We start from the raw sequence: 110,684 nt of genomic DNA, 5'->3' as shown, positions 1-110,684 counted from the left end.
GCCTTCTGACCGCCACCCTGCTCGCCGCCCTGCTCGGCCTCGCCGGCTGCGGCGGCAACTACAAGTCCAGCGACGACGAGTACCGCCCGCTGGGTGACCCGCACGCCGAACAGCAGCGCGAAGACTGAGCGCAAGGAGCCCCTACCATGGAACTGGTATTCGATATCGTCAGCGCCCAGCAGTACGCGCCGGGTCTGCTGACCAGCAAGAGCTTCAAGAAGGCCGGCGGCGTGATCGGCCGTGGCGACGAATGCGACTGGGCCATCCCGGACAGCAAGCGCATCCTCTCCAACCGCCACGCCCAGGTCAGCTACGCCGACGGTCACTTCTATCTGACCGACATCAGCAGCAATGGCGTGACCCTCAAGGACAACGGCGCGCGCCTGCCCAAGGGCGAGCCGCAGCGCATCGAGCACGGTTGCGTGTACTGCCTCGGCGAGCTGGAGATCCGCGCCCGCGTGCTGCAGGACCCGGCCCAGTTCGAGGAGCAGATCGGCCAGCGCCAGCACGCCGGCAGCATCATCCCCGACGATGCCTTCCTCGACCTCGACCCGATCGCCGCCCTCGAACAGCGTCCGCGCGGCTACAGCCAGCTGGACGAGTTCGCCGGCCTGGTGCAGGCGCCGGAGGAAGAGCAGGCGCGCACCCAGTACGCGCGCATCGACATGGAAAGCCTGCTGGTGCCCGAGCTGGTCCGCGAAGCGGAGCCGGCTCCGCTTGAAGTGCCGCGCCCGCAGGCCCGCCCGGTGCAGGTGCCGGTGGCCGCCGAGCCACTGCCGCAAGGCTTCTGGCAGCGCTTCGGCGACGCCCTCGGGGTGAAAGTCGACGACCTCGATGCCGAGGCTCGCGAGGCCCTGGCCCTGCAGGCCGCGCGCCTGCTCAAGCAGAGCGTGGCCGGCCTGCAGCAGAGCCTGCGCACGCGCAGCGAGCTGAAGAACGAGCTGCGCCTGGCCCTGACCACCGTGCAGAGCGCCGGCAACAACCCGCTCAAGCAGGTCGGCGACGCCGGCGAGGCGCTCACCGCCATGCTGCGCGGCAACAAGCCCGGCCAGCTGCCGGCCGAGCAGGCCGTCGGCCGCGCCTACCGCGACCTGCAGGCACACCAGGTGGCGTTGTTCGCCGCCAGCCGCACGGCGGTGCAGGGCCTGTTCGAACAGTTCGCTCCCGAGCAGCTGACCCTGCGCTTCGAGCAGGACCGCAAGCCGCTGCTGGCCACTTCCGGCAGCCGCTGGCGCGCCTACCAGCGCCATTTCCGCGCGCTGGAGAAGGACGACGACTGGAGCCAGCGCCTGTTCGCCCGCGACTTCGCCAAGACCTACGAAGAGCAGGTCCGCCTGATCGCCACCCTCAACACCGATTACCAGCCTTCGTAAGAAGCAAGGATGAATGCCATGCGCCGTCTTATCAGCCTTAGCCTGCTCAGTCTGCTCGCCGCCCTCGGCGGCTGCTCCAGCCTGTCGCCCTACTCCGACACCACCAAGCTCGACCTGCGCCTGCAGGCCAGCGAGGACCTCAACCCGGACCTGGCCGGCCGCCCCTCGCCGATCGTGGTGCGCCTGCTGGAGCTGAAGAATCCCTCGTCGTTCAACAACGCCGAATTCTTCTCCCTGTACCAGCGGCCGAAGGAATCGCTGATGCCCGACCTGGTCAGCTTCGAGGAGATGGAAGTGCGCCCCGGCGAGGAGCGTGACCTCAAGCTCTCGGTGCAGCCGGGCAGCCGCTACGTCGGCGTGATCGCCGCCTACCGCGACCTGCCGGAAGCCAGCTGGCGCTATGTCGTCTCGCTGCAGGAAGGCGAGATCAACCAGGCCGGCGTGGTGCTCGGCAAGCGCGGCCTGGAGCCGCTCAAGGAAGAGGACTGAGCAATGGAAATGCTCAAGGTTGTCTGGCAGGAAGGGATGCTCCTGCGCCCCCAGCACTTCCAGCAGAACGATCGCTACTTCGAGCACCAGCTCAAGTCGCGCTCGCGCCTGCAGGACATCTACCCCTGGGGCTTCTTCAGCCTGGAGGTGGACCGCCAGTTCCTCGGCATGGGCAAGCTGGTGCTCAGCCAGGCCAGCGGCGTGCTGCCCGACGGCAGCCTGTTCGAACTGGACGCCAGCCGCGAGCCGCTGGCCCTGGACATCCCGCCGAACACCGCGGCCACCCCGGTGTACCTGGCCCTGCCGCTGGTCACCGGCAACCATATCGAGAGCCGCCGCAGCGAACAGCAGGACGTGCTGGCCCGCTACCGCGCCCACGAGCTGGAAGTGGCCGACTCCAACGCCGGCGACGTCACCGTCAGCCAGGTCAGCTGCGGGCGCCCGGACTTCCGCCTGCTGCTCGGCGAGCAGCAGAACGACCAGGCCTTCGTGAAGCTCAAGGTGGCGGAAATCTTCGACACCAGCCCGGACGGGGTGATCAGCCTCGACCAGGACTTCAGCCCGACCTTCCTGCATGTGCAGGCGTCCAGCTACCTGCTGTCCTGCCTCAAGGAAGTGATCAGCCTGCTCGGCCACCGCGGCGACATCCTCGCCGAACGGGTGCGCGCCGCCGGCAAGCTGGGAAACACAGAGGTGGGGGACTTCCTTATGCTGCAGCTGGTCAACCGCTACGAGCCGCAGCTGCGCCATTACCTCAGCCTGGAGCAGATGCACCCGGAGCTGCTGTATCGCGAACTGGTCGGCCTGCTCGGCGAGCTGGCCACCTTCGCCGCGGACCACAAGCGCCCGCGCCTGGACGGCCGCTACCTGCACAACGACCAGGCCGCCAGCTTCCGCAAGCTGATGGAGGCGCTGCGCCAGGTGCTGTCCATGGTGCTGGAGCAGCACGCCATCGAGCTGCCGCTGCAGCAGCGCCAGTACGGCATCCAGGTCTCGCCGCTGCAGGACCACGCGCTGCTCGGCAACGCCACCTTCGTCCTCGCCGCCGATGCCCAGTGCGAGTCCGAGGAGCTGCGCAAGCGCCTGCCGGCGCACCTGAAGATCGGCGCGGTGGAACGCATCCGCCAGCTGGTCAACCTGCACCTGCCGGGCATCAAGGTGAAGCCGCTGCCAGTCGCGCCGCGGCAGATCCCCTTCCACGCCGGCAAGACCTATTTCGCCCTGGAGTTCAGCGCCGAGGAACTGGCGCAGCTGGAGAGCTCCGGTGGCTTTGCCTTCCACGTGTCCGGCGACTTCGCCGGGCTTGAGCTGAAATTCTGGGCGATCAGGAGCTGAACATGATCAGGGAAGCACAGGACAAAACCGTCGTCCTCAACCGCCAGGGAGAAGGCGCCGCACCACGCGGGCCGCTCACCGACTTCGCCACGCCGCGCTTCGAGCAGCTCGAAGAGCGCATGGTCTACGCCGCGCGCATGCGCCCGGCGGAAGTCTTCAACATCAGCTTCAACCCGCTGGTGGCTGCCAGCGCGCTGCTGCTCTCGGAAGTGGTGCGGCTGAAGACCCACGCCAGCGCGGAGAACTTCGACGCGCTCAACGAGCGCCTCAACGTGGCGATCAAGCTGTTCGAGCACCGCGCCCTGCAGGAAGGCGTGGAGGGCGGCCAGGTGATGGCCGCGCGCTACGTGCTGTGCACCGTGGTCGACGAGGCCGTGGTGACCACGCCCTGGGGCAACGAGAGCGCCTGGTCGCAGATGAGCCTGCTGTCGACCTTCCACAACGAGACCTTCGGCGGCGAGAAGTTCTTCCAGCTGCTCGAACACCTGTCGCGCAACCCGGTCAAGCACCTGGCCATGCTCGAGCTGATGTACATCTGCCTGTCGCTCGGCTTCGAGGGCAAGTACCGCGTGCTGCCGCGCGGCATGCTCGAACTGGAGGCGATCCGCGACAGCCTGTACCGGCAGATCCGCCAGCTGCGCGGCGATATCCCGCGCGAGCTGTCGCCGCACTGGGAGGGCCTCAAGGAAGGCCGTCGCCGGCTGGTGCGCATCGTCCCCGGCTGGCTGGTGGCAGTGGCCACGGTGGCCGGCCTAGCGCTGCTCTACGCCGGTTTCAGCTGGGTGCTGCACGAGCAGCGCGGCACCGTGCTGCAACCCTATCAGGCGGCCGAAGTCGCTCCGGCCCCCGCACAAAGCAATCAGGGATGATCTGAGATGAAGGACTTTCTCAAGAAAACCGCGGCGTTCTTCCGCAAGACCTGGGTCTGGAGCCTGTGCCTGGTCCTGGTGCTGGCCCTGCTGATCTGGTTCGTCGGCCCGCTGCTGGCGGTGGCCGACTCCAAGTTCTGGGCGCCGGCGTCCAGCCGCCTGGTCAGCATCAGTCTGCTGTTCCTGGCCTGGGGCCTGTTCATCGTGTTCGTCAGCTGGCGCGCCAACCTGCGCAAGAAGGCCGAGGCGGATGATGCCGACGCCCAGGAGCGCCTGCGCCGCGACGGCCTGATCAGCGAGGAGCAGCTGGAGCTCAAGGGCCGCTTCAAGCAGGCCCTGCGCACCCTGAAGACCTCCAGCCTGTACCGCGGGCGCAGCGAGAAATGGCGCAACGACCTGCCCTGGTACCTGCTGCTCGGTCCCGAGAGCAGCGGCAAGACCAGCCTGCTGGACTTCTCCGGCCTGGACTTCCCACTGAACAAGGGCGACGAGCGCCGCCTGACCAAGGACGTCGGCGGCACCCGCTACTGCGACTGGTACTTCGCCGACCACGCCGTGCTGCTGGACACCGCCGGCCGCTACCTGACCCAGCCCGACGTGGCGGTGGACAGCCGCGCCTGGCACACCCTGCTCAGCCTGCTGCGCAAGCGCCGCGCGCGCCCGCTGAACGGCGTGCTGGTGAACATCCCGGTCGACACCCTGCTGTACGCCAGCGAACTGGAACTGGAAAACCTGGCCCGCCAGATCCGCCAGCGCCTGCACGAACTGCACGCCGAGCTGCGCGCCGAAGTGCCGGTGTACCTGGTGCTGAGCAAGGCCGACAAGGTCATCGGCTTCGACGAGTTCTTCGACCAGCTGAGCCGCGAGGAGAGCGACCAGGTGCTCGGCACCAGCTTCCGCAAGGGCCAGAGCGCCACCGACGCCAGCGTGGTGCGCCAGGAGTTCGAAGAGCTGCTGCGCCGCCTCAACAGCCAGGTGATCATGCGCCTGCACCAGGAGCGCGATACCCAGCGCCGTGGCCGCATCCTCGACTTCCCGCACCAGCTCGGCCAGCTCGGCGAGCGCCTGTGCCTGCTGGTGGAACTGGCCTTCAGCGGCAACCGCTACCAGCGCTCCAGCCAGCTGCGCGGCTTCTACCTGACCAGCGCGCCGCAGCTGCAGGAACTGCTCGACCCGAGCACCACCGGCATCGGCCGCAACCTCGGCCTGGCCGGCAGCAGCCTGCCGACCTACCGCAGCGGCCGCGCCCGCTTTATCAACCAGCTGCTCAGCCGGGTGATCTTCCCCGAGGCCGAACTGGCCGGCCTGGACGACAAGGAAGTGCGCCGCATCGACTGGCGCCAGCGCGGCCTGTACGCCGGAGCCGCCGCCTGCCTGGTGCTGTTCGGCCTGCTCTGGGGCACCAGCTACTCGGCCAACCACGGCCGCCTGGAGCAGCTGCGCGAGCTGGCCCTGCAGCTGGGCCGCGACGGCGAGGGCATCAGCGCCAAGGACGACGCCCAGCGCGCCCTGCCGCTGCTCGACGGCAGCTACACCGCCACCCAGGTGTTCCCCAGCACCGGCGACGCCAGCCTGCTGGAGCGCGGTGGCCTGTACCAGGGTCCGCAGGTGCAGCCGCAGGTGCACGCCGCCTACCGCCGCAGCCTGGAAAGCGAGCTGCTGCCACGGGTGGCACGCCAGCTGGAAGGACAGATCCGCGCCAACCGCGACGACCGCGAGCTGCTGCTCGGCAGCCTGCGCGCCTACCTGATGCTCAACCTGGAGGAGCGCCGCGACCCGGCCTTCCTGCAGGACTGGCTGGCCTCCGACTGGTCGCTGCGCTATGCCGGCGACGAGCCGACCCAGAAGCGTCTCAACGCGCACTTCCAGCGCCTGCTAGCCGAGCCGTTCAGCGCCTACCCGCTGAACGACGACCTGGTGGCCGAGGCCCGGCAGATCCTGCGCAGCGAGTCGCTGGCCAACGTGGTCTACCGCATGCTCCGCGACCAGGCCCGCAGCCTGCCCGACTACCGCATCGCCCAGGCCCTGGGTGCCCAGGCGCCGCTGCTGCTGGGTAGCGACTACGCCATCCCCGGCCTGTACACGCAGAAGGGCTACCAGCAGTTCTTCGTCGCCCAGGGCCTCGGCCTGGTGCGCGACATACTCGAAGACAACTGGGTACTGGGCGAAGGCAACCAGCTCAGCGATCGCGACCTCGGCCGCCTGATGGTGGAACTGGAGCAGCTGTACTTCCGCGACTATGCCAACTACTGGGGCGAGGCCATCGCCCAGCTGAGCCTGGAGCCGATCGGCAACACCGCCCAGGGCATCACCGTGCTCACCGCACTCACTGCGGCCAATTCGCCGCTGCTGCAGGTACTGGTGGAAGTGCGCGAGAACACCCGCTTCGACCTGCCGGCCGCTGCCGATCAGACCGACGATCTGGCCGCCCAGGCCAAGCTTGGGAAGAAGGGCAAGCTGGCCGCCGCCGCGGCCGGCAAGGGTCTGGACGCCATCGCCAAGAGCCTGCCGGACACCGCCCGCCGCGCCCTGCAACGGCGCTTCGAGCCGCTGCACCGTCTGCTCGACGACAACAGCGGCGCCGGCCCGGAACTGGCCGCCACCCTGCAGGCACTGGACGCCCTGCAGCTGCAACTGAGCGGCATGGCCCACGCCAGCTCGCCGGAGCAGGCCGCCTTCGAACTGGCCAAGGCGCGCATGGGCGGTCGCCCGGATGCGATCAACCAGGTCCGCGGCACCGCCGCGCGCCTGCCGCAGCCGGTGGGCAACTGGCTGACCCTGATCGCCGACGACAGCTGGCAACTGGTGCTCAACGACGCCTATGGCTACCTGAACAAGCGCTACCGCAACGAGCTGTACGCCTTCTACAAGGAGTCGCTGTTCAAACGCTATCCGTTCAGCGCCAAGAGCGACAGCGACGTGGCCATCGCCGACTTCCGCGAGTTCTTCAAGGCCGACGGCGTGGCCGACGCCTTCGTCGATCGCTACCTCAAGGACTTCGTCAGCGACAGCGACGGCGAGTACCAGCTGCGTCGCATGGACGGCCAGGGCCTGCCGCTGTCGCCGGTGTTCCTGACCCAGATGAACCGCACCCAGGTGATCCGCCGCAGCTTCTTCGCCGAGAACCCGGCCGAGCCGCTGGTGCTGTTCAAGCTGGAGCCGTTCGCCCTCGACTACAGCCTCAACCGCGCCGACTTCCGCTTCGGCGGCCAGCAGATGGAGTACCGCCACGGCCCGATCATCGCCACCGCCTTCCGCTGGCCGGCCGAGGGCGAGAGCGAGCGCAGCAGCCTGGTGCTGGAAGAACAGGGCGGCCGCCGCGTCGGCATCGAGAAGAACAGCGGGCCCTGGGCGCTGTTCCGCCTGATCGACATGATGAAGGTGGAGCAACACAGCGGCCGCGACGCGCTGCTGCTCAAGGCCAACCTCGACGGTCTGCAGGCCAAGTACCTGCTGCACAGCCAGCGCTCGCCGAACCCGTTCGATGCCAGCCTGCTACGCCAGTTCAAGCTGCCGGCGACCCTCTGATGAAGGTCGCCCAACGCCTCTGGTCCAGCGCCGGGCGCACCGACACCGGCAAGGTGCGCGAGCGCAACGAGGACGCCTTTCTCGACCAGCCACAGCAGGGCCTGTGGGTGGTCGCCGACGGCATGGGTGGCCACCAGGCCGGCGACCTGGCCAGCCGCCTGATCGTCGAGAGCCTGGCCGAGCTGCCCGCGGAGCTGGATTTCGAGGACCGCCTGGACGCCCTGCGCGACTGCCTGCACCGCCTCAACCGCCACCTCAGCCTGGGCCTGACCCTGACCGAGGCCACCCCCGACCTGCTGGTCGGCAGCACGGTGGTGGCGTTGCTCGCCGAAGGCAGTCGGGTGGCCTGCGTGTGGGCCGGAGATAGCCGCTGCTACCTGCTGCGCGGGCGTCAGCTGTTCCAGCTCAGCCGCGACCATTCGCTGTTGCAGCAACTGGTCGAGGAACGCGGCATGAGCCCGGCGGAAGCCGCGCGCCAACCCGGCGCCCATGCCCTGACCCGGGCCATCGGCGCCGCCGAGGAGCTGCAGTTGGACATCCTCGAACTGGAAAGCCTGCCCGGCGACGTGTTCCTGCTGTGCAGCGATGGCCTGTACCAGGACCTCGACCACGACGACATGACCGCCGCGCTGCTGCGCCCCAGCCCGCAGCTGGCCCTGCAGCGCCTGTTCGACCTGGCCCTGCAGGGCCCGGCCCGCGACAACCTGAGCGGCGTGGTGATCAACCGATGAACGCCGAAGCCAAGGTGGTCAGCGCCGACCTCACGGTGATGGCCGGCGCCAACCCGGCGCGCGTCGCCCGCCCGTTGCCCAAGGACCTGCCCGATCTGCTCGGCGGCCGCTACCAGATCGAGCGGCTGCTCGGCGTCGGCGGCATGGGCGCCGTGTATCGCGCTCGCGACCTGCTGCGCGAACAGTTCGGCGAACCGCAGCCCTGGGTGGCGCTGAAGACCCTCAGCGAGGACTTCGCCGAATACCCGGACGCCAGCGCCCTGCTCTACAGCGAGTTCGCCCTCACCGCGCGGCTCAGCCACCGCAACCTGGTGCGCTTCTACAGCTTCGAGGTGGACCCGGCCTGCCAGCGCGCCTTCATCACCATGGAGCTGCTCAAGGGCAACACCCTCGACCACGTGCTGCACCAGTATCCCAGCGGCCTGCCCTGGCCCGAGGCACACCGCGTCGCCCTCAGCCTGCTCGAGGCGTTGCGCTACGCACACGACCAGGGCGTGCTGCACGGCGACCTCAAGCCGAGCAACCTGATGCTCGGCGACGAGGACATCCGCCTGTTCGACTTCGGCCTCGGCCAGGCCCGCGAGGGCTTCCTCAAGGGCCTGCCACGCCTGGCGCGCAGCCGCTTCGCCGCCTGGACGCCACGCTACGCCGCCCCCGAACTGCTCGATGGCGCCACCCTGAACGCCGCCGCCGACGTCTACGCCGTGGCCTGCGTGATCTACGAACTGTGCAGCGGCCAGCATCCTTTCCGCCGGCAAAGTGCTAAACAGGCGCTGGCAATGGAACTGCCGCTGACGGCCCCCGCGGACCTGCCCCGCGCACTGTGGCCGGCACTGCGCGCCGCGCTGGAATTCGACCCAGCCAGGCGCAGCACCCTGCCGGACCTGCTGCGCGCCTTCCGCAACCAGCGCCCTACCACCTCGCTGCTCGCGCGCTGGCTGCGCCGCCCGGCCTGACAGGCCTACCGACAAGGACGATCGCATGTTCAACCCCGCCAACCAGACCCACTTCAGCCTGCATCTCGAAGGCCTCGAGCACGACCTGCAGGTGCTCGAATTCAACGGCCGCGAGGCCCTCGACCAGCCCTACCGCTTCGAGGTGGAACTGGTCAGCGAGAAGCCCGACCTGGACCTGGACGAGCTGCTCGGCAAACCGGCCTTTCTCGCCATCACCCCGGACGGCAGCGGCATCCATGGCCTGATCCACGATGTCGGCCAGGGCGAATCGGGCAAGCGCCTGACCCGCTATCACCTCACCCTTAGCCCTAAGCTGACCTGGCTCGGCTATCGCACCAACCAGCGCATCTACCAGCACCTGACGGTGCCGCAGATCGTCGCCCTGGTGCTGGAGGAGCACGGCATCCTCGGCGGTGCCTATCGCTTCCAGCTCGGCCCCACCGTCTACCCCGAGCGCGAGTACTGCGTGCAGTACGACGAGACGGACCTGCACTTCATCCAGCGCCTGTGTGAGGAAGAGGGCCTGCACTACCACTTCGAACATTCGGCCAAGGGCCACGTGCTGGTGTTCGGCGACGACCAGACCGGCTTCCCCAAGCTAGGCCAGCCCACCGCCTATGTGCAGGACAGCGGCATGGTGGCCGACGAGCCGGTGATCAAGCGCTTCAACCTGCGCCTGGCCACCCGCACCAACCAGGTCAGCCGCCGCGACTACGACTTCGAGCAACCGCGCCTGCTGCTGGAGACCGGCGCCAAGGCCGACTTCCAGCCCAAGCTGGAAGACTACGACTACCCCGGCCGCTACACCGAGCGCACCCGCGGCAAGCACCTGTCGCAACGCGCGCTGGAACGTCATCGTGCCGACTACCAGCTGGCCCAGGGCGAGAGCGACCAGCCGCGCCTGGTGACCGGCCACCTGCTGGAAATCTCCGACCACCCGCGCCGCGAATGGAACGACCTCTGGCTGCTGCAGGAAGTGCTGCACGAGGGCAAACAGCCACAGGTGCTGGAGGAATCGGTGACCAGCTTCCTCGGCGGCTCCCTCCCCTCTCCCAATGGGAGAGGGGCCAGGGGTGAGGGAACATCAGGCAACTCCGACAACTTCAAGCAGGGCTACCGCAACCGCTTCAGCGCCACCCCCTGGGACGTGCTGCACCGCCCCGCCCTGCGCCACCCGAAACCCAAGGTACTGGGCAGCCAGAGCGCCGTGGTCACCGGCCCCAAGGGTGAAGAAATCCACTGCGATCAATACGGTCGGGTCAAGGTGCAGTTCCACTGGGACCGCGAAGGCCAGGCCGACGACACCTCCAGCTGCTGGCTGCGCGTCAGCTCCAGCTGGGCCGGCGACCGCTACGGCGGCATCGCCATTCCGCGCATCGGCATGGAGGTGCTGGTCACCTTCCTCGAAGGCGATCCCGACCAGCCTTTGGTGACCGGCTGCCTATACCACAAGGAACACGTGGTTCCCTACAACCTGCCGGCGAACAAGACTCGCAGCGTCTTCAAGACCCTCAGCAGTCCGGGTGGTGGCGGCTACAACGAGCTGCGCATCGAAGACCGCAAGGGCCAGGAGCAAATCTATATCCACGCCCAGAAGGACTGGGACGAGAACGTCGAACACGACCAGAAGATCCGCATCGGCCACGAGCGACACGACAGGGTCGAGGCCAACAGCTACACCGAGCTGAAAGCCGAGGAACACCACACCACCCACGCCGAGCGCAAAGTGGAGGTGAAGGCCGAAGACCACCTGACCATCGCCCAGAACCAGCACATCAAGCTCGGCACCGCCCAACTGACCAAGGCCGGCCGCGAGATCCACCTCAAGGCCGGGCAGAAGATGGTCATCGAGGCCGGCGTCGAACTCACCCTCAAGGCCGGCGGCAGCTTCATCAAACTCGACCCCAGCGGCATCACTCTGGTCGGCCCCCTGGCCAAACTCAACGCCGGCGGCGCGCCTGGCTCGGGTACTGGGATCGCCCTCAAGCAGCCGTTGCAGCCGGGAATGGCTGACAAGGACAAGGCGGGGAATCTGTTGGATGAGGCCTGGCTCAACCCACTCAGCAATTGCGAGAACAAGCCGCAACCGGCGGTGTGCGAGGAATGTCTGCGCATCGCCCAACGCAAGGCCCAGGCCTTGGTGCCGCGCTGACCCGACTTAGAATCAAGGACGACTCATGCCTACCCATGCCTCCACCTGGCTGGCCATTCTGCAGGAACAGGCGCTCAGTCATCGGCTAGCCCATATCGACCTGCTGCTTGACACCACGGGGCTGAATTACCCGCTCTGGCAGAGCGTGGCCGATCTGAAGGCCGAACCCGATATCGCTCTGCTGCTCGACGGCACTCCCGAACAGGCCCTGGCCAAGCAGGGCCCTGTCCTGCTGCGCCTGCAATGGGCCGATCAGGAACATCGGTTCTGGCTGCAGCAATTGTTCGACTCACTGCATCGCGAGCCGCGCCTACTGGTCCTGCTCAGCAGTTGGTCCTTCATCGAGCTATCGGAACATTTGCGTCACTGCACCCAGGCCGAGTGGAACCAGGGGCAAAGCAGCGGGCTGCTGCGCTACTGGGACCCACGACTGTTTCTCGCCGTCAGCGAAACCCTCACACCCCAGCAAGGCCGCTGGTTCCATGCCCCCGCCATCGCCTGGCATTGGCTGGATCGCGATGGCCAACCCCGCCAATTGGCAGGCCAATCCACTCATCCCAGCGAGCTGCCTCAACCTTTATCGACAATGGAGTTGAGCAATGAGCAGGTTGCCGAGCTGGTCGCCTGGATGGACGCCGAAGAATACCGCGCATTCACTTGCGCGCAGCACCAGGAATACGGCCTGTCCAATCGGGAAACTCTGCAGCAGCATCTGGTACGCGCCTATCTCGATGCCAACCAGCAGGGCGTTGTGGATATCGACCAACGTAGGACGCATGTGCGCGAATGGCTGGCTCGCAACTCGTCGATATCTCCAGGGGCACAGCTCGCATGAGTCAGCGGTTAGGTTGGCTGCTCTGCATCAGCGTGCTGGTGCTGATCGGCTGCACCCCTGCCAAGCACAAGATGCTGGCTGCGCCAGTGATGGGCTACAACCACACTTCAGCAGCCATCAACAGCTTCAGCGTTAACGGGGCAGGAGGATCGAATATAGGACCGCACCAAGGAGGGGGAAATCAGAGTTGCTGTGGATTACTCCCCGCTCGGTGGCACCCCGGTCTAACAGCCGAGGTGGAGTGGGAGAAAGACCCAACCCCCCGCGTGAAGTGGCCTGAACCCCTGTTTTCGGACGCCTGGCGCAAACGGATGGAAGAGCATGAGCGCCACTACACCCGTCACCGTGCCGAGGTCGTGATCCCTCACTACGAAAAGAGTTGCGGATACCAAGTTCATTTCCTGCCCTGCGATCAGGTACAGGTCAATACCACCTGCTTTACCCCGCAACACCCCGACTATCCCTACAAGGAGCTGTTCCAGCTCAAGGAGCCAAAGGAATGCCCTGCCTCATGAAAACTAGGCTTATCTGCGGCGCTCTCTGCGCTCTGTTACTTGTCGGCTGCGGTCCCGCCAAGCCCAAGATGCTGTCTGCACCGGTCACGGGCTACAACCATACCTCTGCCGCAATCAATAGCTTCAGTGTGAATGGCGCCGGCGGCGCTGGTGTCGGGCCACATCAAGGAGGGGGGAAACAAAGCTGCTGTGGCGTATTACCCGCCCAATGGCGACCCGGCCTAACCGCCGTTGTGGAGTGGGAGAAAGACCCAAATCCCCGCGTGAACTGGCCTGAGCCCCTGTTTTCGGACGCCTGGCGCAAACGGATGGAAGAGCACGAGCGTCATTACACCCGTCACCGTGCCGAGGTCGTGATCCCTCACTACGAAAAGAGTTGCGGGTACCAAGTTCACTTCCTCCCCTGCGATCAGGTACAGGTAAATACCACATGCTTCACCCCGCAACACCCCGACTACCCCTACAAGGAACTGTTCCAACTCAAGGAGCCTAAAGAGTGCCCAGCGCCATGACACAGGGAAGTGCCGGCAAGGCCAATGCGCTGATTGCCCCCCCATTCCAAAGCGGTTTGCCCGACTCACCACAGTCCGTAATGCTCAATCTGAGCAAGCGAGAGAGAGATGAGAGTCGACACATCTCGCATAGCAGACAAAAGTCATTACAGGCGGGCGGAGCCATTAGCAGCGACACCTGCTGTCAGTCCTTACATCTGTCGCTGTTCTTCGACGGCACCAACAACAATCGGTACGCTGATGAACGCGAGCCGCTAAGTACCAGCAATATTGCCCGCTTGTACCACGCGACAGTGGATCACTCAGACTCAGAGGGCACAAGAAGTCACTTCAGCTACTACTGCCCGGGCGTCGGCACAGCCTTTCCGGAAATCGGCGAGCATGAGCCGCTTCAGAAAGGCCTTATCGGTGCAATGGGTGGAGAGAATCGCATTAACTGGGGGCTGACTCGCCTCATAGACGCCCTGCGTAGAGTTCTTCTGAACACGATCCTGGACGATTCGGAAACCCAAGATCTGCTCTCGGAAATGAGCACCGTCATACTGACCCCCGAGTTGATCAGCAATGGCAAACGCAATCGCGAACAAGCTCTGCGGCCCTTGATCGACCAACTCGAAGCCACATTACTGACTCACAAGGAACAGCAGAAGAAACCTGAGATTCTCTCTCTGCGCCTGTATGTCTACGGCTTCTCCCGAGGCGCCGCCGAGGCGCGGACCTTCTGTAACTGGCTGCTGGAGCTGGTGCGCAAGTCTGGTACCAATGGCGATCCGGAATACCGCTTCGCCGGCCTACCAATCTCCATCGAGTTTCTCGGCATCTTCGATACGGTGGCAGCAGTCGGTCTGGCCGACAGTTTCCCCTTCGCCGCCGGCCATATGAGCTGGGCCGACGGCACCATGCGCCTGCCAGACGAAGACACCCGCCTACCGGAAGACCAGCGCTTTCTCAATCGCTGCGTGCATCTGGTCTCGGCTCATGAGCAACGAGCCAGTTTTCCGCTGGACTCGATACGTCGGCGCCCACGCGGTGAAGATGGAGAGCCGGACAAGAGCCAATCTTCGAGCTATCGGGCAAACAGCGTCGAGTATGTCTATCCAGGCATGCACTCGGACGTAGGCGGCGGCTATCCTGCCAAGGATCAGGGCAAGGCCATGCAGCCTGAGTTGCTACTCTCTCAGGTCACCCTGCACCACATGTACCGGGAAGCCTTTGCTGCTGGTGCGCCATTGAGAGTACCTAAAGCATGCGTCAACAAAGATGTCCTTGCGAAAGAGCCCGGACTTGAACTGGAACCAAAGTGGGTACGAGAGCTGGACATATCCCCCACGTTAATAGATCGCTTCAATGCCTGGCAGGCCCAAGCAGCCAGGGCAGGTAATGCTCCCTTGGAGGAAATTGTCGAGCGGGAGACCGAGCTGATCACCGGTTGGCGCATTGATCGCTATCACAATGGCCTGAACGGCAGCAGCTTCTACGAGAACGTAAAGAGGCAACAGGACGAATCAGAAGCCGTTTGGGATGCCCGCACACGCCTGCACGCGCATAAGCTTGATGAGAAGAAACTCGAGCGAAACGGCGAGAAATTTATCAGCTGCGAGCACCGCCTCCAGGCCAACCGCACCTTCGCAGAAGGTGATTGCCCAGGCTACTCGGAGTTCGATGAGGACATCCGCACCGTCGGTGGCCTTGGGGAATACCAGAAGCTGGAAATCGAGAAGGCCTACGAACCAACCCTGGATAACCGCCAGCTCCAGGGAGCCGCCGCCGAGTTTTCCCGCGACTACCGCGGCGACTGGAAGCCCGTGGAGGATGATCGAGGCTTCCTTTCCGGCGTAATCGACTCACTTTCCGGTGTGATCTATCTGATCAACGAAGAAGACGAAGCCACTCAGTTCAAGAGTATCCATACCGACGGCACGGCCTGGTATCACAAGCTCTTTGTGGATAAAGGGAAAGTCGCCCCTGGCTACGAGTCGCTCGTCGCCCTGTTCGACGATCATGTCCACGACTCCCGCGCCTGGTTCATGAATAGCTCGGGTTTTGCCCCCAGAGAGGTATGGACCGACTACTTCCGTTACCGCCTGGTGCACTTCGATCAGGATTCGAACAAGTCGCTGACGCCGCTGCTGACCGCCGGCCGAGTCATCGGTCTGGCCATCGCCGTCGGCAGCATCGGTCTGGCCGTCAAACGCCGCGATCCTCGCTACTTGCTCGGTCTGATTCTGCCGACACTAGGCGTACCAGTGCTTCGCGGCAAGCTGCCGATGCCGGATTCCCAGAGCCTGCCGCAGGTCAGCGCCTTCGACCCACTCACCGGTATCGCCTATCCGATGATGCAAGGCATCGACCACCTGCGCGCTTACACCCGTGAACCCGGCGCCGTCCTGCGTCAGGTCCAGGCAATGCCTCTACCGCAACCACTCACTGAACAGACGGCTACGACACCTGAACTGAAGAAGATCTTCCAAGCAGCACAGGCAGCCAAGGCTGTAGCCGAGGCCAAGGAAGGCAATCCGATGGGGTTGGTCGATATGCTTGCCGGGCAGTTGGGCGACACGGAGCAACCTGGCAAGACCAAGTCTCCGGATTGGCTTGATATGGCTGGAGATATAGTTGGCGACAAGCTAGGGATTGGTTGATGCACCCACTAGTCCGGGCCACCGTAGCTCTTCTAATGGGGCTGTCGGCAGGGATTTGCGAGGCCGAGCTTCTGGGTATACCCGGCAGCTCGTGGCAGGTCGAATCGGATTGCAGAAGAGGCGTTTGTGAAGTCTCGCTGACGGATGGCGTTAATACAGAACAAGTATTGCAGTTTCCATCGCCGCCAAGTCACGCAAACCATGAGTCCGGCATCTTCCTGCTCACATTCGGTTGCGGCACCACCTGCTCGGCAACCTATGCCTACAAACTCGGCGGCCAGTTGGGCGGCCCCTTCTCTCTGGTGGAGGTGGTCGATAGCGAACGGGAAGTAGTGATGAGCCTGGGTGAGCGCTCGGTGCGCTTCTATCGGATGTTCGGGACAAGCGATAAACCGCTGAACGAGATCACTCCCGAGTTCGGTGGCTACAGCCTGCTGGAGAGCATCGCCGATACGGGGATAGAGGATCACGTATTCCGCGTGACCTATCAGGGCAAGGCGGACCTGGAGGTGCTGGAATACGAAGCCCCTCCACTTCCCTAATCGACAAAGAAAAAGCGGGCCATCAGCCCGCTTTCTCGTTTCGCTCTCGGCTTATTCCACCGTCACCGACTTGGCCAGGTTGCGTGGCTGGTCTACGTCAGTGCCCTTGAGTACGGCCACGTAGTAGGACAGCAGCTGCAGCGGCACGGTGTAGAGGATCGGTGCCAGCACATCATGGATGTGCGGCATGTTGATCACCTGGGTGCCTTCGCCGTTGCCCAGGCCGGCGGCTTCGTCGGCGAAGACGATCAGTTGGCCACCGCGGGCGCGGACTTCCTGCAGGTTGGACTTGAGCTTCTCCAGCAGCTCGTTGTTCGGCGCCACGGTGACCACCGGCATGTCGGCGTCGACCAGGGCCAGCGGGCCGTGCTTGAGCTCGCCGGCCGGGTAGGCCTCGGCGTGGATGTAGGAGATTTCCTTGAGCTTGAGCGCACCTTCCATGGCCACAGGGTATTGGGCGCCACGGCCGAGGAACAGGGTGTGGTGCTTCTCGGCGAACAGCTCGGCGACCTTCTCCACGGTCTTGTCCATGGCCAAAGCCTCGCCCAGACGAGTCGGCAGGCGGCGCAGTTCTTCCACCAGCTCGGCAGCGACACCGGTTTGCAGGGTGCCGCGTACCTGGCCGAGGGCCAGGGTCAGCAGCAGCAGGGAGACCAGCTGTGTGGTGAAGGCCTTGGTCGAGGCCACGCCGATCTCCGGGCCGGCCTGGGTCAGCAGGCACAGGTCGGACTCGCGCACCAGGGAGCTGGTGCCGACGTTGCAGATGGTCAGGCTGGCCAGGTAGCCGGCCTGTTTGGCATTGCGCAGGGCAGCCAGGGTGTCGGCGGTCTCGCCGGACTGGGAGATGGTGATGAACAGGGTGTCCGGCTGCACGGCCACCTGGCGGTAGCGGAACTCGCTAGCCACTTCGATCTGGCAGGGAATGCTGGTCAGGGCTTCGAGCCAGTAACGGGCGACCATGCCGGCGTGGTAGCTGGTACCGCAGGCGACGATCTGCACGTTGCGTACCTTGGCGAACAGCTCCGCGGCCTGCGGGCCGAAGGCCTGGACCAGCACATGGTCGCCGCCCAGGCGGCCTTCCAGGGTGCGCTGTACGACCTTGGGCTGCTCGTGAATTTCCTTGAGCATAAAGTGGCGGTACTCACCTTTATCCGCCGCTTCAGCCCCTTCGTGGTACTGCACCGCTTCACGCTGTACGGATTGGCCGGCGACGTCCCAGATCTGCACGCTGTCGCGACGGATCTCAGCGATATCGCCCTCCTCCAGATACATGAAGCGATCAGTCACCTGGCGCAGGGCCAGTTGGTCTGAGGCGAGGAAGTTCTCACCCAGGCCCAGGCCGATTACCAGCGGGCTGCCGCTGCGGGCGGCGAGGATACGGTCCGGTTGGGCGGCGCTGATCACGGCCAGGCCGTAGGCACCGTGCAGCTCGGGAATGGCGGCCTTGAGCGCGGCGGTGAGGTCGCCGAGCTGCTGCAGCTTGTGCTGCAGCAAGTGGACGATGGTCTCGGTGTCGGTATCGGAGGTGAAGACGTAGCCGAGACCCTTGAGGCGCTCGCGCAGTTCCTCGTGGTTCTCGATGATGCCGTTGTGCACCACGGCCAGTTGCTCGCCAGGCTCTTTACCAGAGAAGTGCGGGTGGGCGTTGCGCTCGCTCGGCGCACCGTGGGTGGCCCAGCGGGTGTGGGCGATGCCCAGGTGGCCGGTCAGCGGCTCACAGGCCAGGGCCTGTTCCAGCTCGGCGACCTTGCCGACGCGGCGACGGCGCTGCAGTTCGCCGGCCTGGGTGAAGACCGCCACGCCGGCGCTGTCATAGCCGCGGTATTCCAGGCGCTTGAGGCCTTCGACCAGGATCGGGGTGATGTTGCGTTCGGCGACGGCGCCAACGATGCCACACATAGGGGTTCTCCTCAGGAAGCGGCGGCGAGGATCAGCTGGACCCCACGCGCACGTATCTGTTCGGCCACCTGGCTATCCAGGCGGTCGTCGGTGATCAGGGTATGGACACTGCTCCAGGGCAGCTCCAGGTTGGGAATACGGCGGCCGACCTTGTCGCTCTCGACCATGACGATGACCTCACGGGCCACCTCGGCCATGACCCGCGACAGGCCCAGCAGCTCGTTGAAGGTGGTGGTGCCACGCGCCAGGTCGATGCCGTCGGCGCCGATAAACAGCTGGTCGAAGTCGTAGGAGCGCAGCACTTGCTCGGCGACCTGGCCCTGGAAGGACTCGGAGTGCGGGTCCCAGGTACCGCCGGTCATCAGCAGCACCGGCTCATGCTCCAACTCGCGCAAGGCGTTGGCCACATTCAACGAGTTGGTCATCACCACCAGGCCGGGCTGGCGGCCAAGCTGGCGGATCATCGCCGCCGTGGTGCTGCCGCTGTCGATGATGATGCGTGCGTGCTCGCGGATCAGGCCGACCGCCGCGCGGGCGATGGCCTGCTTGTGCCGGGAGATGGGCTGCGCCGGCTCGCCGATCAGTTCCTGCGGCATGGGCACGGCACCGCCGTAGCGACGCAGCAGCAGGCCGTTCTTCTCCAGCTCGGCCAGATCCTTTCGAATCGTAACTTCGGAGGTGGCGAAATGCTGCGCCAGGGCATCCACGACCACCTCGCCCTGCTCGTTGAGCAAGGCGAGAATCGCGTGGCGGCGCTGGGGAGTGTTGCGTTTCGACATTTAAGTTTCGATTCGAAAGATAAGTGCGCGAATCAAAACCTAATGAAAGCTTTTGGTCAAGCTCCGAATGCACAAAAGGCGGCCAGGGCCGCCTTTGCTTGCTCGCCGCCGACTACTTCGGCGTCTTCTGCGGGCGCTTCCAGCCTTCGATGTTGCGCTGCTTGGCACGCCCCACGGCCAGGGCGGCCGCCGGTACGTCCTGAGTCACGGTGGAACCGGCGCCGGTGGTGGCGCCATTGCCCAGGGTGACCGGGGCTACCAACGAGCTATTCGAGCCGATAAACACGTCCTCGCCCATCACCGTCTTGTGCTTGTTGGCACCGTCGTAGTTGCAGGTGATGGTGCCGGCGCCGATGTTGGTACGCGCGCCGATCTCAGCATCGCCCAGGTAGCTCAGGTGGCCGGCCTTGGCGCCCTCGCCCAGCACCGCGTTCTTCAGCTCGACGAAGTTGCCGACATGGGCCTTGGCACCGAGCTTGGCACCAGGACGCAGACGGGCGAACGGGCCGCAGTCGGCGCCCTCGCCCACTTCGGCACCTTCCAGGTGGCTGTTGGCCTTGACGATGGCGCCGCGGCGCAGGATGGAATCCTTGATCACGCAGTTCGGGCCGATCTGCACATCGTCCTCGATCACCACGCGGCCTTCGAGGATCACGTTGATGTCGATGGTCACGTCGCGGCCCACGCTCACTTCTCCACGCACGTCGAAACGATGCGGGTCGAACAGGGTCACGCCCTGGGCCATCAACTGGCGGGCCATGCGCTGCTGATAGTGGCATTCGAGCTGCGACAGCTGTATGCGGTCGTTGGCGCCGAGCACTTCCATCTCGTCCTGAGCGGTCTCGGTGGCCACCACCAGGCCGTCGGCCACCGCCATGGCGATCACGTCGGTGAGGTAGTACTCGCCCTGGGCGTTGCTGTTGGACAGCCGGCCCAGCCAGTCGCCGAGGCGCTTGCCCGGCACGGCGAGGATGCCGGTATTGCCTTCGCGGATGGCGCGCTGCGCCTCGCTGGCATCCTTGTGCTCGACGATGGCCTGCACCACGCCGTTGGCGTCGCGCACGATGCGGCCATAGCCGGAGGGATCGGCCAGGTTGACCGTCAGCAGTCCCAGCTGGGATTCGCTAGCCTGCTCAAGCAGGCGGGTCAGGGTTTCGACCCGGGTCAGCGGCACATCGCCGTAAAGGATCAATACCTTGTCCGCTTCCAGCGCAGGCAGCGCCTGAGCCACGGCGTGGCCAGTGCCCAGCTGCTCGGCCTGCAGCACGAAGTGGATATCGTCGGCCGCCAGGCGCTCGCGGACCCGTTCGGCACCGTGGCCGATCACCACGTGGATCTTGCGCGGTGACAGCTGGCGGGCGGTATCGATGACGTGGCCGAGCATGGGCTTGCCGGCCACCGGATGCAGGACCTTGGGCAGGGCCGAACGCATGCGGGTGCCCTGGCCGGCGGCGAGGATGACGATATCGAGGGACATGGCGGAATCCTGAACGGGCACAGGCGCAGAAGCACCTGTGGATAAAAACGGCAGAAAAGAAAAAGGGTAGCCAAGGCTACCCTTTTACTCGCTAACGCTGAAGACGGAGGACGTGCCTCAGTACTTCTTGCGCATCTGCTGGACGGTGCGCAGCTGGGCTGCGACTTCGGCCAGGTGAGCGGCGGCGGAACCGTAGTTGAATTCCGAGCCTTTCTCGTTGAGCGCTTTCTCGGCGGCCTTGAGGGCCTCCTGAGCAGCAGCTTCGTCGATGTCGCCGGCGCGAGTCACGGTGTCGGCCAGGACCTTCACCATGTTCGGCTGCACTTCGAGGAAACCACCCGAGATGTAGAACACCTCATGCTCGCCGCCCTGCTTGACCAGGCGGATTGGGCCCGGCTTCAGGTCGGTGATCAGCGGGGCGTGGCCCGGAGCGATACCCAGATCGCCCAGGTTGCCGTGCGCGATCACCATCTCGACCAGACCGGAGAAGATCTCCGCTTCGGCACTGACGATGTCGCAATGGACAGTAATGGCCATACGCTTGCCTCACGAGCGCCCGTTGCCGGGCGCACAGGGGATTACAGTTTCTTGGCTTTCTCGATGGCTTCTTCGATGCCGCCAACCATGTAGAACGCCTGCTCCGGCAGGTGATCGTAGTCACCTTTCAGGATGCCGCTGAAACCAGCGATGGTGTCCTTCAGGGAAACGTACTTGCCTGGCGAACCGGTGAAGACTTCGGCCACGAAGAACGGCTGGGACAGGAAGCGCTGGATCTTACGAGCACGGGCTACCAGTTGCTTGTCCGCTTCGGACAGCTCGTCCATACCGAGGATCGCGATGATGTCCTTCAGTTCCTTGTAACGCTGCAGTACGTACTGCACGCCACGGGCGGTCTCGTAGTGCTCCTGACCAACCACCAGCGGATCGAGCTGGCGGGAGGTGGAGTCCAGCGGGTCCACGGCCGGGTAGATACCCAGGGAGGCGATGTCACGCGACAGTACGACGGTGGCGTCCAAGTGGGCGAAGGTGGTCGCCGGGCTCGGGTCGGTCAGGTCGTCCGCAGGTACGTAGACGGCCTGTACCGAGGTGATCGAGCCGTTCTTGGTGGAGGTAATACGCTCCTGCAGAACGCCCATCTCTTCGGCCAGAGTCGGCTGGTAACCTACTGCGGAAGGCATACGGCCCAGCAGTGCGGATACTTCGGTACCGGCGAGGGTGTAACGGTAGATGTTGTCGACGAACAGCAGAACGTCACGGCCTTCGTCACGGAACTTCTCGGCCATGGTCAGGCCGGTCAGTGCCACGCGCAGACGGTTGCCTGGCGGCTCGTTCATCTGGCCGTAAACCAGGGCTACCTTGTCGAGAACGTTGGAGTCCTTCATCTCGTGGTAGAAGTCGTTACCCTCACGAGTACGCTCACCCACACCAGCGAACACGGAGTAACCGCTGTGTTCCATGGCGATGTTACGGATCAGTTCCATCATGTTCACGGTCTTGCCGACACCGGCACCACCGAACAGACCGACCTTACCGCCCTTGGCGAACGGGCAGACCAGGTCGATTACCTTGATGCCGGTTTCCAGCAGGTCGTTGCCGCCGGCTTGCTCGGCGTACGACGGCGCAGCGCGGTGGATTTCCCACTGCTCTTCTTCGCCGATCGGGCCAGCTTCGTCGATCGGGTTGCCCAGCACGTCCATGATCCGGCCCAGGGTCGCTTTACCAACCGGTACGGAGATGGCCTTGTTGGTACGGGTGACGTCCAGGCCGCGTTTCAGGCCTTCGGTCGAACCCATGGCAATGGAGCGAACCACGCCGTCGCCCAGCTGCTGCTGAACTTCGAGGGTGGTTTCGGCGCCGACTACTTTCAGCGCTTCATAAACACTCGGCACTTGATCACGCGGGAATTCCACGTCGATAACGGCGCCGATGATTTGAACGATACGTCCGCTACTCATCTTTGGTTCCTCTGAATATTTGAACCGTTCTTAAACCGCGGCAGCGCCGCCGACGATTTCCGAAATTTCCTGGGTGATCGCTGCCTGGCGCGCCTTGTTGTAAATCAGCTGCAGGTCTTTGATCAGATCGCCAGCGTTGTCGGTGGCGTTCTTCATCGCGATCATCCGGGCCGCTTGTTCAGCCGCGTTGTTCTCAACCACTGCCTGGTACACCTGCGATTCCACGTAGCGCACCATCAGGCCGTCGAGCAGCTGTTTGGCGTCGGGTTCGTACAGGTAGTCCCAGTGGTGCTTGAGACCTTCATCCGGAGTCGCCACCAGGGGAACGAGCTGCTCCACTGTCGGCTTTTGCGTCATGGTATTGACGAACTTGTTCGAGACCACGGACAGACGATCGATGCGACCTTCGAGGTAAGCATCGAGCATGACCTTGACGGAACCGATCAGATCGTTGATCGACGGTTCTTCGCCCAGGTGGCTGATCGCAGCAACGACATTGCCACCAAAGTTGCGGAAGAACGCCGCACCCTTGCTGCCAATCACGCAGAGATCAACCTCTACGCCTTGCTCGCGATTGCTCGCCATGTCCTTGACCAGAGCCTTGAACAGGTTGGTATTCAGACCACCGCACAGACCACGGTCCGAACTCACCACCACGTAACCGACGCGCTTGACTTCACGCTCGATCATGAACGGGTGACGATATTCCGGGTTGGCGTTGGCCAGATGACCAATCACCTGGCGGATACGCTCCGCGTAGGGACGACTAGACGCCATGCGCTGTTGAGCTCTGCGCATTTTGCTGGTCGCCACCTTTTCCATGGCGCTGGTGATCTTCTGCGTGCTTTTGATGCTCGCAATCTTGCTGCGAATCTCTTTTGCGCCTGCCATGTAACACCTATCAGGTTAGCAAGCGGGGGCCTTGCGACCCCCACTGCGGCTTACCAGGTTTGGGTGGCCTTGAACTTCTCGATACCGGCTTTCAGCTGGCCATCGATGTCGTCATTGAAGTCGCCCTTCTCGTTGATCTTCGCCATCAGAGCGGCGTTCTCACGGTTGAAGAAGGCGATCAGGGCCTGCTCGAAGCTGATGATCTTGGCGACTTCGACGTCGGCCAGGAAACCACGCTCGGCGGCGTACAGGCTCACCGACATGTCGGCGATCGACATCGGCGCGTACTGCTTCTGCTTCATCAGCTCGGTAACGCGCTGACCGTGATCCAGCTGCTTGCGAGTAGCCTCGTCCAGGTCAGAAGCGAACTGGGCGAAGGCCGCCAGTTCACGGTACTGAGCCAGAGCGGTACGGATACCACCGGACAGCTTCTTGATGATCTTGGTCTGAGCGGCACCACCCACGCGGGAAACCGAGATACCGGCGTTGACGGCCGGACGGATACCCGAGTTGAACATGGCCGATTCCAGGAAGATCTGACCGTCGGTGATCGAGATCACGTTGGTCGGAACGAACGCGGAAACGTCACCAGCCTGGGTTTCGATGATCGGCAGAGCGGTCAGGGAACCGGTCTTGCCAGTCACGGCGCCATTGGTGAACTTCTCGACGTACTCTTCGGAAACGCGGGAAGCGCGCTCCAGCAGACGGCTGTGGAGATAGAACACGTCGCCCGGGTAGGCTTCGCGGCCCGGCGGACGGCGCAGCAGCAGGGAGATCTGGCGGTAGGCAACGGCCTGCTTGGACAGGTCGTCGTACACGATCAGGGCGTCTTCACCGCGGTCGCGGAAGTATTCGCCCATGGTGCAACCGGCGTACGGAGCGAGGAACTGCAGGGCAGCCGACTCGGACGCGGACGCGGCGACAACGATGGTGTTGGCCAGGGCGCCAGCTTCTTCCAGCTTGCGAACCACGTTGGCGATGGTCGATTGCTTCTGACCGATGGCAACGTAGACGCAGCGGATGCCGCTGTTCTTCTGGTTGATGATGGCGTCGACGGCCAGGGCGGTCTTACCGATCTGACGGTCACCGATGATCAGCTCGCGCTGGCCACGGCCTACCGGGATCATGGCATCGACCGACTTGTAACCGGTTTGCACCGGCTGGTCGACCGACTTACGCCAGATCACGCCCGGAGCGACTTTCTCGACAGCGTCGGTGGCTTGAGCATTGATCGGGCCTTTGCCATCGATCGGGTTGCCCAGTGCGTCGACCACGCGGCCCAGCAGTTCCGGGCCAACCGGGACTTCCAGGATGCGGCCGGTGCACTTGGCGCTCATGCCTTCGGCCAGGCTGGTGTATGCACCCAGCACTACGGCGCCGACGGAGTCTTGCTCCAGGTTCAGCGCCATACCGTAGACGCCGCCCGGGAACTCGATCATTTCGCCGTACATAACGTCGGCCAGACCGTAGATACGCACGATACCGTCGGAAACGGATACCACGGTACCTTCGTTGCGGGCTTGGGAAGAGACGTCGAGTTTCTCGATACGTCCCTTGATGATTTCACTAATTTCGGAAGGATTGAGTTGCTGCATTGCTCTGCTGCCCCTTCAAACTCAAGATTTCAACGCTTCGGCCAGTTTCGCGATTTTGCCGCGAACCGAGCCATCGATAACCAGGTCGCCCGCGCGGATCACGACACCACCGATGAGGGAGGAGTCTTCCGTCGCGTGCAGACGCACTTCTCGGCTGAGCCGTGCGCTGAGAACCTTGGCGAGTTTGTCTTGCTGTTCGGTGCTCAATGCGAAGGCACTGGTCACTTCTACGTCTACCGACTTCTCCTGCTCGGCCTTGTACAGCTCGAACTGGGCGGCGATTTCCGGCAACAGATCGAGACGATCGTTTTCGGAGACGACGGAAATGAAGTTACGTGCCTGGGCGTCGAACTTGTCACCACACACTTCATTGAAAGTGGTGGCCTTTTCTGTACTCGTCAGACGCGGGGCCTTGAGCACGCGCTGCATGGTGTCGTCTTGCGACACCGCTGCAGCCAGGCCGAGCATGGCTGACCAGGAGGCCAGTTGCTGGTGGGCCTGAGCGTGCTCGAAAGCTGCCTTGGCGTAAGGTCGGGCCAGCGTGGTCAGTTCTGCCATGATCGCCCTCGCTTAGATTTCGGCGGCCAGTTTGTTAACCAGCTCCGCATGCGCGTTTTGATCGATGGACGCACCCAGGATCTTCTCGGCACCGCCGACGGCCAGGGCACCCACTTGGGCACGCAGGGCGTCTTTGACGCTGTTCAGTTCCTGTTCGATCTCGGCCTGAGCCTGAGCCTTCACACGGTCAGCTTCGACACGAGCCTGATCACGGGCTTCGTCGACGATCTGAGTACCGCGTTTCTTGGCCTGCTCGATGATTTCAGCAGCCTGGGTTTTGGCTTCGCGCAGTTGCTGGGCCACTTTCTCGTGGGCCAGTTCCAGATCGCGAGCCGCACGGTTGGCGGCGTCCAGACCATCGGCGATCTTCTTTTGGCGTTCGCGCAGAGCCGTGATGACCGGAGGCCACACGAACTTCATGCAGAACAGCACGAAAATGAAGAACGCAACGGCCTGGCCAATCAGGGTTGCATTAATGTTCACGCCAGTACCTCGCTCGTTCGTTGTCTATCCAGCTAATCAACTCGGAGAGTTGATTAGGCCGGGATTTGAGCGATGAACGGGTTAGCGAAGGTGAAGAACAGGGCGATACCAACACCGATCATGGTCACGGCGTCCAGCAGACCGGCGACGATGAACATTTTCACCTGCAGCATCGGAACCATTTCCGGCTGACGAGCAGCGCCTTCCAGGAACTTGCCGCCCAGCAGACCGAAGCCAATGGCAGTACCCAGAGCGCCCAGACCGATCAGCAGGGCAACAGCAATCGCGGTGAGACCAACTACAGTTTCCATTTTTCCTCCCGACTTTTACGTCGTATTGGTTTAGGTTGAAGCGATAAAGCGGTTTTTCGTTTTACCTAAAGCGGCGGCGGCCGCTTAGTGGTTGTCTTCGTGAGCCATCGACAGGTAGACGATGGTCAACATCATGAAGATGAAGGCCTGCAGGGTGATGATCAGGATGTGGAACACCGCCCACGCCCAGTTCAGCGCCACGCCCAGAGTGCTCAGCAGGAACAGGCCGCTGCCGAACATCACGGCGATCAGGATGAAGATCAGCTCGCCGGCATACATGTTGCCGAACAGACGCAGAGCCAGAGAGATCGGCTTGGCGATCAGGGTGACGAATTCCAGCAGGAAGTTCACCGGGATCAGCAGGATCTGTACGGCGATGTTCTTGCTGCTGAACGGGTGCAGGGTCAGCTCGCCGAGGAAGCCGCCGATGCCCTTGACCTTGATGCTGTAGAACACGATCAGGGCGAACACCGACAGGGCCATGCCCAGGGTGGCGTTCGGGTCGGTGGTCGGTACCACGCGGAAGAACAGGTGGTCATTGCCGGTGATGGCAGCGGCGGCCATCGGCAGGAAGTCCACCGGCACCAGGTCCATCAGGTTCATCAGGAAGATCCAGACGAAGATGGTCAGGGCCAGGGGAGCGATCAGGTTGTTACGGCCGTGGAAGGTGTCCTTCACGCTGCCGTCGACGAACTCGATCAGTACTTCGACGAAGTTCTGCAGGCCACCCGGCTGGCCGCTGGTGGCACGCTTGGCGGCCATGCGGAACAGCAGGATGAACACCAGACCGAGCAGGACGGACCAGCCCAGGGTGTCGACGTGGAAGGCCCAGAAGCCCATTTCCTTTGCTTCTTGCGCAGTGTGGGCGAAGCCCCAGTCACCGTTCGGCAGTTTCCCGAAGGTCAGGTTCTGCAGGTGGTGCTGGATATAGCCCGAAGCGGTTTGTTCTGCCATGTTTGCCTCAAACGCTCTAAGGTCTCGAAAGTCTTGTTCTCATCAGCAGCGGAGCGAACCAGCCAACGCTGAGCGCCAGCACGAAGACACCAAACAGCACCGGCGCCTCCAGTGGTTTCACCACCACGAACGTCAGTGCGAACAGCACTGCCGTCAGAATCAGCTTGCCCGCCTCGCCGGCATAAAAGGACCGAACGATGTTTTGGGCGGCCCGGGCCCCGCTGAAGCGGAATGCCTTGTGGGCGAAATACAGATTGGGAAGCCAGGCAATCAGCCCCCCGCAGAGTCCCGAATAGGCGCTTACCGGGCCGCGCCAGCCATACAGCACGGCGGCGGCCAACAGCATCACGACCAGTTGGGCCAGCAGCACCGGAAAGACCGGTAAACGATGGAAAGGCAGGCGCTTCTGCGTGCGGGCATCCATCTTCGCTGTTCCTCTGAGTCGGCACGTTAAATCAACAACTTGGCATACTTTGTGCCGACAAAATGCGCGCAGAGTATAGGGGCGGTTCCCCACCCGTTCAACTGGCCGGTAGCGAATTCCGACCGCCCGCTACATGAGCAATTGTGTCCGGATTTCAGCGGATATGAGCCAGCACGCCCTGCAGTTCATCCAGCGAGTTGTAGCGGATCACCAGTTGGCCCTTGCCCTTCTGGCCGTGCTTGATCTGCACCGGGGCCCCTAGCTTCTCGGCCAGGCGCTGTTCCAGACGATTGATGTCCGGATCGGCCTTGACCTTCTCGGCGGGCTTTTCCTTGCTGTTCAGCCATTGACGCACCAGTGCCTCGGTTTGGCGCACGGTGAGGCCGCGTGCGACAACATGTCGCGCGCCCTCGACCTGCTGTTCCAGGGGCAGACCGAGCAGAGCGCGGGCATGGCCCATCTCCAGATCGCCGTGGGAAAGCAGGGTCTTGATCTCTTCCGGCAGGGCGATCAGGCGCAGCAGGTTGCTGATGGTGACGCGCGACTTGCCCACCGCATCGGCGACCTGCTGCTGGGTCAGCTCGAATTCCTGCTGCAGGCGCTGCAGGGCCACTGCTTCCTCGATCGGGTTGAGGTCCTCGCGCTGGATGTTCTCGATCAGAGCCATGGCGATGGCGGCTTCGTCCGGCACTTCGCGGACCATGGCCGGGATCTTGTCCAGGCCGGCCTGCTGACTGGCGCGCCAGCGGCGCTCACCGGCGATGATCTCGAAGCGGCCGCCACCGATGGGGCGCACCACGATCGGCTGCATCACACCCTGAGCCTTGATCGAGTTGGCCAGCTCTTCCAGGGCGGAGGGGTCCATGTCGCGGCGCGGCTGGTACTTGCCGCGCTGGATCAGGTCCAGCGGCAGGTGCTGCAGCTCACGGCTATCGGCCTTGACCGCTTCTTCCTCGAGGACGGCGGCGGTGCTGCCGCCGAGCAGGGCGTCCAGTCCGCGGCCGAGTCCGCGCTTCTTGATGGCCATGGGATTCCTTATGCGGTTGCGGTTTTCGCGGCGGAGCGCTGGCGGCGCACCAGTTCGCCGGCCAGGGCCAGGTAGGCGATGGCGCCGCGGGATTGCTTGTCGTAGGCCAGCGCCGGCATGCCGAAGCTGGGCGCCTCGGCCAGGCGCACGTTGCGTGGGATGACCACGTCGTACAGCTGCTCGCCGAAGTGGCTCTTGAGCTGGGCCGAGACGTCGTTGGTCAGGCTGATGCGCGGGTCGTACATGGTGCGCAGCAGGCCTTCGATCTTCAGGGTCGGGTTGAGCAGCTGGGCGATGCGCTGGATGCTGTTCATCAGGTCGGTCAGACCTTCCAGTGCGTAGTACTCGCACTGCATGGGGATGATCACGCCATCGGCGGCAACCAGGGCGTTGACCGTGAGCATGGACAGCGCCGGCGGGCAGTCAATGAGGATGTAGTCGTAGTTCTCGCGGATCGGCGCCAGGGCGTAGCGCAGGCGACTCTCCTTCATCTTCATCTCGAGCAGCGCGACTTCCGCGGCGGTCAGGTCGCGGTTAGCCGGCAGCAGCTGGTAGCCTCCGTGCTCGGAGAACTGCATGGCCTCGCCGACCGTGCTCTCGCCGATCAGTACGTCGTAGATCGAGTGCTCCAGGGCCTGCTTATCCACACCGCTGCCCATGGTGGCGTTGCCCTGGGGATCGAGATCGATCAGCAGCACGCGGCGCTTGGTCGCGACCAGCGAGGCGGCCAGGTTGATGCAGGTGGTGGTCTTGCCGACCCCGCCTTTCTGATTGGCGATCGCGAATACCTTGGCCATCTGTGCTTCCCCCTAGACCGAGCGTCGCAGTATCAACAGGTGACGCTGGCCTTGGCAACCGGGAACCTTGAGCACGTCGCAGCTTTGCAGGCGGAAGTCCGCCGGCAGCGCCTGCAGCTCGTCGTCGGGCTGCACGCCCTTCATCGCCAGCCAGTGGGTATCGGCGTCGCCAAGAAGGCGGGTCCAGTTGCTGAAGTCCTCCAGGGAACTGAAGGCGCGCGAGCAGATGCCGGTGAACGGCTGCGGAGGTTGGAAATCCTCGACCCGGCTGTGGACAACTTCCAGGTTGGCCAGCTTGAGCTCCAGCTTCACCTGGGTGAGGAAGCGGGTCTTTTTGCCATTGGAGTCGAGCAGGGTGAAACGGCGCTCGGGGAACAGGATCGCCAGCGGTATGCCCGGCATGCCGCCGCCGCTGCCGACGTCCAGCCAGTTGTCGCCATGCAGTGCGACGAAGGGCACCACGGACAGGCTGTCGAGCAGATGGCGCGAGACCATCTCGTCCGGGTTGCGCACGGCGGTCAGGTTGTAGGCCTTGTTCCACTTGATCAGCAGGGCCAGGTAGCCGAGCAGCTGTTCGTGCTGCTGGGTGCTGAGCGTTACGCCAAGCGCCTGCGCGCCCTGCGCGAGTTCATCGGCATGGCGTTGGGTGACCGTGGACATCAGGCGCTCTGCTCCAGCTGGCGGCCGGCGCCGCGTTTCTTCAGGTGGATCAGCAGCAGGGAAATCGCCGCCGGGGTCACGCCCGGGATGCGCCCGGCCTGGCCGAGGGTCTCGGGGCGGGCGTTGCCGAGCTTGTGCTGGATCTCCTTGGACAGGCCGGAGATGCCGGCGTAGTCGATATCGGCCGGCAGCCTGGTGTCCTCGCTGGCGCGCAGACGCTCGATCTCTTCCTGCTGGCGGTCGATGTAGCCGGCGTACTTGGTCTTGATCTCCACCTGCTCGGCGACCTGGGCATCGACCTGCGGCGCTTCGGTCACCTCGGCCAGGGCGGCGTAGTCGATTTCTGGGCGGGCCAGCAGGTTGAGCAGGTTGTACTCATGGGCCAGCGGGGTGCCGAAGCGCGCGACGATGGCATCGCCCTGCGGCGTGCCCGGGCGTACCCAGGTGCTCTTCAGGCGCTGCTCTTCCTGAACGATGCCCTCGCGCTTGGCCTCGAAGGCGGCCCAGCGGGTGTCGTCGACCAGGCCCAGCTCGCGGCCCTTCTCGGTCAGGCGCAGGTCGGCATTGTCCTCGCGCAGGATCAGCCGGTACTCGGCGCGCGAGGTGAACATGCGGTACGGCTCCTGGGTGCCCAGGGTGATCAGGTCGTCGACCAGCACGCCGATATAGGCCTCGTCGCGACGCGGGCACCAGGCATCTTTGCCCTGGGCGCGCAGCGCGGCGTTGGCCCCGGCCAGCAGGCCCTGGGCGCCGGCTTCTTCATAACCGGTGGTGCCGTTGATCTGGCCGGCGAAGAACAGGCCGCCGATGACCTTGGTCTCCAGGCTGTACTTGAGATCACGCGGGTCGAAGTAGTCGTACTCGATGGCGTAGCCGGGACGCACGATGTGGGCGTTCTCCATGCCGCGGATCGAGCGCACGATCTCCAGCTGCACGTCGAACGGCAGCGAGGTGGAGATGCCGTTGGGGTACAGCTCGTGGGTCGTCAGGCCTTCCGGCTCGATAAACACCTGGTGGCTGTCCTTGTCGGCGAAGCGATGGATCTTGTCCTCGATCGACGGGCAGTAGCGCGGGCCGATGCCCTCGATCACGCCGGAATACATCGGCGAGCGATCCAGGTTGCTGGCGATGATCTCGTGGGTGCGTGCGTTGGTGTGGGTCATCCAGCAGCTGATCTGCCGCGGATGCATGTCCTTGTTGCCGAGGAAGGACATCACCGGGATCGGCGTGTCGCCGGGCTGCTCGGTCATTACCGAGAAGTCCACAGAGCGGCCATCGATGCGCGGCGGGGTACCGGTCTTCAGGCGACCGACACGCAGCGGTAGCTCGCGCAGACGCTTGGCCAGGGCGATCGAGGGCGGATCGCCGGCGCGGCCGCCGGAGTAGTTCTGCAGACCGATGTGGATAAGTCCGCCGAGGAAGGTGCCGGTGGTCAGCACCACGTTGTCGGCCATGAAGCGCAGCCCCATCTGGGTGACCACACCCTTGACCTGGTCCTGCTCGACGATCAGGTCATCCGCGGCCTGCTGGAATATCCACAGGTTCGGCTGGTTTTCCAGGATCTCGCGAATCGCCGCCTTGTACAGCACCCGGTCGGCCTGGGCGCGGGTGGCGCGTACGGCCGGGCCCTTGCGGCTGTTGAGCACACGGAACTGGATGCCGCCCTTGTCGGTGGCCAGCGCCATGGCGCCGCCGAGAGCATCGATTTCCTTGACCAGGTGGCTCTTGCCAATACCGCCGATGGCCGGGTTGCAGCTCATCTGGCCGAGGGTTTCCACATTGTGGGTCAGCAGCAAGGTCTTCACGCCCATGCGTGCGGCTGCCAGCGCAGCCTCGGTGCCGGCATGGCCGCCGCCGATCACGATCACGTCAAAACGGGAAGGGAAGTCCACCACGCACCTCGTGCCTGTAGAGAAAGGGGGATTGGAAAGGGGTGGCAAGTATAGGGAGTTGGTCTGCCCGAATGAAGCCTTCTGGACAAAAAATAGCCAGAACTCCGGTTCTCAGGGAAATAGAGAATAAAAGAGAGAAATCTTATAAAGCTTAGTTTTTATGTTTATTCATGGTGAAGCGCTTTTCTGTGGATAGATCGCTACAGGCGCCATATACCATGGCCTGTAGCGATGTATAAGGCTGTGCCATTCCTGGCCCTATCCGCTGGGCAAGCTGGATAACACCTGTAGATGAAAAAGCCATTTATGCACAGGCGGGTTTTTCCAACCCCTTATCACCAGGCTTATCGACCGGCTCAGGCGTGGTTTTCCACAGGGTTCAGAAAGCTTATTTGCCGATGCAGAAGCTGGAGAAGATCCGTCCCAGCAGGTCGTCCGAGCTGAAGGCTCCGGTGATTTCGCCGAGCGCCTGCTGGGCCTGACGCAGATCCTCCGCCAGCAGCTCGCCGGCGCCCATCAGAGTCAGCTGGTTACGGCCGTGCTCGAGGCTGGTCTGGGCCTGGCGCAGGGCTTCGAGGTGGCGACGACGGGCGCTGAAGCCGCTCTCGGCGGTCTGTTCGAAGCCCATGCAGGCCTTCAGGTGCTCGCGCAGCAGATCCAGCCCTGCGGCCGATTTGGCGGACAGCGAGATGGTCACATGGCCGTCGTCGCTGGTGTCCAGCAGCACCGCTTCGCCAGACAGGTCGGCCTTGTTGCGGATCAGGGTGACCCGGGCCGGATCGGGCCTGGTATCGAGGAACTCCGGCCAGAGGGCGAAGGGATCGGCCGCCTCCGGCGCGGTGGAATCCACCACCAGCAGCACCCGATCCGCCTCGCCGATGGCCTTGAGTGCACGCTCCACGCCGATTCGCTCGACCTGGTCGTCGGTGTCGCGCAGGCCGGCGGTATCCACCACATGCAGCGGCATGCCGTCGATGTGGATATGTTCGCGCAGCACGTCACGGGTGGTACCGGCGATATCAGTGACGATGGCCGCCTCGCGCCCCGCCAGGGCGTTGAGCAGGCTGGACTTGCCGGCATTGGGGCGGCCGGCGATCACCACGTTCATGCCATCGCGCAGCAGCGCACCCTGACCGGCCTCGCGAATGACTGTGGATAAGTAGTCGCGCACCCCATCGAGATGGCTCAGCACATGGCCGTCGGCGAGGAAGTCGATCTCTTCCTCGGGAAAGTCGATGGCCGCCTCCACATAGATGCGCAGCTGGATCAGGCGCTCGGTCAGCTCGTGTACCCGCCGCGAGAACTCGCCCTGCAGCGAGCGCAGGGCGTTGCGTGCGGCCTGGGTCGAGCTGGCCTCAATCAGGTCGGCGATGGCTTCGGCCTGGGCCAGGTCGAGCTTGTCGTTGAGGAAGGCGCGCTCGCTGAACTCGCCGGGCCGTGCCTGGCGGGCACCTAGCTGCAGGCAGCGCTGCAGCAGCATGTCCAGCACTACCGGGCCGCCGTGGCCCTGCAGCTCGAGCACATCCTCGCCGGTGAAGGAATTGGGGCCGGGGAAGAACAGCAGCAGGCCTTGGTCGATCACCTGGCCATCGCCGTCGTGCCAGGCGCCATAGTGGGCGTGGCGCGGCTTCGGCTGCAGGGCGCCGAGGCTAACACCGATGGCCCGCGCCTGCGGCCCGGAGACCCGCACGATGCCGACCCCTCCGCGGCCCTGGGCGGTGGCGACGGCGGCGATGGTTTCGCGAACGGTGGACATGGGCGGTTTCTCGACTGTGGATATCTTACGGATAGCAAAACGCCCCACGAGGGGGCGTCTTGTGCAGCTTCAGCGAACTCAGGCTTTCGCCGTCGCGGCCTCGATCTGCCGGGTAATGTACCACTGCTGGGCAATGGACAGGACGTTGTTGACCACCCAGTACAGCACCAGGCCGGCGGGGAACCAGAGGAAGAAGAAGGTGAAGATTATCGGCATCAGCTTCATCACTTTGGCCTGCATGGGGTCGGGCGGAGTCGGGTTCAGACGCTGCTGGATGAACATGGTGGCGCCCATGATGATCGGCAGCAGGAAGAACGGATCCTTGATCGACAGGTCGGTGATCCAGCCCAGCCACGGGGCCTGGCGCATCTCGACGCTCTCCAGCAACACCCAGTAGAGGGCCAGGAACACCGGCATCTGCACCAGGATCGGCAGGCAGCCACCGAGCGGGTTGATCTTCTCCTTCTTGTACAGCTCCATCATCGCCTGGGACATCTTCTGGCGATCGTCGCCATGCTGTTCCTTCAGCGCGGCCAGCTTTGGCGACACGGCGCGCATGCGGGCCATGGAGCGGTAGCTGGCGGCGGACAGCGGGAAGAACGCCAGTTTGATGATGATGGTCAGGACGATGATCGACCAGCCCCAGTTACCGAGCAGGTTGTGGATATGTTCCAGCAGCCAGAAGATCGGTTGGGCGATGAACCACAGGATGCCGTAGTCGACGGTCAGTTCCAGGCCCGGAGACAGCTGCTTCAGGTGTTCCTGGATCTTCGGACCGGCATAGAGAACGGCACCGGTCTCGGCGCTGGCGCCGGCGGCGACGCTCAGCTGCGGGCCGGTGAAGCCGATGATGTAGTTGCCCTGGCTGTCCTTGCGGGTCTGCACGCTGTTGCTGTCGTCCTTGTCGGCGACCCATGCGGTGACGAAGTAGTGCTGCAGCCAGGCGACCCAGCCACCCTGCACGGTTTCGCGCAGGTTCTTGTCGTCCATGTCGCCCATCTTGACCTTTTTGTAAGGCTCTTCGGCGGTCCACAGGGCGGCGCCCAGGTAGGTGGCGGTGCCGGTGGCGGTGGTGGACGAAGGGTCGGCGCTGTTGTCGCGCTTGAGCTGGGCGTAGAAGTTGCCGCTCCAGGCCTGGCCGCTCTGGTTGTCGACCTTGTAGGTGACGCCCAGGTCGTACTGGCCGCGCTCGAAGCTGAAGCGCTTGACGTAGTTGACGCCCGCCTCGGCGTAGGTGAGCTCGACTATTAGCTGGTCCTGACCTTCGGCCAGTTCATAGCTGCGCTTGGCGCTGCTCCACAGGGCACGGCCGCTGGATTTGTCCGGGGCGTTGCTGCCGATCAGGCCGCTCTGCGCCAGGTAGGTACGCTCACCGCCGTTGTCGAACAGCTGGAACGGCACTTCCGGATGGTCCTGGCGACGCGGGTACTTCGGCAGGGTCAGCTGGACGATATCGCCGCCCTTCGGATCGATGGCCAGTTCCAGGACGTCGGTCTTCACGCGGATCAGCTCGTCGCTGACGGCGGCCGGCGCGGCCAGTTGCGGGTTGGCCTCACCATTGGCGGTCGGCACGTCGTCCGCGGCATTGCTGGTCGGTACGTCCGGCAGGTCGGTGGCGGGTTTGCCGCCGACGGTAGCGCTAGCACTGGTCGGAATGGCGGCCTGGCCGTAGTCCTCGTTCCACTGCAGAACCATCAGGTAGGACACGATGGCCAGGGCGACGAGCAGGATCGAGCGTTGGATATCCATGGATTACTCGGTCATCGAAGGGGAAGAAGGGGGCGGAACCGGGTCATAACCACCGGGATTCCAGGGGTGGCAGCGGCCCAGGCGACGCAGGCCGAGCCAACCGCCATGCAACACGCCATGGGTTTCGATGGCCTGTTGCATGTAGCAGGAGCAGCTGGGATAGAAGCGACAGTGACTGGCCATCAAGGGGCTGATGGCGTAGCGGTAGCACTGGATCGGTAGGATCGCCAGTTTACGCATGGGGGCTGTCGCTTACCCCGGGAGGAGCGGCTTCGGGACGCTGCTTGGCAAGGCGTTTCCAGAGTTTGCCGAACTGCTGATGCAATTCGGGGTTATCCAGATCGCCAAGGCCTTTGCGTGCCACCACGACAATGTCCATACCAGCCAGCAACTCCTGGTTGAGCCGGAAAGAATCCCGGATCAGGCGTTTCAGACGGTTGCGCTCGACGGAGAGCTTGACGCTTTTCTTGCCGATCACCAGCCCCAGGCGGGGATGGTCGAGATCGTTGGCACGCGCGAGGAGCAGGACGTTCTTGCCGGGTGCCTTGCCGCTCGGTGAGTCGAAAACTGCTTTGAAGTGCCGGGGGGTTAGCAGACGCTTTTCCCGACTGAAGTCTCGACTCACCATCCGTTCCGGTTTATCAGACGGTCAGACGCTTGCGGCCCTTGGCGCGACGACGCGACAGGACGGCACGGCCGTTCTTGGTGGCCATGCGAGCGCGGAAACCATGGGTGCGAGCGCGCTTGAGGGTGCTGGGTTGGAAAGTGCGTTTCATGGTGATCTACCTGGATGGTTCGAAGGGCCGGAAATGGCCCCCGTTTAAAGAGACCGGCGATTCTAGTGAAACCGAGGGCGCAGGTCAATTTCCAACCAGCCTGGAATGCATAAAGAAGATAAAAGGAAAGAAATTCTTTAAAGAGCTTGTACTGATAAAACTTAATAGCGGCCCTCCAGGCTGTGGAGAAGTCGCTGCAGGGCTTGTCCGGCAGGGCCTTCAGGGAAGGATAAGGCTGTCGGCAAGCAGTGCGCTGGATGTTCGCAGCAGGTGCAAGGCTTGTGCAGGAATCGCCGTTTTACCCACAGATGGTTTTTCCACGGTGTTACGCCCAGGATTTTACCCAGCCTCCAGTTACCTTTATCCACAGCTTTGCAGGGATTGATCTGGGAAGAGTGGAAACATAAATAAATCCTTGATTTTGCTCGGTTGAAATCGCGGATTCGTGTGGATAACTCGGGGGCTACGGGGCTACAATGCGGGCTGATTTTTAGCTTCGCCGACCGTAGCGATCCCAGGGGATATCAGTGTCCGTAGAACTTTGGCAGCAGTGTGTGGAGCTGCTTCGCGACGAGTTGCCTGCCCAACAATTCAATACCTGGATTCGCCCCTTGCAGGTGGAATCCGCTGGCGACGAGCTGCGCGTCTATGCGCCTAATCGCTTCGTGCTCGACTGGGTCAACGAGAAGTACATGGTGCGTCTGCTCGAGCTTCTGGCCGAGCGGGCCAATGGCCTGGCCCCCGCGCTCTCGCTGTTAATTGGCAGCAAGCGCAGTGCCGCACCGCGCATGGCGGCGCCGGCGCCTTCTCCTTCTATTAATAGTGCACCGATGGCCGCCGCTCCCGTGACGGTGATCGATGAGCCGCCGAGCAGCGACCCGCTGGCCGTGGTCGCGCCGACGCCCGCTCCCACCCGTCCGACCGAGCGTACCGTGCAGGTGGAGGGTGCGCTCAAGCACACCAGCTACCTGAACCGCACCTTCACCTTCGAGAACTTCGTCGAGGGCAAGTCCAACCAGATGGCCCGCGCCGCGGCCTGGCAGGTGGCGGATAATCTCAAGCACGGCTACAACCCGTTGTTCCTCTATGGTGGCGTCGGCCTGGGCAAGACTCACCTGATGCATGCGGTGGGCAACCACCTGCTGAAGAAGAACCCCAACGCCAAGGTCGTCTACCTGCACTCCGAGCGCTTCGTCGCCGACATGGTCAAGGCGCTGCAACTCAATGCGATCAACGAGTTCAAGCGCTTCTACCGTTCGGTGGACGCGCTGCTGATCGACGATATCCAGTTCTTCGCCAAGAAGGAGCGTTCCCAGGAGGAGTTCTTCCACACCTTCAATGCCCTGCTCGAAGGTGGCCAGCAGGTGATTCTCACCAGCGACCGCTACCCGAAGGAGATCGAAGGCCTGGAGGAGCGCCTGAAGTCGCGCTTCGGCTGGGGCCTCACCGTGGCGGTGGAGCCGCCGGAGCTGGAGACCCGCGTCGCCATCCTGATGAAGAAGGCCGAGCAGACCAAGGTCGACCTGCCACATGACGCCGCCTTCTTCATTGCCCAGCGCATCCGCTCCAACGTGCGTGAGCTGGAAGGTGCGCTGAAGCGGGTGATCGCTCACTCGCACTTCACCAACCAGCCGATCAGCATCGAGCTGATCCGCGAGTCGCTGAAGGATCTGCTGGCCCTGCAGGACAAGCTGGTCAGCGTGGACAATATCCAGCGCACCGTGGCTGAGTACTACAAGATCAAGATCGCCGATCTGCTCTCCAAGCGGCGCTCCCGTTCGGTGGCGCGGCCACGCCAGGTGGCCATGGCGCTGTCCAAGGAACTGACCAACCATAGCCTGCCGGAAATCGGTGATGCTTTTGGCGGAAGAGACCACACCACAGTGCTGCACGCCTGTCGTAAGATTGCAGAATTGCGCGAAGCCGACGCGGACATCCGCGAGGACTACAAGAACCTGCTGCGCACCCTGACCACCTGATACGCAGCCCACAAGGCAAGGGACGAGACCATGCATTTCACCATTCAACGCGAAGCCCTGTTGAAACCCCTGCAACTGGTCGCCGGCGTCGTCGAACGCCGCCAGACCCTGCCGGTTCTGTCGAACGTGTTGCTGGTAGTGGAAGGTCAGCAGCTGTCGCTGACCGGCACCGACCTGGAAGTCGAGCTGGTTGGTCGTGTCACTCTCGAACACAGCGCAGAGCCGGGCGAGATCACCGTCCCCGCGCGCAAGCTGATGGACATCTGCAAGAGCCTGCCGAGCGATGCGTTGATCGATATCCGCGTCGACGAGCAGAAGCTGGTGGTCAAGGCCGGCCGCAGCCGCTTCACCCTGTCGACCCTGCCGGCCAACGATTTCCCCACCGTCGAGGAAGGCCCGGGTTCGCTGACCTTCAGCCTGGTGCAGAGCAAACTGCGTCGCCTGATCGAACGCACCAGCTTCGCCATGGCCCAGCAGGACGTGCGCTACTACCTCAACGGCATGCTGATTGAGGTGCAGACCGGCGTGCTGCGTGCCGTCGCCACCGACGGTCACCGCCTGGCCATGTGTGCCATGGACGCGGCCATCGAGCACACCGAGAAGCATCAGGTCATCGTGCCGCGCAAAGGCATTCTCGAACTGGCTCGCCTGCTCACCGAGCAGGACGGCGAAGTCTCCATCGTCCTCGGTGCGAACCATATCCGTGCCACCACCGGTGAGTTCACCTTCACCTCCAAGCTGGTGGACGGCAAGTTCCCGGACTACGAGCGTGTGCTGCCGCGCGGCGGCGACAAGCTGGTAGTTGGCGATCGTCAGGCCCTGCGCGAAGCCTTCAGCCGCACGGCGATCCTGTCTAACGAGAAGTACCGTGGCATTCGCCTGCAGTTGGCCAGCGGCCTGCTGAAGATCCAGGCTAACAACCCGGAGCAGGAAGAGGCCGAAGAGGAAATGGTGGTCGACTACAACGGCGGCTCCTTGGAGATCGGTTTCAACGTCAGCTACCTGCTCGACGTGCTGGGCGTGATGACCACCGAGCAGGTGCGCCTGATCCTCTCCGACGCCAACAGCAGCGCCCTGGTGCAGGAAGCCGGTAACGACGATTCGTCCTACGTCGTCATGCCGATGCGTCTGTAATCGCCACTGAATGTCCCTCTCCCGCGTCACCGTCACCGCGGTGCGAAACCTGCACCCGGTGACGCTCTCCCCCTCCCCTCGCATCAACATCCTTCATGGCGCCAACGGCAGCGGTAAGACCAGTCTGCTGGAAGCCATTCACCTGCTCGGTCTTGCCCGCTCCTTCCGCAGCAATAAGCTGCTGCCGATGATTCAGTACGAGCAACCGGCCTGTACCGTATTCGGCCAGGTGCAGCAGCCGGAAGGTATGCACAGCAATCTCGGCATTTCCCGCGACCGTCAGGGCGAGCTGCAGATTCGCATCGACGGGCAGAATGCTCGCAGCACGGCCCAGCTGGCTGAGCTGCTACCGCTGCAGGTAATCAACCCGGACAGCTTCCGCCTGCTGGAAGGCGCTCCCAAGGTGCGCCGACAGTTCCTCGACTGGGGTGTGTTCCACGTGGAACAACGCTTTCTGCCGGCCTGGCAGCGCCTGCAGAAGGCCCTGCGGCAGCGGAACTCGTGGCTGCGGCATGGTACACTCGACGCCGCGTCGCAAGCGGCCTGGGACCGTGAACTGTGCCTGGCGAGCGACGAGCTGGATGGTTATCGCCGTGCCTATATCCAGGCGCTGAAGCCGGTTTTCGAGCAGGTGCTGAGGGAGCTGGTGGAACTGGAGGGGCTGTCCCTCAGTTACTACCGCGGGTGGGACAAGGAAAAGCCGCTGGCCGATGTGCTGGCTTCGACCCTGCCCCGCGATCAGCAACTGGGACACACTCAGGCAGGTCCGCAACGTGCCGATCTGCGTCTGCGTTTGGGGGCTCACAATGCCGCGGAGATTCTGTCCCGCGGTCAACAGAAACTGGTGGTCTGCGCGTTGCGCATCGCCCAGGGGCATCTGCTGAACCAGGCCAAACATGGCCAATGCATCTATCTGGTGGACGACTTACCGTCAGAGCTGGATGAGCGACATCGACGGGCCCTGTGCCGCCTGCTGGATGATTTGCAGTGTCAGGTGTTCATCACCTGCGTTGACCAAGAATTTTTGAAGGATGGCTGGCGCACGGACACGCCAGTCGCCATGTTCCACGTGGAACATGGAGTGATCACCGCATCGGGAGTGAACGCATGAGCGACGAGAACAACACGTACGACTCCTCGAGTATCAAGGTACTCAAAGGTCTGGATGCCGTACGCAAGCGCCCGGGCATGTACATCGGCGATACCGATGACGGCACCGGTTTGCACCATATGGTGTTTGAGGTGGTGGACAATTCCATCGACGAAGCGCTGGCCGGTTACTGCTCCGAGATCAGCATCACCATCCACCCCGACGAGTCGATCAGCGTCCGCGATAACGGCCGTGGCATTCCGGTCGACATGCACAAAGAAGAAGGTGTGTCCGCGGCCGAGGTCATCATGACCGTGCTGCACGCCGGCGGTAAGTTCGACGACAACAGCTACAAGGTATCCGGCGGCCTGCACGGCGTGGGTGTGTCCGTAGTGAACGCCCTGTCCAAGGAACTGGTCCTGACCATCCGCCGCAGCGGCAAGATCTGGGAGCAGACCTACGTGCACGGCGTGCCTCAGGCTCCGCTGGCCCCGGTTGGCGACAGCGAAGGCACCGGTACCCAGATTCACTTCAAGCCGTCCGACGAGACCTTCAAGAACATCCATTTCAGCTGGGACATCCTGGCCAAGCGCCTTCGCGAACTGTCCTTCCTCAACTCCGGTGTCGGCATCGTTCTCAAGGACGAGCGCAGCGGCAAGGAAGAGCTGTTCAAGTACGAGGGCGGCCTCAAGGCGTTCGTCGAGTACCTGAACACCAACAAGACCATCGTCAACCAGGTGTTCCACTTCAACATCCAGCGCGAGGAAGATGGCGTCGGCGTGGAAGTGGCTCTGCAGTGGAACGACAGCTTCAACGAGAACATCCTCTGCTTCACCAACAACATTCCGCAGCGTGACGGCGGTACCCACCTGGCCGGCTTCCGCTCCGCCCTCACCCGCCACCTGAACAACTACATCGAGCAGGAAGGCCTGGCGAAGAAGTTCAAGATCGCCACCACCGGTGACGATGCCCGTGAAGGCCTGACCGCGATCATCTCGGTCAAGGTGCCGGATCCGAAGTTCAGCTCGCAGACCAAGGACAAGCTGGTCTCCTCCGAGGTGAAGACCGCGGTCGAGCAGGAAATGGGCAAGTACTTCGGCGACTTCCTGCTGGAGAACCCCAACGAAGCCAAGGCCGTGGTCGGCAAGATGATCGACGCCGCCCGTGCCCGCGAGGCCGCGCGCAAGGCCCGCGAGATGACCCGCCGCAAGGGTGCGCTGGATATCGCTGGCCTGCCCGGCAAGTTGGCGGACTGCCAGGAAAAAGACCCGGCGCTGTCCGAACTCTACATAGTGGAGGGTGACTCCGCGGGCGGTTCTGCCAAGCAGGGCCGCAACCGCAAGACCCAGGCGATCCTGCCGCTCAAGGGCAAGATCCTCAACGTCGAGAAGGCACGCTTCGACAAGATGCTCTCCTCCCAAGAGGTCGGTACGCTGATCACCGCCCTCGGCTGTGGTATCGGCCGCGAGGAGTACAACATCGACAAGCTGCGCTACCACAACATCATTATCATGACCGATGCCGACGTTGACGGTTCGCACATCCGTACCCTGCTGCTCACCTTCTTCTTCCGTCAGCTGCCTGAGCTGGTCGAGCGTGGCTACATCTACATCGCCCAGCCGCCGCTGTACAAGGTGAAGAAAGGCAAGCAGGAGCAGTACATCAAGGACGATGAGGCCATGGACGAGTACATGACTCAGTCGGCTCTGGAGGATGCCAGCCTGCACGTCAACGAGAATGCGCCGGGCCTGTCCGGTGCGGCGCTGGAAAGCCTGGTCAACGAGTACCGTGCGGTGATCAAGACTCTCGGCCGCCTGTCCCGCGTCTACCCGCAGGACATCACCGAGCACATGGTCTATCTGCCGCGCGTATCGGTCGAGCAGCTGGCCGACCAGGCCGCCATGCAGGGCTGGCTGGAGGTCTTCCAGGCGCGCCTGAAGGGCGCCGAGAAGTCCGGCCAGACCTACACCGCCAGCCTGCGTGAAGACCGCGAGCGTCACCTCTGGCTGCCCGAGGTGGAAGTGCTGGCCCACGGTCTTTCCAGCTACATCACCTTCAACCGCGACTTCTTCGCCAGCAACGACTACAAGTCGGTCACCGCTCTGGGCGATCAGCTCAACAGCCTGCTGGAAGAAGGTGCTTACGTGCAGCGTGGCGAGCGCAAGAAGGCGGTCTCCACCTTCAAAGACGCTTTCGAGTGGCTGAAGGTCGAGAGCACCAAGCGCCATAGCATCCAACGCTATAAGGGACTAGGCGAGATGAACCCGGAGCAGCTGTGGGAAACCACCATGGATCCGACCGTGCGCCGCATGCTCAAGGTGACCATCGAGGACGCCATTGCCGCCGACCAGATCTTCAACACCCTGATGGGCGATGCCGTGGAGCCGCGTCGCGACTTCATCGAGAGCAACGCCCTGGCAGTGTCGAACCTGGACTTCTGATGGCGGAGTCGCTGTAAATGAAAACCCCGGCCTGAGTGCCGGGGTTTTGTTTTCACTGGAATCCTGCTGCGAATCGAATAGCCAATGGCTTACACGACGAGGTGAAAGGCTGCCCTGTTGCCATCCAGCCTGGCTGGCTAATCTACACACACCTGCCGGGAACTGGATGTCCCGGGTCAAGGAAGACAGACCGCGCCAGGATGGCAAACGACAGGATGTCGGAAGGTCATAAAGAACCCGCCTCGGCGGGTTTTTTGTTGCCTGCGCAAAGGTGGGCTCAGGCCCACCAGTAGCGCACGAAGTGGAAGAAGATCGGCGCGGCGAAGCACACCGAGTCCATGCGGTCGAGCATGCCGCCGTGGCCCTCGATCATGTGGCCCCAGTCTTTTACTCCACGGTCGCGTTTGATCGCCGACATCACCAGGCCGCCGGCGAAACCGAGCAGGTTGACGGTGAGGGCCATCAACGCCGCCTGCCAGAAGCTGAACGGGGTGATCCAGAACAGCGAGGCGCCGATCAGGCTGGCCAACGCCACGCCACCGACGAAGCCTTCCACCGTCTTCGACGGCGACAGCTTGGGCGCGATCTTGCGCTTGCCGGCCAGCTTGCCGCAGACGTACTGCAGCACGTCAGACAGCTGCACGACGATGATCAGCCAGGCGATCAGCAGCAGGTTGCGCCCCTCGTAACCGGGGATGTCCAGGGTCAGCAGCGCCGGCACCGCGGACACGCAGTACACCGCGATCATCATTCCCCACTGCACTTCCGAGGCGCGTTCGAGGAAGCGCGTGGTATCGCCGCCCAGTGAGGCGAGGATCGGCAGCAGGAGGAACAGGTAGACCGGGATGAAGATGGCGAACAGGCCGTACCAGTCCAGGGCGATCAGCAGGTACTGCATCGGCAGCGCGAAGTAGAAGGCCGCCACCAGCGCCGGGTAGTCGCTGCGCCGGGTCGGCGTCAGGGTGAGGAATTCGCGCAGGGCATAGAAGGACACGAAGTAGAACAGCAGGATCACGCCGTTGTTGCCGAACAGGAAGGCGATGCCGATCACCAGCACCATGGCCCACCAGGCATCGATCCGCGCATTGAGGTTGTCGATCACCGCATTGGGTCCGTCGCCGGCACGACGGCGCAGGTAGCGGGCGATCAGGGTAGCCAGCAGCAGGACAGCGCCTATGCCGGCGAACAGCAGGATGGTATTGCGATCCATGTCAGACGATCTCCGGAGCCAGGGCCAGCAGGGCGTTGCGTGCGCGCTCTAGGAAGGCGCTCTTGTCTTCGCCATCGAGGCGCTCCAGCGGTGCGCCGAAGCTCAGGGTGCACAGCAACGGCAACGGCAGCGCCCTGCCCTTGGGCATCACCCGGTTGAGGTTGGCGATCCACACTGGCACCAGTTCCACTTCGGGGCGTGCCTGGGCCAGGTGGAACAGGCCGCTCTTGAAGGGCAGCAATTGCTCGTCGGTGAGATTGCGGGTGCCCTCCGGGAAGATGATCAGCGAGTCGCCCTGCTCCAATGCGTCGAGCATCGGCTGTAGCGGATTGGCATTCGGATCGCTGCGGTCGCGGTCGACCAGCACGCCGTTGAACACGTCGCGGATCAGGAAGCGGCGTAGGTCGCCGTTCATCCAGTAGTCGGAGCCGGCCACCGGGCGGGTCCGGCGGCGCAGTTCCGGTGGCAGTGAGGCCCACAGCAGCACGAAGTCGCCGTGGCTGCTGTGGTTGGCGTAGTACAGCCGTTGTACCGGCTGGGCGGTGCAGCCCAGCCAGAGGGCGCGCGCACCGGTCAGCAGACGGGCTGCCGAGGTGATCGCGAAGGCGGTGATCGAAGCGAGCATGGATACGACTCCTTTATCCAGCCAGGGAAAGCCAGGGTGTGGCGAGAAGGGTGGCCAGGGCGAGCAGCAGCTGCGCCAGCAGCCAGGCAGCTTGCAGACGCAGCAAGCGCAAAGCGCCGCGACAGCGATCGTCCCAGTCACGTGGAACAGCGGTGGTCTTCTGCAGGCCGAGCTGCAGCAGCGCCTGGTCCAGTTCACCGGTGCGCTCCCGCAAACATGGGGCGTCAGCGGCCAAGTGGGTGAACAGATCGGCGTCCAACGCCACGCGGACGGCCCAGTATTTCTGCGCCAGTCCGAACATCACCAGCAGGCTGCAGAGGATGCTGGCGGCGGGGCTGTGTGCGGCACCCAACAGCGGCGCCAGGCCATAGGCCAATGCCAGCAGAGTGATGGCGGCAGACAGCAGATCCAGCCCGCGACCTCGGCGCAGCAGGCCGGTCACCAGGGCGAGTTGCATCTCAGAGGCCATGGGCCACCTCCAGGCTCGCAGCCGGTTGCAGCAGACCCTGGAGCGCCAGGCGCTGGGCCTCACCAAGCACGATCTGCGGACGCGCCGCGCGGATCAGCTCGATGGCCTGCTCCACGCTATTTGCGCGGCCGCTCTGCAGCAGCCAGGCGCCGATCAAGGTGGCGCTGCGCGAATAGCCCAGGGCACAGCAGACTAACAGTGGTCCTTGCTGGTGCAACTGCTCGATCAGCTCGGCGCCCTGGCGGCAGGCCTCGGTATCGGGGGCGACCAGGTCCAGTAGCGGCAGGCTGCGGTAGATCTTGTCCGGCAGGCGAACCGGCAGCTCGGCACTGAGGTCCAGCACGGCGGTGAAGGGCGCTGCTTCCTGCTCGGTCGGTACTCGTCCCAGCCAGATGCCCTCCGCTACCTGATCCGGCTGTGGATGCTTGCGTGTCCACAGCCGCGAGTTGATCCAGGCACCGAGCATATAAGGCGCCAATAGCCAGGTACTGGCGGAGCCGAGCGAGCCATCGGCGCGCTTCTGGAAGCCGGCCGCGCCGAACAGCGCGTAGTTAATGGCGACCAGCAGCAGCGACGCGCAGGGCCACAGCAGCCACAGCCAGGCGCCGCTGAGGTTAATCGCCAGGGCGGCGCCGATGGCGCTGCCCAGCCCGTAGCGCAGGGCCAGACGCCAGCGCTGCGGCTCGCGAGCCAGGCGCAGGTTCTGCAGCGGGCTGCGGCCCTCGATCGGCCAGAGCCAGACGCATAGCCAGCCGGCCATGGCGCCGGTGGGCACGTCGATGAAGTGGTGCTGCCAGGTGGTCAGTACCGACAGGCCGATCAGCGCCATCCAGCCATGCAGCAGGCTGCGCAGAAGCAGGCCGCGGGTATGCCGGGCGAACATCACCCAGATCACCACCAGCAGCGCGATATGCAGCGAAGGCGCCTGGTTGAACGGTTTATCGAAGCCCATCAGCACATCGAACATCCAGCCGAAGAAGCCGCTCAGCTCAGGACGTTCGAAGGTGAAGCGCAGCGGCCAGAGCAGGAAGCAGGCGACGCAGATCAGCTGGGTGCTGAGCAGGCGCAGGGCGTGCCGATCCATCTCCCGGCGCGTGGCCGGCAGCAGGAAGGACAGGCCGTAGAGCAGGTCGATCGACCAGTAGGGCACGATGGTCCAGGCCCACAGCGGGGTCGCGCTTTCCCATGCGAACACCAGGCTGCCGACGTCGTTACGCTGTGCGGTCAGCCAGTTGGCGAAGCCATAGCTGGCGAAGAACAGTGGGGCCAGCAGCAACAGCCAGAGAACCCCGCGTTTCCATAGCCCGCTTTCGCGGGCGGCGGGGGCGTCCATCAGGACACCCGCTGCGCCAGGGACACGCTGAAGATGCCCCACTCGTCGATGCGCTGCTCCAGCTTGCGGAAGCCTGCGGCGGCGACTAGCTGATCCATTTCCGCCTGGCTGCGGCGGCGCATGACCCAGGGCTGACCTTCGCGGTGGCTGGTCAGTGCACGGGCGATCAGCTCCAGCTGCGGATGCCAGGGCTGCCCGGTGTAGATCAGGTAGCCGCCCTCCTCGACCGCCGCTGCCAGCCCGGCCAGCGAGTCGCCGATCATCTGATTGCTGCCGAACAGCTCATAGAGGCCGGAGACCACCGCCAGCGACGGCTTGGGATCGAGTGCGGCCAGGTCGGCCTTGTCGAAGGCATCGCCTTTGACGAAGCGGGCAATGTCGCTGAGACCCTTCTGCTCGATCAAGGCGCTGCCGTCGCGCACATTGATATCGCTGTAGTCGCGCAGCAGGATCGCGTCCGGCTTGTGCTCCATGCCCTGCAGCGATTCGAGAATGTAGCGACCGTGGCCGGCGGCGATATCGACGATGCGCACGCCCTTGCCCGCCTCGCGCAGCTTGCCCATGGCCAGGCGCAGTAGTTCCTCGGCGTGCACCTTGCGCTGGCGGATGCCGCGCCAGCCGATGGAGTTTAGGTAGTTCTGGTCGATCAGACGGCCCAGCCCACCCTTGCCGCTCGGGGTATTGCGGTAGACGTAGTCCAGGGTGCTGCCGGAATCGAAACCGGTCTCGAAGCCCAGCTTCACCCCGTCGGACAGCCCGCTGCCGAGCTTCAGCCCGGCACGGGTGGCGCGCCAGTACAGGTCTCCCAGCGAGTTCTTCGGCAGCGGCGCCGCCAGTTCCTCGGCTTCGGCGCAGGTCGCGCCGAGGCGATCGGCATCCAGCAGCGAGGGGCGATGCAATGGCTCTTCGAAGCTGCGCAGGATAAAGCGCCGCGCGCGGCTCAAGGCATGGGCGCGGTCGCGCTCGCCGAGGGTGTCGTGGAAGAAGCCGGGCAGGATGTGCTTCTCCTTGCGCAGGCTGCCCAGGCGCTCGAAGAACTGCTCCTGGGGCTTGCGGTGCACGACGAAGTCGGCGCCGGAGATCAGCAGCTGGGTCGGGATCTGGATCGCCTGGGCGTCGGCCACCACACGGTCGGCGGCTTCGTACAGGCCGAGCAGCATGTTCACCGAGATAGGCCTGGTGATCAGCGGATCGTTCTCGAAGGAGCGAATGCGCTCGGGATCGTGGCTGAGGAAGCGCGCCTTGACGTAGCTGTTGACGAAGAAGTTGCCGCGCCAGGCGCGCAGCAGCTTGAGACCGGGGCGGGCGAAGGGTACGTAGAGCTTGACCTTGAACGCCGGCGAGGCGAGCACCAGGCAGCGGATCTGCGGCGCGTAGTCGTGGGCCCAGGTCGACACCACCACGGCGCCGACACTCTGGGCCAGCAAGGCCATGTCCTGCTCGGCGATAGCATGCGTGGCGGCGATATGCTCGATAAAGGTCTGCACGTCGCGCACGCTGGTGGCGAAGCTCGGGCTGTCTCCACGGGCGCCGGGCGACAGGCCATGACCGCGGGCATCCCAGGCGAAGAAGTCGTAGTCGGGCAGATCCAGCTCGCCCGGCAGGTGGGCCATGCGCCCGCCGTGCTCGTGGCCGCGGTGGAACATCACCACCGCCTTGCGCGGGCCGGCCGCAGGCGTGGTGGCCGGCCAGTGGCGATAGAGCAGCTCTACGCCGTCATGGGTGGTGAAGATGTGGTTCTGAGCTTCACGCATCGAAATTTCCTTATTCCGATTGGCAGGTTTGCGCCACCTCGGTCAGGCCTTGGCGCACGCGATTGACCAGAGTCGCCAGCAGCAGCAGGAGAATCACCGCCAGCAGCCCATTTATCCAAGACGACGGCAACAGGCCGGACGCCACACCGGCACCCAGCACACCGAAGCAGAAGGCGCGGTCGCTCTTGCCCATGGGGCCGTCATAGCGGCGCGAGGCGCCGACCATCGGGCCGAGCACACCGGCGTATTCGCTGATCACCGCCAGCACCACCACCAGCACCACCAGGGTCGGCGAGACCCCGACCAGCAGGGCGAAAGGCAGGTACAGGGCGCTGTCGGCGACCACGTCGCTCAGCTCGTTGAGGTAGGCGCCGAGTTTGGATTGCTGGCCGAACTCGCGGGCCAGCATGCCGTCCACGGCGTTCAGTGCCATGCGCAGCAGCATCCACAGCGGAATCAGGGCGAACAGCCAGATGTAATGCGGCAGCCAGGCCAGCAGCGCGCCGAGCAGCAGCGAGACCAGCGCTGCGGCCAGGGTCACTTGGTTGGCGGTGACGCCGCGGGCGTGCAGGCGGGTGACGCCAGGGCGCAGCAGATTCTGGAAACGTGGCTTGAGCTGGTAGATGGATGGCATGAAGCGAAATTCCCTTTCACGACTACAGGAGACCTAGCTTAACCGCTTTGCAACAGGGCCGTTCCGGCAAGACTGTGCGGCACTGCCGAAATCCCTCAGGCAGGTGGGCTGGAAAAACTTATGCCCTGTTCAGGAATTGCGCCAGCTGATGGAATATCCATATAGATCAGCCGGTTGGGCTCTGTAATGGCACTGCGCCGGTATTTCTTGCACAGCTTATCCACAGACCGGCTCAGGCCGGGCTGGAAGCCTGTTCCGGGCTCACTTGCGGCGCCACGCCGCTGATTTCCTGCTGGGTCTGGGCGACCCAGGCGAAGGCGCGCTCGTTGAGCTCGGCAATGGCGCGGGGGCCTTCGCCTTCGGCGTGCATCAGCGGACCGATCACCACCTGGATGGTGCCGGGGAATTTGGCCCAGCCCTGCTTGGGCCAGAACTCGCCGGCGTTGTGGGCGATGGGCAGCACCGGCAGGCCGGCATTCACTGCCAGGGCCGCGCCGCCACGGGAGAACTTGCCGATCTGGCCCGGCGGAATGCGCGTGCCTTCCGGGAAGATCAGCACCCAGGCGCCCTGCTTGATGCGTTCGTCGCCCTGCTTGGCCAGCTGCTTGAGCGCCGCCTTGGGGTTGCTGCGGTCGATGGCAATGGGCCGCAGCATGGCCATGGCCCAGCCGAAGAATGGCACGTACAGCAGCTCGCGCTTGACCACCTGGGACAGCGGCTCGAAGAAGGCGGAGAGGAAGAAGGTCTCCCAGGTGCTCTGGTGCTTGGCCAGGATAACGCAGGGCTGTTGCGGGATGTTTTCCAGGCCGTGCACTTCATAGCGGATGCCGACCACCACCTTGGCCAGCCAGGTGGCGCAGCGGCACCAGGTCTGGATGACGAAGCGGTAGCGAGCGCGGAACGGCAGGAAGGGCGCGACGAACACGCAGAGGATGCACCAGAAGAAGGAGCTGGAGGACAGCAGCAGGTAGAAGAAGAAGGTTCTGATGGCCTGCACTGTCGTCATGGGGGCTCGCGTTCTCTAGAGAAGAAGCTGATCGGCAACCGCCGCCAGATCATCGAATATCAGGGTTCCCGCTGGCAATGGCTTGGCCAGGGTGCGTTGGCCCTTGCCGGTTTTTACCAGCACGGGCTGGCAATGGACGGCCAGGGCGGCGTCGAGGTCACCAGTGCTGTCGCCGACGAACCAGACGCCTGCCAGTTCTGTGCCGTAGTGCGCAGCGATCTGTTCGAGCATTCCCGGCTTGGGCTTGCGGCAGTTGCAGCCGTCGTCCGGGCCATGCGGGCAGTGCACGATCAGGCCGACTTCGCCGCCCTGCTCGGCCACCAGCTGGCGCAGGCGCGCATGCATGGACTCCAGCGTTGCCAGGTCGTAGTAGCCGCGCGCCAGGCCCGATTGGTTGGTGGCCACGGCGACGGTCCAGCCGGCCTGGCTCAGGCGCGCGATGGCGGAGATGGCGCCCGGGATCGGGATCCATTCGTCGAGGGATTTGATGTAGGCGTCGGAGTCTTCATTGATGACACCGTCGCGGTCGAGAATCAGCAGTTTCATGCGATTACCAAGGCGACCGGGCGGCATTGCGCCGCCCGGTTAGCCGTCAGCCCAGCAGGGAGATATCGGCGACGCCGAGGAACAGGCCACGCAGCTGGTTGAGCAGCGCGTAGCGGTTGGCGCGCACGGCGGCATCGTCGGCATTGACCATCACCGCGTCGAAGTACGCATCCACCGGCTCGCGCAGGCTGGCCAGCTGGGCCAGGGCCTCGCGGTAGCTGCGTGCGGCGGCCAGCGGTGCCACGGCTTGCGCGGCGGCGGCCACAGCCTGGGCCAGGGCCTGCTCGGCACCGGCTTCGAGCAGCGCGGCGTTGATACCGGCCGGCAGCTCGCCTTCGGCCTTGGCCAGGATGTTCGACACGCGCTTGTTGGCGGCGGCCAGAGCAGCGGCTTGCGGCAGCTGACGGAAGGCCTGCACCGCCTGCGCGCGCTGGTCGAAGTCCAGCGGCGCGGCCGGGCTGAGTGCGCGTACCGCCTGGTACACGGCCACTTCCACGCCTTCGTCTTCGTAGCGCGCACGTAGGCGGTCGAAGATGAAGTCCAGCACCTGCTGGGCCAGGCCTGCGGCCTTGACCTTGTCGCCGTACAGGTCGATGGCGAAGGCCACGGCCTCGACCAAGTTCAGGTCCAGCTGCTTCTCGATCAGGATGCGCAGCACGCCCAGCGCCGCGCGACGCAGGGCGTAGGGGTCCTTGGAGCCGGTCGGCAGCATGCCGATGCCGAAGATGCCGACCAGGGTGTCGAGCTTGTCGGCCACGGCCACGGCAGCACCGGTGAGGGTCTGCGGCAATTCTGCCCCTGCCCCACGCGGCATATATTGCTCGTTCAGCGCCTGGGCCACGTCGTCGGCCTCGCCATCGTGCTTGGCGTAGTAGTAGCCGGCGATGCCCTGCATTTCCGGGAACTCGCCGACCATCTCGGTGGCCAGGTCGCACTTGGACAGGATGCCGGCGCGGGACGCGCGGCTGGCGTCACCGCCGATCTTGCCGGCGATGAAGCCGGCAAGCTTCGAGACGCGCTCGGCCTTGTCGAACACGCTGCCGAGCTGGGCCTGGAACACCACGTTGGCCAGGCGCTCGTTGCGTTTCTCCAGGGGCTGGCGCTTGTCCTGCTTGAAGAAGAACTCGGCGTCGGTCAGGCGCGGACGCACCACCTTCTCGTTGCCGGCAACGATCTGCGCCGGGTCCTTGCTCTCGATGTTGGCCACTGTGATGAAGCGCGGCAGCAGCTTGCCGTTGCCGTCCAGCAGGCAGAAGTACTTCTGGTTGTCCTGCATGGTGGTGATCAGGGCTTCCTGCGGCACCTCGAGGAAACGCTCCTCGAAGGAGCAGACCAGCGGCACCGGCCATTCGACCAGGGCGCTGACTTCATCCAGCAGGGCCGGCGGCACGATGGCGCTGCCGTTCTCGGCCTTGGCCAGTTCGGCCACGCGGGCGGCGATCAGGCTGCGGCGCTCGGCGAAGTCGGCGATCACCTGGGCGGCGCGCAGGTCAGCGGCGTAGCTGGCCGGGCTGGCGATGGTCACGTCACGGTTGGCGTGGAAGCGATGACCACGCGAGGTGCGGCCGGCCTTCTGGGCGAGGATCTCGCAGTCGACCACCTGGTCGCCGAACAGCATCACCAGCCATTGGGTCGGACGCACGAACTCGGTCTTGCGCGCGCCCCAGCGCATGCGCTTGGGAATCGGCAGCTCGTTCAGCGAGGCTTCGACGATGCCGGCCAGCAGGCTGACGGCGGGTTGGCCGGCGATCGACTGGCTGAATTTCAGTTTCGGGCCGCTGGTGTCGATCTGGCTCAGCTCGACGCCGCACTTCTTGGCGAAGCCCAGGGCGGCCTGGGTCGGGTTGCCATCCTTGTCGAAGGCGGCCTGCACGGGCGGGCCGTCGAGGTTGACGGTGCGGTCCGGCTGCTGCGCGGCGAGTTGCTCGACCAGCACGGCGAGGCGACGCGGGGCGGCGTATACACGGGCGCTGGCATAGCCCAGGCCGGCGGCCTTGAGGCCCTTCTCGACGCCGGCGAGGAAGGCGTCGCCGAGGCTCTTCAGGGCCTTCGGTGGCAGCTCTTCGGTGCCCAGCTCAACCAGAAAATCCTGAGCACTCATTATTCGGCCTCCTTCAGCTGAGCCAGCACTTCGTCACGCAGTTCCGGGGTGGCCATCGGGAAGCCGAGTTTGGCGCGGGCCAGCAGGTAGCTCTGGGCGATGTTCCGCGACAGGGTGCGCACGCGCAGGATGTACTGCTGGCGCGCGGTCACCGAGATGGCGCGGCGGGCGTCGAGCAGGTTGAAGCTGTGCGAGGCCTTGATCACCATTTCGTAGGCCGGCAGCGGCAGCTGTAGCTCCATCAGGCGGTTGGCCTCGGACTCGTAGAAGTCGAACAGGTCGAACAGCTTGTCGACGTTGGCGTGTTCGAAGTTGAAGGTGGACTGCTCCACTTCGTTCTGGTGGAACACGTCGCCGTAGGTGACCTTGCCGAACGGGCCGTCCGAGTAGACCAGGTCATACACCGAATCGACGCCCTGCAGGTACATGGCCAGACGTTCCAGGCCGTAGGTGATCTCGCCGGTCACCGGGTAGCACTCGACGCCGCCGACCTGCTGGAAGTAGGTGAACTGGGTGACTTCCATGCCGTTCAGCCAGACTTCCCAGCCCAGGCCCCAGGCGCCGAGGGTCGGCGATTCCCAGTTGTCCTCGACGAAGCGGATGTCGTGCACCAGGGTATCGACGCCGATGCGGCGCAGCGACTCCAGGTACAGGTCCTGGATGTTGTCCGGGTTCGGCTTGAGGACCACCTGGAACTGGTAGTAGTGCTGCAGGCGGTTGGGGTTCTCGCCATAGCGGCCGTCGGCCGGACGGCGCGAGGGCTGCACGTAGGCGGCGTTCCAGGTCTCCGGACCGATGGCGCGCAGGAAAGTCGCGGTGTGGAAGGTGCCGGCACCCATTTCCATGTCATAGGGTTGCAGGATCACGCAGCCTTGCTCGGCCCAGTAGCTCTGCAGGGCGAGGATCAGGCCTTGGAAGGTGCTTACGTCGGGCGTAGTCTGGCTCACGAATTTCACCGGTATCGAGGCGTTTGCATAAAGCCGCGCAGTATACCCGATCAGGCCCGCCCTTGAGGGCAGCGGCCCACAGCGTAGGCGTATGGCGCAATAACTGTTTTTTCATACAGTATTTTGGCTATAGTCAGGCTTCCTCCATTTCCCGGTTCGACTGCCATGCCGCGCTGCTTCTGGTGCAACGACGATCCCCTGTACATCGCCTATCACGACCAAGAGTGGGGCGTGCCGCAGCGCGACCCGCAGTGGCTGTTCGAGATGCTGCTGCTGGAAGGCTTCCAGGCCGGCCTGTCGTGGATCACCGTGCTGAGGAAGCGCGAACGCTATCGCCAGGTGCTGTTCGGCTTCGATGCCGAGCGTCTGGCGGTGATGAGCGACGCGGAGATCGAGGAACGCATGCAGGACCCCGGCATCATCCGCAACCGCGCCAAGCTCAGGGCGGCGCGGCAGAACGCCCAGGCCTGGCTCAAGCTGGAAGACCCGGTGGCGCTGCTCTGGTCCTTCGTCGGTGGCGCGCCGAAGATCAATCACTTCAGCGGCCGCGGCGAGGTGCCGGCAATGACACCCGAGGCCGAGGCCATGAGCAAGGCGCTGAAGAAGCTGGGCTTCACCTTCGTCGGCCCGACCATCTGCTACGCCTACATGCAGGCGGCCGGCATGGTCATGGACCACACCACCGACTGCGATCGCTATCACGCACTGCGAGGCTGAACCCGGCGGTCACAGCCGTTACAATGCTGGCCTTTTGCGTATTCGGGAGTTGCTCGTGGAGAAATTCAAAGGCGCCCTGGTGGTCGGTTTCCTGCGCCTGTTCGCCCTGTTGCCCTGGGGGGCCGTGCAGGCGGCCGGCTCGGCCATCGGCTGGTTGATGTGGAAGCTGCCGAACAGCTCGCGCGAGGTGGTGCGCATCAACCTCGCCAAGTGCTTCCCCGAGCTCGACGACGCCGAACGTGAGCAACTGGTCGGCGCCAGCCTGCGCGACATCGGCAAGATCTTCACCGAGAGCGCCTGCGCCTGGATCTGGCCGGTGGAGCGCACCCTCAAGCTGGTGCGCGAGGTGGAGGGCCTGGACGTGCTGCACGCGGCCCTGGCCTCCGGCAAGGGCGTGGTCGGCGTGGCCAGCCACCTGGGCAACTGGGAAGTGCTCAACCACTACTTCTGTTCCCAGTGCAAACCGGTGATCTTCTATCGCCCGCCCAAGCTCAAGGCGGTCGACGAGCTGTTGCAGAAGCAACGGGCGCAGATGGGCAACCGTGTGGCGGCCTCGACCAAGGAAGGCATCCTCAGCGTGATCAAGGAGGTGCGCCGCGGAGGCGTAGTGGGCATTCCCGCCGACCCGGAGCCGAGCCGCTCCAGCGGCATCTTCGTGCCCTTCTGCGCGACCCAGGCGCTGACCAGCAAGTTCGTCCCCGGCATGCTCGCCGGCGGCAAGGCGGTCGGCGTGTTCCTCACTGCCGTACGCCTGCCGGACAACAGTGGCTTCAAGGTGATCTTCGAGGCGGTGCCCGAGGACATGTACAGCGAGGACCCGCAGGTATCGGCCGCGGCCATGAGCCGCGAGCTGGAGCGCTACGTGCGCGCCTACCCGAGCCAGTACCTGTGGAGCATGAAGCGCTTCAAGAAGCGCCCCGAGGGCGAGAAGAAGTGGTATTGATACGGCCGGCGTAAGCCAGTACCGTCACAGCAGTTTCCCGCCCATAACAACAGGACAGGCATGGACAACAAGCGCGATCACAAGCGTACCCCGCTGAAGGTCCAGCTGCGCATCGATCATCCGCTGCACGGCCAGATGCTGGTGACTACCCGCGATATCTCTGAGAGCGGCGTGTTCGTGGTGATCGACGATGCGCAGAAGCTGCTGCAGATCGGCGAAGTGGTCAGCGGCCAGGTCCAGGGCCTGCCGATACCGGCGCCGGTGGTGCAGATGCAGGTGGTGCGTTTCGAGCCCAGCGGCGTGGCGCTGATCTTCCAGCGCGAAGACTAGGCGCCCTCTCCCGTCGCCTTCTCCAGGCGGCGCAGAAACACCGTCATTTCCTTCTCGGTCTGCTTGTCGCCGCGCTTGCGCGCCACTTCCAGGCCGTTGTGCCATGCCTGGCGCGCCTCCTCCAGCATGCCGCGCTTCTGGCAGGCCTGCCCCAGCAGTTTCCACGCCGCCGAGTAGTTGGGATCGAAGCCCAGGCATTTCTGCAGATGCTCGGCAGCCGCTTCCGGCTGATTGTTATCCAGGTAGGCCTTGCCCAGGCCGAAGCGCAGCAGGGCGTTGTCCACCCCACGGGCCAGCAGTTTTTCCAGGGAGTCCGGCGTCGTCATGCCATGGGCCTCGGCGAATGCCTTGTCAGAAGAAAGTCAGACCGACCTGGAACAGGCGCTCCACGTCGCGGATGTACTTCTTGTCGACGAGGAACAGTATCACGTGGTCGCCGGACTCGATCACCGTGTCGTCGTGGGCGATCAGCACTTCCTCGTCACGAATCACCGCGCCGATGGTGGTGCCCGGCGGCAGGGCGATCTCCTCGATCATCTTGCCGACCACCTTGCTCGAGCGCGAATCGCCATGGGCGATGGCCTCGATGGCCTCGGCCGCGCCGCGGCGCAGGCTGTGCACGCTCTCGATGTCGCCGCGGCGCACGTGGGTCAGCAGGGTGCCGATGGTGGCCAGCTGCGGGCTGATGGCGATGTCGATATCGCCGCCCTGGACCAGGTCGACGTAGGCCGGGTTGTTGATGATGGTCATCACCTTGCGCGCGCCCAGGCGCTTGGCCAGCAGCGAGGACATGATGTTGGCCTCGTCGTCGTTGGTCAGGGCCAGGAAGATGTCGGCCTCGTTGATGTTCTCTTCCACCAGCAGGTCGCGGTCGGAGGCGCTGCCCTGCAGCACGATGGTGCTTTCCAGGTTGTCCGAGAGGTGGCGGCAGCGCGCCGGGTTCATCTCGATGATCTTCACCTGGTAGCGGCTCTCGATGGCCTCGGCCAGGCGCTCGCCGATATGCCCGCCGCCGGCGATGACGATGCGCTTGTAGCTGTCCTCGAGGCGGCGCAGCTCGCTCATTACTGCCCTGATATGAGCTTTGGCGGCGATGAAGAACACCTCGTCGTCGGCTTCGATCACCGTGTCGCCCTGGGGCATGATCGGCCGGTTGCGCCTGAAGATGGCGGCGACGCGGGTATCGACGTTGGGCATGTGCTCGCGCAGCTGGCGCAGCTGCTGTCCGACCAGCGGGCCGCCGTAGTAGGCCTTGACCGCCACCAGCTGGGCCTTGCCCTCGGCGAAGTCGATCACCTGCAGGGCGCCGGGGTACTCGATCAGGCGCTTGATGTAGTTGGTCACCACCTGCTCGGGGCTGATCAGCACGTCGACCGGGATGGCCTCGTTGTCGAACAGCGCCTCGCGGGTCAGGTAGGCCGACTCGCGCACCCGGGCGATCTTGGTCGGGGTGTGGAACAGGGTATAGGCGACCTGGCAGGCGACCATGTTGGTCTCGTCGCTGTTGGTCACCGCCACCAGCATGTCGGCGTCGTCGGCGCCGGCCTGGCGCAGTACGGTGGGGAAGGAGCCGCGGCCGACCACGGTGCGGATATCCAGGCGGTCGCCGAGGTCACGTAGGCGGTCGGCATCGGTGTCGACCACGGTGATGTCGTTGGCCTCGCTGGCCAGGTGCTCCGCCAGGGTGCCGCCGACCTGCCCTGCGCCGAGAATGATGATTTTCACGCGATCACTCCGTTAGCCGCGTGATGCGGCGATCTTGATCAGCTTGGCATAGTAGAAGCCGTCGTGGCCCTCGGCCTGCGGCAGCAGCTGGCGGCCATGGGCCTGCTTGAGGCCGAAGGCGCCAGGGATGTCCAACTCACGTGCACCGGGGGTGCGGGCGAGGAAGGCGGCGATGTTGTCGCGGTTTTCCTCCGGCAGCACCGAGCAGGTGGCGTAGAGCAGCACGCCGCCGACCTCCAGGGTCGGCCACAAGGCATCGAGCAGCTCGCCCTGCAGCTGGGCCAGCGCGGTGATGTCGTCGGCCTGACGGGTCAGCTTGATATCCGGATGGCGACGGATCACACCGGTGGCCGAGCAGGGCGCGTCGAGCAGGATGCGCTGGAATGGCTTACCGTCCCACCAGGCAGCCACGTCACGGCCATCGGCGGCGACCAGAGTGGCCTTGAGCTTGAGGCGGTCGAGATTCTCCTGCACCCGGGCCAGACGCGCCGGCTCCAGATCCAAGGCCACGACTTCGGCCAGTTGCAGCTGTGCTTCCAGCAGATGGCAGGTCTTGCCGCCGGGCGCCGCGCAGGCGTCCAGCACACGCTGGCCGGGCGCCAGGTCGAGCAGGTCGGCGGCCAGCTGCGCGGCCTCGTCCTGCACGCTGACGCGGCCCTCGGCGAAGCCCGGCAGGGTCTTCACGTCGCAGGGTTGCAGCAAGCGGATGCCGTCGCGGCTAAAGGCGCAGGGTTCGGCTTCGACGCCAGCGGCGCGCAGCTCGGCGAGGTAGGCGTCGCGGCTGCCATGGCGGCGATTGACCCGCAGGATCAGCGGTGGGTGCTGGTTGTTGGCGGCGCAGATCGCCTGCCAGTGCTCGGGCCAGTCGGCCTTGAGGCGCTTCTGCAGCCAGCGCGGGTGAGCGGTGTGCAGCACCGGATCGCGATCCAGTTCGGCGAATAGCGCCTCGTGATCGCGCTGGGCATTGCGCAGCACGCCGTTGAGCAGGCCCTTGAGCGAGGATTTCTTCAGCTTGTCGATGCAGGCCACCGTCTCGCCGATGGCGGCGTGGGCCGGGATGCGGGTATGCAGCAGCTGGTACAGGCCGACCAGGAGCAGGGCCTCGACATCGCGGTCGGCGGCCTTGAACGGCTTCTGTAGCAGCTTCTCGGCGAGCAGCTGCAGGCGTGGCTGCCAGCGCGCGGTGCCGAAGGCCAGGTCCTGGGCCAGGCCGCGGTCACGTGCCTCGACCCTGTCCAGCAGCGGCGGCAGGCTGCTACCCAGCGAGGCCTTGCCATTCAGTACGGCGGCCAGGGCGCGGGCGGCGGCCAGGCGTGGGTTCATTGACCAAGCACCAGGCCGGGGGCGAACTGCTCGCGGCGGCTGTTGTACAGGTCGGCGAAGGCCAGCGGCTTGCCGCCGGGCAACTGCAGGCGGGTCAGACGCAGGGCGCCTTCGCCGCAGGCGACGGTCAGGCCGTTCTTATCGGCGGCGAGCACGGTGCCGGGGGTGCCTTTGCCCTCGCCCAGCTGCGCGGCCAGCACCTTGAGCGGTTCGCCGTTCAGGGTGCTATGGCAGATCGGCCAGGGATTGAAGGCGCGCACCAGGCGCTCCAGCTCCTCGGCCGGGCGGCTCCAGTCGAGGCGTGCCTCGTCCTTGTTCAGCTTGTGGGCGTAGGTGGCCAGGCTGTCGTCCTGCACTTCGCCCTTGAGTTCGCCTGCGGCGAGTTTAGTGACTGCCTCGACCACGGCCGCCGAGCCCAGGTGCGCCAGCCGATCGTGCAGGCTGCCGCCGGTGTCCTCGACTGTGATGGTGGTGGTGACCTTGAGCAGCATGGGGCCGGTATCGAGGCCAGCCTCCATCTGCATCACCGTGACGCCGCTGCTGGCATCGCCGGCCTGGATCGCGCGCTGAATCGGCGCGGCACCGCGCCAGCGTGGCAGCAGCGAGGCGTGGCTGTTGATGCAGCCCAGGCGCGGGGTGTCGAGCACCACCTGCGGCAGGATCAGGCCGTAGGCGACCACCACCATCAGGTCCGGCTTGAGCGCGGCGAGCTCGGCCTGGGCGGCAGGATCGCGCAGGGTCTGCGGCTGGTACACGGCGATATTGTGCTGCAGGGCCAATTGCTTGACCGGGCTGGGCATCAGTTTCTGCCCGCGGCCAGCCGGGCGATCCGGCTGGGTGTACACGGCGACGATCTCGCGACCCGCGTCGAGCAAAGCCTGCAGGTGCTGGGCGGCAAATTCCGGGGTGCCGGCAAAGATGATGCGCATGGATCACTCACTGCATGAAAAGAAAAAGGCTTGCCGGAGCAAGCCTTTCGGAGTCGGGAATCAAGCCTGCTGGCGGTGCTGTTTTTCCAGCTTTTTCTTGATCCGGTCGCGCTTGAGGTTGGACAGGTAGTCGACGAACAGCTTGCCGTTGAGGTGATCGCACTCATGCTGGATGCACACGGCGAGCAGGCCTTCGGCGATCAGCTCGTACGGCTTGCCGTCGCGGTCCTGGGCCTTGATCTTGACCTTCTGCGGGCGGTCGACGTTCTCGTAGAAGCCAGGTACCGACAGGCAGCCTTCCTGGTACTGGTCCATTTCCTCAGTCAGCGACTCGAACTCGGGGTTGATGAACACCCGTGGCTCGGACTTGTCCTCGGACAGATCCATCACCACCACACGCTTGTGCACGTTGATCTGGGTGGCCGCCAGACCTATGCCAGGCGCGGCATACATGGTCTCGAACATGTCGTCGATCAGTTGGGAAAGAGCTGCGTCGAATACGGTCACCGGCTTGGCGATAGTACGCAGGCGCGGATCGGGGAATTCGAGGATGTTGAGTATCGCCATGGCTGTTTGTGATGCACTTGTGGAATAAAGTAAAAAACCGCTGCTAAGATGATGAACAGCTTTGAAAAACGGCTCAAAAGCCTCGGCTTCTGCGGCTTACAGGCGCCAGCCACATAATAAAGGGATTCACCGCATGAGGAAATCACTACTCGCCCTGCTGCTGGTTGCTGCGGGCGGTCTGGTACAGAGTGGCCTGGTCCAGGCAGCCGTCCAGCTCAAGGAAGGTCATCCGGACCGCTACACCGTGGTCAAGGGTGACACCCTGTGGGACATCTCCGGCAAGTTCCTTAGCCAGCCGTGGAAGTGGCCCGAGCTGTGGCACGCCAACCCACAGATCGAGAATCCTCATCTGATCTACCCGGGCGATACCTTGAGCCTGGTGTACATCGATGGTCAGCCGCGTCTGGTGCTCAACCGCGGCGAGTCGCGTGGCACTATCAAGTTGTCGCCGAAGGTGCGCAGCACTCCTATGGCCGAGGCAATCCCGACCATTCCGCTGGAGGCGATCAACAGCTTCCTGCTGACCAACCGTATCGTCGACAGCGAAGAAGAGTTCAAGGGCAAACCCTATATCGTTGCCGGCCAGGCTGAGCGCGTGGTCAGTGGTGCTGGGGATCGCATCTATGCCCGAGGCGCATTCGATGATGCCCAACAGGTGTACGGCATATTCCGCCAAGGTAAGGTCTATACCGATCCGGAAACCAAGGAGTTTCTAGGTATCAACGCCGACGATATCGGCAGCGGAGAAGTGGTGGCCGAGGAAGGCGATATTGCCACTCTTACCCTGACGCGAGCCAAGCAGGAAGTGCGCCTCGGTGATCGGCTGTTCCCCACCGAGGAGCGTGCAGTCAACTCGATCTTCACGCCCAGCGAACCGGCCACCGACGTCGATGGTGTGATTCTCGATGTGCCGCGTGGCGTGGTTCGTATCGGCCAATATGACGTAGTTACCCTTAACAAGGGCAAAATCGATGGCGTCACCGAAGGCAACGTCTTGGCGATCTACAAGACCGGTGAGACCGTGCGGGATCGGATTACCGGCGAGTCGGTAAAGATCCCGGATGAGCGTTCCGGCCTGCTGATGGTATTCCGCTCCTACGAGAAGCTCAGCTACGGCCTCGTGCTCTATGCCACCCGCGACCTGGCGGTGATGGACAAGGTGAAGAACCCGTAAATCAACAGAACCCCCGCTCTCGCGGGGGTTCTGCTTTCTGCGTCACGATCAAGGATGATCGACATGCATGATATCTCCCCCGCCGAGCTGGAAGCGCGCCTGCGTCTGCATCGCCTGCCGGAACTCGGTCCACGCCGCTTCCGCCGTTTGCTCGAAGCCTTTGGCAGTGCCTCTGCCGCTCTCAGCGCGCCTGCTTCCGCCTGGCGTTCCCTCGGTCTGCCAAGTGCCTGTGCCGAACCCAGGCGCAGTGCGGAGATCCGCGAGCACGCTACGGCAGCCTTGCGCTGGCTGGAGCAACCGGGCCAGTCGCTGCTGATGTGGGACGATCCTGCTTACCCCGGCCTGCTGGCCGAGCTGAGCGATGCACCGCCGCTGTTGTTCGTTGCTGGCGCGCCGGCGCTACTGGAGCGTCCGCAGCTAGCCCTGGTCGGCAGTCGCAAGGCTTCGCGGCCAGGCCTGGATACCGCCGCCGCTTTCGCCCGCAGCTTGGCCGGTGGAGGTTTCGTGATCACCAGCGGCCTCGCCCTGGGCATCGACGGTGCGGCGCATCAGGGCGCGCTGGATGTCGATGGCGCGACGATAGCGGTACTCGGCACCGGGCTGCAGCACATCTATCCGCAGCGCCATCTGGGGTTGGCCGCGCGCATCGTCGAGCAGGGCGGTGCGCTGGTCTCCGAGTTGCCGCTGGATTGCCCGCCCCAGGCCAGCAACTTCCCGCGGCGCAATCGCATCATCAGTGGCCTGTCCGTGGGAGTGCTGGTGGTCGAGGCCAGCCCTTCCAGTGGCTCGCTGATTACCGCGCGTCTGGCCGCCGAGCAGGGGCGCGAGGTCTATGCGATTCCCGGTTCCATCCACCATCCCGGTGCGCGCGGCTGCCATCAGCTGATCCGCGAAGGGGCGACCCTGGTGGAGAGCGTCGAGGACATCCTCCAGGCCCTGCGTGGCTGGCAGCGTGTCACCCCGGTGAGCGAAGCGTCTGCCCAGGTCGACCACCCGTTGTTGGTGCAGCTGCGCGCTGCGCCGCAAACCAGCGAAGGCCTGGCCCTGGCCTGCGAATTGCCAATCGGCGAGGTGCTGGTGGCCCTGACCGACCTGGAGCTGCAAGGTTTGGTGGCCTGCGAAGCCGGGCGCTGGGTACACCGCGTCGTCTGAGCTGGGTAAACTCGCCGTCATGCAGAGAAAGGGGGCGAGCATGCACGGCAGTTGGCGCATACGGCGAGTGGCAAAGGTGGTACGCGAGGGCGGGGTGATCGCCTATCCCACTGAGGCCGTCTGGGGCCTGGGTTGCGACCCGTGGAACGAGGTTGCGGTGGATCGCCTGCTGGCGCTCAAGGAGCGCCCGGTACACAAGGGCCTGATCCTGGTGGCGGACAGCATCGAGCAGTTCGACTTTCTCCTCGACGACCTGCCCGAGCGCTGGATCGACCGCCTGGCCAGCACCTGGCCCGGACCCAACACCTGGCTGGTGCCGCACCAGAATCGCCTGCCCGAGTGGATCACCGGCCAGCACGACACTGTCGCCCTGCGCGTCAGCGACCACCCGTTGGTGCGTGACCTGTGCGCCCTTACCGGCCCACTGGTATCCACCTCGGCCAATCCCGCCGGGCGCCCATCGGCGCGCTCGCGCCTGCGTGTCGAGCAGTACTTCCCGCGCCAGCTGGATGCGGTGCTCGGCGGTGCCCTGGGTGGGCGCAAGAACCCCAGCCTGATCCGCGACCTGCGGACCGGCGATGTGATCCGCCCGTCCTGATTCCCTACGGAATCAGGATGGTCGAGCCGGTGGTCTGCCGACCGCTCAGTGCATCCTGGGCCTGTGCCGCCTCGGCCAGTGGATAGCGCCGGCCGATCTCTACCTTGATCGCGCCGCTGGCGACCAGGCCGAACAGCTCGTCGGCCATCGCCTGCAGGTTTTCGGCGTTGTTGGCGTAGTTGCCCAGGGTCGGCCGAGTGACGTACAGCGAGCCCTTCTGCGCCAGCACGCCGAGGTTGACCCCGGTGACCGCGCCCGAGGCATTGCCGAAGCTCACCAGCAGGCCGCGCGGCGCCACGCAGTCCAGCGAGCGCTCCCAGGTGTCCTTGCCCACCGAGTCGTACACCACCGGGCACTTGGCGCCGTCGGTTAGCTCCAGCACCCGCTGCACCACGTCCTCGCGGCTGTAGTCGATGGTCGCCCAGGCGCCGTTGGCCTTGGCCAGGGCCGCCTTTTCCGGCGACGACACGGTGCCGATCAGCCTCACCCCCAGCGCCCGAGCCCACTGGCAGGCGATCAGACCGACACCGCCAGCTGCGGCGTGCCAGAGGATGGTCTGGCCGGCCTCGACCCGATAGGTCTGGCGCAGCAGGTACTGCACGGTGAGGCCCTTGAGCATCAGCGCCGCGGCCTGTTCGAAGGAGATCGAGTCCGGCAGTTTGACCAGATGCTGGGCCGGTAGTACGTGCAACTCGCCATAGGCGCCCAGCGGGCCGGTGCCATAGGCGACGCGGTCGCCAACCTTGAGATGGGTCACCGCGCTGCCCACCGCCTCTACCTCGCCGGCGCCCTCGCCGCCCAGGCCGGACGGCAGGCTCGGCGGCACATACAGGCCGCTACGGTAGTAGGTGTCGATAAAGTTCAGGCCGATGGCGCGATTGCGCACGCGCACCTCGTGCGGGCCCGGATTGACCGCCGCCTGGTCGACCAGCTCGAGCACCTCGCTGCCGCCGTGGCGGGAAAACTGGATGCGTTTGGCCATGTCGTGTACTCCTCTGCAAAGGGCTCCATCCAAGCGCCGGCGCTGACCCCCGTCAAGCCCGGCGGGATACGACGATGGTATGCTGGCGCCCTCTTCCGAACTGCCCCGGACCCAAGCCGTGAGTGAACGTACCCAGGCCGTGAAGGCCTACCTGCTCGACCTGCAGGATCGCATCTGCGCCGCCCTGGCCGCCGAGGACGGTGGCGCCTTCTTCGAGGACAGCTGGGAGCGCCCGGCCGGTGGCGGTGGCCGCACTCGGGTGATCGAGAACGGCGCGCTTATCGAGAAAGGTGGGGTCAACTTCTCACATGTATTCGGCGACAGCCTGCCGCCGTCGGCCAGCGCCCACCGCCCGGAACTGGCCGGGCGTGGCTTCGAGGCCATGGGCGTGTCCCTGGTGATCCACCCGGAGAACCCGCACATCCCCACCTCCCACGCCAACGTGCGCTTCTTCAGCGCCGAGAAGGCCGGCGAGGAAGCGGTCTGGTGGTTCGGCGGCGGCTTCGACCTGACGCCCTACTACGCCAACGAGGAAGACTGCGTGCACTGGCACCAGGTCGCCCGTGACGCCTGCGCGCCCTTCGGCGCCGAGGTCTATCCCAAGTTCAAGGAGTGGTGCGACCGCTACTTTCACCTCAAGCACCGTAATGAGCCGCGTGGCATCGGCGGGCTGTTCTTCGACGACCTCAACCAGTGGGACTTCGACACCAGCTTCGCCTTCCTGCGCGCCATCGGCGATGCCTATCTCCAGGCCTACCTGCCCATCATCCAGCGCCGCCGGAACACTCCCTTCACCGAGGCGCAGCGCGAGTTCCAGGCCTTCCGCCGTGGCCGCTACGTCGAGTTCAACCTGGTGTTCGACCGCGGCACCCTGTTCGGCCTGCAGTCCGGTGGGCGCACCGAGTCCATCCTCATGTCGCTGCCGCCGCACGTGCGCTGGGGCTATGACTGGAAGCCGCAGCCGGGCAGCGAAGAAGCACGCCTGACCGAGTACTTCCTGACCGACCGCGACTGGCTTGGCGAGGCCGCGAAGTGACCGATCGTTACGGCGTGTTCGGCAACCCCATCGGCCACAGCAAGTCGCCGCTGATCCACGGCATGTTCGCCGCGCAGACCGGCGAGCAACTGTCCTACGAGGCCCTGCTGGCGCCGCTGGACGATTTCGCCGGCTATGCCCGCGCGTTCTTCGCCACCGGCCGGGGCGGCAATGTCACCGTGCCGTTCAAGGAAGAGGCCTATCGCCTGGCCGACGAGCTGAGCGAGCGCGCTCGTCGTGCCGGCGCGGTGAACACCCTGAAGAAACTCGATGACGGCCGCCTGCTCGGCGACAACACCGACGGCGCCGGCCTGGTCCGCGACCTCACGGTGAACGCCGGCCTCGACCTGGCCGGCAAGCGCATCCTCTTGCTCGGCGCCGGTGGTGCCGTGCGTGGGGTGCTCGAACCGCTGCTGGCCGAGCGCCCGCAGAGCCTGACCATCGCCAACCGCACGGTGGAAAAGGCCGAGCAACTGGCCCGCGAATTCGCCGACCTGGGCCCGGTGGCCGCCGCCGGTTTCGACTGGCTGAGCGAGCCGGTCGACCTGATCATCAACGGCACCTCGGCCTCGCTGGCCGGCGAGCTGCCGCCGATCGATGCGAGCCTGATCCAGCCCGGCCAAACCGTCTGCTACGACATGATGTACGGCAAGCAGGCGACCGCGTTCAACCGCTGGGCTGCCGAGCATGGCGCGGCGCGCTGCATCGATGGCCTGGGCATGCTGGTGGAGCAGGCCGCCGAGGCCTTCTTCGTCTGGCGTGGGGTGCGCCCGCAGAGCGCGGCGGTACTGGCGGAACTGCGCAGCCAGCTGAGCTGACATGCGCTACCTGCTAGTCGTCACGGCCCTCTGGGCGTTCTCCTTCAGCCTGATTGGCGAATACCTGGCCGGCCGCGTCGACAGCGACTTCGCCGTACTGGCGCGGGTGCTGATCGCCGCCCTGGTATTCCTGCCTTTCACCCTCTGGCGCGGCCTGCCGTGGCGCCTGCTGGCCGGTTTCTGGCTGGCCGGGGCGCTGCAGTTCGGCATCACCTACCTGTGCCTGTACCGCAGCTTCCAGGTGCTGACGGTGCCCGAGGTGCTGCTGTTCACCGTGCTCACGCCGATCTACGTGACCCTGCTCGACGATGCCCTGGCGCGGCGTTTCAGCCCCTGGGCGTTGCTCGCCGCGCTGGTCGCCGTGGGCGGCGGAGTGATCATTCGTTTCGACAAGCTGGAGGGCGATTACCTGTTCGGTTTCGTCCTGCTGCAGATCGCCAACGCCACCTTCGCCGCCGGCCAGGTGCTGTGCCGCCGTCTGCTGCTGCACTACCAGCCGACGCAGCCGCTGCACCGCTTCTTCGGCCACTTCTTCCTCGGCGCGCTGCTGCTGGTGCTGCCGTCGTTCCTGCTGTTCGGCAACCCGGACAAGTTGCCGCACACCGTCGTGCAGTGGGGCGTACTGGCCTGGATGGGGCTGTTCGCCACGGCCCTGGGCCTGTACTGGTGGGTCAAGGGCAGCACCCGCGTCGACGCCGGCACCCTGGCGATCATGAACGAGCTGCACGTGCCGGCCGGGCTGCTGGTCAACCTGCTGATCTGGAACCGCGACTTCGACCTGCCACGCCTGGCTGCCGGCGCCGCGGTGATCCTGGTCGCCATGGGTCTGCTGCGTCTGGGCCGCCGTAGAGCGCCCGCGCTCGCCTGAGACCGCGCTCACACTTATACTCACGCCATTCGCCGGCAGGGACCGCCTGGCTCATTCAACAGTGCGGATCCCGATAGTGAAAAAAGCCTTGTCCCTCGCCGGCCTGCTGCTGGCCTGCCTGACCCTCGTCGCCCCCCTCGCCCAGGCGGCGCCGCAGACCCAGGAACTCGCCTCCGGCAGCGCCCTGCTGGTCGACCTCAACAGCAACCAGATCCTTTACTCCAGCAACCCGGACTTGCAGGTACCGATCGCCTCGGTGACCAAGCTGATGACCGCCATGGTGGTGCTGGATGCCAAGCCGTCGCTCGACGAGCAACTGAGCATAGTGATCAAGGACGTGCCGGAGATGCGCGGCGTGTATTCCCGTGTGCGCATCGGCAGCCAGCTGAGCCGCCGCGACATGCTACTGCTGACCCTGATGAGCTCGGAGAATCGCGCCGCCGCCAGCCTCGCCCATCACTACCCGGGCGGCGTGCCGGCCTTCGTCGCGGCGATGAACGCCAAGGCCACGGCCCTGGGCATGAGCCACACCCGCTACCGCGAACCGACCGGCCTGTCGGAGAAGAACGTCTCCACCGCCAATGATCTGGTCAAGCTGGTCAAGGCCGCGGGCCAGTACCCGCTGATCGGCCAGTTCAGCAGCACCCGCGAGCACGTCCAGGTATTCGCCAAGCCGCGCTATAGCCTCGGCTTCCGCAACACCAACAGCCTGGTGCACAAGGACAACTGGAGCATCCAGCTGACCAAGACCGGCTTCACCAACGCCGCCGGCCACTGCCTGGTGATGCGCACCCAGATGGCCGGCAAGCCGGTGGCCTTCGTGGTTCTGGATGCCTTCGGCAAACACACCCACATGGCCGACGCCAACCGCCTCAAGCGCTGGCTGGAAACCGGCCAGGTGACCAAGGTGGCGCCGGCGGCGCTGGCCTACAAGAAGCAGAAACAGGCCGAGCGCGCCCGGACCATGCAGGCGGCGCAGTAACCCGCCAGCCATAAAAAAGCCCAGCTCGATGCTGGGCTTTTTTGTTCAGGATGCTGGTGCCGGAGACAGGAATCGAACCTGCGACCTTCGCGTTACGAGTGCGCTGCTCTACCGACTGAGCTACACCGGCGTGGACGGCAAGTTATCAGCTGGCAGCGAGCCGGGCAATTGCGTCCCGGCCCGCTGTGCGTTTACAGGAACCAGCGATACTCCCGTGCGCTGATGTCGTGCATGAACTGCAGGTGATCCTGGCGCTTGTTCTCGCAGTAGACGAAGACGAACTCCCTGCCCAGCTTGTCCTTCACCACCTCGTGGGACGCCATGGCCGCCACTGCGGTGAGCATGTCCTTGGGGAAGGTGATGCCGCTGCTGCGATCCTCGTTGAGCGAGGGGATCGGCTCGCGGGCCTGGTCCAATCCGTACTCCATGCCGCTGAGGATGGCCGCCAGCACCAGGTAGGGGTTGGCGTCGGCGCCGGCCAGGCGGTGTTCGATGCGCAGGTTTCGGCCGTCCGACTCGGGGATGCGGATGCACGCGTCGCGATCCTCGAAGCCCCAGCTGGCCTTGCTCGCCGAATTGACCATGGCGCCATAGCGGCGGAAGGCGTTGTGGTTGGCGGCGAAGATCGGCATGCAGTGCGGCAGCAGCTCCAGGCAGCCGGCCACGGCGTGGCGCAGCGGGCGCTGTTGATCGCCGTCGAGCAGGTTGTTGCCGTCTCGGTCGTACAGGCTGACGTGCACGTGCATGCCGCTGCCCGGTGCGTCCAGGTAGGGTTTGCTCATGAAGCTGGCGCGGTAGCCATGCTGCATGGCCACGCCGCGGGTGCTGCGGCAGAACAGGGCGGCCTGGTCGGCGGCGTGCAGGCCGTCGTCGCAGTGGGCGAAATTGATCTCGAACTGGCCCGGGCCCAGCTCGGCGGTGATCACGTTGGCTTCCACGCCCTGCTCCTGGGCGGCCTCGACCATCTCGTGCAGCACGTCGGAGAAGCGCGACAGGCGCTCGATGTGCATGTTCGGCTGGTCGTCTTCGTCGTCGGTCAGCGGGTCGCGTGGGAAGCGCGGCAGGCCGCTGTCCAGCTTGCGGTCGAACAGGTAGAACTCCAGCTCGAAGGCCACCACCGGGCGAATGCCCTTGGCCTCCAGGCGCTTGAGCACCCGGGCCAGCACCTCGCGCGGCTCGAACTCGATCGGCGCCTCGGTGCCGTCCGAGCTGATCAGCATCTGCCCCAGCGGCTGGTTCTCCCAGCGCACCGGCTTGAGGCTGCCGGGGATCAGCCGGCGCGGGGCGTCCGGATCACCGTCGTTGAAGCAGTAGTCGCCGATCGGGTGCAGGCCGCCCTGGGCGCCGAGCAGCACGCAGTTCTGCGGCACCTTGAGCGGGCCGCCGGCGGCGACCTTCTCCAGCATGTCGAGGGGGTAGCGCTTGCCGTAGAAGTGCCCGGGAATATCCAGGCAGATCAGTTCGACGTAGCGCACGTCCGGATGGGCGGCGCGGAAGGCGCGCACTTCGCTGAGCAGGTCGGGGAATTTCGTTGTTGTTGTCATGGTGGTATCTGCGCGGTCAGGTGAAGACCCAGAGCACTCGGGTGGGGGAATCGGTGAGGTTGGCGTAGCGGAACTTGGCGTGGGGCGGCAGCTGGAAGCTGTCGCGCGGGCCGAGGGTGACCGGCTCAGCGTCGTCGCCGTACCAGACGGTCAGCTCGCCCTCGAGGACGAAGCCGCCCTGCTCGGAGCTGTCGTCGAGGTGGCCGTCGCCACTGCTGGCGCCGGGTTCGAGGAAGCTCTCGAGCATGGCGAAGCCGCCGGCCATGCCGGGTGAGGCCAGCACATCGGTGATGCCGCCGGCGTAGTACAGGGTGCGGCGCTCGTCCGGGCGGGTGACCCAGCGCACCGCGCGTGGGCGGCCCGGGTTGTAGAAGTAAGTGGTGGGTACGCTCAGCGCTTCGCTGATGGCGGTGAGGTCGGCCACGGTCGGGCGCGACAGGCCGCGCTCGACCTGGGACAGGAAGCCCACCGAGCGGCCGATGCGTTCGGCCAGCTCGTTGAGGGTGAGGTTCTTGTGCTTGCGCAGGTCGCGCACCAGGATCGCGAGGCCTTCGATTTCTTCCTGCTTGTCCATGCCGGTTCCGTGTTTCGTTGGGTTAGACGACGTCGCGCAGACGGTACCAGGCCTTGCCCACCGCCTCGATCGGCGCGCGCAGCAGATCACCGCCGGGGAAGCCGGGGTTGCTCAGGCCCTGGTACAGGCCGAGCAGCTGTTCGTCGCCGAGAATCGCGTCGCTCACCGCGCGCGCGGCGGCCAGGGTCGGCAGGATGCCGTGGCCGGAGAAGCCCTGCAGCCAGTAGCGCTGGCCCTGGCGGCCGACGTCCGGCGTGCGGTGCATGGTGCAGTCGATATGGCCGCCCCAGCCGTAGTCGATCTGCACGCCGCGCAGCTGCGGGAACACCCGCTCTAGGTACGGCCGGGTGGCCGCCGGCACGTCCGCCGGGATGCCGCCCAGGTAGGTGCAGCCGCCGCCGAACAGCAGGCGGTTGTCCGGGGTGACGCGGAAGTAGTCGGGCACGAACTGGTTGTCGATGGCGCAGGTGCCGCGCGGGAACAGCGAGCGCGCCAGCTCCGGGTCCAGCGGCGCGGTGGCCACCTGGTAGGAGCCGACCGGCAGCAGGCGTTTGGACAGCGCCGTGTCGAGGCGGTCGATATAGGCGTTGCAGGCCAGCACCAGCACTTCACCGCGCACCTCGCCGTGCTCGGTGCGGGCGACGAAGCCGGCGTCGGTCTCGCGGTAGTCGAGCACCTTGCTCTGCTCGAAGAGGCGTCCACCCGCCGCTTCGATGGCGCCGGCCAGGCCCTGGGCCAGCTTCAGCGGGTTGAGGTGGGCGGCGCCGGAGTCATGCAGGGCGGCCTGATAGCGCGGGCTGGCGATCCACTCGGGCAGATCTTGCTTGGGGATGAAGCTGAGCTGCTGGTAGCCGTACTTCTCGCTGGCTTCTTCGAGGTTCTCCTGCAGCAGGCGCACCCGGCGCGGCAGCACGGCGGTGTAGAGGGCGCCGGTGCGGTAGTCGATGTCGAAGCGGTGGCGCTCGGGCAGCTCGCGCATCTCCTCGGCGGCCCAGACCATGCTGTCCCACAACTGTTTGGCGCGTTCGGTACCCAGGGCCTTTTCCAGCGGCGGCATATCGCAGGACCAGCCCGGCAGCGCCTGCCCGCCGTTGCGCCCGGAGGCGGCCCAGGCCAGGCGGCTGGCTTCGAGGATCACCACCTTCTTGCCGGCCAGGGCCAGGCGCAGGCCGGTGTGCAGGCCGCTGAAGCCGCCACCGATGATCAGCACGTCGCAGTCGGTGTGTTCTTCCAGGCGCGGGCGCAGCGGAATGGGACCATAGGTACCGGCGTAGTAGGTGCCTATGTGCTGCGCGGATTGCTTGAACATGAAGGCCTCGTGAAATTGTTTCTTGTTAATTTCATGAAAAAATACACAAGAAAATTCATAAGGCCAAGAGCGTCCGGTCAGTTTCTTGCCCAGGCCCGCCCCGCCAGGTGCTCGCCCAGGTAGTCGAGGAAGCAGGTGATACGCGCTGCCAGTGCGGTGTTGCGGTAGTACACGGCGTTGATCGGTTGGTGGCTGTCGACACGCTGCTCGGCCAGCACCTCGACCAGCGTGCCGGACTGCCGGTCCTGTTCCGTCATGAAGTCCGACAGGCAGACCAGTCCCGCGCCGCTCAGGGCCAGCTGGCGCAGGGTCTCGCCGCTGGACGCGCGCAGATCCGGGCTGATGCTCAGGCCCTCGCCGACGGCATGGCGCAGCGGCCAGACATTGAGACTTTCCGGCTGGGTGAAGCCGAGCAGGTGGTGATCCTCCAGCTCGGCGACGCTGCGCGGCGTGCCGCGACTCGCCAGGTAGGCCGGGCTGGCCAGCACGCGGATGCGGCTGCAGCCCAGCGGCCGCGCATGCAGGCTGGAATCACGCAGGGGGCCGATGCGGATGGCCAGGTCGGTGCGCTGCTCCAGCAGGTCGATGATCTGGTCATTGCTGTTCAGCTCCAGCTCGATCTGCGGATAGCGCTGGCGAAAGCCTGCGACCAGCGGCACCAGCACATGCAGCATGAACGGCGAGGCGGCATTGACCCGCAGGCGCCCGGCCGGCACCTGGCGGCGCAGGGCCATCTGTTCCTCGGCCTCCTCCACCGCGGCGAGAATGCGCCGGGCCTGGGCGAGAAAGGCCGCGCCTTCCTCGGTCAGCTCCAGGCGCCGGGTGGTACGGCGCAGCAGGGTGACCTCGAGCTTCTCCTCCAGGCGACCGAGCGCGCGGCTGATGCCCGAGGCGGTCTGCCCCAGCTGTTCGGCGGCGGCGGTGATGGAGCCGCCGTCCACCACCTGAGTGAAGGCCTGCAGTTCGTCCAGGGTCGTCTTCATTCGTGATTCTCTAGCAAGAATACGCGGGGTATTGGCCGAGTCTGGCCTGGTCCGTTGGCCTCGGCAACCGAGGCGCGGCCGACTTGCACAGATGCGACATGGCCTGCCGCTCGGCATGCACAGCCGAGCCGGGACGGCTATCCTGCCGGCTTCTCGCAATCAGGACCCCGGCCATGCAGATTCGCAGCGATTTCGACAGCGGCAACATCGAGGTGATCAACGCCGGCGACCCCGGCCAGGTGCGCCTGGCCATCCGCAAGGACTTCGCCAGCGACCACTTCCAGTGGTTCCACTTCCTCGCCGAGGGCCTGAGCGTCGGCCAGCGCCACGGCTTCAGCCTGACCAACGCCGCCCAGTCCAGCTACAAGAGCGCCTGGAGCGGCTACCAGGCGGTGGCCAGCTACGACGGCGAGGACTGGTTCCGCGTGCCGACCACGTTTGACGCGGACGGCCTGCACTTCGAACTGCTGGCCGAGCACAGCTCCGCCCGCTTCGCCTACTTCGAGCCCTACTCCCGCGCCCGTCATGCGCGGCTGCTGGTCAAGGCGCTGGCGCTGCCCAACGTCGAGCTGCTGGCCTGCGGCAGCAGCCTGCAGGGTCGCGAGCTGCCGCTGCTGCATGTGCGCGGCACGGCCAGCGCGCCGCGCAAGATCTGGCTGATCGCCCAGCAGCACCCTGGCGAGCATATGGCCGAGTGGTACATGGAGGGGCTGATCGAGCGCCTCTACCAGGATGACGAGGAGCTGCAGCAACTGCTGAGCAAGGCCGACCTGTACCTGGTGCCGCACATGAACCCGGACGGCGCCTTCCTCGGCAACCTGCGCACCAACGCCGCCGGCAAGGACCTCAACCGCGCCTGGCAGGCACCTTCGGCCAGCGAGAGCCCGGAGGTGCTGTTCGTTCAGCAGCAGATGGCCGCCCAGGGCGTCGACTGCTTCCTGGATATCCACGGCGACGAGGAGATTCCCTATGTGTTCACCGCCGGCTGCGAGGGCAACCCCGGCTTCACACCGCGCCTGGACGCACTGGAGCAGGAGTTCCGCCGACGCCTAATGGCCGTCGGCGAGTTCCAGGTGGAGCACGGCTACCCGCGCGACGAACCCGGCCAGGCCAACCTGGCGCTGGCCTGCAACTGGGTCGGGCAGACATACGACTGCCTGGCCTACACGGTGGAGATGCCGTTCAAGGATCACAACCTCTCGCCCGACCCGCGCACCGGCTGGAACGGCGCACGCTCCAAGCGCCTGGCCCGCGATGTGCTGAGCGTGCTGGCGGCGATGGTCGACAAGTTGCGCTGAGGTTCAGCGCCCGGCCAGCCACTGCTCGACCGCCTCGCGGTAGCGGTCCTCGTGCTGCAGGCTGGCGCGCAGCAGCAGCGCTGCGTCGCTTTCCTGCAGCAGACCGGCGCTGTGCAGTTGCTGCAAGGTTCGCTCGATGTTGCGCGGTAGCGTCCGCAGGTAGTCCTGGAGGGCAGCGGCGGCTTCCTGCGGGCGACCCAGGTGCGCCAGATAGCAGGCGCGTTGGGCGTGGGCTCCTTCGAGCCGGTGCAGCACGCCTTCGACCGTGCCCAGCTGCTCCAGCCAAGGCAGCGCCTGCTCCCGCAGCCAGCGCGACCAGCGCTTAACCAGCTCGGTGACGTCGACGAGGCTGTGCAGCTCCATGGCGAACGGCTGGGCGTTACTATTCAGGCCCAGCTGGAAGTGCAGCAGCGGCTGGCCATAGTCCGGCTTCAGCCAAGACTGCGGCGTTCTGCCCAAGGCCAGCTGGTAGTCATTCACCAGGCAATAGGCATCGGCACGCAGAATGCCGCCCTCGGCGCTCCAGTACTTGTCGCGATAGACCGTGATCTCCATCTGCTGCCAGGATGTTTCGGCGAAGTAGCGCCGCAGGTCGGGACCGCCACCCGAGGCGACCTTCTGCAGGGCACTGCCGCCAGTCGCTGTCATTGCGGCGTCGAGCGCCGTGCCTATGGCCTTGTTGAGGGTCGATGACATGTGCCGATACTCGCTGTACTGGGGTTGGAGGCAATAGTGAGTATGCGAACGGTAGATGGCCAGCGCCGGCCGGCTTTGGCAGAAATGCAGCGTATTCAGTCACCTCCGACGCCTGCAATGTGCCGAGTCTGATGCTGCAATCGGGCGACTTCAACAACGAGCGTCCCGCCATGTCCGAGACCCGCACCCGTATCGCCGATGTCCTCAGCCGCGAGGAGATCAGAACTCTCACCCAGCGCTCCGATTGGCGCGGCGCCTGGGCGGTGTTCTCCACCTGGGGCGTATTGGCGCTGACCTTCACTGGCCTGGCCTGGGCCCAGGAAAATCTGCCGCTGTGGGCCTTCGTCCTCGCCCTGCTCGTTGGCTTGGCGATCATCGGCGGACGCCAGCTGTGCCTGGCCATCCTGCAGCACGATGCGGCCCACGGCACCCTGTTCAAGAGCAAGTGGGGCAATGACGTGCTGACCGACTGGCTGTGCGCGCGGCCGGTGTGGAACGAGCTGCACAAGTACCGCCCCTACCACCTGGTGCACCACGCCAAGACTTCCAGCGAGCAGGACCCGGACCTGTCACTGGTGGCCGGCTTCCCCACCACGCGCACCTCGCTGCTGCGCAAGCTGGCCCGCGACCTGTTCGGCGTGACCGGGCTGAAGTTCATGCTCGGCCGGGTGCTGATGGATGCCGGTGTGCTCAAGTGGACGGTGGCCAACGATGTGCAGGTGCTGCCCCAGGAAGGGCAGCGCTGGTGGGACTATTCGCTGACCTTCCTTAGCAACGCCGCCGGCATGCTGATTACCAATGGCCTGCTGCTGGCCGCGTGCTGGGCCAGCGGCCACGCCTGGCTGTATGGCGTCTGGGCGCTGGCCTATGTCACGCCCTTCCCGCTGTTCCTGCGCATCCGCTCGATGGCCGAGCACGCCTGCCTGGAGCCTTCCCGCGACACCCTGCGCAACACCCGCACCACGCGCGCCGGCTGGCTGGCCCGCGCCTTCGTCGCGCCGATCCGGGTCAACTACCACATCGAGCACCACCTGATGGCCTCGGTACCCTACTTCCGCCTGCCACAGCTGCACGCCCTGCTGCGCGAACGCGGGCTGACCCCGGAGCCGCCGGGCTACTGGCAGGTGCTGCGGTTGGTCAGTAGCCGCTAAAACGAAAAAGCCGCCCGAGGGCGGCTTTTTCTATGGCGGGACGAACTCAGCGCCGAGCGCCGCGCACACCCTCGGCCAGCCGGGCGCACAGGCTCAGCACGCCGTCGATGGCTTCTTGCGGGCTGCTGGCCTTGGCGATCTGGTCGACCAGCGCCGAACCCACCACCACGCCCTCGGCGCGGCGTGCCACGTCGGCGGCGTGTTCCGGGGTGCGGATGCCGAAGCCGATGCACACCGGCAGGTCGGTGTGGCGGCGCAGGCGCGCGTGGGCTTCTTCCACATGCTCCAGGGTGGCGGCACCGGCACCGGTGACGCCGGCCACGGAGACGTAGTAGACGAAGCCGGAGCTGCCGTTGAGTACGGTCGGCAGGCGCTTGTCGTCGGTGGTAGGCGTCGTGAGGCGAATGAAGTCGATGCCTGCGGCCTGGGCCGGGAAGCACAGGTCGGCGTTATGTTCCGGTGGCAGGTCGACCACGATCAGGCCGTCCACGCCGGCTTCCTTGGCGTCGGCGATGAACTTGTCCACGCCGTAGTAGTGGATGGGGTTGAAATATCCCATCAGCACCAGCGGGGTGTTCTGCTCGCCTGCGCGGAATTCGCGGACCATCTGCAGGGTCTTGGCCAGGGTCTGCTTGGCGCCCAAGGCGCGGATGTTGGCCAGCTGGATCGACGGGCCGTCGGCCATCGGATCGGTGAAGGGCATGCCCAGCTCGATCACGTCGGCACCGGCGGCCGGCAGGCCTTTCAGGATGGCCAGCGAGGTATCGTAGTCCGGGTCGCCGCCGGTGACGAAGGTGACCAGGGCGGCGCGGTTCTGCTGTTTCAGCTCGGCAAATCGGCTCTGCAGACGGCTCATCAGTTGTTCTCCGATTTGGACAGGTCGAGGTGGTGCATCACGGTCTGCATGTCCTTGTCGCCGCGGCCGGACAGGTTGACCACCATGATGTGGTCCTTGGGCAGCTTGGGCGCGCGCTTGAACACTTCGGCCAGGGCGTGGGAGCTCTCCAGGGCCGGGATGATGCCCTCCAGGCGGCAGCACTGGTGGAAGGCGGCCAGGGCTTCGTCATCGGTGATCGAGGTGTACTCGACGCGACCGATGTCGTGCAGCCAGGCGTGCTCGGGGCCGATGCCGGGGTAGTCGAGGCCGGCGGAGATGGAGTGGGCGTCGATGATCTGGCCATCGTCGTCCTGCAGCAGGAAGGTGCGGTTGCCGTGCAGCACGCCCGGTACGCCGCCGTTGAGGCTGGCGGCGTGTTTGCCGGTCTCGATGCCGTGGCCGGCCGCTTCGACGCCGATGATCTGTACCGACTTATCGTCGAGGAAGGGGTGGAACAGGCCCATGGCGTTGGAGCCACCGCCGATGCAGGCGACCAGCGAATCGGGCAGGCGACCTTCCTTCTCGGCCAGCTGCTCGCGGGTTTCCTTGCCGATCACGGCCTGGAAGTCGCGGACCATGGCCGGGTATGGGTGCGGGCCGGCGACGGTGCCGATCAGGTAGAAGGTGTTGTGCACGTTGGTCACCCAGTCGCGCAGCGCCTCGTTCATCGCATCCTTGAGGGTGCCGGTGCCGGCGGTGACCGGGATCACGGTGGCGCCCAGCAGCTTCATGCGGAACACGTTGGCCTGCTGGCGATCGATGTCGGTGGTGCCCATGAAGATCACGCATTCCATGCCGAAGCGCGCCGCCACGGTGGCGGTGGCCACGCCGTGCATGCCGGCGCCGGTCTCGGCGATGATGCGCTTCTTGCCCATGCGCTTGGCCAGCAGGATCTGGCCAATGCAGTTGTTGATCTTGTGCGCGCCGGTGTGATTGAGCTCCTCGCGCTTGAGGTAGATCTTGGCGCCGCCGCAGTGCTCGGTCAGGCGCTCGGCGAAGTACAGCGGGCTCGGGCGGCCGACGTAGTCGCGCTGGAAGTAGGCCAGTTCCTTGGCGAATTCCGGGTCGGCCTTGGCCTTCTCGTATTCGGCGGCGAGGTCGTGGATCAGCGGCATCAGGGTCTCGGCGACGTACTGCCCGCCGAAGGAGCCGAACAGGCCGGTGGCGTCAGGGCCGGTGCGAAGGGAGTTCTGTGAACCAGACATGGCTGTCATCCGTAGGTTGGTCAGACAATGGCGGCAGTTTAAGACCGGATGGGGCGGATAAAAACCGATAAATCTGCCTGGATATGTGAATTTTTCTGACATATAAAGACATGGAAGTCGATGATGAATGATCGCTGGTTGCTAGTCTTTCCTGCCTTTGGTGGCCTTCTCTTGATAGTTGCACTGCTGCTGCAGATTCACAGATGGAACGAAGAGGAACGCATGCTGCGGACGGCTGGTAGCGTGGTGGCCGTGAGTGGCAGGGGCTGCCCCAGCATTGCGTTCTCCACTGGGCAGGGCGAACGAGTGACTTTCCATGGGCAGGTATGCAGCCGGCCGGGATACGAAATCGGCGAGTCAGTCGAACTGCTCTATGACCCGCTAGAGCCAGAAAACGCACATATCGATGGCTTCACGCAGAACTGGTTCGTCAGCCTGATTCTGGGCAGCTTCGGCTCGATCTTTCTGCTGGGGGGCATGGTCTTCGTGCTGCCTGAAGCGCTAGCCAGGCGCAGGCGTTCCCGGTTGGAGAGGCGCGGCCAGGCGGTGCAGGCGCGTATCGTCGAAGTCCGCCGCAACCCCTTCGCCACGCTGAACAATGTGCCGGCCTGGCAACTGGTCTGCCAGTGGCGGAACCCGGCCAGCGGCGCGGTACATCTGTTTTACAGCGAAGACCTGTGGTTCGACCCGCAGCCCTTTGTTCAGCGTGACTCACTGCAGGTACGCATCGACCCCGATAATCCCCGGCGCTACAGCGTCGACACCAGTTTCCTGCCGCGCCTGGCGAAGTAACGAGATGAGCCGAGAACTCCCCCCGCTGAATGCCCTGCGCGCCTTCGAGGCCGCTGCCCGCCTGCTCAGCGTCAGCCAGGCGGCGGCCGAGCTGCATGTGACCCATGGCGCCGTGAGCCGGCAGATTAGGGTGCTGGAGGAACAGCTCGGGGTCAGCCTGTTCGACAAGGACGGCCGCGGCGTGAAACTCACCGATGCCGGGGTGCGCCTGCGCGACGTCGCTTCCGAGAGCTTCGAGCGTCTACGCACGACCTGCGCCGAACTGCGCCAGCGCCAGGAGGGTGCGCCCTTCGTCCTCGGCTGTCCGGGCAGCCTGCTGGCGCGTTGGTTCATTCCGCGGCTGGACCGGCTCAACCGCGAGTTGCCGGAGCTGCGTCTGCAGCTGTCGGCCAGCGAGGGCGAGTTGGATCCGCGCCGGCCCGGCGTCGACGCCACCCTGTGTTTCGCCACTCCGCCCTGGCCGGCGGACATGCAGGTCTACGAACTGGTGGCGGAGCGCATCGGCCCGGTGTTGAGCCCGCGTTACCAGGGCCATGCGCGCCTGAGTGGCGAGCCGGCTGCCGCCCTGCTCGGCGAGCCGCTGCTGCACACTGCCTCGCGCCCCCAGGCCTGGCCGCAGTGGGCCCAGGCCCAGGGTCTGGAGGCGACAAAGCTGCAGCAGGGCCAGGGCTTCGAGCATCTCTACTACCTGCTGGAAGCCGCCGCCGCCGGTCTCGGCGTGGCCATCGCCCCGCAGCAGCTGGTGACGGACGATCTGGCTGGCGGTCGCCTGGTCGCGCCCTGGGGCTTTGTCGAAACCTCGGCCCGCCTGGCCCTGTGGGTGCCCGGGCGCAGCCGCGATGATCGCGCCGAGCGCCTGGCGCAGTGGCTGGGCCGCGAATTGGCGGGTTGAGTCGCGTCCCGCTTGTGCTTTCGCCCGGCTTGGCTAGCGTGAAGAAGAAGCCTGCCTGCCCAAGGAGAAGCACATGTCCGATCACCGTACCTACAAGAAAATCGAAGTCGTCGGCACTTCCAAGGTGAGCATCGAGGATGCCATCGCCAATGCCCTGGCCGAATGCGCCAAGTCCGTGCGCAACATGGACTGGTTCGAGGTCGTCGACACCCGCGGCCACATAGTCGACGGCAAGGTGGCGCACTATCAGGTCGAGCTCAAGGTCGGTTTCCGCATCAGCAACAGCTGAGCGGCGCACGGTTTCGCCCGCCCGTGTCGGCTAGTCTTGGTCGGTCCGGGGCGGGTTGCCCCGCGAGTCCACCTACGAAGGAGCGTTATCCATGAAGCAAATGATGCTGGGCCTGGCCCTGTTCACCCTGGCCGGCTCTGCCTTGGCTGCGGGCAAGCCCTGTGACGAGCTGAAGGCGGAGATCGAGGCCAAGCTCAAGGACAAGGGCGTTGCCGCCTACACCCTGGAAGTGGTCGAAAAGGGTGCGGCCGGCGACAAGACCGTGGTCGGCACCTGCGAGGCCGACACCAAGGAAATCGTCTACCAGCGCGGCTGATCATTTAGCCGCGGCAATCGGGCCGGAGCCTCCGCAAGGGGCTCCGGCCTTTTTCATGGGCCGAATGGCGGCTTGCCTTTCGCCGGGACGACCCCATAAAGCAGGTATGACCCGAGGAGGCTTTATGAGCAAGCTGTCCACCACACCATTCTCCGTACTCGACCTGGCGCCCATGCGCGACGACGATATCGGTGCCGCGCCCGCCCTGCAGCGATCCCTCGACCTGGCCCGCCACGTGGAGAGCCTCGGCTTCTCGCGCATGTGGGTGGCCGAGCACCACAACATGGAGGGCATCGCCAGTTCCGCCACCGCCGTGCTGCTCGGCTACCTGGCGGCCAACACCTCGACCCTGCGCCTGGGCTCCGGCGGTATCATGCTGCCCAACCACGCGCCGCTGGTGGTGGCCGAGCAGTTCGGCACCCTCGCCGCGCTCTACCCGGGCCGCATCGAGCTGGGCCTGGGCCGTGCGCCGGGTGCCGACCAGGCCACCGCCCGCGCCCTGCGCCGCGACCGCCTGGGCAGCGCCGAGGATTTCCCCCAGGACGTCGAGGAGCTGGAAACCCTGCTCGGCCCGCGCCAGCCCGGGCAGACGGTGCTGGCCGTGCCGGGCGTGGACAGCCAGGTGCCGATCTGGCTGCTCGGCTCCAGTCTGTTCAGCGCCCAGCTGGCGGCGCAGAAGGGCCTGCCCTATGCCTTCGCCTCGCACTTCGCGCCGCGCTACCTGCACCAGGCGCTGCGCATCTACCGCGAGAACTTCCAGCCCTCGGCCATGCTGGCCAAACCCTACGCCATGATCGGCGTGCCGCTGATCGCCGCGCCCAGTGACGAGGAAGCCGAATTCCTCGCCACCACCGCCTACCAGCGAGTGCTGGCGCTGATGCGCGGGCAAAGCCTGGTGCTGCGGCCGCCGGTGGAGAGCATGGTCGGCCGCTGGCAGCCCCACGAGCAGCAGGCGGTCGGCGACTTCCTCGGCCTGGCGGCGATCGGCGGGCCGGAGAAGGTGCGTGCGCGTCTGGAGGTGCTGCTGGAGCAGAGCGGCGCCGACGAGCTGATCTTCACCTGCGACCTGTATCAGCCCGAGCATCGCCTGCGCAGCTTCGAGATAGTCGCCGGGCTGCGATAGGACGAACTTTGCCGCAGCGGCGTTCCTCTCAACTGGGTATCCACCCACGCGAGAGGAGCAGTACATGACCATCAAGAAGAGGGCCTCGGCCCACTGGCAGGGCGGCATCAAGGACGGCAAGGGGCGCATCTCCACCCAGAGCGGTGCGCTGAAGGACCAGCCCTACGGCTTCAACACCCGTTTCGAGGATCAGCCCGGTACCAACCCCGAGGAGCTGATCGGCGCCGCCCATGCCGGCTGCTTCTCCATGGCCCTGTCCAAGGAGCTGGAGGAGCGCGGCATGCTCGCCGAGAGCATCGATACCCAGGCCGAGGTGTGGCTGGAGAAGGAGGACGGCGGCTTTCGCATCAGCGCCGTGCACCTGAGCCTGCGCGCCAGGATTCCCGGCGCCGACCGCGACAAGTTCGAGGAGGCGGTGGAGAAGGCCAAGACCGGTTGCCCGGTGTCCAAGCTGCTCAACGCCGAGATCAGCCTGCAGGTGACGCTGGACGCCTGAGCGTTGCTCAGAAGGTACTGCAGCGCAGCACGTCGGCCCGTGCCAGCACCTGGCGGCCCTCGCCGTACAGCCAGCCTTGGGCCTTGTACTGCAGCGGCCGGGCCTCGATGCGGTAGCGCTGGCCGGCGGCGAAGCCGTCGTAGCGGAAGCGCAGGTGGCAGGTCATCTCGACCGGCTCGCTGCTGAACTCGCCGCCACCGCCACCGCCGGCCACCTCGAACTGGAAGCGCACCTGCAGCTCGTGGGCGCCGGGTGCCACCTGGAAGTAGCGGCCGTCGCGGGTCTGCTGGTCGTCCAGCTTGTGCGCCATCAGGGTGTAGCCGGGGCTGGCGTACAGCTCGACCCAGGCCTGCTGCGGGTCCGCCGGCGGCAATGGGCTGGCGCAGGCGCCGAGGGCGAGCAGGGGCAGCAACAGGGGCAGGCGCATGGCGGTGTCCTCGACGATGTAGAAGCCCAGCATAGCGCCGATCAGACGGCGCCGCAGCGGCCTTCGCGGGCCCGCGCCAGGTCTTCGCCGCGCTCGTCCTGCAATTGCGCCCAAGGGCGGAAACCACGACTACCGGCCTTCAGCCGATAACGCTGGCCGGCGGCGAAGTCGGCGTAGTCGAGGGTCAGCAGGCAGGTGCGCGGCAGGCTCTGTTGCGCGCCGGTGTTGGCAGGCGCCACTTCGAAGCGCAGGCGCACCTGCAACTCATGGCGGCCCGGAGGAATCTGGAAGTAGCGGTCGTCGTCCAGCGTCTTGCCGTCTACCTGAACCGCCTCCAGGCGGCCGTCGTGGCGCTCGTGCAGTTCGATCCAGGCCTGCGCCGGATCGTGAAAGGGCATCAGCAGGGAACAGCCGCCGAGCAGAACGGGCAGGCAGAGCAACACAGGTGTACGCATGGCGGGCTTCCTAGGCAGAGGGGCAATGCAATAGGCTCGCGAAATGCCTATCGCCCTACTCGACCGCCGTGCGCGGTGCCTGGTTCCGCTGTGGCTCGGCGTTCTGCTGAGCGGTTGCGCCAGCCTCGACTATTACGCCCAGGTCAGCCGGGGCCAGCTCGACCTGCTCGCCGCCCGCCAGCCGGTGGCCGAGCTGCTCGCCGACCCCCAGACCGACCCTGAATTGCAGCGCCGACTGGCACTGGCCCAGCAGGCCCGCAAATTCGCCAGCGCGCGCCTGGCCCTGCCGGACAACCGCAGCTATCGCCTGTACGCGGACCTGCGGCGGCCCTATGTGGTGTGGAATGTATTCGCCACCCCGGAGCTGTCGCTGGCGCCGCTGACCCACTGCTTCCCCGTCGCCGGCTGCGTGGCCTACCGCGGCTTCTATCAGCAGGGTCGCGCCCGTGGCGCCGCCGCCCTGCTGCAGGCCGAGGGCATGGACACCTATGTGGCGGGCATCGAGGCCTATTCGACCCTGGGCTGGTTCGACGACCCCATCCTCAACACCATGCTGCGCTGGGACGACGAGCGCCTGGCCGCGGTGATCTTCCACGAGCTGGCGCACCAGCAGCTGTACGTGGCCGACGACACGGCGTTCAACGAATCCTTCGCCAGCTTCGTCGAGCAAGAGGGCCTGCGTCAGTGGCGCGCCGCCCGTGGCCTGGCTCCGGTGGACGCGGGTGAGGAGCAACAGCGGCGCCAGTTCACCGAGCTGATCCTGGCCAGCCGCGAGCGCCTGCAGGCGCTGTACGACGGCCCGACCAGCGATGAACACAAGCGCGCCGGCAAGGCCGCCGAGTTCGCGCGCCTGCGTGCCGAGTACCGCGCCCTGCGCGACGGCGAGTGGGGTGGCGATCGGCGCTACGACGCCTGGGTCGCCCAGCCGCTGAACAACGCCCGGCTGCTGCCGTTCGGCCTCTACGACCAGTGGGTGGAGGCGTTCGCTGTGATGTTTCGCCAGGCCGACGGCGACTGGATGGAGTTCTACCGCCGCGCCGCGGCCCTGGGTGAGCTGGATGCGGAACAACGCGAGCGAACCCTGGCGGCGCTGGCCGATCGGAACTAGAACTGCCTGATTCCATCCGGAGGAGCATGCGATGAAGCGCTGGTTTGCGGCCGTCATGGCCACCCTGCTATGTGGCGGCGCCCTCGCCGCGCCCAAGCCCTGCGAAGCGCTGAAGCGCGAGATCGAGGTGAAGATCCAGGCGGCCAAGGTGACCAGCTACACCCTGGAGATAGTGCCGGCCGCGGACGTGGAAGACCCCAACATGGTGGTCGGCAGCTGCGAGGGTGGCAGCCGCAAGATCATCTACCAGAAGAACGAGTGAGTCCTTCAGGCCGCCTCGGCGCGATAGATCCAGCGCAGGCCCAGCAGGGTCAGGGGCCACAGCAGTGCCAGCAGGCCGATGCCCATGGCCAGCAGCAGAACGGGATGGAGCAGCTCGCTGCCGCGGTCGGCCAGCGCGTACATCACCAGCAGGCCGGCGACCAGCAGCTGGGCCAGCATCCACACGACGAAGATCGCCAGGGCGGTGAGCAGCAGTTGCCCCGCGCGCAGCCTATGCAGGCGCGCCGGCAGCGCGCTCCAGCTGCTGGCGAACACCAGCGCGGCGCCGAGCAGTGGAGTCAGGCAGGCCAGGGCCAGCGGCAGGGCCGCGCTGTAACCCGGCACTACCTGTTTGATCAAGATGTCCAGGGTCTTCAGGCTCAGCAGCAGGACGCACAGCGCCAGCAGCGCCGCCACACTGGTGCGCCCCACCGGGGCTGGTGTGCAGGCCTGCCGCGCGCCCAGGCGCAGGCCGAGCCACAGCGGTAGCAGGTTGGTCAGGGCGAAGGCCAGCAGGCCCAGCGGCTCGAACACCAACGGCTGGTACAGCCCCGTCAGACTGCCGTGCTCGCTGAGCCAGCCATACAGGCCGGCGAGCAGATAGGCCGACAACATGCCGTAGAGCAGGCCGGCCAGCACGATGGCGGCGGCAACCGCCAGCAGCACCCGGCCGGGTTTGACCAGGACCGCCGCATGACGCTCCTGATGGCTGGCGACCAGCAGGGTGGCGGCCAGCCCGCCGAGCAAGATGCTGCACAGCCAGCCCGGCAGCAGATGCATCAGGTCGCCGAGCAGGTAGTCGCCGAACTCGGCGTGGTTCAGCGCGGCCAGCAGATTGCCGACCACCAGGCTTTGCAGCACCACCAGCGCGCCCATGGCGCCGAAGGCATAGGGCTGTTGCGAGGCCGGGCGCTCGGCGGCCGGCTGGGGAGCGGAGGTGGCGAAGGGGTTGGTCATCGGCAAAATCCTTTTCGAGGGCGTCCAGAGTAGGCGCAGGGTCCGTTCGCGCCCAGTGTGCTAGGCAAAGGGCGTGAAGCCGTTCACCGGTCGTAGCCCTCGGCCAGGTGCAGGTCCTTGAGCTTCACGTAGTTGGCCGCGCTGTAGGCGAAGAACGCACGTTCCTTGTCGGTAAGGGCGCGGGCCTGCTTCACCGGGCTGCCGACATACAGGTAGCCGCTTTCCAGCACCTTGCCCGGCGGCACCAGGGAGCCAGCGCCGATCACCACCTCGTCCTCGACCACCGCGCCATCCATCACGATACTGCCCATGCCGACCAGGATGCGGCTGCCCAGGGTGCAGCCGTGCAGGGTGACGTTGTGGCCGATGGTCACCTCGTCGCCTATCAGCAGCGGGTAGCCGTCCGGGTTGAACGGCCCGGCGTGGGTGATGTGCAGCACGCTGCCGTCCTGCACGCTGCTGCGCGCGCCGATGCGGATGCGGTGCATATCGCCGCGCACCACGGCCATCGGCCACACCGAGGCGTCCTCGCCCAGCACCACGTCGCCGATCACCACGGCCGAGGCGTCGACGAAGGCGCGCGGGCCCAGCTGCGGGGCCGTGCCCTGGTAAGTTCGAATCGCCACGATAGTCTCCTTCAGGCTGCGGTTGCCGCCGATTGTAATTAACATGCCAGGCACTGCGGTTGTGAAAGGTCGTCTAAGACCCCATAACCCGATCCTGCATTCGCGTATTCAAAGGTGCCTCGCCGTGACCGCTGCCAATCCCCTGCTGCAAGACTTCGACCTGCCGCCCTACTCGTTGATCAAACCCGAGCACGTCGAGCCGGCCGTCGACCAGATCCTCGCCGACAGCCGCGCGGCCATCGCCGAGCTGCTCAAGACCCAGCAGGACAACCCGAGCTGGGACGGTCTGGTGCTGGCGCTGGACGAACTCAACGCCCGCCTGGGTCGCGCCTGGAGTCCGGTCAGCCACCTCAATGCGGTGTGTAACAACGCCGAGCTGCGCAACGCCTACGAGGCCTGCCTGCCCAAGCTGTCCGAATACTGGACCGAAATGGGCCAGAACAAGCCGCTGTTCGAGGCCTACGACGCCCTGGCCAAGAGCCCGGCGGCCGAAGGCTTCGACGTGGCGCAGAAGACCATCCTCGAACACGCCCTGCGCGACTTCCGCCTGAGCGGCATCGACCTGCCGGCCGAGCAGCAGAAGCGCTACGGCGAGATCCAGATGAAGCTGTCCGAGCTTGCCAGCAAGTTCTCCAATCAGCTGCTCGACGCCACCCAGGCCTGGACCAAGCACATCACCGACGAGTCCCTGCTGGCCGGCCTCACCGACTCGGCCAAGGCGCAGATGGCCCAGGCCGCGCAGGCCAAGGAGCTGGACGGCTGGCTGATCACCCTGGAATTCCCCAGTTACTACGCGGTGATGACCTACGCTGACGACCGCGCCCTGCGCGAAGAGGTGTACACCGCCTACTGCACCCGCGCCTCCGATCAGGGCCCGAACGCCGGGCAGAACGACAACGGCCCGGTGATGGAGCAGCTGCTCGACCTGCGCCAGGAACTGGCGCGCCTGCTCGGCTTCGCCCACTACAGCGAGCTGAGCCTGGCCAGCAAGATGGCCGAGTCCACCGAGCAGGTGCTGCATTTCCTGCGTGACCTGGCCGTGCGCAGCAAGCCGTTCGCCGCCCAGGACCTGGAAGAGCTCAAGGCCTTCGCCGCCGAGCAAGGCGTGCAGGATCTGGCGAGCTGGGACGTCGGCTACTTCAGCGAGAAGCTGCGCCAGCAGCGCTACAGCATCTCCCAGGAGGAAGTGCGCGCCTGGTTCCCGATCGACAAGGTGCTGACCGGCCTGTTCGCCATCGTGCAGAAGCTCTACGGCATCGAGATCAACGAGCTGAAGGAGTTCGATACCTGGCACCCGGACGTGCGCCTGTTCGAGATCCGCGAGAACGACCAGCATGTCGGCCGCTTCTTCTTCGACCTCTACGCCCGCGCCAACAAGCGTGGCGGTGCCTGGATGGACGGCGCCCGCGATAAGCGTCGCGCGGCCTCCGGCAGCCTGATCGCCCCGGTCGCCAATCTGGTGTGCAACTTCACCCCGGCGGTCGGTGGCAAGCCGGCGCTGCTGACCCACGACGAAGTCACCACTCTGTTCCACGAGTTCGGCCACGGCCTGCACCACCTGCTGACCCGCGTCGAGCATGCCGGTGCCTCCGGCATCAACGGCGTGGCCTGGGATGCGGTGGAGCTGCCGAGCCAATTCATGGAGAACTGGTGCTGGGAACCCGAGGGCCTGGCGCTGATCTCCGGCCATTACGAGACCGGCGAGGCGCTGCCCCAGGCGCTGCTGGACAAGATGCTGGCGGCGAAGAACTTCCAGTCCGGCCTGATGATGGTGCGCCAGCTGGAGTTCTCGCTGTTCGACTTCGAGCTGCACGCCACCCACGGCGATGGCCGCAGCGTGCTGCAGGTGCTCGAAAGCATCCGCGACGAGGTGGCGGTGATCCGTCCGCCGGCCTTCAACCGCTTCGCCAATAGCTTCGCGCATATCTTCGCCGGTGGTTATGCGGCCGGTTACTACAGCTACAAGTGGGCCGAAGTGCTGTCCGCCGACGCCTTCTCCAAGTTCGAGGAAGAAGGCGTGCTCAACCCGGCCACCGGCCGCGCCTTCCGCGACGCCATCCTGGCCCGTGGCGGCTCCCAGGAGCCGATGGTGCTGTTCGTCGACTTCCGCGGCCGCGAGCCCTCCATCGACGCCCTGCTGCGCCACCTGGGCCTGAGCCAGGAGGCGGCGTGATGAGCGAGCCGAAGAAGCGCTTTATCGCCGGCGCCGTGTGCCCGGCGTGCAGCGCCATGGACACCATCAAGATGTGGGACGAGGACGGCACGCCGCACCGCGAGTGCGTGGCCTGCGGCTACGCCGACACCCTCAACGCCCAGGGCCAGTCGGTGCCCAAGGAAGTCGGCACCCGGGTCAACCAGGTTGCGCCCAAGCCGGCGGCGAGCAAGGGCCAGACGGTGCAGTTCTTCCCCAATCCCAAGCTGAAGAAACCCGAGTAGGGCCAAGGCGCGGCGCGTCGTTCGCCTGTCGCCGCTTCACGCCATCGTCATCGTCATCGACAGGGACGTCAATGAAGAACTGCCTCCTCGCGCTCGCCTTGCTGGCGAGCAGCTCATTTGCTGGTGCCGAAGAATTCGGCCCCTCGATCTACGCCGGCATGAATGCACGTTTCGATCCGGCCAGCGAGGCCCGCTACCGTCATCCCGAGGCGGAGCTGCGTCTGTTGCTGGCGTATCAGCAGGCGAATGCCGCCACCAACCATTTCTGCCTGCTGGGCTATCGCTGGGCCGACGGCCTGGAGTTCGTCTCGGTGCACTGGCGCGAGGGACAGATGATCCTGCGCTGGCATGGCGAGACGGACTGGGCCGATGGTTTTCTCGCGGCGGTAGTGAGCGACGGCGTTGACCTGCAGGCCGGCGTGATCGACGCCGAGGATTCGCGGGGCAGCACCTTCCTGGTCACCCGGCGCAACGCCGAGGGCACCCTCAAGGACTGCCACCGCCACGGTCGCGAGTATGTGATCGAGCCGTTCACGCCGCCGCCGGTCGAGGAGGAGTAGTCGGCGCTGGCGTGTGGGCGCGAATCAGAATACTGTTCATGCATACAGTATTCTGGAGCGCTACCCATGTCCGCCACCTTGCCGCCCCGTGGCCGCGGCACCGCCAGCAACCCGCACAACCGCTTCGCCCCGACCCGCAGCGAGGTCGAGGAAGACGGCTGGTTCCAGGAGGAGACGCCACCCTGCCGCGCCACCGAGGTGCGCGCGGAACGGGCCAAGACGGTGATCACCCGCAACCAGTCGCCGGACGTCGGTTTCGACCGCTCGGTGAATCCCTATCGCGGCTGCGAGCATGGCTGCATCTACTGTTTCGCCCGGCCCAGCCACGCCTATTGGGACATGTCGCCGGGCATCGACTTCGAGACCCGGCTGATCGCCAAGACCAACCTGGCCGAGCGCCTGGAGGAAGAGCTGAGCAAACCCGGCTGCGTGCCGCAGCCAATCGCCCTGGGCATCAACACCGATGCATACCAGCCGATCGAGCGCGAGCAGCGCCTGACCCGCCAGGCCCTGGAGATCCTGCTGCGCTTTCGCCATCCGCTGCACATCATCACCAAGAGCTCGCTGATCCTGCGTGATCTCGACCTGCTGCAGGAGCTGGCCAGTCGCAACCTGGTCAGCGTGGCGTTCAGCCTGACCACCCTGGACGACGAGCTGAAGCGCATCATGGAGCCGCGCACCGCCTCGCCCGGTGCGCGCCTGCGGGCCATGCGCAGCCTGCACCAGGCCGGGGTGCCGGTGACCGCGCTGGTGGCGCCGATCATTCCGATGATCAATGACATGGAGCTGGAGCGGATTCTCGAGGCGGCCCGCGACGCCGGTGCCCGTTCCGCCGGCTACGTGCTGCTGCGCCTGCCACTGGAGATCGCCGAGCTGTTCGAGGAGTGGCTGCGCAGCCACTTCCCCGAGCGCGCCGAGCATGTGATGAGCCTGATCCGCCAGTCCCGCGGCGGCAAGAACTACGACAGCCGCTTCGGCACCCGCATGCGCGGCGAGGGCGCCTTCGCCGATCTGCTGTCGCAGCGCTTCAGCCTGGCGCGCAAACGCCTCGGCCTGGCCCACCGCGATGGTTTCAACCTCGATTGCGGCCAGTTCGCCCCACCCGGCCGGCAGCTGGCGTTGCTGTAAACGAATTGTGACTCACCGGGGCTGGCAACTGTCCGCATGCCAGGTCGATAATCCGCACCGCGCGCAAGCGCGACGGTCCAGCACGAGGTGAGACGCCATGCCCTACAAGCACAACGCCATTCCCCTGCAGGCGCGCACCGCGCCGGAGAGCGCCGATGAGGCGCTGAACGCCATCGTCGGCGGCTTCAAGCGCTTCCGCAACGAGGTCTTCCCGCAACAGGAAGAGCTGTTCAAGGCGCTGGCCAGCGCGCAGAACCCGCGCGCCATGTTCATCACCTGCGCCGACTCGCGCATCGTCCCCGAGCTGATCACCCAGAGCGCGCCCGGCGACCTGTTCGTCACCCGCAACGTCGGCAACGTGGTGCCGGCCTACGGGCAGATGATGGGTGGCGTTTCCACCGCCATCGAATACGCGGTGCTGGCCCTGGGCGTGCAGCACATCATCATCTGCGGCCACTCCGACTGTGGCGCGATGAAGGCGGTACTGGCCCCCGAGACCCTGGAGAGCATGCCGACGGTGAAGGCCTGGTTGCGCCACAGCGAAGTCGCGCTCAAGGTGGTCGAGGCCAACTGCGGCTGCGAAGGCCACGACACCCTGAGCATCCTCACCGAGGAGAACGTGGTGGCCCAGCTCAACCACCTGTGCACCCACCCCTCGGTGGCGGCGCGCGTGGCCAGCGGCCAGCTGTTCATCCATGGCTGGGTCTACGACATCGAGACTAGCGCGATCCGTGCCTACGACGCCGAGAGCGGGAGCTTCCTGCCGCTGGACGGCGAGGTGGTGCCGATGGCCACGCCCAGGGCGCGCTACCAGTCCCAGTGAAACGACGAGGCCCGCAATCGCGGGCCTCGTTGCATCTGCGGCTGGCTCAGGCCGGCAGGCCGAGCTCCACACCCAGCTGGCGCGACAGGCACGGCCAGTTTTGCCAGGCCGCCACCGTCTGCGGATTGCTCAGGCGGGCGCGGTATTCCTGCACTGAGTCCTGCTGGAACACCTGCTCGCCCAGCATCTCCTCCACCGCATGGTGCACGGCTTCGTCCAGCTGGTTGGCGAAGGGCTCGCCGATCAGCTGGTGGGCGATCACGTTGGCCACCGTGGTATCCAGCGGGATCAGCGGCTGGCCCAGGTGGGCGATGTAGCGGTCGTTCACTTCCTCGACCAGTCGATGGGCCAGGTAGGCCTCGTCCAGCAGGGCATCCAGGCCCTGGTGACCCTCCATGATGCTCGGCGGGCTGAGGAAGAACTGTTCGGCCAGCTTGAGCACCGGCTTCACCTGCGCCTCGATGCCAGCCTCGCGGGCCACGGCATTGGCGGCGTCGAGCACGTCCGGCACCTGCTCCACATAGGCGGCGACGAAGCGTTCGAGCACGCCACGGGCATCGCTGGGGGGCAACTGGATGGTCGGATGGAGGCGGTCGAGCTGGCTGTCGAGCTGGCGGGCCAGATCACCGGTGGAGGTTTCGTGGACAAGGGCGCGCTGGATCTGATCGCGCAGGGCGAGGGTATTCATGACGGCTCCGGGCAGGGACATGAGGCAAGCAAACGAGAATTCACGTTAGCTGGCCAAGGGCGACGGCTAAGACCTGATTGTCATAATTATTTAATTTTTATTCGGCGTCGCTATATCCAGGGCGCCGCTCTGCGGCGCATCCCGCATCGCTCTAAGCCTGCACGGCAGGCGCAGAAATGGGGCGTTATTTTTCTGACTGCGTTGTGCTGACGCGGTCGCTGGCTATACTCGAAATCGCAAGGCGTTTACCTGATGGAACCGGACGGGCTTCGGCACGGAGAGGTTTCGACAGTAGTAGCCAGCCGTTTTGGCAGTCGATCCCTTTGCCGCAGGCTTAGCCGGCGGGATAACAAGAACAACGAGGGGAACCCGCAATGATGCGACATCCACGAGTCTGGATGGGCCTCCTGCTGTGGTTGGCATTCAGCTCGGCACACGCCGAGTGGGCAGTGAATATGCTGCCGGGTGTCACCGAGGTCAGTCGTTCAGTCTTCGACCTGCACATGATCATTTTCTGGATCTGCGTCGTCATCGGCGTGGTCGTCTTCGGCGTGATGTTCTGGTCGATGCTGATCCACCGTCGCTCCACCGGCCAGCAGCCGGCGCACTTCCACGAGAGCACCACGGTAGAGATTCTCTGGACCGTCGTGCCCTTCGTCATCCTGGTGGCGATGGCCGTCCCGGCCACCAAGACGCTGATCGACATCTACGACACTTCCGAATCGGAACTGGACATCCAGGTCACCGGTTACCAGTGGAAGTGGCACTACAAGTACCTGGGCCAGGACCTCGAGTTCTTCAGCAACCTGGCCACGCCTTCCGACCAGATCTACAACAAGGCCGAGAAGGACGAGCACTACCTGCTCGAGGTCGATCAGCCGCTGGTGGTGCCGGTGGGCACCAAGGTGCGTTTCCTGATCACCGCCGCCGACGTGATCCACTCCTGGTGGGTACCGGCCCTGGCCGTGAAGAAGGACGCCATCCCCGGCTTCGTCAACGAATCCTGGACGCGCATCGAAGAGCCCGGCATCTACCGCGGCCAGTGCACCGAGCTGTGCGGCAAGGACCACGGCTTCATGCCGGTGGTGGTCGAGGCCAAGAGCAAGGAAGACTTCGCCAAGTGGCTGGCCGAGCGCAAGGAAGAAGCCGCCAAGATCAAGGAGCTGACCAGCAAGGAGTGGACTCGCGAGGAGCTGATGGCCCGTGGCGAGAAGGCCTACCAGACCAACTGCGCCTCCTGCCACCAGCCGAACGGCGAGGGCCTGCCGCCGATGTTCCCGGCGCTCAAGGGCTCGAAGATCGCCACCGGCGCGGTCGCCGACCACATCCACATCGTGGTCCAGGGCAAGCCGGGCACCGCCATGGCTGCGTTCGGCAAGCAGCTGTCGGAAGTCGACATCGCCGCCATCATCACCTACGAGCGCAACGCCTGGGGCAACGCCATGAACGACATGGTCACGCCGAAGGACATCCTCGCGTTCAAACAGGCTCAGGAGTAAGGACATGAGTGCAGTGATCGATCCGGGCCACACTGGCCACGGTCATGCCGGACATGACCATCACCATGGCCCTGCCAAGGGCCTGATGCGCTGGGTGCTGACCACCAACCACAAGGACATCGGCTCCATGTACCTGTGGTTCAGCTTCGCCATGTTCCTGCTCGGCGGGTCCATGGCCATGGTGATCCGCGCCGAACTGTTCCAGCCCGGTCTGCAGATCGTCGAGCCGGCGTTCTTCAACCAGATGACCACCATGCACGGCCTGATCATGGTGTTCGGCGCGGTGATGCCGGCCTTCGTCGGCCTTGCCAACTGGATGATCCCGCTGATGGTCGGCGCGCCGGACATGGCCCTGCCGCGGATGAACAACTTCAGCTTCTGGCTGCTCCCGGCCGCCTTCGGTCTGCTGGTCAGCACACTGTTCACCGAGGGCGGCGGACCCAATTTCGGCTGGACCTTCTACGCGCCGCTGTCGACCACTTATGCGCCGGAGTCGGTGACCTTCTTCATCTTCGCCATCCACCTGATGGGCATCAGCTCGATCATGGGCGCGATCAACGTGATCGCCACCATCCTCAACCTGCGTGCCCCGGGCATGACCCTGATGAAGATGCCGCTGTTCGTCTGGACCTGGCTGATCACCGCCTTCCTGCTGATCGCGGTGATGCCGGTGCTGGCCGGGGTGGTGACCATGATGCTGATGGATATCCACTTCGGCACCAGCTTCTTCAGCGCGGCCGGTGGCGGCGACCCGGTGCTGTTCCAGCACGTGTTCTGGTTCTTCGGCCACCCCGAGGTGTACATCATGATCCTGCCGGCCTTCGGCGCCGTCAGCTCGATCATCCCCGCCTTCGCGCGCAAGCCGCTGTTCGGCTACACCTCGATGGTCTACGCCACCGCCTCGATCGCCTTCCTGTCGTTCATCGTGTGGGCGCACCACATGTTCACCGTGGGCATCCCGCTTACCGGCGAGCTGTTTTTCATGTACGCCACCATGCTGATCGCCGTGCCCACCGGGGTGAAGGTGTTCAACTGGGTGAGCACCATGTGGCAGGGCTCGCTGACCTTCGAGACGCCGATGCTGTTCGCCGTGGCCTTCGTCATTCTGTTCACCATCGGCGGCTTCTCGGGTCTGATGCTGGCCATCGCCCCGGCGGACTTCCAGTACCACGACACCTACTTCGTGGTGGCGCACTTCCACTACGTGCTGGTGCCCGGGGCGATCTTCGGCATCTTCGCCTCGGCGTACTACTGGCTACCCAAGTGGACCGGCCACATGTACGACGAGACTCTCGGCAAGCTGCACTTCTGGATGAGCTTCATCGGCATGAACATGGCGTTCTTCCCGATGCACTTCGTCGGCCTGGCCGGCATGCCGCGGCGGATTCCGGACTACAACCTGCAGTTCGCCGACTTCAACATGATCTCGTCGATCGGTGCCTTCACCTTCGGCGCCACCCAGTTCCTCTTCCTGTTCATCGTCATCAAGTGCATCCGCAGCGGCAAGCCGGCCGCGGCCAAGCCCTGGGACGGTGCCGAGGGCCTGGAGTGGACGGTGCCCTCGCCGGCGCCCTACCACACCTTCACCACTCCGCCGGAAGTGAAGTAGGAGCGCGCCCGTGAGCGAAGCCCTGGACAACCGCCGCCTGGTCCTACGCCTGTTGGCGGTGGTGGTCGGCATGTTCGCCTTCGGCTTCCTGCTGGTGCCGATCTACGACGTGATGTGCCAGGCCTTCGGCATCAACGGCAAGACCGCTGGGGCCTACGAGGGCGCACAGGTGGTGGACGAGGCGCGCCAGGTGCGCGTGCAGTTCCTCGCCACCAACGCCGCGGACATGGTCTGGGAGTTCCGCCCCAAGGCGGACGAGCTGACGGTGGTGGCGGGTGCGAGCAACGAGATGCTGTTCGTCGCCTACAACCCCACCGACAAGCCGATGACCGCCCAGGCCATCCCCAGCGTCGCGCCGTCCAAGGCCGCGGCCTTCTTCCACAAGACCGAGTGCTTCTGCTTCACCCAGCAGGTGCTGCAACCCGGTGAGCGCATCGAGATGCCGGTGCGCTTCATCGTCGACCGAGATCTGCCCAAGGACGTGAAGCACCTGACCCTGGCCTACACCCTGTTCGATATCACTGCGCGCAAACCGCCCGTCGCGCAGGCGACTCTTGCCCAGACAGCCCCTAGCCGGGCGGCTCCATAAGGAGAACAAGAAAATGTCGAGTCACGAGAACTACTACGTTCCCGCCCAGAGCAAGTGGCCGATCATCGCCACCATCGGCATGCTCACCACCGTCTACGGTGTCGGCACCTGGTTCAACGACCTCAAGGCCGACCGCGCCGAATCCAACGGCCCGCTGATCTTCTTCGTCGGCGGCCTGATCCTCGCCTATATGCTGTTCGGCTGGTTCGGCAACGTGATCAAGGAGAGCCGCGGCGGACTGTACAGCCCGCAGATGGACCGCTCGTTCCGCTGGGGCATGAGCTGGTTCATCTTCTCCGAGGTGATGTTCTTCGCCGCCTTCTTCGGTGCGCTGTTCTATATCCGCTACTGGGCCGGTCCGTGGCTCGGCGGCGAGGGCGACAAGGGCGTGGCCAACATGCTGTGGCCGAACTTCGAGTACACCTGGCCACTGCTGAACAACCCGGACCCGAAACTCTTCCCGGCGCCCAGCGGCGTGATCTCGGCCTGGGGGCTGCCGCTGCTCAACACCATCCTGCTGGTGACCTCCAGCTTCACCGTGACCTTCGCCCACCACGCGCTGAAGAAGAACAACCGCAAGCAGCTGAAGATCTGGCTGGCGCTGACCGTGCTGCTCGGCATCGCTTTCCTGTTCTTCCAGGTCGAGGAGTACATCCACGCCTACAACGAGCTTGGCCTGACCCTGGGGTCGGGCATCTATGGCGCGACCTTCTTCATGCTCACCGGTTTCCACGGCGCTCACGTGACCCTGGGCGCGCTGATTCTCACGGTGATGCTGGTGCGGATCTGGCGCGGGCACTTCGACGCCGACCAGCACTTCGGTTTCGAGGCGGCCAGCTGGTACTGGCACTTCGTCGACGTGGTGTGGATCGGCCTGTTCGTCTTCGTCTACATCCTGTAGCGGGGGTCACCAGGTGACATGAGAAACCAGCTGGCCGCTGAAGAAGCCCCAGGAGATCAAGGCCAGGGTAGCGGCGGCCAGGATCACGCGGACGGTCAGGGCGTTGACCACCCGCGAACCGCGGCCCTCGTCCTTGACCAGGAAGAACAGGCCGCTGAACAGGCTGACCAGGGTGGCCAGCAGTAGGAGGATGATCGCGGCCTTGAGCATGCGTGACTCCGGGGGATGGGGGAGATGGTGTGCAGTTCCAGTATAGCCAGCCGTATCTAGGGTCGGCTCTTGCTCCGACACGACCGCGCAAAAACTGGCCCGGCCCTACGGGTTGCGCAGCAAAGTTCGCCATGCGTTGTTGCGGGACTTGCCAAGGGAGCGACCATTGCCTGCGTCCCGCGCCTAGCCTGGCGAACTATGCTGCGGCAACGCGGCTCGCGTCGGAGCAAGAGCAGACCCTAACTTTCGGGGGAAGGCCTTGAACGGCTTTCGCCCGGGCGTGTTGCCCAGCGTCGTGGTGGCCCTGCTGCTGCCGCTGCTGGTCGGCCTGGGTTTCTGGCAACTGGTGCGTGCCGAGGAGAAGCGCGCCCTGCTCGCCGGTTTCGAGGCGCGTCAGCACGCCGAGCCCATTGCCGTGACCGAGCTGGAACGGCGCTCCGACCTCGCCCATCTGCGCGTCCGCCTGCAAGGGCAGTTCGACGAACGCCACAGCCTGCTGCTGGACAATCGCCAGCGTGGCGGCCAGGTCGGCGTCGAGCTGCTGCAACCCTTCTACGACCAACCCAGCGGCCTGTGGCTGCTGGTCAACCGCGGCTGGCTGCCCTGGCCGGACCGGCGCAATCCTCCTGCTTTCACCACGCCCGAGCAGCCGCTGGAGCTGGTGGCGCGGGTCCACGTGCCGGTCGGCGAAGCCTTCCAGCTGCAGGCCGATCCGGCCGGCGGCGCCTGGCCGCGGCTGATCACCGCCGTCGAGCCGGAGCGCCTGTGGCGCCAGCTCGGCCGCGGCGGCATGGCCTACGAAGTGCGCCTGGAGCCCGGCCCCGCCGCCTACCAGGCCGAATGGCCGCTGGTGGCCATGGGTCCGGAGAAACACACCGGTTACGCCGTGCAGTGGTTCGCCCTGGCCGCCGCCCTGATCGGCCTCTACCTCTATCTCGGCATTCACAATTCAAGACAGACCGCGCGGGAGAAACAGCATGAGCCCAGCCATGAATCCGGCCCTTTCCACTCCTGAGGCGCAACCGGCGCGCGCCCGCGGGCGCTGGCAGCTGATTCTGCTGCTGCTGGTGGCGATCGGCCCGATGATTCTCGCCACCGCCATGTACCAGTGGCGCTTCTGGGTGCCGGATGCGCGCAACTACCATGGCGCCCTGATCGGCGACGGCAGCCAGCTGGCCGATATCGGCGTGCAGGGCGCTGCCCAGGAGCGCTGGCAACTGCTGGTCACCACGCCCGGGGATTGTGCCGACGACTGTCGCCAGCTGGTCTACACCGCCCGGCAGATCCATATCGGTCTGAATCGCGATGCCACCCGCGCCGTGCATGGCCTGGCCGTGGCCCAGCCGCTGGCGGCCGATTACGACCAGCAGCTGCAGCGTGAATATCCGCAGCTGGGGCGCTACTCGCTGGATACCCTGCGCTACCACAAAGCCGTGCCGGCTGGCGAAGGCGCCCAGCTGTGGATAGTCGACCCGAACGGCAACCTGGTGCTGCGCTACGACGGCAAGACCAAGGGCAAGGACATTCTCAACGACCTGCGCCTGCTGCTGAAGCTGTCGCAGATCGGCTGACCGACTCCGACTGCCGGCCCATAACAACAAGAGAGGCCCCGGATGAGTGAACGCAAGACCCTGCCCGGCTACCGCCTGGCCCTGTTCGCCACCGCCCTGGCGGTGGTGGTGGTGCTGCTCGGTGCCTATACCCGCCTGACCCACGCCGGCCTCGGCTGCCCGGACTGGCCGGGCTGCTACGGCTTCATCGGCGTGCCGATGAGCGAGCACAAGCAGACCCTGGCCGAGGTGCGCTTCCCCGAGGCGCCGGTGGAGGTGGAAAAGGGCTGGAACGAGATGGTCCACCGCTACTTCGCCGGCACCCTCGGCCTGGTCATCCTCGGCTTGGCCGTGCAGGCGTTGCGCCGGCGCGGTGCCGATGGCCAGCCGCTGAAGCTGCCGCTGCTGCTGCTCGGCGTGGTCATCGCCCAGGCCGCCTTCGGCATGTGGACGGTCACCCTCAAGCTGTGGCCGCAGGTGGTCACGGCCCACCTGCTCGGCGGCTTCACCACCCTGGCCCTGTTGTTCCTGCTCAGCCTGCGCCTGTCCGGCGCGCTGCCGGTGTTGCCCGGACTTTCCCTGCGCCTGCGCGCGCTGGCCGGCGTGGCGCTGGTGCTGGCGGGCTGCCAGATCGCTCTGGGCGGCTGGGTCAGCTCCAACTACGCGGCGGTGGCTTGCGTCGATCTGCCGACCTGCCATGGCCAATGGTGGCCGGCGATGGACTTCGCCAACGGCTTCCACCTGACCCAGCACATCGGCCCCAACTACTTAGGTGGCCAGCTCGACAGCGACGCCCGCACTGCCATCCATATGACCCACAGGCTGGGCGCCGTGGCGCTCAGCCTGGTTCTGCTGCTGCTGGCCTGGCGCCTGCGCGCCGCGGGGCTCGGTCGTCTGGCCGGCCTGTTGCTGCTGGCGCTGGCCGCGCAGGTCAGCCTGGGCGTGAGCAACGTGCTGCTGCACCTGCCGCTGGCCGTGGCCGTGGCGCACAACGCCGGTGGCGCCGCGCTGCTGCTGGTGCTGGTCCTGATCAACTATCGCCTGCGGGCGGTTCCCCTGGCGGCGAGCCAGCGCGTGGAGGCCGACCTGGCCGACGCCCGCCTCGCTCCGCTGGGTAAATAAGCAAGGAGATACGCCATGGCTACTGCGCTGCGAGCCCACTCCGAATCCGCCAGCTGGCGCGACTACCTGGAGCTGACCAAGCCCCGGGTGGTGCTGCTGATGCTGATCACCTCGCTGGTCGGCATGTTCCTCGCCACCCGCGCCGGCGTGCCCTGGACCGTGCTGGTGTTCGGCAACCTCGGCATCGGCCTGTGCGCCGGCGCGGCGGCGGCGGTCAACCACGTGGTCGACCGACGCATCGACTCGATCATGGCGCGCACCCACAAGCGTCCGGTCACTGCCGGGCGCCTGTCGCCGGTAGCGGCACTGGGCTTCGCCCTGCTGCTGGCGGTGGCCGGGATGGCGCTGCTGCTCAGCTTCACCAACGAGCTGGCCGCCTGGCTGACCCTGGCCTCGCTGCTCGGCTATGCGGTGCTCTACACCGGCTTTCTCAAGCGCGCCACGCCGCAGAACATCGTGATTGGCGGCTTGGCCGGTGCCGCGCCGCCGCTGCTCGGCTGGGTCGCGGTCACCGGGCATATCAGTGCCGAGCCGCTGCTGCTGGTGCTGATCATCTTCGCCTGGACGCCGCCGCACTTCTGGGCCCTGGCCATCCACCGCAAGGAGGAATACGCCAAGGCCGACATCCCCATGCTGCCGGTGACCCACGGCGAGCACTACACCAAGGTGCACATCCTGCTGTACACCGCCGTGATGCTGGCCGTGACCCTGATGCCCTACGCCATCCACATGAGCGGACCGCTCTATCTCGCCGCCGCGCTGGTGCTCGGCGGGCGCTTCATGTTCTGGGCCTGGGTGCTGTACCGTGACAGCCGGCCGCACGCCGCGATCAACACCTTCAAGTACAGTATCTGGTACCTGTTCCTGTTGTTCATCGCCCTGCTGGCGGACCACTACCTGCTGCTCAACCTCTGAGCGCAACCCCGCCGCATCCCTGGGCGGCCGCGAGACTCGCGCGCCGCCCGCCGCTTCCAAGAGAGAGTTCATGAGTCGTACGCAGAAAACCGTCGTCGTCCTCGCCGCCCTGGTCGCCCTGGTACTGGGCCTCACCGTCAACAAGGTGCTCAACAGCAAGGGCGACGGCACCGACAAGGTGGCGCTGCTGGATGCCGGCATCGTCCTGTTGCCGCAGAGCCGCAGCCTGCCCTCGCTGGCGCTGACCGACCAGAACGGCCAGGCGCTGCAGGTCGATCAACTGAAGGACAAGTGGAGTCTGCTGTTCTTCGGCTACACCTTCTGCCCGGACATCTGTCCGGCCACCCTGGCCCAGCTGCGCCAGTTGCAGGGCATGTTGCCGGCCGAGGCCAAGGACAAGCTGCGCGTGGTGCTGGTGACGGTCGACCCGCACCGCGATACCCCGGAGCAGCTGAAGAAATATCTGGGCTTCTTCGACCCGGCCTTCCTCGGCCTGACGGGCAGCCAGGAAGACCTGCAGAAGCTGGCGGCGGCGGTGAGCATTCCCTATATCCCGGCCGATACCAGCAAGGAAAACTACACCGTCGACCACAGCGGCAACCTGGTGATCATCGGCCCCGACGGCACCCAGCGCGGCTTCATCCGCGCGCCGGTGCACAACGACAAGCTGGCCGAGCAACTGCCGAGCCTGCTGCAGAGCGGTAGCTGAGGCGCCATGCCCGATACGCGGTACTCCTCGCGCCTGGGCGCCGTGGCCGCCCTGCTCGGCGCAGTGTTGCTGATGCTGGGCACCATTCTGCATCCGATGCAGGCGCCGCCCTGGGACGCCGCCGCGGCCTTCGCCGAATACGCCGCCGACCACCACTGGCTGAGCAGCCACTTGATCCAGTTGCTGGGCGTGCTGCTCGGTGTGCTCGCCCTGTTGGCCCTGGCCTGGCGCCTGCGCGATGGCAAGGCCGGGGTCTGGGCACTGTCCGGCGCCGCCTGTGCCGTGGCCAGTCTGGCCCTGGCTTTTGCCCTGCAGGCGGTGGATGGGGTGGCGTTGAAACTGATGGTCGATCAGTGGGCGCGGGCCGAGGAGCCGCTCAGGAGCCAGCTGTTCGCCGCCACCTTCGGCGTGCGGCAGATCGAGGCGGGCCTGGCCGCGCTGTTCGGCCTGAGCTTCGCCACCAGCCTGCTGTTCTATGCGCCGGCGCTGTGGCTGAGCCGCCCCGCGCCGCGCGGCCTGGCGCTCGGTGTGCTGCTGGCCGGCGGCGCCAACCTGCTGTCCGCCCTGCTGCAGGGCCACGACGGCTTCTCCGAGCGGGCGATGAACTGGAGCATGCCCGCCTCGCTACTCGCTCTACTCTGGTTCCTCTGGCTGGCGCTGTGGTTGTGGCGCCAGCCAGAATGAAAAAAGCCCGCTCGATGAGCGGGCTTTTTCTTGGCGGCTGACGGCGATCAGAACGCCGGGACCACGGCACCCTTGTACTTGTCGGCAATGAATTTCTTCACTTCCGGGGTGTGCAGAGCCTTGGCCAGCTTCTGCAGGTCGGCGTTGTCTTTCTTCTCGCTGGTGGTCACCAGAATGTTCACGTACGGCGAGTCGGAGCCTTCGATCGCCAGGGCGTCCTGGGTCGGATTGAGGCCGGCTTCCAGGGCGTAGTTGGTGTTGATCAGGGCCAGGTCGACCTGGGCCAGGACGCGCGGCAGGGTGGCCGCTTCCAGTTCACGCACCTTGATGCCCTTCGGGTTCTCGGCGATGTCCTTGACGGTGGCGGTGATGCCGGCGTCGGCCTTCAGCTTGATCACACCGGCCTTCTGCAGCAGCAGCAGGGCGCGGCCGCCGTTGGTGGCGTCGTTGGGGATTACGACCTGGGCGCCTTGCGGCAGATCGGCGAGCTTCTTGATCTTGCTGGAGTAGGCGCCGAAGGGCTCGACGTGCACGCCGGCGATGCTCACCAGCTGGGTGCCACGCGAGGCATTGAACTCGTCCAGGTACGGCTGGTGCTGGAAGAAGTTGGCGTCCAGGCGGCCTTCGGCGACCTGCACGTTCGGCTGCACGTAGTCGGTGAAGACCTTGATCTTGAGGTCGACGCCTTCCTTGGCCAGGGCCGGTTTGACCAATTCGAGGAGCTCCGCGTGCGGCACGGCGGTGGCCGCGACGCTGATCTCGCCAGCCTGGGCGGCGGCGGAGGTGAGGGCCGCAGCGGCGGCCAGGGCAGTCAGCAGTTTCTTCATGTTCAGCTCCTTGTGGGATATGGCGCGGGGTTCGACGGGTGGCCGGTCGCCCGCTGTTCTAGGTGGTGCGAATTGATTACTTGCGCGAGAAGTGGATGACCAGTTTGTCGCCGACCATCTGTAGGACCTGCACCAGGATCAGCAGGAGGATGACGGTCACCGCCATCACGTCCGGCTGGTAGCGCTGGTAGCCGTAGCGCACGGCCAGGTCGCCGAGGCCGCCGCCGCCGATCAGGCCGCTCATGGCGGTGTAGGAGACCAGGGTGATGGCGGTCACGGTGGTGGCCGCGATCAGTCCCGGCAGCGCCTCCGGCAGCAGGGCGCGGAAGATGATCTGCAGGGTGCTGGCGCCCATCGCCTGGGTCGCCTCGATGATGCCGCGATCCACCTCTCTCAAGGCGGTCTCCACCAGACGGGCGAAGAACGGCGTGGCGCCCACCACCAGCGGTGGGATGGCGCCGGCGACGCCCAGCGAGGTGCCGGTGATCAGCACGGTCAGCGGGATCATCAGGATCAGCAGGATCACGAACGGCACCGAGCGCAGCACGTTCACCACCAGCGACAGCACGCCGTACAGCGCGCGCTGCTCGAACATCTGCCGCGGGCCGGTGAGGAACAACAGCACGCCCAGGGGAAGCCCCAGAAGTACGGTAAATAGCGTGGCGCCGCCGAGCATATGGAGGGTGTCGAGGCTGGCGTAGCCGATCTCCTCCCAGTCGACATTCGGTAGCCAGTTGGCCAGCAGTTGCTCGAGCATCAGCGCAGTACCTCCAAGTGCACGTCGGCGGCGCCGAAGCGCGCCAGCGCGGCGTCGATGTCGCCGCCGGTCAGGGCCAGGGTCAGCTGGCCGTAGGGCGTGTCCTTGATGCGGTCGATGCGCCCGGCAAGGATGCTGTAGTCGACCCCGGTCTCGCGGGCCACGGTGCCGAGCAGCGGCGCGTAGGTGGCGTCGCCCTGGAAGGTCAGGCGCAGGATCCTGCCGCTGACATGGGCGAAGTCGTCGCGCTGCTCGTTCTCGTCGATGTGCTCGTCTTCCTGCACGAAGCGGCGCGTGGTCGGGTGCTGCGGGTGGAGGAACACCTGGGCCACCGGGCCCTGCTCGACTATGGTGCCGGCGTCCATCACCGCCACTTGGTCGCAGACCCGGCGGATCACGTCCATCTCGTGGGTGATGAGGACGATGGTCAGGCCCAGCTCGCGGTTGATCTCGGCCAGCAGCTGCAGGACCTGGCCGGTGGTCTGCGGATCGAGGGCGCTGGTGGCCTCGTCGCACAGCAGGATCTTCGGTCGGGTGGCCAGGGCGCGGGCGATGCCGACGCGCTGCTTCTGACCGCCGGACAGCTGCGCCGGGAACTTGTTGGCGTGATCGCTGAGGCCGACGCGGGCCAGCAGTTCGGCGACGCGCTGGGTGATCTGCTCGCGACTCAGCTCGCCGGCCAGCTCCAGGGGCATGGCCACGTTGGCGGCGACGGTCTTCGACGACAGCAGGTTGAAGTGCTGGAAGATCATCCCGACCTGGCGGCGGAAGCGGCGCAGACCGTTGGCATCCAGCGCGGTGACATCTTCGCCATCGATCTCGATGCGACCGCCGCTGGGTTCTTCCAGGCGGTTGATCAGGCGCAGCAGGGTGCTCTTGCCGGCGCCGGAGTGGCCGATCAGGCCGAACACCTGGCCGCGCTCGACGCGCAGGCTGGTGGGCTGCAAGGCGGGCACATCGCGCCCGGCGACCCGATAGGTCTTGTTGACGTGGTGAAACTCGATCACGGAGCGAACCTTGTGGGTACGTTAAAGGCTGTCTGCCGGCGTGGAGGTGGGACCGGCGATTTCAGCAAGCGTAGGCGGTTGGCCGAAAGCCGCGCATTTTAGCCGCTTTGTTTATGCGCTCTTAGTCTTTATTGGCCTGAATTGTTTTCAGAAGGGAATAAGAGCGAAACGGCCGCCTCGTGGGCGGCCGTGGTGACACAACTGGCAATCAGCCGTTGCTTTGCGGGCTCAGCACCAGGCGCGGCTCCTGATCCGGCTTCAATACCGGCGAGAACTGCGGGGCGAAGGCCGGGTCGAGCTTCTTGATCCGCGCCGAGAGCAGGGCGGCGACGAAGGGATAGTCCTTGGCCTCGCGCACTTCCAGGCGCACCGCGCAATCGAAGGCCACCACGTCGGCGGCCACCTGGTCCAGCAGGTTGCGCAGGCTGTCGCGATCATTGGCATCGAGCATCGGCATGGGCACGCTGCTGCTGGCGGCCGCCGGATCGATCAGGCGTGCACGGGGCGCGGCGGCCACGGCCGGCTTGGCGGCTTCGACCTTGGCGACTGCAGGCGCTGGGGCGGCGGCAGGTTGCGCGGTTGCGGCCTGCTGGGCACGGGCCTCGCGTTCGGCGGCGGCCTTTTCCTCGGCCAACTTCTGCTGGCGGGCGCGCTCGGCCTCCTTCTTGGCGATAATCGCCTCGGCTTCCTGCAGGCGGCGCTCGACGTCCTCGCGACGCTCTGCGGGGTTCTCGACCACGGCGGCCACCGCCGGCTTGGCCGCGACCTTGGCCGGAGCCGGAGCGGGGGCGGGGGCTGGCTGCGCTTGCGGTTTGGCTGCGGCCACTGCTGCCGGCTTGGCACCGCTCTCGGCGGCGCTGGCGGCCAGGCTGGCCTGGTATTCCTGCTTCAGCGCCGGGGAGGCCGCGCTCAGGTGTTGCTGGCCTTGGCTCAGGGTGGCGTTGGCTGCGGCGGCGTTGCCGGCCTGCAGCTGCTGGCGGCCCTGTTTCAGGTAGGCATTGGCCAGCTCGCGCTGGTATTGGCCGATGCGTACATCGTTGCTGGCGGTGTGCTGGCGCAGGGTATTGAGGCCGCTCTCGGCGGCCTGCAACTCACCGCGGGAGATCTGTGCGGAGATCTGGCTGAAGTCCTTTACCAGTTCATCCACGGTCCAATATTCGGCACGGGCTTCGCCCAGCAGCAGGCCGAGGCCGAGCGCGGCGAGATAACGATAGCTTCCCTTGTTCATCATGTGACCCGTTGGTTTCGGTGCGTTTTGGATTGGGCAAAAAACGCCCAATGCTAACGGGCCCGACGGGGCAGGGCAAAGCCTATGAGGAAAATTGCTGCCGCTGATACCACGATAGAAGGCCCGGCTGGCGTGTCCTGGAACCAGGAAAGGCTCAAGCCCGCGGCTACCGCGAGCATGCCGAGCAAGCTGGCGCCGATCGCCATTTGTTCCGGAGTGCGCGCATGGCGCTGGGCGGCGGCGGCCGGAATGATAAGCAGCGAGGTGATCAGCAGCACCCCGACTATCTTCATGGCCACCGCGATGACCACCGCGATCAGCAGCATCAGCGCCAGGCGCAGGGCCGCCACCGGCAGGCCTTCGACCCGCGCCAGCTCTTCGTGCACGGTGATCGCCAGCAGGCGCCGCCACAACGGCAGCAGCAGGGCCAGGACCAGGGCGCAGCCGCCGAGAATCCAGGCCAGGTCGCCGCTGCCGACGGCCAGCAGGTCGCCGAACAGATAGCCCATCAGGTCGATGCGCACCTCGTCCATGAAGCTCAGCACCACCAGCCCCAGCGACAGGGTAGTCGGCGCCAGGATGCCGAGCAGGGTGTCCGAGGCCAGCGCCTGGCGCTGCTGCAGGGCGACCAGCAGGACGGCGAGCAGCAGGCAGCCGACGGTGACCGCCAGAGTCGGGCTGAGGTCGAGCAGGAAGCCCAGGGCCACGCCGAGCAGGGCGGCATGCGAGAGGGTGTCGCCGAAGTAGGCCATGCGCCGCCACACCACAAAGGAGCCGAGCGGGCCGGCCACCAGGGCCAGGGCCAGGCCGGCGAGCAATGCGTTGAAGAGGAAATCGGGCATCAGTGCTTGCACCCCGGGCCGTGCACGTGGGCCGGGCCGTGGATGGTCAGGCCGGGCGCCTCGACCACCGCGCCGTGCAGGTCGTGGCTGTGGTCGTGGTGGTGGTGGTAGATGGCCAGGCTCTTGGCGTCCTGGCCGAACATCTCGACGAAGGCCGGGTCGTTGCTGACCTGTTCCGGGTGGCCGGAGCAGCACACGTGGCGATTCAGGCAGACCACCTGGTCGGTGGTGCTCATCACCAGGTGCAGGTCGTGGGACACCATCAGCACGCCGCAGCCGTGGCGGTCGCGCAGGCGGGTGATCAGGCGGTACAGCTCTGCCTGGCCGGCCACGTCAACGCCCTGCACCGGCTCATCGAGCACCAGCAGCTCCGGCTCGCGCAGCAGGGCGCGGGCCAGCAGCACACGCTGTAGCTCGCCGCCGGAGATGCTCTGCAGCGGGCTGTCCAGCACCTGCTCGGCGCCGACTTCGGCCAGCGCGGCCATCGCGGCAGCGCGATCCACGCCCGGCACCAGGCGCAGGAAGCGCAGCACCGACAGCGGCAGGGTCGGCTCCACGTGGAGCTTCTGCGGCATGTAGCCGACGCGCAGGCGCGCCTTGCGCTGCACGCTGCCGCGGTCGGGCTTGAGCAGGCCGAGCACGGTGCGTACCAGGGTGGTCTTGCCGGCGCCGTTGGGGCCGATCAGGGTGACGATCTCGCCGGGGCGCACGGTCAGCTGCACGTCCTGCAACATCGCCTGGCCGGCGAAGCCGACGCCGACGCCGTCGAGATGGATCAGCGCCTCGCTCATCGCGGACCCTGGCAGCCGGCGCACAGGCCTACCACTTCGACGGTCTGGCTCTCCACGGTGAAGCCGACCTGGCTGGCGCCGCTGACGATGGCCTGGCTGATCGACGCCTGTTCCAGTTCGATGGCGGTGTGGCAGCTGCGGCAGATGAGGAACTGGCCCTGGTGCAGCTCACCAGGGTGCACGCAGCCGATAAAGGCGTTGAGCGATGCGATGCGATGCACCAGGCCGTTCTCCAGGAGGAAATCCAGGGCGCGGTACACGGTGGGCGGCGCGGCGCGGCGACCGTCCTCGTCGCTCAGCACGCCGAGGATGTCGTAGGCGCCCAGCGGCTTGTGGCTGGCCCAGACCAGCTCCAGCACGCGCTTGCGCAGCGCGGTCAGGCGCGTGCCCTGCTTGGCGCACAGCGCCTCGGCCTCGGCCAGGGCGGCGGCCACGCAGCGCGAATGATCGTGCGGCAGGCAGGCCAGCGGGGTGTTGTCGGTCAGCGGCTTGAACATGACGAGGGACGTCCGGGTGAAGAGACGTTATTCTATAACTCTTTTTCTGCCGAGTCTTGCCGTCGTGTCGCGTCTGTTCGTTGTTCTCGCCTTCTCCCTGCTCAGCCTGGCCGCTCAGGCCGAGGTCCGCGTGCTGACCAGCATCAAGCCGCTGCAACTGATCGCCGCCGCCGTGCAGGGCGATCTCGGCCAGCCCGAGGTGCTGCTGCCGCCGGGCGCTTCGCCGCACCACTTCGCCCTGCGTCCGTCGGACGTGCGCCGGGTGCAGAGCGCCGACCTGCTGTACTGGATCGGCGCGGACATGGAGACCTTCCTGCCGCGCGTGCTGAGCGGCCGCGAGCTGCCGAGCGTGGCCGTACAGGACCTGCCGGGCCTGACCCTACGCCACTTCGGCGAGGGCAAAGGCGAGCATCGGCACGACGAGCATGGCGCGGACGAGCACGACCACGAGCATCGCACCGGCAGCCTGGACGCCCACCTGTGGCTGCTGCCGGCCAATGCGCGGGTGATTGCCGCGAAGATCGCCGCCGACCTGTCCACTGTTGACCCGGCCAATGCCACGCGCTATCGGGCCAACCTGCAGGCCTTCGAGCAACGCCTGTCCGCCGCCGATGCGGCGCTCGAGGCCCGTCTGGCGCCGCTGGCCAGCAAGCCGTTCTTCGTCTTCCACCAGGCCTTCGACTACTTCGAGTCCGCCTACGGCCTGCAGCATGCCGGTGTCTTCACCGCCGCCAGCGAGGTGCAGCCGGGCGCGCGCCATGTGGCGGCGATGCGTGAACGGTTACAGGCCACCGGTCCGGCCTGTGTGTTCAGCGAGCCGCCGCTGCGCCCGCGCCTAGCGGACACCCTGTCCGCCGGCTTGCCGGTGAAGCTGGCCGAGCTGGATGCGCTGGGTGCCAAGGCCGCGAGTTACGAACAGCTGCTGACCGATCTGGGCCGCGGCCTGGCCGGCTGCCTGGAAAGCCTCTGAGGAGTGAACATGCGCAAGGGATGGCGCTGGCCGGCGGCGACGCTGGTGATGATGGGAGTCGGTGCGCTGGTGGGTTACCAGGCTGCGCGCTGGCAGGCTGGGTTGCAGGACATCCTGTGCCCCGGTGATTTCCGCGATTACCGCACCGAGGTGGCCCTGCACGATGGCGGTGGCCTGCAGCTGCCGGCGGGCACGCGACTGCGTGTGCGCTTCTGCGAGTACAACGCCCAGGCGCAGCTGGAGCTGCTGATCGACAAGAGCGAGTTCGGACGGCTGCAGCCGGTGGACAACCCGCGCGGCGAGCGCTGGCTGTACAACCTGCAGCCGGCCTCAGAGGGCGAACGGTAGCGGCAGTCTGACCTGCTGGCGGTGCGCCAGACGGCGCTGGAATTCGGCCGGGTCCTTGACCAGCACATCGCGGCCCTGGAAGCGGCGGGCGGCGATCAGCCTTGAGAGCCAGAAGCGCAGGCAGGCGATGCGCAGCATGGCCGGCCACAGCTCGGCCTCGGCGCGGGTGAACGGGCGTAGCGCGGCGTAGGCGCCGAGCAGGGCGCGGCCGCGGGCCAGGTCCAGATCGTCGTCGGCCTGGGAGCACCAATCGTTGAGGGTGATCGCCAGGTCATAGAGCATCGGCCCCGAGCAGGCGTTGTAGAAGTCGATCACCCCGGCCAGCTGATTGCCGTCGAACAGCGCGTTGTCGCGGAACAGGTCGGCATGCAGATTGGCCCGCGGCAGGGCGAGGATGCGCGCCTTGAGCTCGCCCACCTCGTGCAGGCTGTCGCGCAGCAGCGGCAGCTGCTCGTCGTGCAGCTCCAGGGCCAGTACCGGGCCCTCTTCCAGCATCCAGTCGAGACCGCGGTCGCTGCGCCGTTCGAGGATGTTGTCGCGGGTCGCCAGATGCAGGCGTGCCAGCCAGGTGCCGACTTCCGCGCAGTGGTGGGCGTTGGGCTGGCTGACGTGCTTGCCGGCCAGGCGCGGTTGCAGGATGGCCGGCTTTTCCGCCAGTTCGCGCAGCGCCTCGCCATTCTGCGTCGGCACCGCGTAGGGCACCGGCAGGCCGGCCTGGTGCAGGCGTTCGAGCAGCGCGATGAAGAACGGCATGTCGGCCCGCGGACCACGCTCCACCAGAGTCAGCACGAACTCGCCACCGTCCAGGCTGACGAAGAAATTGCTGTTCTCGGTGCCGGCGGCGATGCCGCGGAAATCCTTCAGACGGCCCAGGCCGTAGGGTTCGAGGAAAACTTCCAGTTCATGGCGTTCGAGGGGCGTGAAGACCGACATGGCGTTTTACCAGCTGAAGATTTCCCAGGCGGGAATCAGCATGTCCGGTTGATCGGAGCGGATGAAGTTGCCTTCGCTGCCGTCGGCGCGCACCAGGAAGTACGGCTTGCCGTTCTTGGGCGTGACCTTGATGGCGTAGAGGAAGCCGTTCTGCCGGTACTCGGTGATGGTCTTGTCGCCATCCTGGCGGATGGTCACGTCCGGGTCGCCGGTGACTTCGTCCTCGGCCAGGGCGAGCGCGGGGCTGGCGGCCAGCAGGGTGGCCAGAGTCAGGCGGGTGAGCAGGCGCATGGTAACCTTGTCCCTTTCTTCAGGTTGATGCGCACATTCTAGCGCTCGCCCCCGGCAAAAGGTTGATCTCGCGTATGTCCAACGCCCCTCTGGTTCTGGTCGATGGCTCCTCGTATCTGTACCGCGCCTTCCATGCCCTGCCGCCGCTGGCCACCTCCAAGGGTCTGCAGACCGGCGCGGTGAAGGGCGTGCTGAACATGCTCAAGAGCCTGCGCAAGCAGTATCCGGACAGCCCCTTCGCCGTGGTCTTCGACGCCAAGGGCGGCACTTTCCGCGACGCCATGTTCGCCGAGTACAAGGCCAACCGCCCGCCGATGCCGGAGGACCTGCGTGGCCAGGTCGAGCCGCTGCACGCCAGCGTGCGTGCGCTCGGCTACCCGCTGCTGTGCGTCGAGGGTGTGGAGGCCGATGACGTGATCGGCACCCTGGCGCGCCAGTGCGCGGCCCTCGGCCGCGACGTGGTGATCTCCACCGGGGACAAGGACATGGCCCAGCTGGTCTGCCCGCACGTCACCCTGGTCAACACCATGACCGGCAGCGTCTACGACATCGATGGGGTGAAGGCCAAGTTCGGCGTCGGCCCCGAGCTGATCATCGACTACCTGGCGCTGATGGGCGACAAGGTCGACAACATTCCCGGCGTGCCGGGCGTCGGCGAGAAGACCGCGCTGGGCCTGCTGGTCGGCGTCGGCGGCGGCCTGGAGGTGCTCTACGCCAACCTCGACAAGGTGCCCGAGCTGCCGATCCGTGGCGCCAAGACCCTGCCGGCCAAGCTGGCCGAGCACAAGGACATGGCCTTCCTCTCCTATCAGCTGGCGACCATCAAGACCGACGTCGAGCTGAACATCCAGATCGACGACCTGCATCCCGGCGAGCCGGATCGCGAGGCGCTGCTGCAGCTCTACACCGAGCTGGAGTTCAAGAGCTGGCAGGACGAGCTGCTGCGCGAGAAGGCCAAGAACCCGCCGGCCCCGCCGATCAGCGGCGGCCTGTTCGACGAGGGCCCGCTGAGCGAGACGCCGGCCGTGGCCAGCAACTACGAGACGGTGCTGGAGCAGGCGCAGTTCGATGCCTGGCTGAAGAAGCTGGAGCAGGCCGAGCTGATCGCCTTCGACACCGAGACCACCAGCCTCGACCCGCAGCAGGCCCAGGTGGTCGGCGTGTCGTTCGCCGTCACCGCCGGCGAGGCGGCCTACGTGCCGCTGGCGCATTCCTATATGGGCGTGCCCGAGCAGCTCGACCGCGACGCCGTGCTGCGCGCGCTCAAGCCGATTCTCGAGGACCCGGCCAAGGCCAAGGTCGGCCAGCACGCCAAGTACGACATGAACGTGCTGGCCAACGCCACCTCGCCCATTGAGATGCAGGGCCTCGCCTTCGACACCATGCTCGAGTCCTATGTGCTGGATTCCACGGCGACCCGTCACGACATGGACAGCCTGGCGCTCAAGTATCTCGAGCACAGCACCATCCGTTTCGAGGACATCGCCGGCAAGGGCGCCAAGCAGCTGACCTTCGA

General features: G+C 65.6%; 116 protein-coding genes and 1 tRNA gene (2 of these 117 cut by a window edge). 57 read left to right on the top strand and 60 right to left on the bottom strand.

Annotation, left to right across the window (positions count from 1 at the left end):
- The 14 genes in view from OH686_RS12525 to OH686_RS12460 are tightly spaced (at most 25 nt apart) and all read left to right on the top strand, a layout consistent with a single transcriptional unit that may run on beyond the window.
- Positions 1–128, top strand: the 3' portion of a protein-coding gene (locus tag OH686_RS12525) for a type VI secretion protein (RefSeq protein WP_137973956.1). 10 nt of this gene lie to the left of the window's left edge; the window shows 128 of its 138 coding nt (coding positions 11–138); its start codon lies off the left edge, out of view; it ends in the stop codon at positions 126–128.
- Positions 129–146: 18 nt separating this feature from the next.
- Positions 147–1,373 carry a type VI secretion system-associated FHA domain protein TagH gene (tagH, locus tag OH686_RS12520; RefSeq protein WP_289532950.1) on the top strand — a complete coding sequence of 409 codons (1,227 nt, stop codon included), beginning with the start codon at positions 147–149 and terminating at the stop codon, positions 1,371–1,373.
- Between the two features lie 18 nt (positions 1,374–1,391).
- Positions 1,392–1,862, top strand: coding sequence for a type VI secretion system lipoprotein TssJ (tssJ, locus tag OH686_RS12515; RefSeq protein WP_289532949.1), 471 nt, complete (start codon positions 1,392–1,394; stop codon positions 1,860–1,862).
- Between the two features lie 3 nt (positions 1,863–1,865).
- A complete protein-coding gene (gene tssK, locus OH686_RS12510; RefSeq protein ID WP_137973953.1) occupies positions 1,866–3,197 on the top strand; it encodes a type VI secretion system baseplate subunit TssK in 1,332 nt (443 codons plus the stop codon).
- Between the two features lie 2 nt (positions 3,198–3,199).
- Positions 3,200–4,066 (top strand): type IVB secretion system protein IcmH/DotU, encoded by an 867-nt coding sequence (gene icmH, locus OH686_RS12505; RefSeq protein ID WP_252272416.1) that lies wholly within the window; start codon positions 3,200–3,202, stop codon positions 4,064–4,066.
- A 6-nt stretch (positions 4,067–4,072) separates the two neighbouring features.
- On the top strand, positions 4,073–7,594 hold the full coding sequence (tssM, locus tag OH686_RS12500) for a type VI secretion system membrane subunit TssM (protein ID WP_289532947.1): 3,522 nt from the start codon (positions 4,073–4,075) through the stop codon (positions 7,592–7,594).
- On the top strand, positions 7,594–8,325 hold the full coding sequence (locus OH686_RS12495; RefSeq protein ID WP_289532946.1) for a PP2C family protein-serine/threonine phosphatase: 732 nt from the start codon (positions 7,594–7,596) through the stop codon (positions 8,323–8,325). Before tssM ends, OH686_RS12495 begins: the two co-directional genes overlap by 1 nt.
- Positions 8,322–9,281: a serine/threonine-protein kinase gene (locus OH686_RS12490; RefSeq protein WP_289532945.1), complete on the top strand. Its 960-nt coding sequence runs from the start codon at positions 8,322–8,324 to the stop codon at positions 9,279–9,281. Before OH686_RS12495 ends, OH686_RS12490 begins: the two co-directional genes overlap by 4 nt.
- Positions 9,282–9,306: 25 nt before the next feature.
- Positions 9,307–11,433, top strand: a complete 2,127-nt coding sequence (locus OH686_RS12485) for a type VI secretion system Vgr family protein (protein ID WP_289532944.1) — start codon at positions 9,307–9,309, stop codon at positions 11,431–11,433.
- Positions 11,434–11,458: 25 nt separating this feature from the next.
- Positions 11,459–12,268 carry a toxin Tle1 chaperone Tla1 gene (tla1, locus tag OH686_RS12480; protein ID WP_289532942.1) on the top strand — a complete coding sequence of 270 codons (810 nt, stop codon included), beginning with the start codon at positions 11,459–11,461 and terminating at the stop codon, positions 12,266–12,268.
- Positions 12,265–12,783: a Tli1a family immunity protein gene (gene tli1a / locus OH686_RS12475; protein WP_289532940.1), complete on the top strand. Its 519-nt coding sequence runs from the start codon at positions 12,265–12,267 to the stop codon at positions 12,781–12,783. Before tla1 ends, tli1a (OH686_RS12475) begins: the two co-directional genes overlap by 4 nt.
- Positions 12,768–13,295 (top strand): Tli1a family immunity protein, encoded by a 528-nt coding sequence (gene tli1a, locus OH686_RS12470; RefSeq protein ID WP_354005254.1) that lies wholly within the window; start codon positions 12,768–12,770, stop codon positions 13,293–13,295. The genes tli1a (OH686_RS12475) and tli1a (OH686_RS12470) overlap by 16 nt, the downstream gene beginning before the upstream one ends.
- Positions 13,280–15,937, top strand: a complete 2,658-nt coding sequence (locus OH686_RS12465) for a T6SS phospholipase effector Tle1-like catalytic domain-containing protein (protein WP_289532939.1) — start codon at positions 13,280–13,282, stop codon at positions 15,935–15,937. Before tli1a (OH686_RS12470) ends, OH686_RS12465 begins: the two co-directional genes overlap by 16 nt.
- Positions 15,937–16,479, top strand: coding sequence for a hypothetical protein (locus OH686_RS12460; protein WP_289532938.1), 543 nt, complete (start codon positions 15,937–15,939; stop codon positions 16,477–16,479). The genes OH686_RS12465 and OH686_RS12460 overlap by 1 nt, the downstream gene beginning before the upstream one ends.
- A gap of 51 nt (positions 16,480–16,530) precedes the next feature.
- Here the strand turns inward: OH686_RS12460 and glmS are convergent, their stop codons facing one another.
- The 21 genes from glmS to rpmH form a co-directional block, all read right to left on the bottom strand.
- Positions 16,531–18,378, bottom strand: coding sequence for a glutamine--fructose-6-phosphate transaminase (isomerizing) (gene glmS / locus OH686_RS12455; protein ID WP_289532936.1), 1,848 nt, complete (start codon positions 18,376–18,378; stop codon positions 16,531–16,533).
- An 11-nt stretch (positions 18,379–18,389) separates the two neighbouring features.
- Positions 18,390–19,157 carry a DeoR/GlpR family DNA-binding transcription regulator gene (locus OH686_RS12450; RefSeq protein WP_289532935.1) on the bottom strand — a complete coding sequence of 256 codons (768 nt, stop codon included), beginning with the start codon at positions 19,155–19,157 and terminating at the stop codon, positions 18,390–18,392.
- A gap of 112 nt (positions 19,158–19,269) precedes the next feature.
- Entirely contained in the window at positions 19,270–20,634 is a 1,365-nt protein-coding gene (gene glmU, locus OH686_RS12445) for a bifunctional UDP-N-acetylglucosamine diphosphorylase/glucosamine-1-phosphate N-acetyltransferase GlmU (protein ID WP_289532933.1), read from the bottom strand.
- 117 nt (positions 20,635–20,751) lie between these two features.
- Complete coding sequence (locus tag OH686_RS12440) at positions 20,752–21,171, bottom strand: F0F1 ATP synthase subunit epsilon (protein WP_021702539.1); 420 nt, start codon at positions 21,169–21,171, stop codon at positions 20,752–20,754.
- A gap of 41 nt (positions 21,172–21,212) precedes the next feature.
- Positions 21,213–22,589: a F0F1 ATP synthase subunit beta gene (gene atpD / locus OH686_RS12435; RefSeq protein ID WP_289532932.1), complete on the bottom strand. Its 1,377-nt coding sequence runs from the start codon at positions 22,587–22,589 to the stop codon at positions 21,213–21,215.
- Positions 22,590–22,619: 30 nt separating this feature from the next.
- Positions 22,620–23,480, bottom strand: coding sequence for a F0F1 ATP synthase subunit gamma (gene atpG / locus OH686_RS12430; RefSeq protein ID WP_137973937.1), 861 nt, complete (start codon positions 23,478–23,480; stop codon positions 22,620–22,622).
- Between the two features lie 50 nt (positions 23,481–23,530).
- Positions 23,531–25,075: a F0F1 ATP synthase subunit alpha gene (gene atpA / locus OH686_RS12425; RefSeq protein WP_021702536.1), complete on the bottom strand. Its 1,545-nt coding sequence runs from the start codon at positions 25,073–25,075 to the stop codon at positions 23,531–23,533.
- Positions 25,076–25,096: 21 nt separating this feature from the next.
- Positions 25,097–25,633 (bottom strand): F0F1 ATP synthase subunit delta, encoded by a 537-nt coding sequence (locus OH686_RS12420; RefSeq protein WP_137973936.1) that lies wholly within the window; start codon positions 25,631–25,633, stop codon positions 25,097–25,099.
- Positions 25,634–25,645: 12 nt separating this feature from the next.
- Positions 25,646–26,116 (bottom strand): F0F1 ATP synthase subunit B, encoded by a 471-nt coding sequence (locus OH686_RS12415; protein WP_137973935.1) that lies wholly within the window; start codon positions 26,114–26,116, stop codon positions 25,646–25,648.
- Between the two features lie 53 nt (positions 26,117–26,169).
- Positions 26,170–26,427: a F0F1 ATP synthase subunit C gene (atpE, locus tag OH686_RS12410; RefSeq protein ID WP_173210797.1), complete on the bottom strand. Its 258-nt coding sequence runs from the start codon at positions 26,425–26,427 to the stop codon at positions 26,170–26,172.
- An 84-nt stretch (positions 26,428–26,511) separates the two neighbouring features.
- A complete protein-coding gene (atpB, locus tag OH686_RS12405; protein WP_289532928.1) occupies positions 26,512–27,381 on the bottom strand; it encodes a F0F1 ATP synthase subunit A in 870 nt (289 codons plus the stop codon).
- Between the two features lie 16 nt (positions 27,382–27,397).
- Complete coding sequence (locus tag OH686_RS12400; protein ID WP_137973933.1) at positions 27,398–27,805, bottom strand: F0F1 ATP synthase subunit I; 408 nt, start codon at positions 27,803–27,805, stop codon at positions 27,398–27,400.
- Positions 27,806–27,959: 154 nt separating this feature from the next.
- Positions 27,960–28,832, bottom strand: a complete 873-nt coding sequence (locus OH686_RS12395) for a ParB/RepB/Spo0J family partition protein (RefSeq protein WP_289532925.1) — start codon at positions 28,830–28,832, stop codon at positions 27,960–27,962.
- Between the two features lie 8 nt (positions 28,833–28,840).
- The gene (locus OH686_RS12390; RefSeq protein ID WP_137973931.1) at positions 28,841–29,629 is read right to left on the bottom strand and encodes a ParA family protein; all 789 of its coding nucleotides are present in this window, start codon (positions 29,627–29,629) and stop codon (positions 28,841–28,843) included.
- A 12-nt stretch (positions 29,630–29,641) separates the two neighbouring features.
- A complete protein-coding gene (gene rsmG / locus OH686_RS12385; protein ID WP_289532924.1) occupies positions 29,642–30,289 on the bottom strand; it encodes a 16S rRNA (guanine(527)-N(7))-methyltransferase RsmG in 648 nt (215 codons plus the stop codon).
- Positions 30,289–32,181, bottom strand: coding sequence for a tRNA uridine-5-carboxymethylaminomethyl(34) synthesis enzyme MnmG (gene mnmG / locus OH686_RS12380; RefSeq protein WP_289532922.1), 1,893 nt, complete (start codon positions 32,179–32,181; stop codon positions 30,289–30,291). The genes rsmG and mnmG overlap by 1 nt, the downstream gene beginning before the upstream one ends.
- 388 nt (positions 32,182–32,569) lie before the next feature.
- A complete protein-coding gene (gene mnmE, locus OH686_RS12375) occupies positions 32,570–33,937 on the bottom strand; it encodes a tRNA uridine-5-carboxymethylaminomethyl(34) synthesis GTPase MnmE (protein WP_289532920.1) in 1,368 nt (455 codons plus the stop codon).
- A 78-nt stretch (positions 33,938–34,015) separates the two neighbouring features.
- Positions 34,016–35,686 carry a membrane protein insertase YidC gene (gene yidC, locus OH686_RS12370; RefSeq protein WP_289532918.1) on the bottom strand — a complete coding sequence of 557 codons (1,671 nt, stop codon included), beginning with the start codon at positions 35,684–35,686 and terminating at the stop codon, positions 34,016–34,018.
- A gap of 3 nt (positions 35,687–35,689) precedes the next feature.
- Positions 35,690–35,926, bottom strand: a complete 237-nt coding sequence (yidD, locus tag OH686_RS12365; RefSeq protein WP_289532916.1) for a membrane protein insertion efficiency factor YidD — start codon at positions 35,924–35,926, stop codon at positions 35,690–35,692.
- Complete coding sequence (gene rnpA / locus OH686_RS12360) at positions 35,919–36,314, bottom strand: ribonuclease P protein component (RefSeq protein ID WP_137973925.1); 396 nt, start codon at positions 36,312–36,314, stop codon at positions 35,919–35,921. The genes yidD and rnpA overlap by 8 nt, the downstream gene beginning before the upstream one ends.
- 13 nt (positions 36,315–36,327) lie before the next feature.
- Entirely contained in the window at positions 36,328–36,462 is a 135-nt protein-coding gene (gene rpmH, locus OH686_RS12355; protein ID WP_137973924.1) for a 50S ribosomal protein L34, read from the bottom strand.
- Between rpmH and OH686_RS12350 the strand changes: the two genes are divergently transcribed.
- The 5 genes from OH686_RS12350 to gyrB all read left to right on the top strand — a co-directional run bounded on the left by OH686_RS12350 (position 36,461) and on the right by gyrB (position 43,106).
- Positions 36,461–36,847: a hypothetical protein gene (locus tag OH686_RS12350; RefSeq protein ID WP_137973923.1), complete on the top strand. Its 387-nt coding sequence runs from the start codon at positions 36,461–36,463 to the stop codon at positions 36,845–36,847. The genes rpmH and OH686_RS12350 overlap by 2 nt on opposite strands.
- Before the next feature lie 142 nt (positions 36,848–36,989).
- Positions 36,990–38,441 (top strand): chromosomal replication initiator protein DnaA, encoded by a 1,452-nt coding sequence (gene dnaA, locus OH686_RS12345; protein ID WP_289532914.1) that lies wholly within the window; start codon positions 36,990–36,992, stop codon positions 38,439–38,441.
- A 30-nt stretch (positions 38,442–38,471) separates the two neighbouring features.
- A complete protein-coding gene (dnaN, locus tag OH686_RS12340) occupies positions 38,472–39,575 on the top strand; it encodes a DNA polymerase III subunit beta (protein ID WP_289532912.1) in 1,104 nt (367 codons plus the stop codon).
- Between the two features lie 10 nt (positions 39,576–39,585).
- Positions 39,586–40,686 (top strand): DNA replication/repair protein RecF, encoded by a 1,101-nt coding sequence (recF, locus tag OH686_RS12335; RefSeq protein WP_289532910.1) that lies wholly within the window; start codon positions 39,586–39,588, stop codon positions 40,684–40,686.
- A complete protein-coding gene (gene gyrB, locus OH686_RS12330; RefSeq protein WP_289532909.1) occupies positions 40,683–43,106 on the top strand; it encodes a DNA topoisomerase (ATP-hydrolyzing) subunit B in 2,424 nt (807 codons plus the stop codon). The genes recF and gyrB overlap by 4 nt, the downstream gene beginning before the upstream one ends.
- Before the next feature lie 277 nt (positions 43,107–43,383).
- On the opposite strand, the gene OH686_RS12325 is transcribed toward gyrB, so the two are convergent.
- The 10 genes from OH686_RS12325 to glyQ all read right to left on the bottom strand — a co-directional run bounded on the left by OH686_RS12325 (position 43,384) and on the right by glyQ (position 53,731).
- Positions 43,384–44,316 carry a phosphatidate cytidylyltransferase gene (locus OH686_RS12325; protein ID WP_137973918.1) on the bottom strand — a complete coding sequence of 311 codons (933 nt, stop codon included), beginning with the start codon at positions 44,314–44,316 and terminating at the stop codon, positions 43,384–43,386.
- Position 44,317: 1 nt separating this feature from the next.
- The gene (locus OH686_RS12320; protein ID WP_137973917.1) at positions 44,318–44,941 is read right to left on the bottom strand and encodes a lysophospholipid acyltransferase family protein; all 624 of its coding nucleotides are present in this window, start codon (positions 44,939–44,941) and stop codon (positions 44,318–44,320) included.
- 13 nt (positions 44,942–44,954) lie between these two features.
- Complete coding sequence (locus OH686_RS12315; protein ID WP_289532907.1) at positions 44,955–45,410, bottom strand: hypothetical protein; 456 nt, start codon at positions 45,408–45,410, stop codon at positions 44,955–44,957.
- Positions 45,400–46,743 (bottom strand): phosphatase PAP2/dual specificity phosphatase family protein, encoded by a 1,344-nt coding sequence (locus OH686_RS12310; RefSeq protein WP_289532905.1) that lies wholly within the window; start codon positions 46,741–46,743, stop codon positions 45,400–45,402. Before OH686_RS12310 ends, OH686_RS12315 begins: the two co-directional genes overlap by 11 nt.
- Positions 46,743–48,497 (bottom strand): bifunctional alpha/beta hydrolase/class I SAM-dependent methyltransferase, encoded by a 1,755-nt coding sequence (locus OH686_RS12305; protein ID WP_289532903.1) that lies wholly within the window; start codon positions 48,495–48,497, stop codon positions 46,743–46,745. The genes OH686_RS12310 and OH686_RS12305 overlap by 1 nt, the downstream gene beginning before the upstream one ends.
- Before the next feature lie 10 nt (positions 48,498–48,507).
- Positions 48,508–49,131: a CDP-alcohol phosphatidyltransferase family protein gene (locus OH686_RS12300; protein WP_289532901.1), complete on the bottom strand. Its 624-nt coding sequence runs from the start codon at positions 49,129–49,131 to the stop codon at positions 48,508–48,510.
- A gap of 232 nt (positions 49,132–49,363) precedes the next feature.
- On the bottom strand, positions 49,364–50,137 hold the full coding sequence (locus tag OH686_RS12295) for a lysophospholipid acyltransferase family protein (RefSeq protein WP_289532899.1): 774 nt from the start codon (positions 50,135–50,137) through the stop codon (positions 49,364–49,366).
- Between the two features lie 15 nt (positions 50,138–50,152).
- Positions 50,153–50,683: a D-glycero-beta-D-manno-heptose 1,7-bisphosphate 7-phosphatase gene (gmhB, locus tag OH686_RS12290; protein WP_289532897.1), complete on the bottom strand. Its 531-nt coding sequence runs from the start codon at positions 50,681–50,683 to the stop codon at positions 50,153–50,155.
- 46 nt (positions 50,684–50,729) lie between these two features.
- Positions 50,730–52,784, bottom strand: coding sequence for a glycine--tRNA ligase subunit beta (gene glyS / locus OH686_RS12285; RefSeq protein WP_289532895.1), 2,055 nt, complete (start codon positions 52,782–52,784; stop codon positions 50,730–50,732).
- A complete protein-coding gene (gene glyQ, locus OH686_RS12280) occupies positions 52,784–53,731 on the bottom strand; it encodes a glycine--tRNA ligase subunit alpha (protein WP_137973909.1) in 948 nt (315 codons plus the stop codon). The genes glyS and glyQ overlap by 1 nt, the downstream gene beginning before the upstream one ends.
- 165 nt (positions 53,732–53,896) lie before the next feature.
- On the opposite strand from glyQ, the gene OH686_RS12275 reads away from it, so the two are divergent.
- The 3 genes from OH686_RS12275 to OH686_RS12265 are packed head-to-tail and all read left to right on the top strand — an operon-like array spanning position 53,897 to position 55,721.
- Positions 53,897–54,448: a DNA-3-methyladenine glycosylase I gene (locus OH686_RS12275; protein WP_289532894.1), complete on the top strand. Its 552-nt coding sequence runs from the start codon at positions 53,897–53,899 to the stop codon at positions 54,446–54,448.
- A 55-nt stretch (positions 54,449–54,503) separates the two neighbouring features.
- Complete coding sequence (locus OH686_RS12270) at positions 54,504–55,391, top strand: lysophospholipid acyltransferase (protein ID WP_289532893.1); 888 nt, start codon at positions 54,504–54,506, stop codon at positions 55,389–55,391.
- Positions 55,392–55,451: 60 nt separating this feature from the next.
- Positions 55,452–55,721: a PilZ domain-containing protein gene (locus OH686_RS12265; protein ID WP_137973905.1), complete on the top strand. Its 270-nt coding sequence runs from the start codon at positions 55,452–55,454 to the stop codon at positions 55,719–55,721.
- On the opposite strand, the gene OH686_RS12260 is transcribed toward OH686_RS12265, so the two are convergent.
- From OH686_RS12260 to def, 5 genes are read right to left on the bottom strand one after another with little or no spacing between them, the layout of a single operon-like run.
- Entirely contained in the window at positions 55,718–56,047 is a 330-nt protein-coding gene (locus tag OH686_RS12260) for a tetratricopeptide repeat protein (RefSeq protein ID WP_289532891.1), read from the bottom strand. The genes OH686_RS12265 and OH686_RS12260 overlap by 4 nt on opposite strands.
- A gap of 25 nt (positions 56,048–56,072) precedes the next feature.
- Positions 56,073–57,446, bottom strand: a complete 1,374-nt coding sequence (trkA, locus tag OH686_RS12255) for a Trk system potassium transporter TrkA (protein ID WP_289532889.1) — start codon at positions 57,444–57,446, stop codon at positions 56,073–56,075.
- Positions 57,447–57,458: 12 nt separating this feature from the next.
- Entirely contained in the window at positions 57,459–58,769 is a 1,311-nt protein-coding gene (gene rsmB / locus OH686_RS12250) for a 16S rRNA (cytosine(967)-C(5))-methyltransferase RsmB (protein ID WP_289532887.1), read from the bottom strand.
- Complete coding sequence (fmt, locus tag OH686_RS12245) at positions 58,766–59,698, bottom strand: methionyl-tRNA formyltransferase (RefSeq protein WP_289532885.1); 933 nt, start codon at positions 59,696–59,698, stop codon at positions 58,766–58,768. Before fmt ends, rsmB begins: the two co-directional genes overlap by 4 nt.
- Positions 59,699–59,758: 60 nt before the next feature.
- Positions 59,759–60,265, bottom strand: coding sequence for a peptide deformylase (gene def, locus OH686_RS12240; protein WP_137973900.1), 507 nt, complete (start codon positions 60,263–60,265; stop codon positions 59,759–59,761).
- Between the two features lie 133 nt (positions 60,266–60,398).
- Between def and OH686_RS12235 the strand changes: the two genes are divergently transcribed.
- From OH686_RS12235 to tsaC, 3 genes are all read left to right on the top strand, one after another.
- Positions 60,399–61,439 carry a LysM peptidoglycan-binding domain-containing protein gene (locus OH686_RS12235; RefSeq protein ID WP_289532884.1) on the top strand — a complete coding sequence of 347 codons (1,041 nt, stop codon included), beginning with the start codon at positions 60,399–60,401 and terminating at the stop codon, positions 61,437–61,439.
- 63 nt (positions 61,440–61,502) lie between these two features.
- The gene (gene dprA / locus OH686_RS12230) at positions 61,503–62,591 is read left to right on the top strand and encodes a DNA-processing protein DprA (protein WP_289532883.1); all 1,089 of its coding nucleotides are present in this window, start codon (positions 61,503–61,505) and stop codon (positions 62,589–62,591) included.
- Positions 62,592–62,631: 40 nt separating this feature from the next.
- On the top strand, positions 62,632–63,189 hold the full coding sequence (gene tsaC, locus OH686_RS12225; RefSeq protein WP_289532882.1) for an L-threonylcarbamoyladenylate synthase type 1 TsaC: 558 nt from the start codon (positions 62,632–62,634) through the stop codon (positions 63,187–63,189).
- Between the two features lie 4 nt (positions 63,190–63,193).
- On the opposite strand, the gene OH686_RS12220 is transcribed toward tsaC, so the two are convergent.
- The gene (locus OH686_RS12220; RefSeq protein WP_289532880.1) at positions 63,194–64,171 is read right to left on the bottom strand and encodes an NADPH:quinone reductase; all 978 of its coding nucleotides are present in this window, start codon (positions 64,169–64,171) and stop codon (positions 63,194–63,196) included.
- 79 nt (positions 64,172–64,250) lie between these two features.
- Here OH686_RS12220 and hemF point away from each other — a divergent pair, with 79 nt between their 5' ends.
- From hemF to pbpG, 4 genes are all read left to right on the top strand, one after another.
- Positions 64,251–65,207, top strand: coding sequence for an oxygen-dependent coproporphyrinogen oxidase (hemF, locus tag OH686_RS12215; protein WP_502942734.1), 957 nt, complete (start codon positions 64,251–64,253; stop codon positions 65,205–65,207).
- On the top strand, positions 65,204–66,025 hold the full coding sequence (gene aroE, locus OH686_RS12210; protein ID WP_289532877.1) for a shikimate dehydrogenase: 822 nt from the start codon (positions 65,204–65,206) through the stop codon (positions 66,023–66,025). The genes hemF and aroE overlap by 4 nt, the downstream gene beginning before the upstream one ends.
- Position 66,026: 1 nt before the next feature.
- Positions 66,027–66,893 (top strand): EamA family transporter, encoded by an 867-nt coding sequence (locus tag OH686_RS12205; protein ID WP_289532876.1) that lies wholly within the window; start codon positions 66,027–66,029, stop codon positions 66,891–66,893.
- 76 nt (positions 66,894–66,969) lie between these two features.
- Positions 66,970–67,875: a D-alanyl-D-alanine endopeptidase gene (gene pbpG, locus OH686_RS12200; RefSeq protein WP_289532874.1), complete on the top strand. Its 906-nt coding sequence runs from the start codon at positions 66,970–66,972 to the stop codon at positions 67,873–67,875.
- Between the two features lie 54 nt (positions 67,876–67,929).
- Here the strand turns inward: pbpG and OH686_RS12195 are convergent.
- The 5 genes from OH686_RS12195 to OH686_RS12175 form a co-directional block, all read right to left on the bottom strand.
- Positions 67,930–68,005, bottom strand: a tRNA-Thr gene (locus OH686_RS12195).
- Positions 68,006–68,066: 61 nt separating this feature from the next.
- Positions 68,067–69,419 (bottom strand): glutamine synthetase family protein, encoded by a 1,353-nt coding sequence (locus OH686_RS12190; RefSeq protein ID WP_289532872.1) that lies wholly within the window; start codon positions 69,417–69,419, stop codon positions 68,067–68,069.
- Between the two features lie 16 nt (positions 69,420–69,435).
- Positions 69,436–69,993 carry a helix-turn-helix domain-containing protein gene (locus tag OH686_RS12185; protein ID WP_289532870.1) on the bottom strand — a complete coding sequence of 186 codons (558 nt, stop codon included), beginning with the start codon at positions 69,991–69,993 and terminating at the stop codon, positions 69,436–69,438.
- A gap of 22 nt (positions 69,994–70,015) precedes the next feature.
- The gene (locus tag OH686_RS12180; RefSeq protein WP_289532868.1) at positions 70,016–71,302 is read right to left on the bottom strand and encodes an NAD(P)/FAD-dependent oxidoreductase; all 1,287 of its coding nucleotides are present in this window, start codon (positions 71,300–71,302) and stop codon (positions 70,016–70,018) included.
- A gap of 77 nt (positions 71,303–71,379) precedes the next feature.
- A complete protein-coding gene (locus tag OH686_RS12175) occupies positions 71,380–72,285 on the bottom strand; it encodes a LysR substrate-binding domain-containing protein (protein ID WP_289532867.1) in 906 nt (301 codons plus the stop codon).
- A 173-nt stretch (positions 72,286–72,458) separates the two neighbouring features.
- Here OH686_RS12175 and OH686_RS12170 point away from each other — a divergent pair, with 173 nt between their 5' ends.
- Complete coding sequence (locus tag OH686_RS12170; RefSeq protein WP_289532865.1) at positions 72,459–73,583, top strand: M14 family metallopeptidase; 1,125 nt, start codon at positions 72,459–72,461, stop codon at positions 73,581–73,583.
- Between the two features lie 3 nt (positions 73,584–73,586).
- On the opposite strand, the gene OH686_RS12165 is transcribed toward OH686_RS12170, so the two are convergent.
- Complete coding sequence (locus OH686_RS12165; protein ID WP_289532863.1) at positions 73,587–74,279, bottom strand: hypothetical protein; 693 nt, start codon at positions 74,277–74,279, stop codon at positions 73,587–73,589.
- 131 nt (positions 74,280–74,410) lie between these two features.
- Here OH686_RS12165 and OH686_RS12160 point away from each other — a divergent pair, with 131 nt between their 5' ends.
- Positions 74,411–75,430, top strand: coding sequence for a fatty acid desaturase family protein (locus tag OH686_RS12160; protein ID WP_289532862.1), 1,020 nt, complete (start codon positions 74,411–74,413; stop codon positions 75,428–75,430).
- Between the two features lie 46 nt (positions 75,431–75,476).
- On the opposite strand, the gene trpA is transcribed toward OH686_RS12160, so the two are convergent.
- Entirely contained in the window at positions 75,477–76,286 is an 810-nt protein-coding gene (trpA, locus tag OH686_RS12155) for a tryptophan synthase subunit alpha (RefSeq protein WP_289532860.1), read from the bottom strand.
- Positions 76,286–77,512, bottom strand: a complete 1,227-nt coding sequence (trpB, locus tag OH686_RS12150) for a tryptophan synthase subunit beta (RefSeq protein ID WP_289532859.1) — start codon at positions 77,510–77,512, stop codon at positions 76,286–76,288. Before trpB ends, trpA begins: the two co-directional genes overlap by 1 nt.
- 123 nt (positions 77,513–77,635) lie before the next feature.
- Between trpB and OH686_RS12145 the strand changes: the two genes are divergently transcribed.
- The 6 genes from OH686_RS12145 to OH686_RS12120 all read left to right on the top strand — a co-directional run bounded on the left by OH686_RS12145 (position 77,636) and on the right by OH686_RS12120 (position 81,420).
- Positions 77,636–78,304: a DUF3592 domain-containing protein gene (locus OH686_RS12145; protein ID WP_289532858.1), complete on the top strand. Its 669-nt coding sequence runs from the start codon at positions 77,636–77,638 to the stop codon at positions 78,302–78,304.
- Between the two features lie 4 nt (positions 78,305–78,308).
- Entirely contained in the window at positions 78,309–79,196 is an 888-nt protein-coding gene (locus tag OH686_RS12140) for a LysR family transcriptional regulator (protein WP_289532857.1), read from the top strand.
- A 73-nt stretch (positions 79,197–79,269) separates the two neighbouring features.
- Complete coding sequence (locus OH686_RS12135) at positions 79,270–79,485, top strand: dodecin (protein ID WP_137973879.1); 216 nt, start codon at positions 79,270–79,272, stop codon at positions 79,483–79,485.
- Positions 79,486–79,576: 91 nt separating this feature from the next.
- The gene (locus OH686_RS12130; protein WP_289532855.1) at positions 79,577–79,801 is read left to right on the top strand and encodes a DUF1161 domain-containing protein; all 225 of its coding nucleotides are present in this window, start codon (positions 79,577–79,579) and stop codon (positions 79,799–79,801) included.
- A 124-nt stretch (positions 79,802–79,925) separates the two neighbouring features.
- A complete protein-coding gene (locus tag OH686_RS12125) occupies positions 79,926–80,924 on the top strand; it encodes an LLM class flavin-dependent oxidoreductase (protein WP_289532853.1) in 999 nt (332 codons plus the stop codon).
- Between the two features lie 70 nt (positions 80,925–80,994).
- On the top strand, positions 80,995–81,420 hold the full coding sequence (locus OH686_RS12120) for an OsmC family protein (RefSeq protein WP_289538943.1): 426 nt from the start codon (positions 80,995–80,997) through the stop codon (positions 81,418–81,420).
- A gap of 7 nt (positions 81,421–81,427) precedes the next feature.
- On the opposite strand, the gene OH686_RS12115 is transcribed toward OH686_RS12120, so the two are convergent.
- Both OH686_RS12115 and OH686_RS12110 read right to left on the bottom strand, forming a co-directional pair.
- On the bottom strand, positions 81,428–81,847 hold the full coding sequence (locus OH686_RS12115) for a PA0061/PA0062 family lipoprotein (RefSeq protein ID WP_289538941.1): 420 nt from the start codon (positions 81,845–81,847) through the stop codon (positions 81,428–81,430).
- A 41-nt stretch (positions 81,848–81,888) separates the two neighbouring features.
- Entirely contained in the window at positions 81,889–82,302 is a 414-nt protein-coding gene (locus OH686_RS12110) for a PA0061/PA0062 family lipoprotein (RefSeq protein WP_289532852.1), read from the bottom strand.
- Between the two features lie 43 nt (positions 82,303–82,345).
- Between OH686_RS12110 and OH686_RS12105 the strand changes: the two genes are divergently transcribed.
- Together OH686_RS12105 and OH686_RS12100 are read left to right on the top strand one after the other, a co-directional pair.
- A complete protein-coding gene (locus OH686_RS12105) occupies positions 82,346–83,410 on the top strand; it encodes an aminopeptidase (protein WP_289532851.1) in 1,065 nt (354 codons plus the stop codon).
- A 31-nt stretch (positions 83,411–83,441) separates the two neighbouring features.
- Positions 83,442–83,672 (top strand): DUF1161 domain-containing protein, encoded by a 231-nt coding sequence (locus tag OH686_RS12100; RefSeq protein ID WP_289532849.1) that lies wholly within the window; start codon positions 83,442–83,444, stop codon positions 83,670–83,672.
- A gap of 5 nt (positions 83,673–83,677) precedes the next feature.
- Here OH686_RS12100 and OH686_RS12095 read toward each other — a convergent pair whose 3' ends face one another.
- Together OH686_RS12095 and OH686_RS12090 are read right to left on the bottom strand one after the other, a co-directional pair.
- Positions 83,678–84,628, bottom strand: coding sequence for a hypothetical protein (locus OH686_RS12095; RefSeq protein ID WP_289532847.1), 951 nt, complete (start codon positions 84,626–84,628; stop codon positions 83,678–83,680).
- An 83-nt stretch (positions 84,629–84,711) separates the two neighbouring features.
- Positions 84,712–85,254, bottom strand: a complete 543-nt coding sequence (locus tag OH686_RS12090; protein ID WP_289532845.1) for a gamma carbonic anhydrase family protein — start codon at positions 85,252–85,254, stop codon at positions 84,712–84,714.
- Positions 85,255–85,378: 124 nt separating this feature from the next.
- Between OH686_RS12090 and prlC the strand changes: the two genes are divergently transcribed.
- The 5 genes from prlC (at position 85,379) to OH686_RS12065 (ending at position 90,201) form a co-directional block, all read left to right on the top strand.
- A complete protein-coding gene (gene prlC / locus OH686_RS12085; protein WP_289532843.1) occupies positions 85,379–87,427 on the top strand; it encodes an oligopeptidase A in 2,049 nt (682 codons plus the stop codon).
- The gene (locus OH686_RS12080) at positions 87,427–87,690 is read left to right on the top strand and encodes a YheV family putative zinc ribbon protein (RefSeq protein WP_137973870.1); all 264 of its coding nucleotides are present in this window, start codon (positions 87,427–87,429) and stop codon (positions 87,688–87,690) included. The genes prlC and OH686_RS12080 overlap by 1 nt, the downstream gene beginning before the upstream one ends.
- A gap of 71 nt (positions 87,691–87,761) precedes the next feature.
- Positions 87,762–88,250 (top strand): hypothetical protein, encoded by a 489-nt coding sequence (locus tag OH686_RS12075; protein WP_289532841.1) that lies wholly within the window; start codon positions 87,762–87,764, stop codon positions 88,248–88,250.
- Between the two features lie 66 nt (positions 88,251–88,316).
- On the top strand, positions 88,317–89,378 hold the full coding sequence (locus OH686_RS12070; protein ID WP_289532839.1) for a PA0069 family radical SAM protein: 1,062 nt from the start codon (positions 88,317–88,319) through the stop codon (positions 89,376–89,378).
- Between the two features lie 97 nt (positions 89,379–89,475).
- Positions 89,476–90,201, top strand: a complete 726-nt coding sequence (locus tag OH686_RS12065; RefSeq protein ID WP_137973867.1) for a carbonic anhydrase — start codon at positions 89,476–89,478, stop codon at positions 90,199–90,201.
- Positions 90,202–90,247: 46 nt separating this feature from the next.
- Here the strand turns inward: OH686_RS12065 and OH686_RS12060 are convergent, their stop codons facing one another.
- Entirely contained in the window at positions 90,248–90,889 is a 642-nt protein-coding gene (locus OH686_RS12060; RefSeq protein ID WP_289532838.1) for a hypothetical protein, read from the bottom strand.
- 374 nt (positions 90,890–91,263) lie between these two features.
- Here OH686_RS12060 and coxB point away from each other — a divergent pair, with 374 nt between their 5' ends.
- From coxB to OH686_RS12040, 4 genes are read left to right on the top strand one after another with little or no spacing between them, the layout of a single operon-like run.
- Positions 91,264–92,388 carry a cytochrome c oxidase subunit II gene (gene coxB / locus OH686_RS12055; RefSeq protein WP_289532836.1) on the top strand — a complete coding sequence of 375 codons (1,125 nt, stop codon included), beginning with the start codon at positions 91,264–91,266 and terminating at the stop codon, positions 92,386–92,388.
- Between the two features lie 4 nt (positions 92,389–92,392).
- Entirely contained in the window at positions 92,393–93,997 is a 1,605-nt protein-coding gene (gene ctaD / locus OH686_RS12050; RefSeq protein ID WP_289532835.1) for a cytochrome c oxidase subunit I, read from the top strand.
- A gap of 10 nt (positions 93,998–94,007) precedes the next feature.
- The gene (locus OH686_RS12045) at positions 94,008–94,586 is read left to right on the top strand and encodes a cytochrome c oxidase assembly protein (RefSeq protein ID WP_137973863.1); all 579 of its coding nucleotides are present in this window, start codon (positions 94,008–94,010) and stop codon (positions 94,584–94,586) included.
- A 13-nt stretch (positions 94,587–94,599) separates the two neighbouring features.
- On the top strand, positions 94,600–95,487 hold the full coding sequence (locus OH686_RS12040; RefSeq protein WP_289532833.1) for a cytochrome c oxidase subunit 3: 888 nt from the start codon (positions 94,600–94,602) through the stop codon (positions 95,485–95,487).
- Positions 95,488–95,493: 6 nt separating this feature from the next.
- Here OH686_RS12040 and OH686_RS12035 read toward each other — a convergent pair whose 3' ends face one another.
- A complete protein-coding gene (locus OH686_RS12035; RefSeq protein ID WP_192398903.1) occupies positions 95,494–95,697 on the bottom strand; it encodes a twin transmembrane helix small protein in 204 nt (67 codons plus the stop codon).
- A 259-nt stretch (positions 95,698–95,956) separates the two neighbouring features.
- Between OH686_RS12035 and OH686_RS12030 the strand changes: the two genes are divergently transcribed.
- The 6 genes from OH686_RS12030 (at position 95,957) to OH686_RS12005 (ending at position 100,677) form a co-directional block, all read left to right on the top strand.
- Positions 95,957–96,712, top strand: a complete 756-nt coding sequence (locus OH686_RS12030) for an SURF1 family protein (RefSeq protein ID WP_289532832.1) — start codon at positions 95,957–95,959, stop codon at positions 96,710–96,712.
- Positions 96,687–97,268 carry a PA_0111/PP_0108 family redox-active disulfide protein gene (locus OH686_RS12025; RefSeq protein WP_289532831.1) on the top strand — a complete coding sequence of 194 codons (582 nt, stop codon included), beginning with the start codon at positions 96,687–96,689 and terminating at the stop codon, positions 97,266–97,268. The genes OH686_RS12030 and OH686_RS12025 overlap by 26 nt, the downstream gene beginning before the upstream one ends.
- A 42-nt stretch (positions 97,269–97,310) precedes the next feature.
- Positions 97,311–98,369, top strand: a complete 1,059-nt coding sequence (locus OH686_RS12020) for a COX15/CtaA family protein (protein ID WP_289532829.1) — start codon at positions 97,311–97,313, stop codon at positions 98,367–98,369.
- 15 nt (positions 98,370–98,384) lie between these two features.
- Positions 98,385–99,284, top strand: coding sequence for a heme o synthase (cyoE, locus tag OH686_RS12015; protein ID WP_289532828.1), 900 nt, complete (start codon positions 98,385–98,387; stop codon positions 99,282–99,284).
- A 70-nt stretch (positions 99,285–99,354) separates the two neighbouring features.
- On the top strand, positions 99,355–99,993 hold the full coding sequence (locus tag OH686_RS12010; protein ID WP_289532826.1) for an SCO family protein: 639 nt from the start codon (positions 99,355–99,357) through the stop codon (positions 99,991–99,993).
- A gap of 6 nt (positions 99,994–99,999) precedes the next feature.
- Positions 100,000–100,677 carry a hypothetical protein gene (locus OH686_RS12005; protein WP_289532824.1) on the top strand — a complete coding sequence of 226 codons (678 nt, stop codon included), beginning with the start codon at positions 100,000–100,002 and terminating at the stop codon, positions 100,675–100,677.
- A gap of 47 nt (positions 100,678–100,724) precedes the next feature.
- Here the strand turns inward: OH686_RS12005 and OH686_RS12000 are convergent, their stop codons facing one another.
- The 7 genes from OH686_RS12000 to OH686_RS11970 form a co-directional block, all read right to left on the bottom strand.
- Complete coding sequence (locus OH686_RS12000; RefSeq protein ID WP_289532823.1) at positions 100,725–101,504, bottom strand: MetQ/NlpA family ABC transporter substrate-binding protein; 780 nt, start codon at positions 101,502–101,504, stop codon at positions 100,725–100,727.
- Between the two features lie 76 nt (positions 101,505–101,580).
- Complete coding sequence (locus OH686_RS11995; protein ID WP_289532822.1) at positions 101,581–102,261, bottom strand: methionine ABC transporter permease; 681 nt, start codon at positions 102,259–102,261, stop codon at positions 101,581–101,583.
- Positions 102,261–103,268 (bottom strand): methionine ABC transporter ATP-binding protein, encoded by a 1,008-nt coding sequence (locus OH686_RS11990; protein ID WP_289532821.1) that lies wholly within the window; start codon positions 103,266–103,268, stop codon positions 102,261–102,263. The genes OH686_RS11995 and OH686_RS11990 overlap by 1 nt, the downstream gene beginning before the upstream one ends.
- A gap of 208 nt (positions 103,269–103,476) precedes the next feature.
- Entirely contained in the window at positions 103,477–104,496 is a 1,020-nt protein-coding gene (locus OH686_RS11985) for a hypothetical protein (RefSeq protein ID WP_289532820.1), read from the bottom strand.
- 53 nt (positions 104,497–104,549) lie between these two features.
- Positions 104,550–105,338, bottom strand: coding sequence for a zinc ABC transporter permease subunit ZnuB (gene znuB / locus OH686_RS11980; protein ID WP_289532819.1), 789 nt, complete (start codon positions 105,336–105,338; stop codon positions 104,550–104,552).
- Positions 105,338–106,129, bottom strand: coding sequence for a zinc ABC transporter ATP-binding protein ZnuC (gene znuC / locus OH686_RS11975; protein ID WP_289532818.1), 792 nt, complete (start codon positions 106,127–106,129; stop codon positions 105,338–105,340). The genes znuB and znuC overlap by 1 nt, the downstream gene beginning before the upstream one ends.
- Positions 106,126–106,626: a Fur family transcriptional regulator gene (locus tag OH686_RS11970; RefSeq protein WP_192398914.1), complete on the bottom strand. Its 501-nt coding sequence runs from the start codon at positions 106,624–106,626 to the stop codon at positions 106,126–106,128. The genes znuC and OH686_RS11970 overlap by 4 nt, the downstream gene beginning before the upstream one ends.
- 64 nt (positions 106,627–106,690) lie before the next feature.
- On the opposite strand from OH686_RS11970, the gene OH686_RS11965 reads away from it, so the two are divergent.
- Positions 106,691–107,596 carry a zinc ABC transporter substrate-binding protein gene (locus tag OH686_RS11965; protein ID WP_289532815.1) on the top strand — a complete coding sequence of 302 codons (906 nt, stop codon included), beginning with the start codon at positions 106,691–106,693 and terminating at the stop codon, positions 107,594–107,596.
- A 9-nt stretch (positions 107,597–107,605) separates the two neighbouring features.
- Positions 107,606–107,944 carry a hypothetical protein gene (locus OH686_RS11960; protein ID WP_289532814.1) on the top strand — a complete coding sequence of 113 codons (339 nt, stop codon included), beginning with the start codon at positions 107,606–107,608 and terminating at the stop codon, positions 107,942–107,944.
- On the opposite strand, the gene OH686_RS11955 is transcribed toward OH686_RS11960, so the two are convergent.
- Together OH686_RS11955 and OH686_RS11950 are read right to left on the bottom strand one after the other, a co-directional pair.
- Entirely contained in the window at positions 107,927–108,877 is a 951-nt protein-coding gene (locus tag OH686_RS11955; protein ID WP_137973846.1) for a homoserine kinase, read from the bottom strand. The genes OH686_RS11960 and OH686_RS11955 overlap by 18 nt on opposite strands.
- A gap of 6 nt (positions 108,878–108,883) precedes the next feature.
- Positions 108,884–109,168: a DUF2782 domain-containing protein gene (locus tag OH686_RS11950; RefSeq protein ID WP_137973845.1), complete on the bottom strand. Its 285-nt coding sequence runs from the start codon at positions 109,166–109,168 to the stop codon at positions 108,884–108,886.
- A gap of 74 nt (positions 109,169–109,242) precedes the next feature.
- Here OH686_RS11950 and polA point away from each other — a divergent pair, with 74 nt between their 5' ends.
- A protein-coding gene (polA, locus tag OH686_RS11945) for a DNA polymerase I (protein WP_289532812.1) crosses the window boundary here: on the top strand, positions 109,243–110,684 show its 5' portion. The gene runs 1,330 nt beyond the window's last position; 1,442 of the gene's 2,772 nt are visible here — the first part of the coding sequence; it begins with the start codon at positions 109,243–109,245; the stop codon falls past the right edge of the window.

The sequence above is a fragment of the Pseudomonas sp. SO81 genome (assembly GCF_030374125.1).
GTDB lineage: Bacteria > Pseudomonadota > Gammaproteobacteria > Pseudomonadales > Pseudomonadaceae > Aquipseudomonas.
Note: the sequence above shows the minus strand (reverse complement) of the source record. Positions and strands in the feature narration are given on the sequence as shown.

Excerpts from the sequence above, each read along its gene's own strand:
- OH686_RS12075 (WP_289532841.1), top strand. The coding sequence starts at position 87,762 with ATGAAGAACTGCCTCCTCGCGCTCGCCTTGCTGGCGAGCAGCTCATTT.
- OH686_RS12105 (WP_289532851.1), top strand. The coding sequence starts at position 82,346 with ATGCCTATCGCCCTACTCGACCGCCGTGCGCGGTGCCTGGTTCCGCTG.
- glyS (WP_289532895.1), bottom strand. The coding sequence starts at position 52,784 with ATGAGTGCTCAGGATTTTCTGGTTGAGCTGGGCACCGAAGAGCTGCCA.
- OH686_RS11970 (WP_192398914.1), bottom strand. The coding sequence starts at position 106,626 with ATGTTCAAGCCGCTGACCGACAACACCCCGCTGGCCTGCCTGCCGCAC.
- trpA (WP_289532860.1), bottom strand. The coding sequence starts at position 76,286 with ATGAGCCGTCTGCAGAGCCGATTTGCCGAGCTGAAACAGCAGAACCGC.
- OH686_RS12325 (WP_137973918.1), bottom strand. The coding sequence starts at position 44,316 with ATGGATCGCAATACCATCCTGCTGTTCGCCGGCATAGGCGCTGTCCTG.
- OH686_RS12260 (WP_289532891.1), bottom strand. The coding sequence starts at position 56,047 with ATGACGACGCCGGACTCCCTGGAAAAACTGCTGGCCCGTGGGGTGGAC.
- cyoE (WP_289532828.1), top strand. The coding sequence starts at position 98,385 with ATGGCTACTGCGCTGCGAGCCCACTCCGAATCCGCCAGCTGGCGCGAC.
- OH686_RS12040 (WP_289532833.1), top strand. The coding sequence starts at position 94,600 with ATGTCGAGTCACGAGAACTACTACGTTCCCGCCCAGAGCAAGTGGCCG.
- dprA (WP_289532883.1), top strand. The coding sequence starts at position 61,503 with ATGCATGATATCTCCCCCGCCGAGCTGGAAGCGCGCCTGCGTCTGCAT.
- OH686_RS12295 (WP_289532899.1), bottom strand. The coding sequence starts at position 50,137 with ATGACGACAGTGCAGGCCATCAGAACCTTCTTCTTCTACCTGCTGCTG.
- ctaD (WP_289532835.1), top strand. The coding sequence starts at position 92,393 with ATGAGTGCAGTGATCGATCCGGGCCACACTGGCCACGGTCATGCCGGA.
- hemF (WP_502942734.1), top strand. The coding sequence starts at position 64,251 with ATGCTGGCGCCCTCTTCCGAACTGCCCCGGACCCAAGCCGTGAGTGAA.
- OH686_RS12495 (WP_289532946.1), top strand. The coding sequence starts at position 7,594 with ATGAAGGTCGCCCAACGCCTCTGGTCCAGCGCCGGGCGCACCGACACC.
- OH686_RS12220 (WP_289532880.1), bottom strand. The coding sequence starts at position 64,171 with ATGGCCAAACGCATCCAGTTTTCCCGCCACGGCGGCAGCGAGGTGCTC.
- OH686_RS12020 (WP_289532829.1), top strand. The coding sequence starts at position 97,311 with ATGAGTGAACGCAAGACCCTGCCCGGCTACCGCCTGGCCCTGTTCGCC.
- OH686_RS12025 (WP_289532831.1), top strand. The coding sequence starts at position 96,687 with ATGAATCCGGCCCTTTCCACTCCTGAGGCGCAACCGGCGCGCGCCCGC.
- OH686_RS12100 (WP_289532849.1), top strand. The coding sequence starts at position 83,442 with ATGAAGCGCTGGTTTGCGGCCGTCATGGCCACCCTGCTATGTGGCGGC.
- OH686_RS12180 (WP_289532868.1), bottom strand. The coding sequence starts at position 71,302 with ATGTTCAAGCAATCCGCGCAGCACATAGGCACCTACTACGCCGGTACC.
- atpD (WP_289532932.1), bottom strand. The coding sequence starts at position 22,589 with ATGAGTAGCGGACGTATCGTTCAAATCATCGGCGCCGTTATCGACGTG.
- OH686_RS12315 (WP_289532907.1), bottom strand. The coding sequence starts at position 45,410 with ATGGCCTCTGAGATGCAACTCGCCCTGGTGACCGGCCTGCTGCGCCGA.
- OH686_RS12165 (WP_289532863.1), bottom strand. The coding sequence starts at position 74,279 with ATGTCATCGACCCTCAACAAGGCCATAGGCACGGCGCTCGACGCCGCA.
- OH686_RS12110 (WP_289532852.1), bottom strand. The coding sequence starts at position 82,302 with ATGCGTACACCTGTGTTGCTCTGCCTGCCCGTTCTGCTCGGCGGCTGT.
- OH686_RS12450 (WP_289532935.1), bottom strand. The coding sequence starts at position 19,157 with ATGTCGAAACGCAACACTCCCCAGCGCCGCCACGCGATTCTCGCCTTG.
- OH686_RS12205 (WP_289532876.1), top strand. The coding sequence starts at position 66,027 with ATGCGCTACCTGCTAGTCGTCACGGCCCTCTGGGCGTTCTCCTTCAGC.
- mnmE (WP_289532920.1), bottom strand. The coding sequence starts at position 33,937 with ATGTCCACCGTTCGCGAAACCATCGCCGCCGTCGCCACCGCCCAGGGC.
- OH686_RS12395 (WP_289532925.1), bottom strand. The coding sequence starts at position 28,832 with ATGGCCATCAAGAAGCGCGGACTCGGCCGCGGACTGGACGCCCTGCTC.
- atpE (WP_173210797.1), bottom strand. The coding sequence starts at position 26,427 with ATGGAAACTGTAGTTGGTCTCACCGCGATTGCTGTTGCCCTGCTGATC.
- OH686_RS12145 (WP_289532858.1), top strand. The coding sequence starts at position 77,636 with ATGAATGATCGCTGGTTGCTAGTCTTTCCTGCCTTTGGTGGCCTTCTC.
- OH686_RS11950 (WP_137973845.1), bottom strand. The coding sequence starts at position 109,168 with ATGCGCCTGCTCACCCGCCTGACTCTGGCCACCCTGCTGGCCGCCAGC.
- OH686_RS12305 (WP_289532903.1), bottom strand. The coding sequence starts at position 48,497 with ATGCGTGAAGCTCAGAACCACATCTTCACCACCCATGACGGCGTAGAG.
- OH686_RS12390 (WP_137973931.1), bottom strand. The coding sequence starts at position 29,629 with ATGGCCAAGGTATTCGCGATCGCCAATCAGAAAGGCGGGGTCGGCAAG.
- znuB (WP_289532819.1), bottom strand. The coding sequence starts at position 105,338 with ATGCCCGATTTCCTCTTCAACGCATTGCTCGCCGGCCTGGCCCTGGCC.
- OH686_RS12460 (WP_289532938.1), top strand. The coding sequence starts at position 15,937 with ATGCACCCACTAGTCCGGGCCACCGTAGCTCTTCTAATGGGGCTGTCG.
- OH686_RS12490 (WP_289532945.1), top strand. The coding sequence starts at position 8,322 with ATGAACGCCGAAGCCAAGGTGGTCAGCGCCGACCTCACGGTGATGGCC.
- OH686_RS12265 (WP_137973905.1), top strand. The coding sequence starts at position 55,452 with ATGGACAACAAGCGCGATCACAAGCGTACCCCGCTGAAGGTCCAGCTG.
- glmS (WP_289532936.1), bottom strand. The coding sequence starts at position 18,378 with ATGTGTGGCATCGTTGGCGCCGTCGCCGAACGCAACATCACCCCGATC.
- recF (WP_289532910.1), top strand. The coding sequence starts at position 39,586 with ATGTCCCTCTCCCGCGTCACCGTCACCGCGGTGCGAAACCTGCACCCG.
- yidC (WP_289532918.1), bottom strand. The coding sequence starts at position 35,686 with ATGGATATCCAACGCTCGATCCTGCTCGTCGCCCTGGCCATCGTGTCC.
- OH686_RS12310 (WP_289532905.1), bottom strand. The coding sequence starts at position 46,743 with ATGGACGCCCCCGCCGCCCGCGAAAGCGGGCTATGGAAACGCGGGGTT.
- OH686_RS12320 (WP_137973917.1), bottom strand. The coding sequence starts at position 44,941 with ATGCTCGCTTCGATCACCGCCTTCGCGATCACCTCGGCAGCCCGTCTG.
- tssK (WP_137973953.1), top strand. The coding sequence starts at position 1,866 with ATGGAAATGCTCAAGGTTGTCTGGCAGGAAGGGATGCTCCTGCGCCCC.
- atpA (WP_021702536.1), bottom strand. The coding sequence starts at position 25,075 with ATGCAGCAACTCAATCCTTCCGAAATTAGTGAAATCATCAAGGGACGT.
- tagH (WP_289532950.1), top strand. The coding sequence starts at position 147 with ATGGAACTGGTATTCGATATCGTCAGCGCCCAGCAGTACGCGCCGGGT.
- OH686_RS11985 (WP_289532820.1), bottom strand. The coding sequence starts at position 104,496 with ATGAACAAGGGAAGCTATCGTTATCTCGCCGCGCTCGGCCTCGGCCTG.
- OH686_RS12485 (WP_289532944.1), top strand. The coding sequence starts at position 9,307 with ATGTTCAACCCCGCCAACCAGACCCACTTCAGCCTGCATCTCGAAGGC.
- OH686_RS12170 (WP_289532865.1), top strand. The coding sequence starts at position 72,459 with ATGCAGATTCGCAGCGATTTCGACAGCGGCAACATCGAGGTGATCAAC.
- OH686_RS12300 (WP_289532901.1), bottom strand. The coding sequence starts at position 49,131 with ATGCCATCCATCTACCAGCTCAAGCCACGTTTCCAGAATCTGCTGCGC.
- dnaN (WP_289532912.1), top strand. The coding sequence starts at position 38,472 with ATGCATTTCACCATTCAACGCGAAGCCCTGTTGAAACCCCTGCAACTG.
- rnpA (WP_137973925.1), bottom strand. The coding sequence starts at position 36,314 with ATGGTGAGTCGAGACTTCAGTCGGGAAAAGCGTCTGCTAACCCCCCGG.
- OH686_RS12135 (WP_137973879.1), top strand. The coding sequence starts at position 79,270 with ATGTCCGATCACCGTACCTACAAGAAAATCGAAGTCGTCGGCACTTCC.
- OH686_RS12115 (WP_289538941.1), bottom strand. The coding sequence starts at position 81,847 with ATGCGCCTGCCCCTGTTGCTGCCCCTGCTCGCCCTCGGCGCCTGCGCC.
- tsaC (WP_289532882.1), top strand. The coding sequence starts at position 62,632 with ATGCACGGCAGTTGGCGCATACGGCGAGTGGCAAAGGTGGTACGCGAG.
- tli1a (WP_289532940.1), top strand. The coding sequence starts at position 12,265 with ATGAGTCAGCGGTTAGGTTGGCTGCTCTGCATCAGCGTGCTGGTGCTG.
- rpmH (WP_137973924.1), bottom strand. The coding sequence starts at position 36,462 with ATGAAACGCACTTTCCAACCCAGCACCCTCAAGCGCGCTCGCACCCAT.
- OH686_RS12035 (WP_192398903.1), bottom strand. The coding sequence starts at position 95,697 with ATGCTCAAGGCCGCGATCATCCTCCTACTGCTGGCCACCCTGGTCAGC.
- atpB (WP_289532928.1), bottom strand. The coding sequence starts at position 27,381 with ATGGCAGAACAAACCGCTTCGGGCTATATCCAGCACCACCTGCAGAAC.
- glmU (WP_289532933.1), bottom strand. The coding sequence starts at position 20,634 with ATGTCCCTCGATATCGTCATCCTCGCCGCCGGCCAGGGCACCCGCATG.
- atpG (WP_137973937.1), bottom strand. The coding sequence starts at position 23,480 with ATGGCAGGCGCAAAAGAGATTCGCAGCAAGATTGCGAGCATCAAAAGC.
- OH686_RS12065 (WP_137973867.1), top strand. The coding sequence starts at position 89,476 with ATGCCCTACAAGCACAACGCCATTCCCCTGCAGGCGCGCACCGCGCCG.
- tli1a (WP_354005254.1), top strand. The coding sequence starts at position 12,768 with ATGCCCTGCCTCATGAAAACTAGGCTTATCTGCGGCGCTCTCTGCGCT.
- OH686_RS11995 (WP_289532822.1), bottom strand. The coding sequence starts at position 102,261 with ATGCTCGAGCAACTGCTGGCCAACTGGCTACCGAATGTCGACTGGGAG.
- OH686_RS12175 (WP_289532867.1), bottom strand. The coding sequence starts at position 72,285 with ATGAAGACGACCCTGGACGAACTGCAGGCCTTCACTCAGGTGGTGGAC.
- tla1 (WP_289532942.1), top strand. The coding sequence starts at position 11,459 with ATGCCTACCCATGCCTCCACCTGGCTGGCCATTCTGCAGGAACAGGCG.
- OH686_RS12160 (WP_289532862.1), top strand. The coding sequence starts at position 74,411 with ATGCTGCAATCGGGCGACTTCAACAACGAGCGTCCCGCCATGTCCGAG.
- OH686_RS12060 (WP_289532838.1), bottom strand. The coding sequence starts at position 90,889 with ATGAATACCCTCGCCCTGCGCGATCAGATCCAGCGCGCCCTTGTCCAC.
- rsmB (WP_289532887.1), bottom strand. The coding sequence starts at position 58,769 with ATGAACCCACGCCTGGCCGCCGCCCGCGCCCTGGCCGCCGTACTGAAT.
- OH686_RS12080 (WP_137973870.1), top strand. The coding sequence starts at position 87,427 with ATGAGCGAGCCGAAGAAGCGCTTTATCGCCGGCGCCGTGTGCCCGGCG.
- OH686_RS12190 (WP_289532872.1), bottom strand. The coding sequence starts at position 69,419 with ATGACAACAACAACGAAATTCCCCGACCTGCTCAGCGAAGTGCGCGCC.
- gyrB (WP_289532909.1), top strand. The coding sequence starts at position 40,683 with ATGAGCGACGAGAACAACACGTACGACTCCTCGAGTATCAAGGTACTC.
- fmt (WP_289532885.1), bottom strand. The coding sequence starts at position 59,698 with ATGCGCATCATCTTTGCCGGCACCCCGGAATTTGCCGCCCAGCACCTG.
- OH686_RS12095 (WP_289532847.1), bottom strand. The coding sequence starts at position 84,628 with ATGACCAACCCCTTCGCCACCTCCGCTCCCCAGCCGGCCGCCGAGCGC.
- OH686_RS12420 (WP_137973936.1), bottom strand. The coding sequence starts at position 25,633 with ATGGCAGAACTGACCACGCTGGCCCGACCTTACGCCAAGGCAGCTTTC.
- OH686_RS12005 (WP_289532824.1), top strand. The coding sequence starts at position 100,000 with ATGCCCGATACGCGGTACTCCTCGCGCCTGGGCGCCGTGGCCGCCCTG.
- OH686_RS12185 (WP_289532870.1), bottom strand. The coding sequence starts at position 69,993 with ATGGACAAGCAGGAAGAAATCGAAGGCCTCGCGATCCTGGTGCGCGAC.
- tssJ (WP_289532949.1), top strand. The coding sequence starts at position 1,392 with ATGCGCCGTCTTATCAGCCTTAGCCTGCTCAGTCTGCTCGCCGCCCTC.
- OH686_RS12275 (WP_289532894.1), top strand. The coding sequence starts at position 53,897 with ATGCCGCGCTGCTTCTGGTGCAACGACGATCCCCTGTACATCGCCTAT.
- trpB (WP_289532859.1), bottom strand. The coding sequence starts at position 77,512 with ATGTCTGGTTCACAGAACTCCCTTCGCACCGGCCCTGACGCCACCGGC.
- znuC (WP_289532818.1), bottom strand. The coding sequence starts at position 106,129 with ATGAGCGAGGCGCTGATCCATCTCGACGGCGTCGGCGTCGGCTTCGCC.
- OH686_RS11955 (WP_137973846.1), bottom strand. The coding sequence starts at position 108,877 with ATGTCGGTCTTCACGCCCCTCGAACGCCATGAACTGGAAGTTTTCCTC.
- OH686_RS12070 (WP_289532839.1), top strand. The coding sequence starts at position 88,317 with ATGTCCGCCACCTTGCCGCCCCGTGGCCGCGGCACCGCCAGCAACCCG.
- OH686_RS12400 (WP_137973933.1), bottom strand. The coding sequence starts at position 27,805 with ATGGATGCCCGCACGCAGAAGCGCCTGCCTTTCCATCGTTTACCGGTC.
- OH686_RS12125 (WP_289532853.1), top strand. The coding sequence starts at position 79,926 with ATGAGCAAGCTGTCCACCACACCATTCTCCGTACTCGACCTGGCGCCC.
- tssM (WP_289532947.1), top strand. The coding sequence starts at position 4,073 with ATGAAGGACTTTCTCAAGAAAACCGCGGCGTTCTTCCGCAAGACCTGG.
- OH686_RS12140 (WP_289532857.1), top strand. The coding sequence starts at position 78,309 with ATGAGCCGAGAACTCCCCCCGCTGAATGCCCTGCGCGCCTTCGAGGCC.
- OH686_RS12440 (WP_021702539.1), bottom strand. The coding sequence starts at position 21,171 with ATGGCCATTACTGTCCATTGCGACATCGTCAGTGCCGAAGCGGAGATC.
- def (WP_137973900.1), bottom strand. The coding sequence starts at position 60,265 with ATGGCGATACTCAACATCCTCGAATTCCCCGATCCGCGCCTGCGTACT.
- gmhB (WP_289532897.1), bottom strand. The coding sequence starts at position 50,683 with ATGAAACTGCTGATTCTCGACCGCGACGGTGTCATCAATGAAGACTCC.
- icmH (WP_252272416.1), top strand. The coding sequence starts at position 3,200 with ATGATCAGGGAAGCACAGGACAAAACCGTCGTCCTCAACCGCCAGGGA.
- OH686_RS12350 (WP_137973923.1), top strand. The coding sequence starts at position 36,461 with ATGGTGATCTACCTGGATGGTTCGAAGGGCCGGAAATGGCCCCCGTTT.
- OH686_RS12010 (WP_289532826.1), top strand. The coding sequence starts at position 99,355 with ATGAGTCGTACGCAGAAAACCGTCGTCGTCCTCGCCGCCCTGGTCGCC.
- coxB (WP_289532836.1), top strand. The coding sequence starts at position 91,264 with ATGATGCGACATCCACGAGTCTGGATGGGCCTCCTGCTGTGGTTGGCA.
- OH686_RS12130 (WP_289532855.1), top strand. The coding sequence starts at position 79,577 with ATGAAGCAAATGATGCTGGGCCTGGCCCTGTTCACCCTGGCCGGCTCT.
- OH686_RS12000 (WP_289532823.1), bottom strand. The coding sequence starts at position 101,504 with ATGAAGAAACTGCTGACTGCCCTGGCCGCCGCTGCGGCCCTCACCTCC.
- OH686_RS12235 (WP_289532884.1), top strand. The coding sequence starts at position 60,399 with ATGAGGAAATCACTACTCGCCCTGCTGCTGGTTGCTGCGGGCGGTCTG.
- yidD (WP_289532916.1), bottom strand. The coding sequence starts at position 35,926 with ATGCGTAAACTGGCGATCCTACCGATCCAGTGCTACCGCTACGCCATC.
- rsmG (WP_289532924.1), bottom strand. The coding sequence starts at position 30,289 with ATGTCCACGGTCACCCAACGCCATGCCGATGAACTCGCGCAGGGCGCG.
- OH686_RS11960 (WP_289532814.1), top strand. The coding sequence starts at position 107,606 with ATGCGCAAGGGATGGCGCTGGCCGGCGGCGACGCTGGTGATGATGGGA.